This window comes from Cytophaga sp. FL35, from assembly GCF_014349235.1.
Taxonomy (GTDB): Bacteria; Bacteroidota; Bacteroidia; order Flavobacteriales; family Flavobacteriaceae; genus Euzebyella.
This window is the reverse complement of record NZ_JACSOH010000003.1, coordinates 1-115343: the sequence shown is the minus strand read 5'-3', so window position 1 is coordinate 115343 and position 115343 is coordinate 1. Positions and strand designations below refer to the sequence as shown.

The 115343-nt window shown below is 39.4% G+C and carries 97 protein-coding genes (1 of these 97 running past the window's edge); 45 read left to right on the top strand and 52 right to left on the bottom strand.

The annotated features are described in order from the left end of the window. Together BIZ36_RS02975 and hemB are read right to left on the bottom strand one after the other, a co-directional pair. Positions 1–1007: the 5' portion of a serine hydrolase domain-containing protein gene (locus BIZ36_RS02975; RefSeq protein WP_187456382.1), read on the bottom strand. Its footprint begins 304 nt before the window's first position; the window shows 1007 of its 1311 coding nt (coding positions 1–1007); the start codon lies at positions 1005–1007; its stop codon lies beyond the left edge, outside the window. Between the two features lie 29 nt (positions 1008–1036). Next, entirely contained in the window at positions 1037–2026 is a 990-nt protein-coding gene (gene hemB, locus BIZ36_RS02970) for a porphobilinogen synthase (protein WP_187456381.1), read from the bottom strand. 68 nt (positions 2027–2094) lie between these two features. Here hemB and BIZ36_RS02965 point away from each other — a divergent pair, with 68 nt between their 5' ends. Then, on the top strand, positions 2095–4737 hold the full coding sequence (locus tag BIZ36_RS02965; protein ID WP_187456380.1) for a DEAD/DEAH box helicase family protein: 2643 nt from the start codon (positions 2095–2097) through the stop codon (positions 4735–4737). Here the strand turns inward: BIZ36_RS02965 and BIZ36_RS02960 are convergent. From BIZ36_RS02960 to hemA, 8 genes are all read right to left on the bottom strand, one after another. Continuing rightward, on the bottom strand, positions 4724–5332 hold the full coding sequence (locus BIZ36_RS02960) for a hypothetical protein (protein ID WP_187456379.1): 609 nt from the start codon (positions 5330–5332) through the stop codon (positions 4724–4726). The two genes, BIZ36_RS02965 and BIZ36_RS02960, sit on opposite strands and share 14 nt — an antisense overlap. Next, positions 5323–6225 carry an oxygen-dependent coproporphyrinogen oxidase gene (hemF, locus tag BIZ36_RS02955; RefSeq protein ID WP_187456378.1) on the bottom strand — a complete coding sequence of 301 codons (903 nt, stop codon included), beginning with the start codon at positions 6223–6225 and terminating at the stop codon, positions 5323–5325. Before hemF ends, BIZ36_RS02960 begins: the two co-directional genes overlap by 10 nt. A 2-nt stretch (positions 6226–6227) precedes the next feature. Further along, a complete protein-coding gene (locus BIZ36_RS02950) occupies positions 6228–6857 on the bottom strand; it encodes a hypothetical protein (protein WP_187456377.1) in 630 nt (209 codons plus the stop codon). Beyond that, positions 6857–7393, bottom strand: a complete 537-nt coding sequence (locus BIZ36_RS02945) for a GNAT family N-acetyltransferase (protein WP_187456376.1) — start codon at positions 7391–7393, stop codon at positions 6857–6859. Before BIZ36_RS02945 ends, BIZ36_RS02950 begins: the two co-directional genes overlap by 1 nt. Before the next feature lie 3 nt (positions 7394–7396). Then, a complete protein-coding gene (locus BIZ36_RS02940) occupies positions 7397–8749 on the bottom strand; it encodes a TrkH family potassium uptake protein (protein WP_187456375.1) in 1353 nt (450 codons plus the stop codon). Between the two features lie 9 nt (positions 8750–8758). Then, a complete protein-coding gene (hemE, locus tag BIZ36_RS02935; protein ID WP_187456374.1) occupies positions 8759–9784 on the bottom strand; it encodes a uroporphyrinogen decarboxylase in 1026 nt (341 codons plus the stop codon). A 287-nt stretch (positions 9785–10071) separates the two neighbouring features. Continuing rightward, positions 10072–11643, bottom strand: coding sequence for a hydroxymethylbilane synthase (hemC, locus tag BIZ36_RS02930; protein WP_187456373.1), 1572 nt, complete (start codon positions 11641–11643; stop codon positions 10072–10074). Further along, on the bottom strand, positions 11640–12896 hold the full coding sequence (gene hemA / locus BIZ36_RS02925; RefSeq protein ID WP_187456372.1) for a glutamyl-tRNA reductase: 1257 nt from the start codon (positions 12894–12896) through the stop codon (positions 11640–11642). The genes hemC and hemA overlap by 4 nt, the downstream gene beginning before the upstream one ends. A gap of 205 nt (positions 12897–13101) precedes the next feature. On the opposite strand from hemA, the gene BIZ36_RS02920 reads away from it, so the two are divergent. Together BIZ36_RS02920 and BIZ36_RS02915 are read left to right on the top strand one after the other, a co-directional pair. Next, a complete protein-coding gene (locus BIZ36_RS02920; RefSeq protein ID WP_187456371.1) occupies positions 13102–13992 on the top strand; it encodes a helix-turn-helix transcriptional regulator in 891 nt (296 codons plus the stop codon). Positions 13993–14174: 182 nt separating this feature from the next. Beyond that, the gene (locus BIZ36_RS02915) at positions 14175–16991 is read left to right on the top strand and encodes a ThuA domain-containing protein (protein ID WP_187456370.1); all 2817 of its coding nucleotides are present in this window, start codon (positions 14175–14177) and stop codon (positions 16989–16991) included. A 171-nt stretch (positions 16992–17162) separates the two neighbouring features. Here the strand turns inward: BIZ36_RS02915 and BIZ36_RS02910 are convergent, their stop codons facing one another. From BIZ36_RS02910 to BIZ36_RS02900, 3 genes are all read right to left on the bottom strand, one after another. After that, entirely contained in the window at positions 17163–18014 is an 852-nt protein-coding gene (locus tag BIZ36_RS02910; protein WP_187456369.1) for an N-acetylmuramoyl-L-alanine amidase-like domain-containing protein, read from the bottom strand. A 215-nt stretch (positions 18015–18229) separates the two neighbouring features. Further along, entirely contained in the window at positions 18230–19537 is a 1308-nt protein-coding gene (locus BIZ36_RS02905) for a hypothetical protein (RefSeq protein WP_187456368.1), read from the bottom strand. A gap of 80 nt (positions 19538–19617) precedes the next feature. Continuing rightward, positions 19618–20712 (bottom strand): mechanosensitive ion channel family protein, encoded by a 1095-nt coding sequence (locus BIZ36_RS02900; protein WP_187456367.1) that lies wholly within the window; start codon positions 20710–20712, stop codon positions 19618–19620. Positions 20713–20926: 214 nt separating this feature from the next. Between BIZ36_RS02900 and hemH the strand changes: the two genes are divergently transcribed. Continuing rightward, a complete protein-coding gene (hemH, locus tag BIZ36_RS02895; protein WP_187456366.1) occupies positions 20927–21961 on the top strand; it encodes a ferrochelatase in 1035 nt (344 codons plus the stop codon). Between the two features lie 94 nt (positions 21962–22055). Next, the gene (locus tag BIZ36_RS02890; protein ID WP_187456365.1) at positions 22056–23447 is read left to right on the top strand and encodes an MATE family efflux transporter; all 1392 of its coding nucleotides are present in this window, start codon (positions 22056–22058) and stop codon (positions 23445–23447) included. Here the strand turns inward: BIZ36_RS02890 and BIZ36_RS02885 are convergent. Together BIZ36_RS02885 and BIZ36_RS02880 are read right to left on the bottom strand one after the other, a co-directional pair. Then, positions 23440–24729, bottom strand: a complete 1290-nt coding sequence (locus BIZ36_RS02885) for an alpha/beta hydrolase family protein (RefSeq protein WP_187456364.1) — start codon at positions 24727–24729, stop codon at positions 23440–23442. The two genes, BIZ36_RS02890 and BIZ36_RS02885, sit on opposite strands and share 8 nt — an antisense overlap. Before the next feature lie 73 nt (positions 24730–24802). Then, positions 24803–25627: an EcsC family protein gene (locus BIZ36_RS02880; protein ID WP_187456363.1), complete on the bottom strand. Its 825-nt coding sequence runs from the start codon at positions 25625–25627 to the stop codon at positions 24803–24805. 174 nt (positions 25628–25801) lie between these two features. On the opposite strand from BIZ36_RS02880, the gene BIZ36_RS02875 reads away from it, so the two are divergent. From BIZ36_RS02875 to BIZ36_RS02850, 6 genes are all read left to right on the top strand, one after another. After that, positions 25802–26350, top strand: a complete 549-nt coding sequence (locus BIZ36_RS02875; RefSeq protein ID WP_187456362.1) for a CopD family protein — start codon at positions 25802–25804, stop codon at positions 26348–26350. A 103-nt stretch (positions 26351–26453) separates the two neighbouring features. Next, entirely contained in the window at positions 26454–27890 is a 1437-nt protein-coding gene (locus BIZ36_RS02870) for an ATP-binding protein (protein WP_187456361.1), read from the top strand. Between the two features lie 9 nt (positions 27891–27899). Beyond that, on the top strand, positions 27900–28679 hold the full coding sequence (locus tag BIZ36_RS02865) for an enoyl-CoA hydratase/isomerase family protein (protein WP_187456360.1): 780 nt from the start codon (positions 27900–27902) through the stop codon (positions 28677–28679). A gap of 22 nt (positions 28680–28701) precedes the next feature. After that, complete coding sequence (locus BIZ36_RS02860; protein ID WP_187456359.1) at positions 28702–30252, top strand: hypothetical protein; 1551 nt, start codon at positions 28702–28704, stop codon at positions 30250–30252. A 57-nt stretch (positions 30253–30309) separates the two neighbouring features. After that, positions 30310–31383, top strand: coding sequence for a PA0069 family radical SAM protein (locus BIZ36_RS02855; protein ID WP_187456358.1), 1074 nt, complete (start codon positions 30310–30312; stop codon positions 31381–31383). A 74-nt stretch (positions 31384–31457) separates the two neighbouring features. Further along, positions 31458–32012 carry a porin family protein gene (locus tag BIZ36_RS02850; RefSeq protein WP_187456357.1) on the top strand — a complete coding sequence of 185 codons (555 nt, stop codon included), beginning with the start codon at positions 31458–31460 and terminating at the stop codon, positions 32010–32012. A gap of 89 nt (positions 32013–32101) precedes the next feature. Here BIZ36_RS02850 and BIZ36_RS02845 read toward each other — a convergent pair whose 3' ends face one another. The 4 genes from BIZ36_RS02845 to BIZ36_RS02830 all read right to left on the bottom strand — a co-directional run bounded on the left by BIZ36_RS02845 (position 32102) and on the right by BIZ36_RS02830 (position 35533). Further along, complete coding sequence (locus tag BIZ36_RS02845; RefSeq protein ID WP_187456356.1) at positions 32102–33526, bottom strand: Gfo/Idh/MocA family protein; 1425 nt, start codon at positions 33524–33526, stop codon at positions 32102–32104. A 63-nt stretch (positions 33527–33589) separates the two neighbouring features. Continuing rightward, a complete protein-coding gene (locus BIZ36_RS02840; protein ID WP_187456355.1) occupies positions 33590–34279 on the bottom strand; it encodes an HD domain-containing protein in 690 nt (229 codons plus the stop codon). After that, positions 34276–35022 carry a lysophospholipid acyltransferase family protein gene (locus tag BIZ36_RS02835; protein ID WP_187456354.1) on the bottom strand — a complete coding sequence of 249 codons (747 nt, stop codon included), beginning with the start codon at positions 35020–35022 and terminating at the stop codon, positions 34276–34278. The genes BIZ36_RS02840 and BIZ36_RS02835 overlap by 4 nt, the downstream gene beginning before the upstream one ends. A 100-nt stretch (positions 35023–35122) precedes the next feature. Continuing rightward, positions 35123–35533 carry a BrxA/BrxB family bacilliredoxin gene (locus tag BIZ36_RS02830; RefSeq protein WP_187456353.1) on the bottom strand — a complete coding sequence of 137 codons (411 nt, stop codon included), beginning with the start codon at positions 35531–35533 and terminating at the stop codon, positions 35123–35125. Positions 35534–35630: 97 nt separating this feature from the next. On the opposite strand from BIZ36_RS02830, the gene BIZ36_RS02825 reads away from it, so the two are divergent. The 5 genes from BIZ36_RS02825 to BIZ36_RS02805 all read left to right on the top strand — a co-directional run bounded on the left by BIZ36_RS02825 (position 35631) and on the right by BIZ36_RS02805 (position 39914). Further along, positions 35631–36287: a helix-turn-helix domain-containing protein gene (locus BIZ36_RS02825; RefSeq protein WP_187456352.1), complete on the top strand. Its 657-nt coding sequence runs from the start codon at positions 35631–35633 to the stop codon at positions 36285–36287. A gap of 81 nt (positions 36288–36368) precedes the next feature. Beyond that, on the top strand, positions 36369–37106 hold the full coding sequence (locus tag BIZ36_RS02820; RefSeq protein ID WP_187456351.1) for a TerB family tellurite resistance protein: 738 nt from the start codon (positions 36369–36371) through the stop codon (positions 37104–37106). Positions 37107–37164: 58 nt separating this feature from the next. Continuing rightward, entirely contained in the window at positions 37165–37749 is a 585-nt protein-coding gene (locus BIZ36_RS02815) for a HupE/UreJ family protein (RefSeq protein WP_187456350.1), read from the top strand. An 83-nt stretch (positions 37750–37832) separates the two neighbouring features. Further along, entirely contained in the window at positions 37833–38270 is a 438-nt protein-coding gene (locus BIZ36_RS02810; RefSeq protein WP_187456349.1) for a deoxycytidylate deaminase, read from the top strand. A gap of 18 nt (positions 38271–38288) precedes the next feature. Continuing rightward, entirely contained in the window at positions 38289–39914 is a 1626-nt protein-coding gene (locus tag BIZ36_RS02805) for a S41 family peptidase (RefSeq protein ID WP_187456348.1), read from the top strand. Here the strand turns inward: BIZ36_RS02805 and BIZ36_RS02800 are convergent. Together BIZ36_RS02800 and BIZ36_RS02795 are read right to left on the bottom strand one after the other, a co-directional pair. Next, positions 39911–40114: a hypothetical protein gene (locus tag BIZ36_RS02800; protein ID WP_187456347.1), complete on the bottom strand. Its 204-nt coding sequence runs from the start codon at positions 40112–40114 to the stop codon at positions 39911–39913. The genes BIZ36_RS02805 and BIZ36_RS02800 overlap by 4 nt on opposite strands. Positions 40115–40127: 13 nt before the next feature. Next, on the bottom strand, positions 40128–40706 hold the full coding sequence (locus BIZ36_RS02795) for a MarC family protein (protein ID WP_187456346.1): 579 nt from the start codon (positions 40704–40706) through the stop codon (positions 40128–40130). A gap of 116 nt (positions 40707–40822) precedes the next feature. Between BIZ36_RS02795 and BIZ36_RS02790 the strand changes: the two genes are divergently transcribed. Then, positions 40823–41404, top strand: a complete 582-nt coding sequence (locus tag BIZ36_RS02790) for a DUF3109 family protein (protein WP_187456345.1) — start codon at positions 40823–40825, stop codon at positions 41402–41404. Here the strand turns inward: BIZ36_RS02790 and BIZ36_RS02785 are convergent. Together BIZ36_RS02785 and BIZ36_RS02780 are read right to left on the bottom strand one after the other, a co-directional pair. Continuing rightward, positions 41384–43273 (bottom strand): tetratricopeptide repeat protein, encoded by a 1890-nt coding sequence (locus BIZ36_RS02785; RefSeq protein ID WP_222937186.1) that lies wholly within the window; start codon positions 43271–43273, stop codon positions 41384–41386. The genes BIZ36_RS02790 and BIZ36_RS02785 overlap by 21 nt on opposite strands. A 64-nt stretch (positions 43274–43337) precedes the next feature. Then, a complete protein-coding gene (locus BIZ36_RS02780; RefSeq protein ID WP_187456343.1) occupies positions 43338–44072 on the bottom strand; it encodes a LytR/AlgR family response regulator transcription factor in 735 nt (244 codons plus the stop codon). A gap of 356 nt (positions 44073–44428) precedes the next feature. Between BIZ36_RS02780 and BIZ36_RS02775 the strand changes: the two genes are divergently transcribed. The 5 genes from BIZ36_RS02775 to BIZ36_RS02755 all read left to right on the top strand — a co-directional run bounded on the left by BIZ36_RS02775 (position 44429) and on the right by BIZ36_RS02755 (position 49884). Then, the gene (locus BIZ36_RS02775) at positions 44429–44605 is read left to right on the top strand and encodes a hypothetical protein (RefSeq protein ID WP_187456342.1); all 177 of its coding nucleotides are present in this window, start codon (positions 44429–44431) and stop codon (positions 44603–44605) included. Positions 44606–44616: 11 nt separating this feature from the next. Then, on the top strand, positions 44617–45180 hold the full coding sequence (locus BIZ36_RS02770; RefSeq protein WP_187456341.1) for a hypothetical protein: 564 nt from the start codon (positions 44617–44619) through the stop codon (positions 45178–45180). A gap of 729 nt (positions 45181–45909) precedes the next feature. Beyond that, on the top strand, positions 45910–46104 hold the full coding sequence (locus BIZ36_RS02765) for a hypothetical protein (RefSeq protein WP_187456340.1): 195 nt from the start codon (positions 45910–45912) through the stop codon (positions 46102–46104). 236 nt (positions 46105–46340) lie between these two features. Beyond that, positions 46341–46982 (top strand): hypothetical protein, encoded by a 642-nt coding sequence (locus tag BIZ36_RS02760; protein WP_187456339.1) that lies wholly within the window; start codon positions 46341–46343, stop codon positions 46980–46982. Between the two features lie 106 nt (positions 46983–47088). After that, positions 47089–49884, top strand: coding sequence for a CHAT domain-containing protein (locus tag BIZ36_RS02755; protein ID WP_187456338.1), 2796 nt, complete (start codon positions 47089–47091; stop codon positions 49882–49884). Here BIZ36_RS02755 and BIZ36_RS02750 read toward each other — a convergent pair. Beyond that, positions 49876–50613 (bottom strand): tetratricopeptide repeat protein, encoded by a 738-nt coding sequence (locus BIZ36_RS02750; RefSeq protein ID WP_187456337.1) that lies wholly within the window; start codon positions 50611–50613, stop codon positions 49876–49878. The two genes, BIZ36_RS02755 and BIZ36_RS02750, sit on opposite strands and share 9 nt — an antisense overlap. A 1-nt stretch (position 50614) precedes the next feature. Next, on the bottom strand, positions 50615–51160 hold the full coding sequence (locus BIZ36_RS02745) for an RNA polymerase sigma factor (protein ID WP_187456336.1): 546 nt from the start codon (positions 51158–51160) through the stop codon (positions 50615–50617). Between the two features lie 117 nt (positions 51161–51277). Here BIZ36_RS02745 and BIZ36_RS02740 point away from each other — a divergent pair, with 117 nt between their 5' ends. From BIZ36_RS02740 to BIZ36_RS02710, 7 genes are all read left to right on the top strand, one after another. Continuing rightward, entirely contained in the window at positions 51278–51610 is a 333-nt protein-coding gene (locus tag BIZ36_RS02740; protein ID WP_187456335.1) for a hypothetical protein, read from the top strand. Between the two features lie 13 nt (positions 51611–51623). Further along, positions 51624–52241, top strand: a complete 618-nt coding sequence (locus BIZ36_RS02735) for a hypothetical protein (protein ID WP_187456334.1) — start codon at positions 51624–51626, stop codon at positions 52239–52241. A 17-nt stretch (positions 52242–52258) separates the two neighbouring features. Beyond that, complete coding sequence (locus BIZ36_RS02730) at positions 52259–52624, top strand: DUF4870 domain-containing protein (protein WP_187456333.1); 366 nt, start codon at positions 52259–52261, stop codon at positions 52622–52624. A gap of 290 nt (positions 52625–52914) precedes the next feature. Beyond that, complete coding sequence (locus tag BIZ36_RS02725) at positions 52915–53142, top strand: hypothetical protein (RefSeq protein ID WP_187456332.1); 228 nt, start codon at positions 52915–52917, stop codon at positions 53140–53142. Between the two features lie 80 nt (positions 53143–53222). Next, positions 53223–53705 (top strand): T9SS type A sorting domain-containing protein, encoded by a 483-nt coding sequence (locus BIZ36_RS02720; protein WP_187456331.1) that lies wholly within the window; start codon positions 53223–53225, stop codon positions 53703–53705. A 5-nt stretch (positions 53706–53710) separates the two neighbouring features. Next, a complete protein-coding gene (locus BIZ36_RS02715; RefSeq protein ID WP_187456330.1) occupies positions 53711–56536 on the top strand; it encodes a tail fiber domain-containing protein in 2826 nt (941 codons plus the stop codon). A gap of 392 nt (positions 56537–56928) precedes the next feature. Further along, positions 56929–58296, top strand: coding sequence for a TrpB-like pyridoxal phosphate-dependent enzyme (locus BIZ36_RS02710; RefSeq protein WP_187456329.1), 1368 nt, complete (start codon positions 56929–56931; stop codon positions 58294–58296). 126 nt (positions 58297–58422) lie between these two features. Here the strand turns inward: BIZ36_RS02710 and BIZ36_RS02705 are convergent, their stop codons facing one another. The 4 genes from BIZ36_RS02705 to BIZ36_RS02690 form a co-directional block, all read right to left on the bottom strand. Then, entirely contained in the window at positions 58423–59526 is a 1104-nt protein-coding gene (locus BIZ36_RS02705; RefSeq protein WP_187456328.1) for an MBL fold metallo-hydrolase, read from the bottom strand. A 170-nt stretch (positions 59527–59696) separates the two neighbouring features. Beyond that, the gene (locus BIZ36_RS02700; RefSeq protein ID WP_187456327.1) at positions 59697–60617 is read right to left on the bottom strand and encodes a hydroxypyruvate isomerase family protein; all 921 of its coding nucleotides are present in this window, start codon (positions 60615–60617) and stop codon (positions 59697–59699) included. Positions 60618–60717: 100 nt separating this feature from the next. Then, on the bottom strand, positions 60718–61365 hold the full coding sequence (locus BIZ36_RS02695) for a gluconate 2-dehydrogenase subunit 3 family protein (RefSeq protein WP_187456326.1): 648 nt from the start codon (positions 61363–61365) through the stop codon (positions 60718–60720). Then, positions 61365–63077 (bottom strand): GMC oxidoreductase, encoded by a 1713-nt coding sequence (locus BIZ36_RS02690; RefSeq protein ID WP_187456325.1) that lies wholly within the window; start codon positions 63075–63077, stop codon positions 61365–61367. The genes BIZ36_RS02695 and BIZ36_RS02690 overlap by 1 nt, the downstream gene beginning before the upstream one ends. A gap of 140 nt (positions 63078–63217) precedes the next feature. Here BIZ36_RS02690 and BIZ36_RS02685 point away from each other — a divergent pair, with 140 nt between their 5' ends. From BIZ36_RS02685 to BIZ36_RS02670, 4 genes are all read left to right on the top strand, one after another. Next, positions 63218–64213: a sugar phosphate isomerase/epimerase family protein gene (locus BIZ36_RS02685; protein WP_187456324.1), complete on the top strand. Its 996-nt coding sequence runs from the start codon at positions 63218–63220 to the stop codon at positions 64211–64213. Positions 64214–64249: 36 nt separating this feature from the next. Then, complete coding sequence (locus tag BIZ36_RS02680) at positions 64250–64693, top strand: DinB family protein (protein ID WP_187456323.1); 444 nt, start codon at positions 64250–64252, stop codon at positions 64691–64693. 3 nt (positions 64694–64696) lie between these two features. Continuing rightward, on the top strand, positions 64697–65923 hold the full coding sequence (locus BIZ36_RS02675; protein ID WP_187456322.1) for an MFS transporter: 1227 nt from the start codon (positions 64697–64699) through the stop codon (positions 65921–65923). A 63-nt stretch (positions 65924–65986) separates the two neighbouring features. Then, positions 65987–67126, top strand: coding sequence for a Gfo/Idh/MocA family protein (locus BIZ36_RS02670; protein ID WP_187456321.1), 1140 nt, complete (start codon positions 65987–65989; stop codon positions 67124–67126). A gap of 60 nt (positions 67127–67186) precedes the next feature. Here BIZ36_RS02670 and BIZ36_RS02665 read toward each other — a convergent pair whose 3' ends face one another. Further along, positions 67187–67651 carry an ASCH domain-containing protein gene (locus BIZ36_RS02665; RefSeq protein ID WP_187456320.1) on the bottom strand — a complete coding sequence of 155 codons (465 nt, stop codon included), beginning with the start codon at positions 67649–67651 and terminating at the stop codon, positions 67187–67189. 351 nt (positions 67652–68002) lie between these two features. Between BIZ36_RS02665 and BIZ36_RS02660 the strand changes: the two genes are divergently transcribed. The 5 genes from BIZ36_RS02660 (at position 68003) to nadD (ending at position 72077) form a co-directional block, all read left to right on the top strand. Next, on the top strand, positions 68003–69055 hold the full coding sequence (locus tag BIZ36_RS02660; RefSeq protein WP_187456319.1) for a sugar phosphate isomerase/epimerase family protein: 1053 nt from the start codon (positions 68003–68005) through the stop codon (positions 69053–69055). 70 nt (positions 69056–69125) lie between these two features. Then, positions 69126–69881, top strand: a complete 756-nt coding sequence (locus BIZ36_RS02655) for a 3-keto-disaccharide hydrolase (RefSeq protein WP_187456318.1) — start codon at positions 69126–69128, stop codon at positions 69879–69881. Between the two features lie 136 nt (positions 69882–70017). Beyond that, entirely contained in the window at positions 70018–70875 is an 858-nt protein-coding gene (locus BIZ36_RS02650; protein ID WP_187456317.1) for a YicC/YloC family endoribonuclease, read from the top strand. Positions 70876–70899: 24 nt separating this feature from the next. Beyond that, complete coding sequence (gmk, locus tag BIZ36_RS02645; RefSeq protein WP_187456316.1) at positions 70900–71487, top strand: guanylate kinase; 588 nt, start codon at positions 70900–70902, stop codon at positions 71485–71487. Between the two features lie 5 nt (positions 71488–71492). Beyond that, on the top strand, positions 71493–72077 hold the full coding sequence (gene nadD / locus BIZ36_RS02640; protein WP_187456315.1) for a nicotinate (nicotinamide) nucleotide adenylyltransferase: 585 nt from the start codon (positions 71493–71495) through the stop codon (positions 72075–72077). On the opposite strand, the gene BIZ36_RS02635 is transcribed toward nadD, so the two are convergent. Both BIZ36_RS02635 and BIZ36_RS02630 read right to left on the bottom strand, forming a co-directional pair. Further along, a complete protein-coding gene (locus BIZ36_RS02635; RefSeq protein ID WP_187456314.1) occupies positions 72078–73025 on the bottom strand; it encodes a CAP domain-containing protein in 948 nt (315 codons plus the stop codon). A 104-nt stretch (positions 73026–73129) separates the two neighbouring features. Then, entirely contained in the window at positions 73130–75379 is a 2250-nt protein-coding gene (locus BIZ36_RS02630) for an inorganic phosphate transporter (RefSeq protein ID WP_187456313.1), read from the bottom strand. 459 nt (positions 75380–75838) lie between these two features. Between BIZ36_RS02630 and BIZ36_RS02625 the strand changes: the two genes are divergently transcribed. Further along, positions 75839–76198 (top strand): toxin-antitoxin system YwqK family antitoxin, encoded by a 360-nt coding sequence (locus tag BIZ36_RS02625; protein WP_187456312.1) that lies wholly within the window; start codon positions 75839–75841, stop codon positions 76196–76198. Positions 76199–76268: 70 nt separating this feature from the next. Here BIZ36_RS02625 and BIZ36_RS02620 read toward each other — a convergent pair whose 3' ends face one another. After that, positions 76269–76643 (bottom strand): carboxypeptidase-like regulatory domain-containing protein, encoded by a 375-nt coding sequence (locus BIZ36_RS02620; protein ID WP_187456311.1) that lies wholly within the window; start codon positions 76641–76643, stop codon positions 76269–76271. 149 nt (positions 76644–76792) lie between these two features. On the opposite strand from BIZ36_RS02620, the gene dgt reads away from it, so the two are divergent. Beyond that, positions 76793–78136, top strand: coding sequence for a dGTP triphosphohydrolase (gene dgt / locus BIZ36_RS02615; protein ID WP_187456310.1), 1344 nt, complete (start codon positions 76793–76795; stop codon positions 78134–78136). Here the strand turns inward: dgt and BIZ36_RS02610 are convergent. Next, on the bottom strand, positions 78133–79311 hold the full coding sequence (locus BIZ36_RS02610) for a DUF3078 domain-containing protein (protein WP_187456309.1): 1179 nt from the start codon (positions 79309–79311) through the stop codon (positions 78133–78135). The genes dgt and BIZ36_RS02610 overlap by 4 nt on opposite strands. Beyond that, positions 79289–81073, bottom strand: a complete 1785-nt coding sequence (locus BIZ36_RS02605; protein ID WP_187456308.1) for a 1-deoxy-D-xylulose-5-phosphate synthase — start codon at positions 81071–81073, stop codon at positions 79289–79291. Before BIZ36_RS02605 ends, BIZ36_RS02610 begins: the two co-directional genes overlap by 23 nt. A gap of 73 nt (positions 81074–81146) precedes the next feature. Between BIZ36_RS02605 and BIZ36_RS02600 the strand changes: the two genes are divergently transcribed. Next, positions 81147–81596 carry a nucleoside deaminase gene (locus BIZ36_RS02600; protein WP_187456307.1) on the top strand — a complete coding sequence of 150 codons (450 nt, stop codon included), beginning with the start codon at positions 81147–81149 and terminating at the stop codon, positions 81594–81596. Between the two features lie 60 nt (positions 81597–81656). Here the strand turns inward: BIZ36_RS02600 and BIZ36_RS02595 are convergent, their stop codons facing one another. The 4 genes from BIZ36_RS02595 to aspS all read right to left on the bottom strand — a co-directional run bounded on the left by BIZ36_RS02595 (position 81657) and on the right by aspS (position 85807). Then, positions 81657–81851, bottom strand: a complete 195-nt coding sequence (locus BIZ36_RS02595; protein WP_187456306.1) for a cold-shock protein — start codon at positions 81849–81851, stop codon at positions 81657–81659. A 96-nt stretch (positions 81852–81947) separates the two neighbouring features. Then, positions 81948–82199 carry a hypothetical protein gene (locus BIZ36_RS02590; protein WP_187456305.1) on the bottom strand — a complete coding sequence of 84 codons (252 nt, stop codon included), beginning with the start codon at positions 82197–82199 and terminating at the stop codon, positions 81948–81950. Positions 82200–82216: 17 nt separating this feature from the next. Further along, positions 82217–84001, bottom strand: a complete 1785-nt coding sequence (locus tag BIZ36_RS02585) for a chloride channel protein (RefSeq protein WP_187456304.1) — start codon at positions 83999–84001, stop codon at positions 82217–82219. Positions 84002–84058: 57 nt separating this feature from the next. After that, entirely contained in the window at positions 84059–85807 is a 1749-nt protein-coding gene (gene aspS / locus BIZ36_RS02580; RefSeq protein WP_187456303.1) for an aspartate--tRNA ligase, read from the bottom strand. A 190-nt stretch (positions 85808–85997) separates the two neighbouring features. Here aspS and BIZ36_RS02575 point away from each other — a divergent pair, with 190 nt between their 5' ends. The 3 genes from BIZ36_RS02575 (at position 85998) to BIZ36_RS02565 (ending at position 91243) form a co-directional block, all read left to right on the top strand. Then, positions 85998–88967: a SusC/RagA family TonB-linked outer membrane protein gene (locus BIZ36_RS02575; RefSeq protein WP_222937184.1), complete on the top strand. Its 2970-nt coding sequence runs from the start codon at positions 85998–86000 to the stop codon at positions 88965–88967. 17 nt (positions 88968–88984) lie between these two features. Next, positions 88985–90289 carry a RagB/SusD family nutrient uptake outer membrane protein gene (locus tag BIZ36_RS02570; RefSeq protein ID WP_187456301.1) on the top strand — a complete coding sequence of 435 codons (1305 nt, stop codon included), beginning with the start codon at positions 88985–88987 and terminating at the stop codon, positions 90287–90289. 189 nt (positions 90290–90478) lie between these two features. After that, complete coding sequence (locus tag BIZ36_RS02565; RefSeq protein ID WP_187456300.1) at positions 90479–91243, top strand: DUF4184 family protein; 765 nt, start codon at positions 90479–90481, stop codon at positions 91241–91243. Between the two features lie 52 nt (positions 91244–91295). Here the strand turns inward: BIZ36_RS02565 and BIZ36_RS02560 are convergent, their stop codons facing one another. From BIZ36_RS02560 to BIZ36_RS02535, 6 genes are all read right to left on the bottom strand, one after another. Further along, the gene (locus tag BIZ36_RS02560; RefSeq protein ID WP_187456299.1) at positions 91296–94799 is read right to left on the bottom strand and encodes an efflux RND transporter permease subunit; all 3504 of its coding nucleotides are present in this window, start codon (positions 94797–94799) and stop codon (positions 91296–91298) included. Between the two features lie 6 nt (positions 94800–94805). Further along, positions 94806–95969 (bottom strand): efflux RND transporter periplasmic adaptor subunit, encoded by a 1164-nt coding sequence (locus BIZ36_RS02555; RefSeq protein ID WP_187456298.1) that lies wholly within the window; start codon positions 95967–95969, stop codon positions 94806–94808. A 25-nt stretch (positions 95970–95994) separates the two neighbouring features. After that, on the bottom strand, positions 95995–97362 hold the full coding sequence (locus BIZ36_RS02550; RefSeq protein WP_222937182.1) for a TolC family protein: 1368 nt from the start codon (positions 97360–97362) through the stop codon (positions 95995–95997). Next, positions 97352–97957, bottom strand: coding sequence for a TetR/AcrR family transcriptional regulator (locus BIZ36_RS02545; protein ID WP_187456297.1), 606 nt, complete (start codon positions 97955–97957; stop codon positions 97352–97354). Before BIZ36_RS02545 ends, BIZ36_RS02550 begins: the two co-directional genes overlap by 11 nt. 79 nt (positions 97958–98036) lie before the next feature. Then, positions 98037–98453: a hypothetical protein gene (locus BIZ36_RS02540; RefSeq protein WP_187456296.1), complete on the bottom strand. Its 417-nt coding sequence runs from the start codon at positions 98451–98453 to the stop codon at positions 98037–98039. 3 nt (positions 98454–98456) lie between these two features. Beyond that, on the bottom strand, positions 98457–99005 hold the full coding sequence (locus BIZ36_RS02535; RefSeq protein WP_187456295.1) for an RNA polymerase sigma factor: 549 nt from the start codon (positions 99003–99005) through the stop codon (positions 98457–98459). 130 nt (positions 99006–99135) lie between these two features. Here BIZ36_RS02535 and BIZ36_RS02530 point away from each other — a divergent pair, with 130 nt between their 5' ends. Beyond that, positions 99136–100125 (top strand): polyprenyl synthetase family protein, encoded by a 990-nt coding sequence (locus tag BIZ36_RS02530; protein ID WP_222937180.1) that lies wholly within the window; start codon positions 99136–99138, stop codon positions 100123–100125. On the opposite strand, the gene BIZ36_RS02525 is transcribed toward BIZ36_RS02530, so the two are convergent. From BIZ36_RS02525 to BIZ36_RS02495, 7 genes are all read right to left on the bottom strand, one after another. Then, the gene (locus tag BIZ36_RS02525; RefSeq protein ID WP_187456294.1) at positions 100122–101807 is read right to left on the bottom strand and encodes a CRTAC1 family protein; all 1686 of its coding nucleotides are present in this window, start codon (positions 101805–101807) and stop codon (positions 100122–100124) included. The genes BIZ36_RS02530 and BIZ36_RS02525 overlap by 4 nt on opposite strands. Then, complete coding sequence (locus tag BIZ36_RS02520; RefSeq protein ID WP_286174524.1) at positions 101792–103129, bottom strand: vanadium-dependent haloperoxidase; 1338 nt, start codon at positions 103127–103129, stop codon at positions 101792–101794. Before BIZ36_RS02520 ends, BIZ36_RS02525 begins: the two co-directional genes overlap by 16 nt. Continuing rightward, positions 103126–106479, bottom strand: coding sequence for a VCBS repeat-containing protein (locus BIZ36_RS02515; RefSeq protein WP_187456293.1), 3354 nt, complete (start codon positions 106477–106479; stop codon positions 103126–103128). Before BIZ36_RS02515 ends, BIZ36_RS02520 begins: the two co-directional genes overlap by 4 nt. Positions 106480–106545: 66 nt before the next feature. Next, positions 106546–108423, bottom strand: coding sequence for a RagB/SusD family nutrient uptake outer membrane protein (locus BIZ36_RS02510; protein ID WP_187456292.1), 1878 nt, complete (start codon positions 108421–108423; stop codon positions 106546–106548). 9 nt (positions 108424–108432) lie between these two features. Then, complete coding sequence (locus BIZ36_RS02505) at positions 108433–111678, bottom strand: SusC/RagA family TonB-linked outer membrane protein (RefSeq protein ID WP_187456291.1); 3246 nt, start codon at positions 111676–111678, stop codon at positions 108433–108435. 121 nt (positions 111679–111799) lie between these two features. Further along, positions 111800–112963 (bottom strand): lycopene cyclase family protein, encoded by a 1164-nt coding sequence (locus BIZ36_RS02500; protein ID WP_187456290.1) that lies wholly within the window; start codon positions 112961–112963, stop codon positions 111800–111802. A gap of 53 nt (positions 112964–113016) precedes the next feature. Then, positions 113017–115290 (bottom strand): TonB-dependent receptor, encoded by a 2274-nt coding sequence (locus BIZ36_RS02495; RefSeq protein ID WP_222937179.1) that lies wholly within the window; start codon positions 115288–115290, stop codon positions 113017–113019. Positions 115291–115343 lie beyond the last annotated feature (53 nt).

The following is a 115343-nucleotide window of genomic DNA, read 5'->3' as shown; positions in this document are numbered from 1 at the left end:
TCCTTCACGGTTGCTTCAGAGAAATATCTCTTACCATCATAAACCCCATATTGCATATACATCTGCATCAATTTTGCCAAGTCGGTAGCTTTGGCGAACAGGCCCGCATTACCGGAAATTCCGCCCAAAAGGGAGGCATTTTCGTCATGTACCCATCCTTTTGTCAAACTGTGGCGAAAAAGAGTATCCACTTCCGTGGGAACAATTGCATTGGAAAAGCCTTTTTTAGAGGGAGTAAAACCCATGGTAGGCGCGCCCAATGGCAAGTAAAAATTCTTCTCCAGAAAGTAATCATAAGAACTTCCGGTGAGTTGTTTTACCAACTCTGGATAAATCAAAAAGGTAAGTCCGGAATACTTGTACTTTTTTTCATCCGAAACTTCAGACTTGTCAATTAAACGGTACATCTTTTTGTAAAAGTTGTTTTTGATAAACAAATGGTCGTATACCTGATTGGAGAATTTTCTTGAGGGTGAATTCTTGATGTATTTTGATTTTGGTTTGCCTTTGCCGTCCAAAACCTCGTTTAGAAAGATGATGTAAGGAACCAAACCTGCTTGGTGGGCCAGTATCTCGCGCAGGGTCAAATTCTTTTTACCCTCTATTTTTTTCCAGCGGGTCCAGTAATCGCTAAAGGGTCGGTCCAAATCCATTTTGCCCTCATCTACCAATTTCATGACGGCCGGTAATGCCGCCGTAATCTTGGTAACCGAAGCTAGGTCATAAATATCATTGGTTTTAACGGGCTGGTTTTTGTCGTAAGTATGGTAACCATACGCTTCGTGAAAGATTATTTTTCCGTTTTTGGCAACCAAAACCTGTGCTCCAGGAAAGGCTTCTTCTCGAATACCATTGGAAATGATGGAATCTACACGTTGGTGAATCAGTTTGGAATCTAGCCCTACTTCTTCTGGCGAAGCATAGGTAAGTACTTCGGCATTTTGAGAATACATCTGGCCGGAAAAGCTTGAAAACAGTAAAATAACAAATAGTATTATTTTTCTCATGGTTGGTGGTTTGGTGGGTAAACTTGAATTTAACCCAAGAGCTTCACAGCATCTTTGGCAAAATAGGTGGCGATGATGTTGGCACCCGCCCGTTTAATAGCATATAACTGCTCAAGCATCACGGCATCGTGGTCTAACCATCCTTTCTCGGCAGCGGCCTTTAACATGGCATATTCCCCGGAGACTTGGTAAACGGCCACTGGAATGTCCACGTCGTTTCTAATTTCCCTGACAATATCCAAGTAGCAAAGTCCCGGTTTCACCATGACGATATCAGCTCCTTCATCAATATCCATTTCGGTTTCTTTTATAGCTTCATACCGGTTGGCATAATCCATTTGGTAGGTTTTCTTATCCTTTGGAATGTCCTTTACATCCACGGGAGCGGAATCAAGGGCATCCCTAAACGGACCATAGAATGCACTGGCATATTTAGCACTATAGCTCATGATGGCAGTATTGTAATAGCCTTCATCTTCCAGAGCCTCACGAATGGTCAAAATACGACCGTCCATCATGTCACTAGGGGCTACTACATCTGCTCCTGCTTCGGCATGGGAAACACTCATTTCCGCTAAAACCTCCGAGGTTTCATCGTTCAATACCTGTCCGTTTTCGATAATTCCGTCATGGCCGTAGCTAGAAAACGGGTCCAGGGCCACATCGGTCATTACCAACATGTCAGGACAGGCATATTTCACCGTTCTAATGGCCCTTTGCATTAAACCATCAGGATTCAACGCTTCAGTACCTTTATTGTCTTTTAAATCATCATCGACCTTTACAAAGAGAAGTACGGATTTTAAACCCATTTTCCAGAGTTCTTTTGCTTCCATAGCCAAATTGTCTAAACTTAATCGATAGTAATTGGGCATGGAAGGAATTTCTTCCTTGATATTTTTTCCCTCCACTACAAAAAGGGGTACTAGAAAGTCGTTGGGCGTCAATACGGTTTCGCGCACTAAATTTCTGATGGATTCGTTTGCTCTTAATCTACGGTTTCTGCGTAAGGGGTACATAGTTTGCCTAATTTTGAATATTCAAAGTTACTTATAATCGCCGTACTAACAGGAAAACTAAGGAAGTCTTGCTACATCTTCAAAAAAAGCTATCATTTAAATTTTCATGGCGCAGTTACCAAGAAAAGTTTCTTGAAAATTTTGAATCTCATAAGGAAGATGACCATTTGCATGTAGTGGCGCCACCGGGCTCTGGAAAAACAGTGTTAGGACTTGAGATGATTCGTAGAGTAGATAAAAAAACACTGATTCTTGCGCCTACTTTAACTGTAAGAAACCAATGGAAGAATAGGTTAGAAGAATTTTTTATCGAGGATAGTTCCTTTAAAGCTTTTTCCACTGAAATAGACGAACCTTCAGCACTTACATTTAGCACCTATCAATCACTGCACGCGCTTGATAAACGCTTAAATGATTCTGGTGAATCTTTATTTGCCTTCTTTGAAAAAAACAAAATAAAGACCCTTGTTTTAGATGAGGCGCATCACCTTAAAAACGAATGGTATAATTGTTTGATTTCCCTAAAGGCTATTCAAGGAATAACGGTCATTGCATTGACCGCTACTCCGCCTTATGATAGTTCTAGTGTAGAGTTGAACAAATATTTTGATTTATGCGGTCCCATTGACGAAGAAATTGCGGTCCCAGAATTAGTAAAAAATAAAAACCTGTGCCCGCATCAGGACTATGTATATCTTTCTCGACCTTCTGAAAAGCAAATTCAATTTATTTTGGAATATAGGCAGAAGTGTCTAACATTTTTTAACGCTCTGGTAGGGAACCAAAGCTTCCTAGATTTTCTCTTGGCACATCCCTTTTATACCAGTTCTCACAAATACTTGGAGGAAATTTATGAGCGACCTTCAGTATTTGCGGCCATTCTTATTTTTCTGAATGAAGCGGGCATAGTCATTGAAAAAGATAAATTAGAAGTGTTGGGTGTTCATGAAAAGAAAGTCAATTTTCCCAAATTGAATTACCAATGGTTAGAAACTTTGCTGCAGGACCTATTGGTCATTGATCGTGAACGGTTCGTACATGATGAAGAATTATTAATCAAGTTGGAGTCTTCCTTAAGGAAAATTGGCGTATTTCAGAAAAACAAAGTCGATTTTGTGGGTAACCAAGAGTTGTATAAATCGCTGACCTCTAGCCCCAGTAAATTAAATAGCATTAATGAAATTCTAAAACAGGAAAGTGCTGCGCTTGCCATTGGGTTGCGGGCAGTGGTTCTAACCGATTTTATTAGAAAGGAATTTTTAAGTTTTTCGAATGGGGACACGGATTTAATCAACCAATTAGGGGTTGTACCCGTTTTTCAATTTCTCAGGATAAAAGGAAATGTCAATAAAAATGATATGGCGGTTTTGACCGGTTCTTTAATTATTATTCATAAAAAACTTTTATCGGTTTTGGATGGCCGCTTAGAGCAGGGTTCAATTTTAAAAAACGAACTTGAAACTGACCCTGATTTTTTAAAAATAGCCATACAAGGAAATCACAAAAATCAGGTAGTTGCAATCATTACGGAACTCTTTGAACAGGGTCTGATTAAAATACTCATTGGTACCAAGGCTTTACTGGGAGAAGGTTGGGATGCCCCTTCCATCAATACCTTGGTTCTAGCATCATATGTGGGCTCGTTTGTGTCTTCCAATCAAATGCGGGGTAGGGCTGTCAGAATAAATCCGACAAACCAGGATAAAACGGGTAATATATGGCATTTAGGTTGTGTGGATCCTTCTAGGGAAGATGGAGGAGATGATATCCTCAATTTGAACAGAAGGTTCGATGCTTTTTGTGGTATTTCGTATTCTGAAAGGATCTACATCGAGAATGGCATTGAACGCTTGCATCTAACACAAAGTTCTGTTGGCTTTAAAGAGATTGATGCTCACAATGATAAAACGTTACTACTAGCCAAGGAAAGGAATAAATTGGCTGGTAAATGGACAAAGGCCATCACTTCAGGTAGGGTATTGGTTCAGGAAGTTAAAGTAGCGTACAAAGGCAATATGCCTTATCGTAAAATCAAAAGGCTGCTTACTGTTAATGTCACCAAGCTTCTGCTGATTGAGGTGGCTACTGGAATCGCTTTTTTCTTACCTGAGTTTTTTTTAAAGAACATAGGCACATTATTGAATAAAGGCGCTCTATATTTTATTTATTTGCTATTGGCAGGAATCTTCCTGGGTTTTGCACCAAAGACCTGGAAGGCTATAAAATTGTATCTACTTTTTGGAAACACTTTTAAGAAGACCTATAAAATGGGACAATGCTTGTTGGTGATGTTACAAGAATTTGAGTTGGTGAACTCAAAATTAACGAGAAAGGACGTTAAAGTAGAGCGCTTTGAGAACGGATCGTTTGCCTGTTATTTAAGTGGGGCCAACAACCATGAAAGCAGTTTGTTTGTCAATTATTTACAAGAAATCATTAATCCCGTTGAAAATCCTAGATATCTATTAAAAAGTACCAACTGGTTTAAAAGGAAATTGGGTATTAGAAATTATTATGTGGTACCGGGAGATTTTGGCAAACGAAAATCGGATGCTCTTCTATACCACCGTAATTGGATAAAGCATGTTGGGCGTTCAAAATTGGTTTATACTAGAACTTTAGCAGGTAGAAAAGAACTGCTAAAAGCAAGAATGGCGCATATAATGCAGCATGTTTCAGAAAAAGCCACCAAGGCGGTTACTTGGAAGTAGTTTCCCTACATTCAATGATCCTTCTCAAAGAAGCCCCATGCCCATAAGCTTCCCAAAGCGTGGTGTCTTTTTTTATTTTTAGGGGATTTTCATCTTCATCGATAAAGGTTTTAATGGAGTTGACCAAGGGGTGATTCCAGTCTCCAATGGGAATAATCGATTCCTGACCTGCTATAATCAATTCGTCATCAAACTCGTAGCAGAAAACCAATACTTTATCACCAATATTTAATCCAGATTTATAAAAGCAATCGGTGCTTAAATAGCCATGCTTTTGGTAAGCATTCTTTTTAGGATTATTGATGAGAAATACCTTTTCCAAATGAATGCTGCCTTTTTGAGAAATGTATAAGGGTCCTGCGGTCTCATTTGGCGCGTCCATTTGTACGATGGAGCCCATGGCTATAAGCGTGTGAGGTGTACCACAATAATCAATAAAGGGTCCGCTTTCTTCCCACCAATAGGTATAGCCCAGATGTAAAGTATCTTGGGAAAAGGTAATTTCTAAATCGCTTTTTTGCCTTTTCTCCTTGCAACTTCCTAATAATAGAACAAAAGCAAGCAAAATAATGGTATGTAGGCGATTTATACCCAATCTACGGGGTTTTTAAGTACTTCCAAAAGTTTCGCTTCTTCACTATTTTCTTTCGGATGGTGGTCATAGACCCATTGCACATGCGGAGGCAAGCTCATTAAAATACTTTCAATACGTCCATTGGTACGCAACCCGAATAAGGTACCCTTATCATGTACCAGATTGAATTCAACATAGCGTCCTCTTCTTATTTCTTGCCAATTTCTTTGCGCTTGTGAATAGGGCAGGTCTTTTCTTTTAGTAACAATCGGTATATAAGATTCCAAAAAGCTGTTACCTACACCGGTAACAAAATTGTACCAATCGTCCATGGTAAAATCCTCCTTTGCTTTGCAGTAGTCGAAAAAGAGTCCGCCCACCCCACGCGCCTCGTTTCTATGGGCATTCCAGAAATATTCATCACATTTCTTTTTATAGGTGGAATAAAATTCAGGATGATGGGCATCACAGACGTGTTTGCATACTTGATGAAAATGCTGGGCGTCTTCCTCAAAAAGATAGTAGGGGGTTAGGTCTTGCCCACCACCGAACCACTGGTCTACAATCTCACCCTTTTTGTCATACATCTCAAAATACCGCCAATTGGCATGAACAGTTGGCACCATTGGATTCTTTGGATGAAGTACCAAACTTAAACCGCAGGCAAAAAAATCCGCATCCTGTACTCCAAAATACTTTTGCATGCTTTCTGGAAGTTTTCCAAAGACTTTGGAGATGTTGACACCTCCCTTTTCAAAAACCGCACCATTTTCAATGACCCTGGTGCGACCTCCGCCACCTTCTTCCCGTACCCATTGATCTTCTAGAAATTGCGCCTGACCGTCAATTTCTGTGAGTTTGGAGGTAATTGTATCCTGTAATTGTTGGATGTATGCAAAAAATTGTTCCTTCATTATTATGTGGTCTTTGGCGAAAGATTAACCGCAAAAGTACGCTTTAAAAGTAAAGCCTCCATAAGGGCCAAACCACAATAGTATGTTAGACCAAATGCCATGACAGCGTGCGGTAAATCAATAAATGCACCAGAAGTATTCATACTTTCCCTGTAACCGCTCATGTTTACGAACTCTGCCGTTAGGCCTAATTTCGGGATAATGTCTGCTCCTAATACAAAAAATAGAAGCATAAAAAAGTACATTACTGCGGCCAAAACAGATTTTATGATCGATCTAGCCTTCATTTCTAACGGGACATCCGAAAACGCAAATCGCATCCGATTAAAGACTACCGTCATGTAGATATATAATATGGTATTGTCTTCGAGATATGAATTAAAGCCCCATGCGAAGGTCCCATAGAAAGGAACTAAAACAAAAAGGGATATTTTTTTTGGCATTATGGCCATAAACACACCGGAGTGAATCATGCCGAATTCAAAAGCCATAAGAATAGTTAAGGTACCCAATTGACCAATATCGTCAAAACTGGGCCGGTACCAAAGAGAGAAAAACTGAAAAGCAATGACCACGTTCATAAGAATACTAGCATATTCAAATTGGCGGTCGTACTTCTCTATAATTTGCATTAGTGGTGGGTATGTCGTTCGTATAATAACATATCCAACGGATTTTCATTAGGTGGCGTATGTGCTTCCGGAATTATTTTTATGAATTGAAAACCACAATTTTTGGCCACTTGAATACTTGCTAGGTTGGATACATGTACGAGAATTTGAAGGGTCTTCAATTTTTCGGTTTTAAAAGCACGTTGGGCGATTTGTGCTACTGCATTGGAGGTCCAACCCTTTCCTTCATATTTAGCGCCAATGCAATAGGCAATCTCCGCTTGCCGAATTGTTCTATCAATATTTTTTAAAATTACCAAGCCTGCTACTTGATCAGAAGTTCGTTCCCTTATGGCGAATGTTAATTCCGTTCCAAGATCAAACTCTACATTTTTTAGAAGGATAAATGCTTGTGAGGCGGCTTCGGTTAGATTTTGTGCCAAAGTCATAGGGAAAAATCGCTGGAACCGATCTTGGTTTGAAACCATTAAATTGGAAAGGCTTTTGGCGTCATCAGCATTAAGTTGCGTTAAAGTAAAAGCTTGGTTTCCTTCCATAGACTAGACCGCTATGTCATCCCTGATAGGGTGATTTTTAGGATTATTGTGATGTTTGGCCCAAATTGCCAATCCAAAAGTCAGGACACCTAATCGGCCAATAAACATTAATGCAATTATGACCAATTTGCCCCATGTTCCTAAATCGCCAGTAATGCCGGTACTTAAGCCCACAGTTCCCAACGCGGAGGATACTTCAAACAGTAAGTCCTCTAGATGAAAATCTTCCAAAAAGGACAGTAAAAAGGTACCCAAGGCAATAAGGCTCGTATAAAATATAAAGGAAGAAGTAGCCACAAATAACCTTTCGTAAGGAATAATCCGACCAAAAAAGGTGATACGTTGGGTATTTCTTAACCTGCTTTTCATAATGGCGATTACGGCTGTTAGTGTGGTAATTTTCATTCCTCCGGCAGTTCCGGAAGGTGAAGCTCCAATATACATTAGAAAAATGGTCACTAAAAGCATGGGCATAACAAAGGCTCCAAAATCAACCGTATTAAAGCCAACGGTGGTCATAGCGGACATGCTCTGGAAAAATGCCGCCCACATACGCTCAGCTCCCGTTAGGTTTTTAATTACGGGTTCAAAGAAGAAAAAGAACATAAAACCAAAAAGAAGTAGGACTGCCGACCCTACAAGTATGATTTTGGTAGTAAAACTCAAATGATGATCTTTCTTTTTTAACGAAAGGACAAAATCTGTAACTACAATAAAACCAAGGGAGCCAGCAATGGCCAATAGGGAGGTAGTGGTATTAACTAAAAAATCACCCGAAAAAGATTCAAAGCCATTACTAAAAAGGCTAAAACCGGCGGTACAAAATGCACTTACGCTATGAAACAGTGCATTCCAGAGAGTATCAAAAAAGTCGAGCTCCAGTTTTTTAAAAGCTATGAAATAGAGAATGGTTCCGATTATTTCCATTGCCAATGTGAAGAAAATAACCGATTTTAAAAAGTCCTTTATTTCGATGGTTTTAGGAAGTGTGAATTCGGTTTTTAAAATGTTCTTGTGCCACCGGGTCATCTTCCTTGTAGTTGAAAGAATCATAAAGGTTGTAAAGGTAAGATAGCCGATACCGCCCAATTGAATCAAGACCAAAATGATGAACTGCCCAAAAAAATTATAGGAGTCAAGGACAGAAACCGTTGCCAAACCGGTAGTTGAGACTGCTGAGGTAGCTATAAAAAAATTATCAATAAAAGCTACAGAACTCTTGTGAAAACAAGGAATGCACAGTAAAAGAGTACCCATGGAAACATAGGTAAGAAAACCATAAAAAAGGTTTTGCTGAGGTGTAAGTCCCAGTTTGAACCGGAGGTATTTTCCAGAAACAACCTTGAAAAGGCTCATTGGCAATGCTTAAGGTTGGTATTCCTTGACCGCTTCAACAAAAGCCCTCGCATTTTCTACGGGTATATTTGGCAAAATACCATGACCTAGATTAACAATGTATTTATCCTTCCCAAATTCGTTGATCATTTGGGTGACCATTTTTTTAATGTCCGATGGCGGGGAAAGTAAACGCGCCGGGTCAAAATTTCCTTGCAAGGTGATATTACCACCTGTTAGATAACGGGCATTTCTGGCAGAACATGTCCAGTCAACACCTAGAGCCGAAGCACCTGATTTTGCCATTTCTCCCAAGGCGAACCAACAACCCTTGCCAAAGACGATGACCGGGGCTTCATCCTTTAGGGCATCTATAATTTGTTGAATGTACTTCCAAGAGAATTCTTGGTAATCAACAGGAGATAGCATTCCTCCCCATGAATCAAAAACCTGAACGGCATTTACACCTGCTTTCACTTTTGCCTTTAAATAGGCAATGGTGGTTTCCGTTATTTTTTGGAGCATGGTATGGGCGGCAACCGGTTGGGTGAAACAAAATTCTTTTGCCTTGTCAAAATTTTTGCTGCCTTGCCCTTGCACGCAGTAACATAGGATGGTCCATGGCGAACCTGCAAAACCGATCAATGGAATTTCATTGTTCAATTTTTCCTTGGTGGCCTTGATGGCTTGCATCACATAATCCAAAGCTTCGTCTACATTGGGAACAATAACCTCTTCCACATCTTTGGCTGTACGAACAGGTTTGGGCAAATAGGGACCAAAGTTAGGTTTCATTTGTACCTCAATATTCATTGCCTGTGGAATCACCAAAATATCCGAAAACAAAATAGCGGCATCCATACCATACCTTCGTATAGGCTGCACCGTAATTTCCGAGGCCAATTCCGGTGTTTGACAACGGGTAAAGAAATCGTATTTCTTTTTTATTTCCATGAACTCGGGCAAATACCTACCCGCTTGTCTCATCATCCAAACCGGAGGTCTTTCCACCGTTTCACCTTTCAGTGCCCTAAGAAATAAATCGTTTTTTATCATTGCAATGTGTTCTTTATAGTGGTTGCTGGTTGTTCGTTGTTCGTTACTCGTTGGTTGTTGATAGTTGAAGTTTGATGGTGATTCGTCAAAAATCAAGTAGTTTGTCCTATGTCCTATGTCCTATGTCCTATGTCCTATGTCCTATGTTTTATGTCCTATGTTTTATGTCATTTATGGATAGTTACACGATGTTCGTTGCTCGTTAATTGGTTAAAAATTGATTGATAAGAAGTTTGTCTTCTGTCCTACGTCTTAAGTCATTTTCTATACTTTCCTAACTCCTAACTCTAATAATCCCCGTTCACCAATTCAATCACGCTTTCCACTACCGGTATCTTTGCTACTTTTACGCTTTTAAAATGTTTACGAGCTTCTTCGGCAGTGGTTTCGCCAATACAGTAAGCCGTTTTATCCGGTCTGTTTTTGAGCAAATAACTTTCTACTCCGCTTGGGCTAAAAAATAAAACTCCCTCAATTTCTTTATCAACTTCGGAGGGTGCGTGTTTTGTTGTATAGGTTTCCAACTTATTGACGGTGATGTTGTTTTCTTCAAGGATATTGGGTAAATCATCCATGCTGAGGTTGCTACAGAAATAGGTTACTTCCAACCCCTCCATGTATTCTACCAAATATTTCGCCAATTCTTTAGCGTCTTTGGCTTGATGTTTTACCGGTCCTATGCGCTTTTCGATAAGTCTTTTGGTCTTTCGGCCAACACAGTAAATATTCTTAAACCTTAATGCGTCCGGAGCTTGGGTGGCCAAACTCTCTACTCCGTTTTTGCTGGTGATGATAACATTCTCCAACTCTTGTGTGAGCAGGGTTTTAGGTAATCTATTCGGACTAATTTTTATAAAATCCTCGCTTTTTACCGTGACCCCTTGTTTAAAAAGCTGTAATTGGTTTTGCGATAGGTTTTTGGTGGAGAAAATATGGGTCTTAAGCGTTCCCCCATGGGTTTGATTAACCAAGAGTTTACCGCCACGTGCCAAAATACTGTTGGCACAATCCCTTCCCAGATTCTTGTGATGCCCTAGTGGAGCGGAATATTCAGCTTCCAGTTTTCTCTTGCCGTCATAGGAGAGCAAAACCCCCTTAAGAGTTACTTGATCGTTTTTATCTATAAAAGCGTGAGCACCTATGGGTGCTGTACAGCCACCTTCTAAAATTCGTAAGAACTCTCTTTCCAACTGTACGCAAAGGGCCGTTGCTTCGTGGTTGAGTTCTGCACAGGCTTCACGAACAAATTCATCCTCTTCTTTGGCCACTACCATAATTGCCCCCTGTGCCGGGGCGGGAACCATCCATGTGAGACCAATGGTATGTTCAGGTTGCAATCCAATTCGTTGAAGTCCCGCAGCAGCAAAAATGGCCCCGTTCCAGTCGTTGTTTTTAAGTTTCTCCAATCGGCTATTGACATTGCCCCTCAAATCTACCACCGTATGGGTAGGGTAGCGATTCAACCATTGGGCCTTTCTTCGCAAGCTTCCTGTTGCTATCACGGCATCCCTTTGGGCCAAAAACTCTTCGTTATTCTTAAAAGCCAGAATATCAAAATGGTTGCCACGCTCTAAAACTGCGGCTTGAACAATTCCTTTGGGAAGGGCAGTGGGAACGTCTTTCATGCTATGAACGGCAATGTCTATTTCGCCTTTAATCATGGCCATGTCCAATGTTTTGGTAAAAATACCGGTTATGCCCAGTTCGTATAGGGGTTTGTCTAGCACGAGGTCTCCCGTAGATTTTACGGGAACAAGGGTGGTTTCATGCCCAAGCGCCTCAAGCTGCTCCTTTACGGTATTTGCCTGCCATAACGCCAATTCGCTATCGCGGGTACCGATTCGGATAACTTTACTCATGGAGTTTCTATTTCTAGTTGAAAAACTTTTTGGATAAGTTCAAGGCTACTGTCCGCATCAACATCTTCATCTTTAAGATGATTGGCGAACTGCTTGGTTATTTTTTGAATGATTCTATTGGAGATGACATCAGCGTGCTCTTCGTTAAAATCATTCAGCTTTTTAGATTGGTAATCCATTTCTTCGTCCTTCATAGTCTTCAGCTTTAATTTTAAAGCTTTGATGACAGGGGCAAATTTTCTGGTTTCCAACCATTGGATAAAATCATGTTTTACCTCCTCAATAATTTCCTCCGCTTCTGGGATAAAACGCTTTCTCTTTTCCAGGTTTTCATCCGTAATTTGGGAGAGGTGGTCTAAATGTACCAAGCTTACATTTTCCAGTTCCGTAACATTGTCCGAAACATTTTTGGGAATGGAAAGGTCCAATATCAAGAGAGGCTTTTTGGTGTAAATGAGCTCTTTGCTAATAGTGGGTGATTGTGCACCCGTAGCAACGATTAAAACATCGGTATTTCTAATTTCTGTTTGAAGGTCTCCATAGTCCTTGACCAAAAGGTTGAATTTTCCGGCTATTTTCTCTGCCTTATCCTTAGTCCTGTTGATGAGGGTTATATGGTTGTTCTTAGTATGCTTAATGAGGTTTTCACAGGTGTTTCTGCCTATTTTACCGGTTCCAAAAAGTAAAATGTTTTTTTCTGAAACATCCGCTACGTTTTCCATGATGTAGCGAACCGAAGCAAAGGCCACGGAGGTTGCCCCCGAGGATATTTCCGTTTCGTTTTTGATACGCTTGCTGGCCTGAATGACCGAATTACACAAGCGTTCAATAAACGGATTCGCAATTCCGAATTTTTTAGACCTGCCAAAGCTTTGTTTGATTTGACTTATAATTTCAAAATCACCTAAAATCTGACTGTCCAAACCGGTGCCTACTCTAAACAAATGGCTAATGGCCTCATTGTTCTTGTATACATAGGCGACCTCCTGAAACTCCTCTACAGAGCCTGTGGTATTGTCGCAAAGCAACTTGATAAGTTGAAAAGGATGCTGGGCAAAACCGTGGATTTCAGTACGGTTACAAGTAGATGTGACCAAAAGACCATCAATACCTTGCGCTTTGGCCAGCATAAGAATGCGGTCAATGGCAACGGGGTCTAAGCTAAACTTTCCTCTTACCTCTGCATCTGCTTTAAGGTAGCTTAACCCAATGGTATAAAACGAGCTATGTTTGGAAATATGGTAACCTTTCATGAAATGCTTACAAAGCGGCTACAAAAATAAAAGGGAGTTGCTGTTAAAAATAACGCTAGAGGAACAATTAGTGTCGATTCAAGTTTTTTTGGGAGATGTTAGGTATAAATACATTGAAAACCAGTAATTTTGCCCTAAAATAAAGCCTTATTAACGATTTTATTTAGAACTTTTCTAAATAAAGTGAAAATTAAAAACGACAACTATGATAGGTGAAAATGTCGCTGAAGGTTCATTTCAGGAGGTACTTATAGAAGATGGTTTTTTTGTGTTGAAAATCCAAAATGATGGTCTGGAAAAACAAAAAGTAGTAAGGCATATTGATAGTACCTATATTCAATTTCACTTCTGTTTAAAAGGTAATGCCAAGTTTATATTTAACGAAGGCAGGTATGCCCTAGAGGTTTCCGAGGAAAATTCCCTTTTACTTTATAATACGCAACTGGATTTACCAATGAATCTGGAGCTTAATCCAAATTCATGGATGGTATCCGTGGTAATGACCATACGAAAATTTCACTCCCTTTTTTCAAAGGAGGCAGATTATATACCCTTTTTAAGTGCCGATAACAAGGACAAGAAATATTATTCGCAAGAGGGGGTCAATCCTGCGATAGCAGTGGTGTTGAGCCAAATCATGAATTATAATTTGCACCCATCTATCAAGGAACTATATATTAAGGGGAAGGTTTATGAGCTTATAGCACTTTACTTTAACAAAAGTGATGATGCGGATATTGAGCAATGTCCCTTTCTGGTGGATGAGGATAATGTACGGCGCATTAGAAAGGCAAAGGAAATTATTATTTCACGAATGGCAGAACCTCCAACCTTAAACGAACTATCTGATGAAATAGGACTATCCCTGAAAAAATTAAAAGAAGGTTTTAAGCAGATATATGGAGATTCTGTTTTTAGTTTTCTCTTTGATTACAAGATGGAATACGCGCGTAAAATGTTAGAAACCGGCCAGCATAATGTAAATGAGGTTGGTTTAAAAGTGGGGTACAGCACGGCTAGCCATTTTATTTCTGCATTTAAAAAGAAATACGGAACTACTCCCAAGAAATATTTAATGGCTTCTTCAAATAGCTAATAGGTTATTCACCGTTTCTTGTTGATAATCAATTTTTTAATGATGATATGGTAGTGTTTTGGGTGTAATTTTAAGTTTTTTTCAAAATATTCGATAAAAAGTTCGTTTTTATCGATGAAATTCAGAACTTCGTATTCCGAGAAACTATAGCTTGGTATTTACCCTAAATCCTTCCCTTGAAAATGAAAGAAAGACCACTTTATGGCCTGCTTTCCCTTATTGTTCTTTTATTGTCCATTGTCATTGTTGCTTGTCAAAAAGATGAGGAGGTAGTTCCTGAGGACACTGTTTTGCCAAATATTGTGCTTCCCCAACCTCCAAAGCGGTTGTCGGCAGATACGGTTACGGATTCGTCAGCTATAGTGACCTGGGAGAAATCTACCGATCATTCCCAAGTTGCCAACTATGTGGTCTATCAAGATAGTATTGAAGTTTTTCGAGATACACTTACACGGTATGTGGCCAAAAGTCTTGAACCTGAAACGTCCTATCAGTTTTTGGTACGGTCCACTGATAAGGAGGGCAATACATCAAAATTTAGTGAGGAGTTGTTGGTAAGGACCAAAGCACAGGACACGGTTGTGCGGGATTCTGTAAGTTTGGATAGCTTAAACCCCTATAGTGTTCTGCTTTTGACCCCAAAGTTAAAGGTAGATTCTATCAGTGCTACGAAAGCACTACTTAGTTGGTCTACGGACTCCAATCTTTCTTCTGTAAAAGAGTTTAGGTTGTATCAGGACTCCACCATGGTCACCGCACAAAAGGAGACTACTTATTCCGCTAATGATTTAATTCCCGAAAGCACCTATTCCTTTTACGTTGTGGCAGTTGACGGTCAGGATAAAGAAACCAAGCCAAGTAATAGGGTTGAGGCTAGTACGCCGCCCTTGAAAATTGTTAACGATACCATGCCGCCACCGCCCCCTACAGGATTGCGAAGCTCAAACATTGGCTCCAATTCAATTGACCTGACCTGGGATATTTTGGCAGATAGTTTACAAATTGCCGCTTTTGGCGTATATCAAGATTCCATTTTATTGGGTATTGTAAAAGACAATCTTTATCAGGTTAGAGACTTACAGGCACAGCGGACTTATGGATTTTCTGTTACTGCCTGGGATACTAAAGAAAGAGAATCTGCTTTTTCCGAAGTTCTACAGCTCACTACCCTTCAGGATGAAGTGAAGGACACTATAGTAGAAGCACCTTTACCTCCAAAAAATTTAGCAGCAAATGAAATAGGAGCGGAATCCCTTTCCTTACAATGGCAATTGCCATCGGATTCTTTGTCAGTGAAGGAATTTCGGGTATTTCAAGATGATGCCTTTATAGGTTTTACCACCAATACTTCTTACGGTGTCAGGTCCCTATCACCGGAAACCTCGTATGAATTTACCGTTTCCTTGGTTACTGAAAATGGAAAAGAGTCTCCTCCAAGTGCTCCTTTTGCTGTAACAACAGTGGAAAAAAAACCTTCACCCATTGAAGAAACCGCGCCATCTGCACCGGTAGATGTAACTGTTTCCAATGTGACTTCAAATGCAGTTGAATTAAGTTGGACTGTGGTAGAGCATAGTGTAGCCATTAGTAGTTTTAACGTGTACCAAGATGGGGAATTTAAGTCGAGCGTTACCAACAGTTCCTTGAAGTTGACCGACTTGTTACCTGAAACCGTTTACCAATTCTCGGTGAGTGCAATTGGTGAGAATCAATTGGAATCGGGTCTAAGTTTGGCCGTTGAGGCAACAACATTGGCGGAAGTTAGTTCGCCAAGGGATGAAGAACCTCCAACATCGCCCAAAAATGTATCTGCTGATGAGGTTACCGAAACAACAATTGGGCTAAGTTGGGAAGCCTCCACCGACAATGTGGCGGTTACAGCCTATGTAATCTATCAAAATGGGGTAGAAATAGCTGAGGTTTCTGGAACTTCTTTCCAAGCAACCGGTTTATCTAGTAGTGCCGAGTATTCTTTTAAAGTAAAAGCTAAGGATGCAGCTGAAAATATATCGACCGCCAGCGAAACCCTACAAGTTACAACCTTGGAAAATGTAGTTGTGGATAACACTCCCCCTAGTGTTCCTCAAAACTTGACCACCATAGAAACCACACAAACGACCATAAGCTTACGTTGGGGAGCTTCGACCGATGATACGGCAGTCACGGGTTACCACGTATATCAGAACAATCAGAATATAGCTTCAGTACAATCTACTGCCTTTGATATTTCGAGCCTTGTTCCGGCAACCACCTATCGGTATAAAGTAACCGCTTATGATGCGGAGGGCAACGAATCAGGTCAAAGTCTAGGAGTTTCTGCTATGACCCTGTCAGAAGAACTTCCGGAAACCGATAAAATTTTGGTTTTTACCAAAACCGCGGGTTTTAGGCACGGTTCGATAGAAAAAGGAGTCGCTACTTTTCAAGCGCTGGGTCAATCCAATGACTTTGAAGTGGTACAAACGGAAAACAGCGGGGATTTCAACACCACCAACCTTTCACAATACAAAGTCGTGGTGTTTTTAAATACTACAGGAGATATACTGAACAATACCCAGCAGGTCGCCTTTGAAAATTACATTCAATCCGGTGGAAGTTTTATGGGTGTTCATGCCGCTACAGATACAGAATATGATTGGCCTTGGTACGGACAATTAGTAGGTGCTTATTTTAACGGGCACCCAAAAATTCAGGAAGCTAATTTAGAGGTCGTGAACAGGAATCATTCTTCAACTGCTCATTTGATGGGTAATTGGACGCGCACTGAAGAATGGTATAATTTTAAGGATATTTATTCAGGAATCAAACCTTTGATAATGCTTGATGAAAGCTCTTATGAAGGTGGAACCAATGGAACATACCACCCTTTTTCGTGGTATCAAGAATATGATGGCGGCCGAGTTTTTTATACCGCTGGCGGGCACTCCAACTCAGCCTATGACGAGCCTGATTTTAGGCAACATCTCTTAGGTGGGTTGCTTTATTGTTTGGAAAGGTAATTTGCGTTATGATATTATCAAACCGACCCGTAGGTCGGTTTTTTCGTTTTAGCAAAAGACAATAGCTATTGAAATCACCGACGAATTACCTTTTGAACTCGGCGTGGAACGAGAACTATTAGTGTTTGGGCCAGGCTGAGCAGGTCATAGACTGCATGGTTTGTAAAACTGCTATCTAAGTGGACGGGCAACCATGATACCGGTGTTCTTTTTGATTCCTTTTAAGTATTCCGCTAATGGTTTTTTAGAAACTTCTACTTCCATGGAACCTGTAGAGGCATGTAGCAAATGAATGCGTCCATCCTTTTCTCTGGTGGCAAAACCGGTATGGGTAATATCCAGGCCATTAATGGAGGTAGTAAGCGCAATAATATCTCCACTTTTTATGAGATGCTCGTTTGCTTCAATTTGGTCTTGAGGCAGCATACAAATGCTCTGGTTGTTCAAATAATTTTCGGAAGCTTTTATTTTTTCGAAGTTGGTATCATCTGTCAAAAAAGGATATAAATCCCTATGGGTACTCATAAAGTCAATGTCCTTTTTAATTTCCGAACCTCCTATTTCAGAGGTTATATCCTTGATAAGTCCTTTTTTTTCGTTATTGACAATCCATTCCGAAAAGTAATGAAGTCGGGAAGCATAGCCGTTCAACGCTCCATCTTTATACCGAATGGTTTCAAGAGCTTCTGTAAAGTCATCAAAATCCGATTTGCCTTGTTTTAAGAGAGTTCCAAATGCCAATACGTTTTCTACGTAAGTGGTACAGTCCAACCCCTGTAAGTTAACGACTAAAGTTTCGGTATCACCTATTTCGAGGGTTTTGGCAACATAGGGGGTTTTTAGAAAAGTCTTCCCAATTGCGGTTAAGGTTTTTCCAAAATCATCTTCCTGAATCCCATCAATCTCCGTTAATTTATTTTCAACCGCCTTTTGATCTGCTGGGGAGCATGTGATTTGTTGGGCGTTGATTGTAAAAGAGCTATACAAGCACACAAGAGTGTAAGTGAAAAGTATCCGAATCATAAGACAAAGATAAAGCCTTTTGAGGATTCCAATTAATACATAATGTATGATGGTATAATCGAAGGTGTAAGATATGGCGCAGTTTCAAACCATGAAAAAAATCTTCATGAGTTATAACTATATGTGCTTATTTACTCTATAAATCTATAATCAAATCCGACTGATTGTCGAATATATCTTGTCCGGGAATTTTGATAAATAGTAAAAGTTGTGGATTATGGGGCCATTAGAGTTACAAACTCTCTAGACTTATACAATCCTCCTGGTACTTCAAAATCAAAACTTGATCGAGTATATTTTAACTCTTCTATACTTAGATTAGGGTATTTTTCCAGTATTTCCTGTGGTATTTTGCCTTGAATTACGGTAGTCTCTTGTGGATTTGTGATTGTCCAATTGCCAATAATGGTGGTTCCATCTGTTAAGGTAATACTTGGAAGTTTCCAAAAATGAACAGATTTTATAAATGTGCTTATATCTATCTCCCATTTAAAGTTATATATGGAATCATCCAGAATTGTTAGCTTTGGCTTCTCCATAATTTCGATAGATTCTAGGGCATCTCCATATTTAAAAATCCCATAAGAATAATCAATAAAATCGATTCTAAATTGAGTACGGAATTTTTCAAAATTATCAGAATATCCTGCCCTTAAGGGGTTGGTTGATACATTAGTGTTAACTTGTGAAATTATATCAATAAATAGGGCTCCCTCAGAGAATTCCCCAAAATCTTGATTTGCCTTAAATCCGGCAATATTCAATAAAAAATTTTCATGGGGAGGAAGAGGTAGGCTAATATCTTTATCTGGTTCAGAAAAATGTGTGTTGTAGTCTAATTCTATGTTTTCTCCGCTCGGGTTATCGATTTGGCAAAATTTCAAGATGTTGAAGTCGTCAATTACCGAAATAAAATAGCTGTCTAACCCTTCATATTTTGGAACATCTAGAAAGTTAGTTTCTCGCAAGCCATTACTATATACTTTTGAACTTGAAGAACCGCCTAAACGCCCAATTTCAGAAGAAATTTTAACTGGATTTAAGCCGTAATCTTCCGTTATTGGAAGATTTTTAATGGTAACTTCAAATTCACTTGTTTGAGGTGGTATTTCAGTAGGTTGCCATTTATTAATTCTATCTTCAAAATGGCCTTTTTGAAGATCGGTGAAGGTGCTTAGGTTAAATATTTCCATGTTATTAACCTTTTCAATAGTTAAATACGTTGCGGAAATTTTTGGAGTTAAAGAATCACTCGAAGTTTCTAAACTAAAACTATCTCCTTGAATAAATTTTTTGAAATTTAAAATTTCTCCTTTGGCATTGTGCGTAATTATCCAATTTTCGATTTCTTGATCTGGATTTAAAGGAGGACTCGAACTGTAGCTGAAATAGGTTTCTCGTGCAATTTCTTCTATTGGCTCATTCTCTTTCGGCGTTTCAGCAGATTCATCTACACTCGACTTTTGACAATTAATAAGCACCAACAAAGAAAATAATAACAGGGAGCAGTGTCTAATATTCATGAGCTACGTTTTAAGCCCGATGAAACTACACAATCTCGAAAACGTTGTAGGAAAAATTCGTCAAGAAGCATCAAAATCGGTTATTCGACTATTGATTCGGACTCGTTTTTTGGCTGGTTTAGTGCCAATGAGCTTTCAAAACTTACACGGCTTCGTGCCAAACTTTCGGGATAGTTTTCTTGTAAAAAGACAATCAGTTTTTCTCGTACGTGGACCCGTAAATCCCACGCGGTGGGAGAGTCCTTGGCACTCATAAGCGCACGTGTTTCCACATAGTTGGCTTTGGAATCGGTTACCTGAAGTACATTGACCTCCCCGTCCCATAAATCCGTATTGTTAAGAATGTTGGTGAGCTCTTCTCGTAGGGCGTCAAAAGGCACTTTATAATCGGTATAAAGAAAAACGGTGCCCAAAATATCGGCCGAAGATTTGGTCCAATTTTGAAAAGGCTTTTCAATAAAATAGGTGGTGGGTACTATGAGCCTACGCTTGTCCCAAATTTTGACCACTACGTAGGTGAGCATAATTTTTTCAATACGGCCCCATTCCCCTTCCACAATGACTACATCATCAATTTTTATAGGCTGGGCAATGGCAATTTGTATACCCGCCAAAATCGTTCCTATTAATTTTTGGGCAGAAAAACCAATGATGATACCTGCCACTCCCGCCGAAGCAAAAACACTGACACCTACTTCCCTGATGCTTTCAAAACTCATAAGGGCAAAACCTATCGCTAGAATGATGATAATGAAAATGACAATTCGTTCTAGAATATTGAATTGGGTGGTAACCTTTCGGGCCTTAAAGTTATCAGAGGCTTCCAAGTCATATTTGCCAATGATGTGGTGCTTCGCAATTTTAATGGCAGTGAGAATAAGCCACGTAAAGGCAAAGATAAAGAGTAGGGTACTCGCTTTTCTAAAGTAATAAGCATAGTCAGAGAGGTTTAGCAAGGTGCGCAGGGAGTCCAATCTAAGAAAAATGGAAAACAAGATAAGACCAATGGGGGCACTTACTTTTTTTACCGCCTCTATGGGCAACACATATTTTGGATTCTTACCAAGTCTGCGAATTAAGAAGAGCAGTATAAAGTATGCGGCGAAAAGGGCTGCCAAAGCTACTAAAAGATAGTAAAAGGAATTGCTTGATAAATCTATGTATTTGTTTAGCATAGCAGTGGTTTTTGTTTTCCATTATACTAAAAATGAGAGTGTCACGGTGTCCATATGCTTTTAAAATTGATGTAAACTATAGTATTATCAAAAAGTATTTACCCAAAGTGACAATATGCTTATATTCAAGCCTTATTTTTGCATCGGTAAATTTAAAGCCTGATATAAAGCGAGGAATTCGAGCTTTTATCTTGGGCCGATAATGAAAAATTGCATGAAAGGAGTTCTATTACTAAATCTGGGTTCACCTGATAGCCCCACCCCCAAGGACGTAAAACCATATCTTGACGAATTTTTGATGGATGAGCGCGTTATTGACGTGAATAAAGTGCTGCGGAATATCTTGGTACGGGGAATTATTCTTCAAACCCGGCCTAAAAAATCAGCAGAGGCATATTCAAAAATTTGGTGGGAAGAAGGTTCTCCCTTGATTGTTATTTCAGAGCGGTTTGCCGAAAAGCTTAAAAAACACACCTCCATGCCAGTGGCCTTGGGAATGCGCTACGGTAGCATGACTATCAAAAATGCCATGCAGGAGCTAAAGGATAAAGGAGTGGATGATGTTATGATAGTCCCCCTATATCCCCATTATGCAATGTCTTCCTTTGAGACAGTAGTGGTCAAGGCCATGGATGTTCAAAAAGAGTTCTTTCCGAATTTGAAATTGACCACGCTGCCTGCATTTTATAAGAACCCTGATTATATCAAAGTACTTTCCGAATCCATTTCGGAGGCGTTGGAAGGCTTTGATTATGACCATATTTTATTTTCCTATCACGGAATTCCTGAAAGGCACATAAAGAAGTCCGATCCTACCAAATACCATTGTAAAATTGACGGTAGTTGCTGCTTTACCAACTCAGTGGCCCACCATACTTGTTACAGGCATCAGGTGTACGATACCACGGAATTGGTAAAAGCCGAATTGGGATTAAAAGAAGAAAAAGTGAGTTCATCGTTTCAGTCCAGATTGGCTGGCGACCCATGGTTGAAGCCGTACACCGATTACGAATTTGAAAGGTTTCCGAAGGAAGGAAAGAAGAAATTAGCGGTCATTACGCCGGCATTTGTTTCCGATTGTTTGGAGACCTTGGAGGAAATTGCCATGGAAGGAAAAGAGCAATTTCTGGAAGCGGGCGGAACCGATTATATCCATATTCCTTGCCTTAACGATAGGGATTCGTGGGTAGAATTAATGGCCAAATGGGTCAATAATTGGGAACAAACGGGCGTCCTGCCTCATTCTTAAGTTATAATTTTGAAGTTTGAATGGCTATTTTAACTTATACCAAAAGGTATAAATTTAGTTAATTAAAACTTCTAGTATTCTCAATAACATTTAAATGGCAAAAGTATCGGCGGAACAACTGGGTTCGGAACCCATAGGTAGGCTACTGGTAAAACAGGCCGTGCCTGCTTCCATCGGTATTTTGGTAATGTCGTTAAATGTGCTGGTCGATTCCATTTTTGTGGGGAATTGGATCGGTGCCATTGCTATTGCGGCCATTAACGTAGTACTTCCGGTTTCTTTTTTTATTGGTGCCTTGGGTATGGCAATTGGTATTGGGGGATCAAGTATTATTTCCCGGGCATTGGGTTCCAATAATTACCAAAAGGCCACCCTCGTCTTCGGAAATCAGATCACCTTAACATTTTTTATAACGGTCAGTATGGCCCTATTGGGGCTTTATTATGTGGATGTGCTTATACCTGCCTTTGGTGGAAAAGGAGGCATCTTTGAACCTGCCAAAGCCTACTACATCATTGTACTTTACGGAATACCGTTTTTAGCTTTTAGTATGATGGGCAATACGGTCATTAGGGCCGAAGGGAAACCAAAATTCGCCATGGTTGCCATGATAATCCCGTCGGTTGCAAATCTGGTACTGGATTATATTTTTATTTATTGGTTCGATTGGGGAATGGAAGGTGCCGCCTGGGCCACTACAGGAGGATATATTTTTTGCTTTTTGTATATCAGCTACTTTTTCACTTCGGGACATTCGGAATTGAAATTATCTTGGAAGAGCTTAGCACTGCAAATCCCCATCGTTAGGGAAATTGGTTCATTGGGTGTCGTTACGTTGGCTAGGCAGGCCACCACCAGTGTGGTATATCTAATTATGAACAATATCCTTTTTGGGTTGGGAGGAGAGTCTTTGGTGGCCGTTTACGGAATTATTGGAAGAATGCAAATGTTTGCACTGTTTCCTGTGTTTGGGGTTACTCAAGGTTTTCTGCCAATTGCCGGCTTTAATTACGGAGCTAAAAAATACCAAAGGGTACGTGAGTCTATCAACACGGCTATCCGGTATGCCTCTCTTTTGGCTGCTTTGGTGTTTTTGGGCCTTATGGTTTTTCCTCAGGAAATTGCCTCCCTGTTTCTAAGCGACAGAGCTGACCAATCCGCAGAAAATTTAGCGGTAAACGCTTATGTTTTGGAACATATTCCCTTAGCCATGAGGCTGGTTTTTGGAGCTACGCCCATCATTGCGCTCCAATTGATCGGTGCGGCCTATTTTCAGGCCATCGGAAAAGCAATTCCGGCTTTCTTACTGACCTTGACCAGACAGGGTTTCTTCTTTATTCCCCTAATCTTGACACTTCCTTTTTTCTTGGACGAATTAGGGGTGTGGCTATCATTTTTTGCCGCGGACGTCTTGTCGACCATTGTCACCGGTTTGTACTTGCGTAAGGAGATTAAAAATACCCTTCAATTGTCAGAACCTAGTTAGAAGCCTTTTTTTCGTGCAATAATTGCATTCCCGTGGAAGATCTGGGTACAAATCCTGACCAGTCTTGGTCATTGGAATTCTCTGGAATATCTAAGTATTGAGAAAAATCTTCCCCTTTGAGATGGGTGCCCAAGAATGCGGTCACAAAATGTTGGTTGACATTATTGATCTTACGCTGGTCCCATGAGGGCTCTGCATAACGGTAATACTCATCTATGTGATGGCCTGGTTCTAAGGCTTCTGCAGGGGGAGGATTGGGAGCTACATTATGACGGGCATTTTTATAGGTTAGCAAATACCGGTCAGTATTAATACTTCCGTCATAAATGGCTTTGATTCCCTTTTCATAACCGGAGATATCATCTTGGTCACCAGCAACAAAAAAAGTAGGTACGGTAAGCCCTTTTAATCCTTCCAAATCCCAAACGCCACGCTCCATTCCCCAAGGGGCAAAAGCTACTACCGCTTTAATTCTGGAGTCTTTCATCGATTGGTATTCGGTATTGTTAGCGGTCAAATCGGCAATTGCTTTGCTTCCCCCGGTCATTTGGCCGAAAAATGCCGTAAGGCCGTCGGAATAACCCGCTCCGCCTACATTCAGAACACCGTAACCCCCCATGGAATATCCTATGATTCCTATATTTTCACTATCAATAATGGTTGAAAGCTTATTGTTTTTCAGATGGGTCATGGACTGGATTATAAAACGAATGTCCTTGGCCCTGTTCAACAGGGTGCTGTAAAAGGCATTGGCGTCTTTAAAAGTTGAATCGGTATGGTCTATGGCCACCACCACATAGCCCTTGGAAGCCAGATTTTCCGTCAAATACGTCATCAAGTATCTAGAGCCTACATAGCCATGGGAAACCACTACCAGCGGAAATTTACCAGAATTAACCAGGGCGGCATCCCTATAAGCTCGGCCCTTAAATTGAAAAGGGATTAATGGTCTTAGAGTATCACCACGAGTACCCATAACCTCTTCGTAAACTACTGCCTTACTCTCTTTTTCTGGGAGGGATGGATACCATACCTCCACCTTAAGATTTCTATCGTACAAGGGGTCTTTGCCGTCTTTGGAGTTTAAAATGTTTACTTGATCGTTGTTTGTAAACTCCATCGTTTTGACACCTACGGCATATTTTCCCCGCTTGGCAAGCTCCGGAGCATCAGGTAAGGGGTCTCCGTAGCGAAATTCTTGGGCATTACTTTCAAGACTAATGCATATGATAGCTATGGTTAAAAGACAAAACTTGTCTTTCAATAAGTAAAAAGATTTCATAAGTATTACGTTGAGTTGGTTCTTAAATGTACGGAATTATGTAGAATGATTATTTAGCGTTGATAGTTTGCCTTTAGTTCTTTTTGGTAACGACCAAACTTTCATAGTGTTCCTTTATTAAATCTTCGCCATACTTCCGCTCCAACCTGCGGATACTAAAATGAGCCTGGGCCATATTCTGAAAGTGCTGTATGAATGCCAAATTGATACCTGCTCCTCCAACGGCGCCTACCACGGGTATGGCCTGCGCCACAAATTTTTCGGAAACTTGAATACTAAACCGGGAAGCAATGATGGAAATTAGCTTTAGGATAGGACTGCTGGCACCCACTAGGAATCCTTCAATCAATGTTGAAGAGGATCCCTTTACGGCAGCATTTAGGGCGATTCGCGTGGCAAAATAGCCTGTATCCAAATTATCGTCGTGCTTGGTTTTTCCGCCCAAGGCAAAAACTTGAAGACAGGCAAGTTGGGTGTCCAATTCCTCTATATTTTCCCCTTCGCTCCGTGCGATATCCAAAATAGAACGCATCATTAATTTGGTGGTGAGACCTAAATCTACCGCAAATGCAGTGGCACCAAACGCACCGCCAATGGCCCCAGAGGAGGTAACCATCGCTTTATACAAGGTATTCAATGGTACTTTATTCTCCTTGTTGTTCTTCATTGAGAATAAATTAGATTTAACAACGTTGTATAATACTTTATAGGATATTTTTTGCAACCATTGCTGTTGCTTGGCAGGAAGTAAGTCCAGTCTTTTCTCAATTATATTGCCCAATTGGTTTAGCCCTTGCATTGCCCAACCAATTTGTTCCATACTTTGTTTGGCAAGAAAAAGGGTCATCCGGTCCTCTGCGGTTAGGTCCCCGGTTTTTGTTTTTTCTATATCGGTCATAGGAAGTTTTTATATATGAGTAAGATAGAAAGCGTTTTTGTTACCTAAAAGTTTCAATCGTCATATTTTTGACTCTTAAGATATACATCTCTTGTTTGGAAATTAATTGAGATCAACACGAGCTGTCCCATAATTCAAGCCTATTGGCTACCTTTGAGCCAGTTTTAGTCAGTTTTGGAATATTACAACTACATAAAGTCCCTGCATCTAATTTTCGTAATCACTTGGTTTGCGGGCTTGTTCTATATTCCAAGACTTTTTATCTATCATATTGAGGCATCCCAAAAATCCTCTCCAGAACGGGAAATTCTCAGCAAGCAGCTGAAGATGATGAGCAAACGTCTGTGGTATATTATTACTTGGCCCTCTGCCATTTTAGCGATTATTTTTGCCACTTGGTTGTTAATTCTCTCCCCCAGTTTTTTGCAGCAAGGATGGATGCACATTAAGCTTGTCTTTGTGGTGCTTTTAATTTGCTATCACTTACGAACGCATATAATTTTCAAGCAATTGCAACGCAACGAAATTAAATACACTTCCAATTATATGCGCATTTGGAATGAAGGGGCCACCCTGATTCTTTTTGCTATTGTTTTTCTTGTAATTCTTAGGAGCACCATTAATTGGATTTTTGGTGTAGTAGGTATCCTTCTCTTGGGGGTCATCCTTATGCTAGGCATAAAAATCTATAAAAGGATAAGGGATAAAAACCCGGAAGCTTAGGTCTCTGCCTACTTCTTTATTTGGTGCGATATTTGCTACCTTTGAGGGTAAACGCAGGGCCTTGCTTACACAATTATCTCTTCGATCACGCATTTTTGTCTCCATGATACTTCTGGTGGTAATTGCGTCCATACTTATTGCCGGGGTCACTGTATTTCAATATAATGAACAAAGTAAGGACTATCACATAGGCCGATTGGAAAGAAAAGAGGAGCAAGTAAGGCAAAGTGTAGAATACGTTCTTAGGGAAACCACCTATCCCGTTACTACCGAAAATTTGCACCTTATTTTCCAAATGGAAATCTACAGGATCGCCAATACTCAAAACCAGCGATTGAACATTTACGACCTGGAAGGACAGTTGTTAAAAAGTTCCCGTCCAAAATTCGTGATAGACTCCGTGAGCAATTGCCTGGATACCCAAATTCTTATAAATCTTGAGAATAGCCCAACTAAACGATATGTGGAGGAAAAAGCCTTGGCGGGCGATAACTACAAGGCCAGTTATACGTACATAAACGATAAAAGTCTAAAACCAATTGGTATTTTAAACTTGCCCTACTATGAGGATGACTCTTTTAACAATATGGAGTTGCGCGAGTTTCTTACCAGATTGGCAGGGGTCTACCTGCTTATGTTGCTTATAGCCATTGCCTTGTCCTATTTTATTTCTACCTACATTACCAGATCACTACAGACCGTATCCGACATGCTCGGAAGAACACATTTAACCCGTAGGAACAAAAAAATACTTATAGACAACCCTAGTCTTGAGATAAAGAAGCTCATAACCTCCTACAATGCCATGATCGATGAATTGGAGCAAAGTGCTGTAAAATTGGCTCGTAGTGAAAGAGAGCAAGCGTGGAGGGAAATGGCCAAGCAAGTGGCACATGAAATAAAGAATCCGCTTACGCCAATGAGACTTACGGTCCAGAGTTTTGAGCGAAAATTTGACCCTAAAGATCCGGATATAGAAAACAAGGTAGAGGAATTTTCAAAAACGCTTATTCAGCAGATAGATACTATGAGCAGTATAGCTTCGGCTTTTTCCAATTTTGCTGAAATGCCCGCACAACAAAATGAAACCCTAAATGTGGTTAAAATTGTTAAACTGGCACTGGATATATTTAATGAAGATTATATTCACTTCATATCTGATAGGGATGAGATTATTGCAAAAATGGATCGTACCCAATTGATAAGGGTGGTTACCAATTTGGTCAAAAATGCCATACAAGCGGTACCTGAAGTAGCGGCACCCAGAATTTTGGTGTCAGTGGCAGAGGAAGAGGACAAAGTAAAAATTTGCGTGGCAGATAATGGTATTGGTATTGAAGATGAGTTCAAGGAGAAAATTTTTGAACCAAAATTTACCACAAAGTCCAGTGGTATGGGCCTTGGATTGGGAATGGTAAAGAACATTGTGGAAACATATCAGGGAAATATCACGTTTACATCACAGCCAGGTAAGGGCACGGTATTTACCGTAAAACTACCTAAAGAAAAAATAAAAAAGGAACAGAATAACAGCGCTTAAATACACTATATGAATTTTAATAATCTTTTAGTCAATTTAGAAAATGGAATTGCCAAGATTACTATAAACAGGCCAAAAAAATTGAATGCCCTTAATAGAGATACCCTACAGGAACTTCATGAAGCTTTCAAAACTTTGGAAGCAGATGATGAGGTGAAGGTGATTATACTGACCGGAAGCGGTCCAAAGGCGTTTGTGGCCGGGGCCGATATTTCTGAATTTGCCAATTTTTCAGAATCTGAGGGCGAGGACTTGGCCGCTCAAGGTCAGGAATTGGTCTTCAACTTTATTGAAAATCTATCCAAACCGGTCATAGCGGCTGTCAACGGTTTTGCCCTAGGGGGTGGACTTGAGCTAGCTATGGCATGCCATTTTAGAATTGCCAGCCATAATGCAAGAATGGGTTTGCCTGAGGTTTCCTTAGGGGTAATTCCCGGTTATGGTGGTACACAAAGGCTACCTCAACTTATTGGAAAAGGCCGTGCTTTGGAAATGATCATGACGGCAGGAATGATAGATGTAGAAAAAGCGTTAAGCTATGGTCTTGTAAACGATGTGGTATCCCAGGAGGAATTATTGGGGCATTGTGAAAAGTTGGCAGGAAAAATTTCTAATAATTCGCCCGTAGCTATTAGCCATGCAATAAAAGCGGTAAATGCTGGTTTTAAGAATAGTAACGGATATACTGCCGAAATTAAAGGTTTTGGTGCCTGTTTTGGTACTGAGGATTTTACTGAGGGAACTACGGCATTTTTAGAAAAACGTAAAGCAGATTTCCCGGGTAGGTAGTATATCTTCAAACAACCTACTTATGCGAAGAATTATATGCTTGGCTGCCTTTTCACTATTGGTGGCCTCTTCTACGGTGTTTGCCCAAGACATTCCCGTGGACTATCAGTTAGGAGAAAATTATTCTGATAGGTATAAATACTCTACTGTTCTCTCCATAGAAAGTTCCGTCAAGGGCGAAACAGTTCTTGTGCGCACTTATTATGGAGGTTTCCCGTTGAGGCCAAAAGGACACTTTATTGAAATCTACGATGGTGATCTCAATTTGGTTTCAGACTTCAATTACAAGCATGCGGGTGAGCATATGGTAGACGGCTTCGTAAAAAATGGTCAACTTTACCTATTGGAACTTGCCTATGATTTTGATGCCGAAGCCTATAACTATGTTGTTCATCAAACCCCTTTAGATGATTTCCGTTTTACGGAACGTCCATTGCTTTCTATTCCTTCAAAGGAAGTTGCCAACCCTTTGGCAGTTAACAAATACAATAGAAAGTTTGGAAACGGATTTTCTACTGCAACCCATTTTAACGATTCCAGAAATGCCTTTGCCATTACTGTGCACTACCGTGAAGGAAGAGATGAAAAATATAAGGTACTCCTTTATGGTACAGACCTAAAGAAAAGGCTGGAGTATGACTTTACAGCGGCCATTGAGGAAAAGAACTACGCCTTTGAGAATGTGGAAGTGTCCAAAGATTTAAGCTCCGTTTACTTAATGGGGAAGGCTTTCTTTAAAAAGAGAAGAAATGATTTAAAGGAGCGGAGGTATCAATATGAACTGGTTCGTATAGGTGCCGGTGGTCACACCATTCAAGAATTTGCCGATCCAGGAAGATTTCCGGAGTCCTTAAAACCCATTTTGGTAGATGGAGATCTAAAAGTTGTAGGTTTTTATGCGGATAGGAAGGATAATAGGTACAATGGGCTGGTCCATTTTAATTTGAACGGTGAAACATTGGCGCTTCAGTCCAAAAAGTACAATCCGTTTTCAGAGCAATTTATGATCGATAAATTTGGACGGGAGGTAGATACTGAAATTAAAAACTTAATCTTTAAGAGTGTCCACATCACCCCGGAAAAGAATATCCTTTTTAGTGCGGAGGAATATTTTGTGACCAAGGGGGAAGACATTAGCTCTGGGGCAACACAAATTACAGATCGTTATCACTACAATGATATAGTGTTGGCAAAACTGGATGCCATGGGAAATATGAAATGGGCCCGAAACATTAACAAAACAGAGGTGACCCAAGGCGATGCTTCCTATGCTTCCTACACGGCCTACGGACATGGAGAAAACATGTATTTCTTTATTAATTCCGGGGAAAACCCACAAAAGATAAGCAAGGAACGGATTCTTTTTAAACAAGGTTTTAGTAGAAATCCTAACATGTTTGTGATTAAAGTGGATGGGGAGGGAGATTTGACTTATAAAAAATTAGTGGATGATAAAGAGGTTCGGCTACCCATTATGGTATCAAGACCACTTATTCAAATTGATAAGGACACCTTGCTATTCTATGCCAAAAGAGGTACTAAAAAACAAATGATACAGGTAACTGTTAATTAGTACAAAGTTATATTATTAAATGGATAAATTCCATAAATTTGGAATAAATCCATTTAATTGAAAAGCGAGCATTTGATCAAAGGACGTGGTGCGCAAAAGAAAGTGCCCAATAGGTTCTTGGAAAATATATATGAAACTAGGGATGACTTTTTGGAATTCTGTAGAATTGAAGGTGAGGAAGCACAAAAATCAAAAACCCAATTTATTCCTATTTTTCCCAAATCTATAATCAATAAAGTAACTAGTCCAGATGTGGGTATGGAATATTCCATGAACCCCTATCAAGGTTGCGAACATGGTTGTATTTATTGTTATGCGCGCAATACCCATGAATTTTGGGGTTATGGGGCAGGCTTGGATTTTGAACGAACTATTCTCGTAAAAAAAGACGCTCCCAAACTGCTGGAAGCTAAATTAAAGAGTAAATCATGGAAGGCCCAAACCATTGTACTTTCGGGTAATACGGACTGTTACCAGCCTGCCGAAAAGACATATGAAATCACCCGTAAATGTTTGGAGGTCTTTTTAAAGTACCGGCATCCGGTAGGTATCATCACCAAAAATGCTTTGGTACTAAGAGATCTTGACCTTCTAAAAGAATTGGCCCAACATCTTTTGGTTGGTGTAAACGTTTCAGTTACTACCCTTTCTGAAGATACCCGTAGAATATTGGAACCAAGGACCGCTACTATTAAAAAGCGGTTAGAGACCATCAACATTCTATCTAAGAACCAAATTCCTGTGAATGCTATGCTGGCACCTATAATTCCGGGAATTAATAGCCACGAAATTTTGGCGCTGGCAAAAGCGGTTGCCGAAAACGGTGCACTGTCTTTTGGTTTTACCGTAGTAAGATTGAACGGTGCCATTGGACAAATTTTTGAAGATTGGATACGAAAAACTTTGCCCGATAGGGCGGATAAAGTATTGCATCAAATTCAAGAATGCCATGGTGGCACCCTTAATGATAGCCGATTTGGAATACGAAGTAGGGGGGAGGGAAAAATTGCTGCTCAAATCCATGATTTGGTTAAATTGGCCAAACGGGCCTACTTTAAAGGGAAAGCCTTTCCCAAGTTGAACGCAAGTATGCACGAAACTTTTAAAGACGGGCAATTAAAATTGTTTTAAGAATTTTTTCATGTGAGTGTTAACCTCATTGCTGCATTTGGCACCAATAGGAAACAATCAAATTTAATTTACACATGAAAAATCTATTATTCGTTTGCTTTTTGATTCTCGGGTCTCTTCATTTAAGCGCTCAGGACTTCGGTTTTGGAGTCAAGGCTGGGATAAATATTTCTAACCTTGGAGGCGACTATTATGTGGGACTTGGAAGTTTGGGTTCTAGGGTAGCTTTTCATTTGGGAGGCGTTGCAGAAGTACCCATCACCGATAAAATTTCTGTACAACCGGAATTGTTGTATTCATCCCAAGGAAGTAATTGGGACTATGGCAGTAACGGCGAAAATCTAAAACTGGACTATGTAAACCTACCAATTTTGGGTAAGTATCATATTTTACAGGGATTGAGCGCAGAAGCAGGTCCTGTGGTAGGTTTCTTGGTTTCTACCAATGCCAATGATGACCAGTTTAAAAGTCTGGATATAGGTTTTGGTATTGGAGCTTCCTATCAACTGGCAAATAATATCTTCTTCAGTCTACGTTACAACAAAGGAATAGCAAATATCAACGGGGAGGATTTTTCCGGAAGTAGCAACAATAATGTGGTACAGATATCTGCGGGCTATTCATTTTAAAAGTTAGTTAGTGTTGGTGAAAACTAAAGGCGGTAGAAAACTTGATCTGTTTTCGGACCGCCTTGGTTAATTATAGAAGGAAGATTGTTTTATGAAAGCTCCCACCCCTTGCGGTAGCTGCCTTTGACCCATTCATTGGCCAAATCCCAATTGGTAACCTTCATGTTTTCACCGTCCCAAAGGATTTTCCTTCTTCCTGGATATTCAAAAGGATCCCAATCACCCAATTTCTTTCCGGGTTTCAGTTTTTTATATTGAAAAGCCTTTATGGCCAAATTACCCATTAGAACCGCTTCGGTAAGAGGTCCGGAACGATCAAAGGCTGATGATGTCTCAACGCCGTTCAAGCATCCTTCCACGAAGTTGGCCTGATGGCCGCCAACATCTCCATCTATTCTCTTTAAGTAAGGAGCCGGAGCATTGAATAGTTCCATGTTTTTACTAGGTAAAAGTCTGGCATTTCTTGAATAGGTGTCAGCCACCAAAATACCTTTAGTTCCGTAAAAAACAGAACCTCCACCGCTGTCACCTATGGTTTCTCCATCGGCAAGTTCGTCTGGTAAATCAGGCATGAGTCCGCCATCATACCAATTCAGGGCTATATCCCCGTGTTCCTCGGTATTGAATTTTAGTCGAACAATAGAAGAAGCGGGACAAGACTCGCTGTAATCAGCTTCTACAAAATCCCCTACCCAGTTTGTGGTACAACTTGCTTCCGCTTCAGTGGGGTATCCCAAATCAAGCACGCCAAAAGGGGTTTCCATGATGTGGCAGCCCATATCTCCTAAGGCGCCTGTTCCAAAATCCCAGAAACCACGCCATTTAAACGGGAGATACGCATCATTATAATCCCGCATTTCGGCAACGCCCAACCACAAGTCCCAATCCAGTCCTTTAGGTACTCGTTGCTTTTCCGTTGGTACCGGTACACCCTGTGGCCAAACGGGCCTGTTGGTCCAACAGTCTACTTTGTATACTTTGCCAATGATTCCGGATTGTATCCACTCCTTGGCTTCACGGCTACCATCACTTGAAGCTCCTTGGTTTCCCATTTGGGTGACAATACCGTTCTCTTTGGCCACTTGGGTCATTAAACGGGCCTCATTAATATTATGGGTCAACGGCTTTTCTACATAAGCATGCTTTTTGGCACGCATAAAAGGCAGCGCAATAGAGGCATGCATATGATCGGGGGTTGCGACCATTATGGCATCTATCTCGCCAATGTGTTTGTCATAAACCTCTCGGAAGTCCTTATATCGTTTCGCCTTAGGATATTTTTTATAAGAGTCTGCTGCACGGCGGTCATCTACATCACAAAGGGTAACAAATTTAACTTTGCCGGTTTCATTCAAACCGTTCATTACACCCGAGCCCCTGCCACCAACTCCAAAGGCTCCCATATATAGGGTATCACTTGGTGGCACATGGTTTTTTCCCATTACAAAACTGGGAACAATGGTAAAGGCAGTGGAGGCCGCTGCCGCATTCTTGATAAACTTTCGTCTTTGCATAGTTTTTAGTGAGTTTAGATTGAGCTTAGGAAGGTACGAAAATTATCAAAAAAGGCTCGCCATTTAGTCGGTAACGTCAGGATTTGCCAAGGGCGAGAGCGGATTCCACTCCTTGTAAAACTGTTCAAGAAATCCCATCATGTAGTCATGCCTTTCCTGCGCTAACTTTTTACCGGTATCCGTATTCATTTGATCCTTAAGAAGTAGCAATTTTTCATAGAAATGATTGATAGTAGGAGCGGTTGACTTTTTGTACTCCTCTTTTGTCATTTTTAGATTGGGGGCTATTTCAGGATTGTAGAGCTCCCTGTTCTTAAAACCTCCGTAATTGAAAGCGCGTGCTATACCAATGGCACCTATGGCATCTAACCTGTCGGCATCTTGTACTACGTTTAATTCGTTGGACTTAAATGGCCTACCACGTTTTTTCTTAAGGTTGTTCTTGAATGAAATATTCTCTATGATCTTTACAACGTGATTGACTATTTTTTTCTTGACTCCCAGTTCAGTTAAAAAAGAGGAGGCCAATTTTGGACCAATTTTTTCATCACCTTGATGAAATTTGGCATCGGCAATATCATGAAGAAGGGCGCCAAGACTTACCACTAAAACATCTACGTTTTCCTCCTTGGCAATTAAAAGGGTATTCTTAAAAACCCTTTGGATATGAAACCAATCGTGACCTCCTTCTGCTCCCCGGAGTGTTTCTTTAACAAAGGCAATGGTCTGGTCTACTATTTCGGCGTCGTTCATTGAGTTGTTTGGAAAGAGGTTAGGGCAGATTTTACCGCTTTTTCGGTTCCTGCCAAGACCGAATCAAAATTATCTTTGACTTCAATAGGTTGGTGTACGGTAAAAGTAATTCTGTTGCCCAATCCATTAGGAAATTTTCCATACCGCAGCATTCTCCAAGAATTGTCTATAGTTATAGGAACCACCAGAGCAGAGGGCGCGTTTTTCATTAATATCTTAAGCCCGGTGGCCTTAAAAGGCTTTGCGTGCCCGGTGCGGCTGCGGGTGCCTTCTGGAAAAATGACGGCACTGCGGTTATGTTTTTCTATATACTTGCCCAATTTTTCTATTTCAACAAGTGATTGCCTACTATCTTTACGATCAATAAGTACAGAGCCACCATGCCTTAAGTTATAGGAAACACTAGGTATCCCCTTTCCTAACTCTTTTTTACTCACAAATTTGGGGTGGTGCTTTCGCATGTACCATATGATAGGGGGAATATCGTGCATGCTTTGGTGATTGGGTACAATAATTAGCGGTCTGTTCGTAGGGATGTTGTGAGGATTGTTAAAAGTATAGGTGGTACCCAATATATGGGTACAACGCATTAGGGACAGATTTAAAAAGCTTACACTTGCCTTATGGGCCCTGTAACCAAAAATGGTAAAGCATACCCATTGTATTGGATGAAACACCAATAGGGTAAGACCAAAAAATAATTGGTATAGTAGGGTAAGCGGATAAGCAAAAATTTTCTGCATAGTGCAAAAATAGAACGAATTTCAAATTTATGAACAAGAAAACGGACCTCCCATTCTCTGGAAGGTCCGTTGTTGTAAAATTCGTATTAGAAATCTGTGCTTAACAGAACTCTTCGTAAGCTCCAACCAGGTTTTCTGCAATAAGCTCTGCAGGTCTGCCTTCAATATGGTGACGCTCGATCATGTGTACCAATTCGCCATCTTTAAAAAGGGCCATACTTGGAGATGATGGAGGAAAAGGAACCATAAGGTTTCTAGCAGCGTTCACGGCTTCAGTATCCACACCTGCAAAAACAGTTACGGCATGATCCGGTTTTTTTGCGTTTTGAAGGCTCAATTTGGCGGCAGGTCTGGCATTGGCAGCGGCACACCCGCAAACGGAGTTGACCACTACTAAGGTAGTACCTGGTTTGCTAATGGCCTTTTCGACCGCATCTGCTGTATATAGTTCTTCAAACCCGGCAGAAGCCAAGTCTTGTCTCATGGGTTTTACCAATTCTTCAGGATACATAAATATCAATTTTATTTAGATAACAAAGATACTAATTTGTCGCATTTAGTTGAAGTACTTAACATTACCTTATGTTAGGGTTCTTGAACTTTTGAGGTTGAAGAAAAAAAATCCGAAAATAGTATTATCTTATTTATTTTTAAGGAACTACATCAATATGAAGCCAATTAAGCGAGTTGAACTTATAATTCAATATTTTAAAACCAATATTAGTGCATTTGAAAAACGTTGCGATTTGAGTAACAATAGTATCGGGGCAGCCTTAAGAAGAAATACAAGTCTTAAAGACGATACTCTCAATAAAATACTTGACAGTTATCCACAAATAAATCCAATTTGGTTGTTGACTGGTAATGGCGATATGTTAGTCAATAAAAATACACCGGAAGGCTTTAACTCTTTAAAAAAATCTTCTATTTGTGATAGGGTTAGAATGATTTATGATTTTAAGGGATTTCAACAATATTCGCAATTTTCAAAAGTGACCGGTATTTTGGAACAAACGGTATCTAACTATTTAAAGGGGAAACAAAAACCTGATGCCGAAAAAATGGAAATTATCATTAGAGCATTTCCTGAGATTGATGAAAGATGGTTTTTGACGGGGCAGGGTGAAATGCTCAAATCAAAAGATAAAAAAATAAGTGACCTATCTATAACTTCAGATTCCGAAATAATTGAGCATATTGCCCAAAATTTAGAAAGATTCAAGTCCTTGGCTACATTCAGAAGGGTAGTGGGTCTAAAGGATTAGATTTCCACTTAACAAGCAATTTTAAACAATCACTTTGCTTCTGTGTCCTTTTAATATCTTTGCCAAAATTTTGTAGGAGTTATGATTAAATGGTTTGCTGCCATTGTAGGGTATTTTCTGTATCGCTTTCCTGGAGCTATATTAGGTTTTGTAGTAGGTAGTTTTATCGATAACTTAAGTGGGGGAGGTAGAAATGCGCAGACTATTTTTCAAGATATGACACGGCAGAATGTTTCTCCGGCAGATTTTGAACTCAATTTGCTTTCGCTTTGTTCCATAGTTATTAAGGCAGACGGGAAGGTGAGTCAACGTGAAATGGACTATGTGCGCCAGTACTTTGTAAGCACCTACGGAAAAGATAGGGCGAATGCCACTTTTCGTACATTCAATGAAATAAATAAGAAACATCAAATTTCTGCGGAGAGAATTTGTGCGTATCTCAATCAAAGAACACGTTACGAAGTTCGGCTGCAATTACTTCATTTTTTGTTCGGTATAGCTCAAGCCGATGGATCCGTTAGTACGCCAGAAATCAATAAAATCAAGGAAATTGCGGGTTACCTTAGGGTGGGGCTTCAGGATTTTGAGAGCATCAAGGCCATGTTCATCAAATCTGCCAACAACGCCTATAAAATTCTTGAAATTGAAAAGTCCGCCACAAATGATGAAGTTAAAAAGGCGTACCGGAATATGGCCAAAAAATACCATCCAGACCGCGTAAACACTGAGAACGAAGCGATTAAAAAGGGGGCCGAAGAAAAATTCAAGCAGGTACAAAAAGCTTATGAAGAAATTCAGGCAGAGAGGGGGCTAAGTTAAAAACAAGGTTTATTTTTACTTACCATTGTATCATCAACCTAACTCATAAAACGAACCCATGTCAGATATTTGGTTCTATTTAAAATTAGGCCTGGAGCATGTGCTTGATTTTAACGCCTACGATCATATTTTATTCTTAGCGGCATTGGCATTGCCCTTTACCTTTAAAAGTTGGAAGAACGTAGTACTGCTGGCCACGGTTTTTACTATTACCCATTGTTTGTCGTTGGCCTTGAGTACCTATGAAATTGTTTTGGTAGATGTGGGACTTATAGAATTTTTGATTCCCGTAACGATCGCAATGACGGCCATATTTAATATATTATATACCAAAATGCCCACAGGTAAGAAGAATATAGGTCTTCATATGGTGGCAACGGCATTTTTTGGATTGATACACGGTTTTGGTTTTAGCAATTACTTTAAGATGCTAATGGCAGAACAGGAAAACAAGATGGTTCCGCTATTGGGTTTTGCCGCTGGTATTGAGGTCTCTCAAGTAATTATTGTGTTGGTGGTGCTTTGTATCTCTTTATTGATTATCAATGTATTAAAGTTGAGTCAGCGTCTTTATATCATCATAGGGTCAACTTTAATTCTTCTCATTACAATACCCATGTTGATAGATACGTTTCCTTTGTAGCACACTTTTGCTTTCACTTAAAATTAACCCCAAATAATTGTGATGCTTTATGAAAGCAGGTATCTTAGTGATTTTCTAATTGAATGAAAGACAGCAAGCAAGAAAAATATGACCGGGCATATTTACGTATGGCCAAGGAATGGGGCAAACTTTCTTATTGCAAGCGTAAACAAGTTGGTGCAATTATTGTAAAAGATCGTATGATCATTAGCGACGGTTACAATGGTACGCCAACCGGATTTGAAAATCATTGTGAAGATGAAGAGGGTTATACCAAATGGTATGTATTGCATGCGGAAGCAAATGCTATTAGTAAAGTAGCCTCTTCAACGCAATCATGTGAGGGTGCTACGTTGTATATTACCTTATCACCTTGTAGGGAATGTAGTAAACTTATTCACCAGTCTGGCATTAAACGTGTGGTGTATCAAACCGCATACAAGGATGATTCCGGTCTAACCTTCTTGAGAAAAGCCGGTGTAGAACTGGTTCACATGCCCGAAATTGAAGCACTGGTCTAGGAAATTACCTATAGAGCAATGAAAGGAAAAAATAGTTATATATGGCCAACCATCATCGCAGCGGCGCTCGCCCTGGGTATTTTTATGGGTGGTAAATTGAATTTTGATGATTCTCCGGAAAAACTATTTTCTACCAATTCCAAAAAGGACAAACTTAACAGACTGATCGATTATATTGACTACGAATATGTAGACGAAATAAATACGGATAGTATTGTAGATGTTACCGTAAATCAAATTCTCGAAAAATTAGATCCTCATTCGGTTTATATTCCAAAAAATCAAATGGAGCATGTTGCCGAAAATATGAAGGGCGACTTTGTAGGAATCGGTATTAACTTCTATGCCTACAATGACACCATCGCGGTCATTAAAACCATTCCTGATGGTCCTAGTGAAATAAAAGGAATTAAGGCCGGTGATCGTATTCTTATGGCAGGAGCCGATACGTTGTTCGGAAAAAATCTTAGAAATGACGCCATCGTTGAAAAACTAAAAGGCGAGGAAGGTAGTTCGGTGCAGCTAAAAGTCTTTCGCAAGGAAGGGAACAAAACATTTGATGTAAAAGTTCGTAGAGGTATAGTACCTATTAAAAGTGTGGAAGCCTATTTTATGCTCACGGATGAAATGGGTTATATTAAAGTGAATCGTTTTGCGGAATCCACTTATAAAGAGTTTAAAAAAGCTTTGAGTGCTCTAAGAAAACAGGGCGCTACAAAACTAACATTAGATTTACGGGATAATCCAGGTGGTTATTTAGGGGTGGCGGAAAAAATGGCCGATGAGTTTTTGGAAGATGGGAAATTGATACTTTTTACAAAAAACAAGAAAGGGAAAATTGATAAGACCTATGCTACAAGCAGGGGCAACTTTGAGGACAAACCGGTTTATGTATTGATCAATGAAAGATCTGCCTCTGCAAGTGAAATTGTGGCAGGTGCTTTGCAAGATAATGATATAGGTACCATTGTTGGAAGAAGATCTTTTGGTAAGGGCTTGGTGCAAAGAGAGATGGCATTGGGAGATGGCTCTGCGGTAAGATTGACCGTATCCAGATACTATACACCCACGGGTAGAAGTATTCAAAAATCGTATGAAAACGGTTCCGAAGATTATTATAAACGATTTACAGAACGTTACCATAGTGGGGAATTGGTTTCCGTAGATAGTATTAAAGTGGCCGATTCACTTAAGTTTACCACTCCAAAAGGGAAGGTAGTCTATGGGGGCGGTGGTATTATACCTGATGTATTTGTTCCTATTGGTACCAATGAGGAAGAAGCAGTAGAAAGTATGGATAGTTACGGCTGGCTGTCCTACTTCATTTTTGAACATTTGGATGAAGACCGCAGCAGGTACGAACAGTATACGGAAACGGAATTTGTAGAAAATTTTAAGGCCGATGATATCCTTTTCCAGAAGTTTGTGGACTATTCCCTTTCCAGAAACTTAAAGATGGATTTCTATCAATACGAGTCTAGCATAAAAACGTATTTAAAAGCGGCCTTGGCAGAGCAGTTGTTCGGGGCCAATTTACATGCAAAGATTAAAAGTTCTGAAGATGCTATGCTTCAGGAAGTTCTGGAATTGGACAATCCTCCAGTACGTCAAAAGGAAGCTTCGGCCATAGAAAGCAACAATTAATGCTTTTCTACCTTTTGTTGAATTTTTTTACTGGTGCGGTAAATAAGAATCAATAAAATGGCACACAGTGGAGCAATAATTCCAATGACCGCTACGCTGCTATCTCCTTTGAGGGGTTGCTCAAAGTCGATCATAGTGGCGTTGTAAGCCATAAGGGCTATGGAGATAAGAATCAGTATAATGGTTACAGTTCTGCTCATATTGATTTTTGTTTTAAAACAACTGGTTCACATTGGCGGCAAATAGCTTAACCGCTATGGCCAATAAAATTACGCCAAAAACTTTTCTAATAATGTTTAGGCCATTTTTGCCCAATACCTTTTCTATTCTTTTTGAAGATTTTAATACGATGAAAACAAATATGGTGTTGACCAGAATGGCAACAATTATGTTTTCTACATAGTATTCCGCACGTAAGGAAAGTAAGGCGGTAAGGGTACCAGCACCGGCAATTAAGGGAAAGGCAATAGGTACAATGGATGCGCTTTCTGGTTCATCTTCCTTGTAGAGCGTAATACCTAAAATCATCTCCAACGCCAGGAAAAAGAGAATAAATGAACCTGCCACGGCAAATGAATAGACGTCAATGCCAATGAGGTTAAGTATTTCTTCCCCCACAAATAGAAAGGCTACCATAATGGCAGAAGAAACAATAGAGGCCTTTTCAGATTCAATATGCCCCACTTTTTTGCGAAGCCCAATGATAATAGGTACACTTCCCAAAATGTCAATTACAGCAAAAAGTACCATTGTTGCGGTCGCTATTTCCCGAAAATCAAAATGAAGTTCCATGCGCTAAAATTTCGGCAAAAGTACATTTATTAAAAGAGCCTGTGCAAGTTAACTAATGAAAATTACTGTTAAATGATGTTGTTTAAAGGGTATCTTTGTCTCCATAAACTTATATCATGTTTCAGCTGGGAAAAACCATCGTATCAGAAGAAATAATTGAGAACGATTTTGTGTGCAACCTAACGGCTTGTAAAGGCGCTTGCTGTGTTGATGGTAATGCCGGGGCTCCTTTGGACGATGAGGAAACCCGAATCCTTGATAATATCTTTGAAAAGGTGAAGCCCTTTTTGAGAAAAGAAGGTGTACAGGCCATTGAGGAACAGGGAACATTTATAAAAGGGGAAGACGGGGAGTGGGAAACTCCATTGGTTAACGATAGTGAATGTGCATACGTTACCTTCTCAGAGAATGGCACTGCATTATGTGGGATTGAAGAAGCTTATAATAAGGGCGCAGTTGATTGGAAAAAACCCGTTTCTTGCCATATGTATCCCGTAAGAGTGCGTGAATATACCCAGCTCACGGCCGTTAATTATCATAAATGGTCTATTTGTGACCCGGCTTGTTCTTTGGGACAAGAGCTAAAGGTTCCTATATACAAATTTGTAAAGGAGGCTTTGATCAGAAAATTTGGGGATGCGTGGTACCAAGAGTTAGAAACGATAGCGGATCAACACCTAAGCCATAGGGATGTGTAAAATAACCTTTGTACCACTTGGTTCATTGTTTTCATCATAAAGGTCTACAAATTCTACGTCAAAAGTATTCAATAAGTCTTTGGAGAAATTAGCAAGTCGCTCTTTGGTAATTTCTATTCCTACGGATTTACGTTTTAGCACTTTGTTCTGTTTTATACGCTCAGCAGCCTCCCGTCCTATACCATTATCGGTAATGGAAATATCTAGATAATCTTTCGCTTTTTTGTAGATGTGCAATTCTATTTTCTTTTCGCCTTTTTTGGAGGAGAGCCCGTGCCACAGGGCATTCTCAAGGAAGGGTTGCAAAATTAAGGAGGGGATTCTAATGGTATGGACATCAATATCTTCTTCTACACGCACTTTAAAATCAATTTCATTGGAAAAACGTATATTTTCAATGTTCATATATAGTTCAACCGTTTCCAATTCTTCGGCCAAAGGGATTTCCCGCATTGAGGAGGATTCTAATATTTTCCGGACGAGCTTAGAGAATTTGTTGAGGTAATGAACGGCATTTTTCTGCTCGTTATTAATTATGTAGAGCTTTATGGAGTTAAGGGAATTAAAAAGGAAATGCGGATTCATTTGGCTGCGCAGCATGCTTTGCTCTAAAGTGAGCAACTTTTTATCATTTTTAAGTTGATATTGACGGTAGAGAATGTAGAAAATACCGGAAAGTAGCGCAATCACTATTCCAGAAACCAGCAACCTCGTATTATTTTTTCGTAGTTGCTGGTTCATACTATTTAAGTTCTTCTCATTGTCCCTTTTAATTATGGAGCTATATACATAACGCACATTTTTATTATTCTTAATTTGGTGCTTTACATCCAAGGAGGTCTTATAGTACTTAAGAGCCTTCTCGTGATCGCCCTTTTTTGCCCACAAATCGGAAAGAAAATCATAGGCATCAGCTCTTATTCGTTGTAAATTGTACGTGCTGGAAAGCTCGAGACCCAATCGCAAGTTTTCTTCTGCGTTATCAAATTCTTTTAATTCTGTAAAGGCCCAACCTAGCGTTAAATGTACGGCGGCAATTAAGGCATGCTCTCCATGTTTCTTTGCATCCACAAGAGTGTTTTGGAGCAGACTTACCGCTTTTTGGGTTTCCTTCTGATGCACGTATATATGTGCTATTCCGTTATTGCAAATTATTTTTCCCCGCAGATAATCCAATTCATTGTTCAGGGTCATTGCCTTGTCGTAAGTCTGGAGCGCGTCTTCAAGCATGCCCTGTGCTTCTTGGCATTCACCAATATTTTGGTAATTGATGGCAAGACCTAACTTGTTGTTCAGGGATTCTTCTAATTCTAAAGCTTTTATGAATTGTTGGGTGGCCAAGTCGTACTGGCCTAAAATACGGTTTATCTGACCAATATTATGGTATGAATGACTTATACTTTGTTGAATGTTGATGGAAGGTTTTGGCTGTTTTTGGGCAAGGTCTAAAGCTTCATAGGTATAATCGAGAGCTGCGGTTATGGCGTCTATACGTCTATAGATTACACCCAGCATGTTAAGGGAGTAAATTTCCAAGTCTACATTTTCGGAAATTTGCGCAGATTCCAGGGCCTGCTTGTGCTTTTCAATGGATTTATTGAACTTTGAAATAAGACGGTACCTAACACCCAGTTTGTTAAGTCCTATTACTTGACCGGGCATATAATTTTTTAGTGCGGAAGCCTTTACAAAGTAGTGCATTTGTAAGGTGTCCATCTCAAAAGGCTTTATGGCTTCTTCAATTTCTTTGATGGAGGTAGGTCCCTTTGCAATTAAACTATCAAGGGTTCTCTTTACCCTTGCATCAATATTTTGACCCGAAACATGACCAAAGATCAATAATAAGACTAGGTGTATGACAAGACGCACTAAGCGCGGTTTAAGCGAAAGTGGGGAACTAAAAACATATGTTATTTGGGACTGCATTTAAAATTTAGAGCATATCCAAAAAGTCTGATTTTTTCTGCCTAGATACAGGTATTTTATGGTTGGATTCCAAAATTACGTAACCGTCAGTCTTTAAAAACTCTTTTATTTTGTTCAGGTTGATAATGTATGAATTATGTATTCTAAAAAAGGAACTGTTGGGTAAAAGCTCATTTACCTCCTTTAATTTTTTTGTCAGAACGATTTTTTGACCATCTGTAAGATAAATTGTGCTATAGTTTCCATCAGACTCTGCATATAGAATTTCATCACTATTTAAAAAGACCAGCTTGCCATCCGTGTTGAAAGTGATTTTCTTATGATTGGCGCTATCATTAAAGCTTAGCAATATTTTTTCCAGACGTTCAGCTGTATAGTTTTTAGAATTAAACTTTCTTATTTTAATAATGGTATCCTTTAGGTCATCTGAGTCTATGGGCTTTAAGAGATAATCAATAGCCTCATTCTTAAGTGCTTTAATGGCATATTGGTTGTAAGCCGTAGTAATGACCACCGGAAAATTTTTGTTGGTCAATTTTTGTATGAATTGAAAACCGTCCATGGTAGGCATTTCAATATCCAGAAAAAGACAGTCTGGAGTGTTCTTTTCTAAATAGGTCAATGCTTCAAACGGGTCCGTGAAAGAGGCATTCACATTAATTTCATCACTAAAATTTGTCAATTCCCAAGAAAGGCTTTGTAAGGCCTTAATTTCATCATCTACAATGACAGCGTCTAACATAACCATAAGCTTTAAGTGTAAATTAATCAAATTTAGTTTTATGTAACCAATACATTTTGAAAAGATGTGCCAATGGACATAATTACCGTATAAATGGTAATAAATTGATTAAAATCATTTTATGTAATCTTTGTAATAAACAAATGAAAGAAAAATCCTTCAAAATTTTGAAGGTTAGGCCATTTTGAATTTTGAGTCCAAGTTTTATTTGCAGATTATACACAAAAAGCGCCCAATTATACATCCGCTACAACGTTCACTCTTATTCTCCACTACATTAGATCTCACAAATATCTTACACAAGTTCTCCCATTCAATTAATGTTTGATAACGGAATACGAACAAAACAAAAAGTAATGAAAAAGTGTGTGATAATGTTTGGTCTTTTGATTATTGCGCTTGTGTTGGCAATTGTTACCAACGATAGGAAATCACCAACCAAGGTAGAGGAACTTATAAGTATGGATAACCAAGACGGGAAAGAGTCATTTGATAAATCCCGATCCGATTCTATGGAGTTGGCACAAAAGTAAAATTTGGAAATATGGAAACAGTAATGAAAACAGCAAAAATGAGCTTATGGTTATTGTTGCCTATGATTTTTATCACAGGAGCCAGTATGGATGGAAGTGAAGCAGCTCTTTTTCCAAGTGTAGAAAATGGAACTTTTAATTTCAAAACAGACCAAAATCAAATAGAACAATTAGAGGGAAAAGCTAGTTTCTTTTATCCGGAAGGTAATTCCCATCATGGTTTTCATTCAATAGAACTTGTTTTTGAGGATTTATTGACCCATAAAGGTTATAAAATGGGGCTTACCTTGAAAAAAGAGGATGGCAAAAATCAAGGGCCTATTGGTTATTACAAGATTGACTCCCAAAATTTAGGATTTATTCCTAATAATAATGGTGCATTTGGCTTTGCAGATATTTCCTTTTTAGGAGAGCAACCCTATTATACAAAATCGGGAACAATTAATATTACCCATGCAAATGAAAAAGTACTGCATGGTATCATTAATCTTAGTTTAGAAAATTTTCAAGAAGGCAATTTAAAGGTAACCGGTAATTTTATTGCTACCCTTAAGGAGGCTTCTACTATTGAATAAGTGGAATAATCAAATCTTTAAATAGATTGGGTTAATATTATGTGAATGTTGATTTTAGGGCCATTAATATCTTTTGTAAAGATGGTCGGTTTCAAGAAAATATTTATTTTTACGGCCCCCCGATCAGTAACATTTAAGAAATGTTTTAGCTGAATGCTAATTTTTATAGAATATTAAAATAAATATGGTGAACCTTCCCATGGGGGAAATCGTCAAAAATTTTATGAAACTGTCAATCCAAAAAAGGTACGGCTCAAAATAAAGTAGCAACCTATTGCGCTTTTTTGTTCTGATGTAACCTTGAGGGCACCATACCGGTGATCATGCTCGATATATAGGTTTCGGGGGAACTACCTAAATCAGCATCCTTTTGGTAAAATCGATTTTGATATATCAGGGGCCGTACGGTTTGGCAGTATCATATTTTCAGTTTTAAATGTGGGAAAGGCCGGAAGATCTACTTCCGGCTTTTTTATGAAATTTTAGTTACGTACGCTTCTTTGGCCTTGTCAATATTCATGACTGTTTTCTCTATAGCTACTTATTCATTGAAACTCTCCAAAGTTATCTTACACCATTTAAAACCCTAATTCTTCATTTTCAGTAAGAGCCTGTAAAAAAGATTATAGTTCATGTTTACCAAGATGGTTCTTTTTACACTAATAGGTGTGATCAGTTTTAAAACCGATGACTTTAAAAAAGAATATGAACTATTAAAAATTAGAAATCATGAAAGGAAAAGGACTAAGTGGATTTTTGGCTCTAGTAATTTTAGGTCTAAGCCTAAATTCTTGCAATGGCGAGGAAGAAATTTTTGCCAATTGTGTTTTATACCAGGATTGTCCCGAAGAGGAAGAAAATGCGTTAAATCCAGAATTTGTATTAATGGTTGCTGAAGAGCAACAGGACATTCTCGCTAGGTAGAACTATAGAATTATCGTTTGGATAAAGTTCTTCTTCCCCCGACTAGGGAAACTATTGTATCCTACAGAAAAACCAATCAATTAGCCTGTAGTACGGGTATAGGGTAGAAAGGTAAATCACTTTAAGTTTATCCAATTATACAGTAGAAAACACATTTGATACATTTCTATTTGCTCGCTAACATAGAAAAGAAGATTTTACAAAAATTAAATAACTAAACCTTTTAAAGCTTAAAAATGAAGACAATGAATTTAATTGCCATATTTAGTTTTTTGACTGTGACTTGGGCTTGTTCCCATACTGATTTCCCCGAGGAAGATAGTCAAACGGAGGCCACCAGTTTTTCGTATAGATTAGAACAAGAAAGTGCATCCTTGAATGGACTTGAACTGGTGAAACACGCAGTAATTGCAGAGCAGTTAAAAACTAGACAAACCATAAGTAAACTAAAAGAGGCTATACGTGCCGGAAAGAGACATTTACTTCCTCAACTAGAGGCGGCTCAGCAAAAAGAAGCGGATATTGAAACCTACAAAGAAAGTTTGACCATGATTGTAAAACCCAAGGCGCCTTATCCTCCTAGGCCTCCTCGAGGTTGTTTTGATGATCCACAGGCAAATTGTGGCGTTCCAAAAATTAATTTAAAAGAATATCCAAGTATTGAATTAGCAAGAGGTCTTGAGAATATTCAGGTTGAAATTTATAATGCAAAAAATCAATTAGTAGGTCGAGGAGGTAGCCTAACAAAATCTAAAGATGGTTCTATTCTTATGTATATTAAATCAGAACTTAACGGAGAAGGAACGCTTAAAATAAAACCTCAAAGTAAGATAGTGGATGAGGGCCTATTTTTAGATATTCCGGTTTTCGCGAAATAATTAGATTTATTTAAATAAATTAAAGTCCTGATGGGTAATTCCCTCAGGACTTTTTTACATGTTAAAAGTTAGGTTGTACATACTATTTCTTTTATGTGGTTGCAAGATGTGGTCGCAGACCGTTGATATGCAAGGGGCTTTTGATAAAGGTCTTCAATATCATTATACTGACAAGGATAGCGCATATTTTTACTACGAGAAAGCCTTGGTTTATGCAAGGGAAGAAAAGGATATTGAGGCCCAAGTACTGGTCTTTAGCTATCTTTTGAACGCCAATAGTAATTTTTATGATTTAGTTTCCTATGGTAAAAATATAAGTAAGGCAGAGCACCTTATAAATACTACTCCGCAGTTGGATACGGTTTACATGGGGCCCTATTTCAAACAGAATTTATTGTTTGAAAAGGGTGCGTATCACTATAAACTTAAGGACTATTCCACCGCGGAACGTTACTTCTATGAATATTATAGTTTATTAAAGAACTTTCCGGTAGAAAGCCTGACCACTGTTGAAATTGATATGATGTCCGCTATTTTCAGCTATTTGGGACTTACCCATCATCATATGGCTAAATACGAGGAGGCCGAGTTTTATTTTAAGAAGGATTTGCAATGGATAACCACCTATCAAGATAGTATTCCTGAGTGGGAATCCGTTTCTTTCAATACCAAAAAGTTATTATCACAGACCTATGAAGCAAAAGGTAGGTTGGCAGCTGCCAATTCTTTATTGGTTGAAGCGGTTGACTTCTATGCAGGAAAAGTGAACAATCCCCGCCACAAGAATAACTATTTGTCTTCCCTTATACTTTTAGCGGAAAATTTGTTGGAACAAAAGGATTATAAGGAGGCTATTTCTATATTAAATAAAGGTTTGGCCGATTTTAAGGCCGAAAATACTTTCCAAAAAGAAATGTTCGCTGTTCTTGGAGATGCCTATTTAGGTATGAAAGATTTTGATTATGCGGAAAGCTATTATGATAAGTCTTTAAAGGCTTATAAGGCATACCGGGAAAATAAAACCCATAAAGATATTGCTACTGGCTACGGTAAATTGGCGCGGTTATCTTTGGAAAAAGGGCAATTTTCGAGAGCGTTGGAAATGGTTGGTTTTGCTTTTGCCAATTCTGGGCTGGAGGTTACATCTACTTCATACGATATAAATCCCGACCCAAATAAGGTGTTTTCCAAATCGCAATTATTGGATTTATTAGAAATAAAACTTAGGGCTTTAGAAGGTCTTTTTAAAAAATCCAATAAGCCGGATTTTTTGCAATCCCTTTTACAGACAAATAAAGACTTGCTCCAAACCTTTCAGCTGCTAAAAATGGAATTTGAGAGTAAAGCGGATAAACAATTTTTAACGGAGAAGGCATATCCTATATTCGAAAGAATGTTAGCTACCACTTTTCTAGCCTATCAAGAAAATGGATCGGATGAGATTTTGCAATTGGCCTTAGATATAACCGAAGCCAACAAAGATTTTATCCTTTTAGAGGCATTACGAAATGCGCGCGCGACCAAGTTTGGGGGGATGCCTAAAGAGATTCTTGAAAAGGAATCTCAGTTAAGAGCGGATATCTCTCAGCTGGAGAAAAATCAATTTGAAACGGGTACTTCTCAAAAGTTCTCCAACCAACTTTTTAATGCGAAAGAACGGTACTATTCGTTTTTAGATTCCTTAAAGACTGCCTACCCCAAATACCATTCACTTAAATACGGTGCCGAACCAATTCTATTGACCGAACTAAAAAAAGAGATTCGAAAAGAAGACCAAGCGATTATTTCCTATACAGTAGTGAAAGACGTTTTGTATGTACTGGTTTTCTCTTCTGCGGAAACACAATTTTTAAAGATTCCGTTTTCAAGTAGTGAAAGGGAAAAAGTTAGTCGGCTCTATAAATTGATTTCACAACCTGGTCTGGGCCAAGAACAAAAGGAAATTAAGCAATTGGCGAGCTTGCTATACGAACAGTTGCTTTCCGATGTGTTGAATCCATTGAAAATGAATAATTTGACCATCATTCGTGATGATATACTTCATTACCTACCTTTTGATTTATTGATCAGTGACGGCCAATATCTTTTGGAAACCAAAAATATTGTCTACGCCAATTCTATCACTTCTTGGGCAGAAATAAAAAATCATCCGTCTGTAGAGGAAAATAAACTTTTGGCCATTGCCCCGACTTTTAATTCCCTTGGTAAGGAGGAAGAAAGGCAGTTTGGACAATTGCTTTATAACGATGATGAAATTAGGGCTATTAAAGCTCATTTTCCTTTAGATTCCCTTATGGCTGAAAATGCAACTCTTAAGAATTTTAGGGAAAGAGTGGCCAACTATAGAATGTTGCACTTGGCTACCCATGCTTCTGCAAATGACGCTTATCCGGATTATTCGTATTTGGCATTTAGCGAGAATAATAAAAGTGAAAACAATGTTTTGTACATCAGGGATTTGTACGAAACAAACCTAAAGGCCGAATTGGTGACATTGAGTGCATGTCAAACTGGAATAGGAAGCTTGCAAACGGGGCAAGGAATGTTGAGTCTCTCAAAAGGATTCCAGTATGCCGGAGCTAAAGCTTTGGTACATACCCAATGGAAAATTAATGATAAGAGCAGTGTACAGCTCATGGATTCCTTTTACAAATTTCTTAGTGAGGGAGCAACAAAAAGTGAAGCGTTGCGTAAAGCCAAACTTACCTATTTACAAAATACGGACGATAGTCTACTTAAGCATCCTTACTATTGGGCGGCATATGCCGTTTCGGGGAATAACTCCCCTGTTTCCACTGATAACAGTTTTTGGTATCTAGCCATGTTGTTGGTTTTGGTAAGCATTTTTTCGATTTGGTTATGGATGAAGAAGAAAAGAAGGGGAGGTTTAAAATCAGTTTAACTCTTTTAATAGGTTAGAAGCTTCCTTAGATTTAAACCCATCTTGTCGCGTTAGTTGCATTAATAAAGATTTGCTCTTGTCGAGCTGTTTCGTTTTGAGGTAACTTAATGAAAGATACCACTGGGCCCTTTCTTTAAGCTCTCCATTGACAGCTATATAATTTTCCAATAAAGGTATGGCCTCTTCGTGTTTTTCAAGTTGCATAAGTACAATAGCCTCATAAAATTGAAGATAACTATCGGTACTTTTGGTATTAAGTTCTTTGAATAGGACAAGTGCCTTCTCAAATTCTTCATTTTCATAGGCCGTAAAGGCCCTGGTTTTCAAATCTTCAATTTCTACACCTCGTTCAATAGGGTGCACAACATTTTCGTACGGGGCAAAATGAATTTTATAAAGTTCTTCCGGACTTTGGTTTGGCTTGTTGAATAGTAACAACCAAGAACAAATGCCAACCAAAAGCGCAATGGAAGCGGCCATCATCCAAGGCCTTAGCTGTACAACCAAAGATTTCTTTTTCTCATTTGCCTGTTTGATTGGTTGAAGTTCATTGAACATGTTCCGTATTTCATTTCGTTCGTTGGATTTAAGGGCTTTTCTTAACTCTTTTTCGTAGTCCAATTGCTGAGCAAAATCCAAATCTGTACTGTAAAGACGCTCAAGTTCCTGTAATTGTGCGGAAGTGAGGGAATTTTCAAAATAGCCGTTGATCAATTCTTCCTTGTCCATTTTATTGCTGTATTAAGTCTTTTAAAGATTTGAGACATCTAGATTTTTGACTTTTTACTACGTTTTTATTTTCATATCCCTGCACCGCCATAATTTCCTCAATTTTTAAACCTTGTAGATAAAACAGTTCCAAAATTTGGCGGCATTTTTCGCCAAGTTTTTTAAAATTGGCAACCAACATTAATTGTTTCTCGGTTGGTTCTTGATCCTCCATTATTTCAGTAAAGACGGCTTCCTCTCGCTGGTCAAAAATAAAATCCTCATCCGTAACGAATTCTTTAGTATCCCTGAACGTTTTAAAGAGCATAAATTTTCCAATACTAAAGAGGTAGGTCTTTACAGAACTTTTTAGGGTATCCAACTTTCCGTTTTGAGCATTTTCATAAAGTGCCAATATAGCATCTTGAAAAATATCTTCCAGATAGCTTTGCTGGGTATCATACCTATGGGCAAACCTAAAAAACTCTTCCCTGTAGTCTTTATATACCACTTTTAGGGCATTCCTGTTTCGGTTTTTCATATCGGCAATTAGCTGCTCGTCAGTCATTGGTACCATATTAATTAGATAGGTAAACATCTTAAAAGTAAAAAAAATGCTTCCATGATGTTTACCTTTTGTCAAATATGGTATTAAAGAGTGTATAACCTTTTAAACCATAGGATTATGAAATCGAAAATTGTAATATATGTCTCACTTTTAGCCATTTCTATGGGTTCCTGCGATAAATCGAACCCTTTAAACCCCGAAGGAGCCTGTTTTGGAGGTAATTGGTCAGCACAATATGCCGATGAGCTCGAAGCTTGGTCCACTGCAACTCAAGAGTATTCAAATAACCCTACCACTGCTAACTGCAATAAGTACAAAGCTGCCGCCAAAGACTACCTGGACGCACTAAATGATGTTTATGATTGTGTGCCCACTGCTAATCGAAAGGAACTGGATGAGGCGGTAAAAGAGGCGAAGGCCGATGTAGACGCTGAAGAATGTAACACCTAATAAACTATTGAAAATGAAATTTATAAAAGGACTGTTGTACTTCATTTTGGCAGTGGTCAGTATTTCGTGTATCGGAGAGGCCAAAGAACAACTAAAGCAGGCAAAAAGTACTGTGGCAAATACTTCCGCCATTATTAAGGAAGCTAAAAAGGTGGAAGGTAGAATTGAAAAGTTGAAGGAGACCGTTCCGCTAACAAATGAACAATTAAAGTCTTGGTTGCCTAATAAATTGGGTGAAATGAACCGGACCGGATTTAAAATCGGTCACGCGGGAATGTACCAGGTGAATTCCGTGGAAGGAACTTTTAAGGAAGAGAATGGCGATGCATTTGTGAAGGTACAGGTGATTGATGGGGCGGGGCCTACGGGTAGTATGATGGCTGCAGGTTACGGCATGTTGGGTAATCTGGAAATGGAAGAGGAAAATGAGGAAAAACACAAAAAGACCGTGGAAGTAGACGGTGCAAGGGCACAACAAACCTACTATAAAAAGGCCAATCGTACCCAATTAATGTTTGCACATGCAGAGCGATTTCTTGTCACTTTTACGGGGAACGAAATGAACCCCGCTGAAGCCTGGGAAGCAGTGGAAGGCCTAGGATTGAATGATTTGGTAAAAATGACGGAATAATAATCTAAATTTTTTTTATGGAAACTACAAACACAGCGGCAGGTGCCGAAAATACTTCGGATTTGGTGTACGAGGAAGCAAAAAGAATAGCCATTATAAGCTACATAACCATTATTGGTTTGGTTATAGCTTTTGTAATGAACAATGAAAAGCAACTTGACTTTGCAAAATACCACATTCGCCAATCCTTGGGGCTTTGCGTAACCGGTTTTGGGCTGGGGATCATTGGCCTCATTCCCATTTTAGGTTGGATCATTAACTTGTTGGGAATTTTTGTGCTACTCTATATGTGGATCATGGCCCTTATGAATGCTCTTAACGGAAGGACTAGACCGGCGCCTTTTTTGGGAAGTAAATTTAAGGAATGGTTTAAGGGGCTGTAACTAACAGATTACAGCGCAAAAATTACAGAAGTCTTCCGTTTTGGAGGACTTTTTTCTTTTACGGTCAATTTTTCAAACAATAAGAACGTAGAACCCATTCTTACAGTACCTGTTACCATACATACAAAATCGCTTCTATTTTTTTATTCATTAAGTAACTTCAACTATCTGTAGATTAGTTTTTTACAAATTAATTACGCCAAAACTTCCCCCTTTTATTTCAAGAAACACGTTTCTGGACAAAATACCCTGTCCATAAAAATTATATAGCAACACTTAAAATTATGATTATGAAAACATCCTTGATTCTTTTGCTCGCACTGCTTTTCAATACTACCTTAATTTTTGCAGAGCCCCTTCTTTTCTTTGTGCAAGCTGTTCATCCCGCAATTCTTTTTGCCGTGGAAGGTATTCTTGTTGTTGGTTATTCCCTTAACCGCTTTTTAGGGGATTTTTCCAAAGCTGTGGAAATTAGTTTTGATTCCATTGAGGTCTTTGTTTATAAGAAGAGAAGATAAAATTATGGTAGGTCGCAAATAATTGTTTTTGCGTGTTAACCTTTTGTTCCTGTAAACATCAATCCAAAAGCGAGAACCTTATGAAAGTAATTTTCACCATACCCGTACTACTGTTAGCTCTAAGTGCATCTGGCCAAACTATTGATAGAAGCGTGATAGGAAGCGCCGGAACTTTAATGGTCTCTTCGGGCCACAATCTCAATTTTACGATTGGTGAAAGTGTGGTGGGTTTTATAAAGGACGACTATTCCGTTCATCAAGGCTTTTGGGGTAAAAAGGGAATTCTGGTCATACCCTTGGGGGTAGGTAATGAGGATAATGTTGAGATTGTAGTCTACCCAAACCCTGTTATGGACGAGCTTACCATTTTTTCTGGGGATAGTGAGGTTCTGGCCATGCAAGTGTTTTCAGTCAATTCTCAGCGTGTTTTTATGAAGTCTGTTGAGGATGATCGAGTAGAACATGTCATAGATATGCGCTCCATGGCAAAAGGGGTCTATATACTGCAACTTTTGTTAAAGGGTACGGTAGGATTAAAGGAATATAAAATTATAAAGAACTAATAATCATGGTAAAGAATTACTATTTAACGGTCTTAATGTTGATTGTCCTATTGCTACTATCAACAAAAATGTGGGCACAAGCAGATTTTATCAATTATCAAGGGGTTGCTCGTGATGCGGAAAATAATCTTTTGGAGCAGGAAGAGCTAACGGTGGGCATAGGTCTGCGTTTTGGTGCTGCCAATGCCACGCTGGTTTACGAAGAAACACATATGGTAGAAACGGACGCCAATGGTGTTTTTAGCCTTAAAATTGGAAATGGAACGGTAGCCAACGGAAATTTTTCCAATTTACCTTGGGGAGGCACCTCGTACTTAACCATTTTTCTAAATGGGGTTGAGATAGGCACTACCGAATTATCTGCGGTTCCCTATGCTTTGGCGTCCGGGGATAAACAATGGGGAAAGACGGGAGATGTAATTGAAAACCTCAATGAAGGTGATGTAGTGGTGCGTCAAAATTTTAAAGTGGAAGGCGCATTAAATTTAAGTACCGGAAATCAAGTGAACGAGATTTCGGATAACGGTACACTTTCAGAAAATAGCAATGGAATTTTGCCTACGCAGCGTGCAGTAAAGACCTATGTAGATAATAAGTTTTTTGCTGGCGGTGGGGTAGAGCAAACTGCTGTGGAGGTGCCTTATGATAACTCGGCATCAGGGCTTACAGCCGTTAATGCCCAAGAGGCCATTGATGAATTGGCTGCTGGGGCGGGCGGGGCAGATGCGGATGCGGACCCAACTAATGAACTTCAGAATTTGACCTTGACGGGTACCAGCTTGGAGATTTCGGATGGTACGGGTGTGGACCTTTCGGGGATTATCCCCCCCGGTGGTACCGATGACCAGACAGCGGCAGAAGTTCCTTTCAATAATGCAGGTACGGGTCTTGTAGCTACCGATACCCAAGCAGCCTTGGAAGAACTCGCTGCAGGAGGTTTGGTGGATACTGATGATCAAGATTTATCGTTAACAGGAACTGTTTTAAACATTACCGATGGCACGGGTGTGGACCTTTCAGGAATTATCCCGCCTGGGGGAACGGATAATCAAGATTTAATTTTGACAGGTGATGTACTCACTATTGAAGATGGCGCCGGATCGGTAGATTTAGGAAATTATGTGGATGTAACTGGAGAAAGCGGACTGCTCATGGGAGATGGTACCAATATTTCCGGGTTGGAAGGTACGGCAGACGGTCAAGTGGCCAAGTGGGATGCGGGTTCGGGTCAATGGATTGCTGGCACGGATGAAGTTGGTGGTGGCGGAGGGAGTTCTCTTTGGAAAGAAAATGGGAGTGATATTTATTTTGATAGCGGAAGTGTTGGTGTCGGAAATAGTGTTCCAGGAGTAGAAAGTGGTGCAAGTACTTATTTGACCGTTGCTACAGGTACTAGCCCTGGAGATAACGCCTTGGCTTCCGTCGAAATACAGGGAGGGCAAGGTTCTACCAACCAACCTATAGGAAGGCTTGATTTTATTTCGAATTCTTCCCCAGGAAATTCTGCTATAACAAGAATTGAGACCAAAACGGCCGGCGGTGCTCAATTTAAAGGTGATTTAAGCTTTTTTACCAAAGATGGCGCTGCATATGGCAGTAGCACCTTGCAGGAAAGATTGACTATAAAATATAATGGAAACATTGGTGTGGGGGTTACAAACCCAACAGAAAAACTAGATGTAGAAGGTACCATCAAGTCGAGGGATTTAGCGGGAACGGGACAAAGAAACGTGGTAGCTGATGCCGATGGTAATTTAATGATAGGAAGCTCTGGTGGACGGAGTTCTCTTTGGGAAGAAAATGATAGTGATATTTATTTTGATACGGGGAATGTTGGAATTGGAATTAGTAACCCGGAAACGAAAATGCATATTGGAGGGAATCTTTTTCTTCAGTCCAATTTGGGGAACCTGATACTTGGTTATCCAGGGAATGGAAATCAATGGAGACTTGGTACACTTAATGGGGGTGGCACACTACAGTTTAGGTACAAAGAAGATGGCTCCAATACTTTATCTACACATTTTAGAATGCGTAAAGGAGGGGAATTTCAGTTTGGTGACATTTCTAATGTTTCTTCATGGGTACATATTCGAAATAACTCAACCCTGCTCAAACCCTTATTTAAGTTAGAGGAAACAGGAAATGATTTTGCTAGGTTGGAACTTACCAATGATGCTGTAAGTGATTCTTTTTGGCATGTTGCAGGTTTGCCCTCTACCACTGCTAGTGACGCTAAGCTTAATTTTTATTTTCGCAATGCTAGTGGAGCAGGAAATAGAATGACAATTACAGGAGATGGCAGGATAGGTATCAATACCGAAAGTCCTTCTGCAAGATTAACTATCAACCAAGGGGGGCAATCTGTTGGTAGTGGCCTGAGCTTTAGTGATAATACCGAAAATCAAGATTGGCATATAACCCATGGTTTTTCATTAAGGTTTCATTACGGAGGAGCTTTACGAGGATTTATTAATGCAAATAACGGAGCATACGTTCAAAGTTCTGATAAACGTTTAAAATCTGAAATCCGACCCCTAACGAATGTAGTGGAGAAAGTCAAAGAGCTAAAACCCAGTACCTATTATTACAAATCCGACATTGAAAGGAAAAGGACTATTGGTCTTATAGCACAGGACGTTCAAAGCATTTTTCCAGATTTGGTATCTTCAGATAGCGAAGATGAATTACTGGGTCTGAACTATAGCGCCTTCGCAATTGTGGCAATAAAGGCCATTCAAGAACAGCAATTATTAATTGAAAAACAATCCGAAAAAATCGCCTCTTTAGAGGCTCGGCTATTGCGGTTAGAAAAAAACATTTCCAAATAGTGTGAGTTGAGTGTAGTTGTCTAAAACCAAAAAGTATTTCCTAAATGCTTTTTGGTTTTTACTTTCACTAAATGGTTTTTTGAAGCATTTGGTCTTAGGAAAAAATACGTTTCTGATATTATTTTTCAATGTAGGGCCTAGCTATGACAGAGAAGAGATAAGCTAGTATATAAATGATTAAAATGGTAATGTATTTGTCCATGGCCCCAATAATATTCTACGTACGTTGCTAAAATACTGCTTGGATTACATTAAATCGTTAAAAATGAACACTTTGACATAATTTTAGCACTTTTTAAAAGTTATCGGCATCAAAATTTTTGAAATAGTAAAAGTCAGATTAAGGTTGGGGCCTATTTTATATCTTTAATGGGTACACCAAAACTCATTCAATGAAAACTAGAAAATTTACCCTAAGCGAGCAAGAAATTCCTGAAAACTGGTACAATATTGTGGCAGATATGCCCAATAAACCTTTACCTCCCTTAAACCCTGGTACCCTAGAGCCTATTGGTCCCGATGCATTGGCCCCACTTTTTCCATTGGCGCTGATCGAACAAGAGGTCAGTATGGACAAATGGATACCCATCCCTGATGAGGTAAGAAACATATACTCCCTATGGAGACCCACCCCATTATACAGGGCATACGGCTTGGAAAAGGCCTTGGATACCCCGGCGAAAATCTATTACAAATATGAAGGTGTAAGCCCGTCCGGATCGCACAAACCCAATACGGCCGTACCACAGGCATATTACAATAAAATGGAAGGTGTTAAACGCATTACCACAGAAACCGGAGCAGGCCAATGGGGCAGTGCCCTTAGTTTTGCATGCCAGCATTTTGGTATCGATTGCGATGTGTATATGGTAAAATTATCCTACCATCACAAACCTTACAGGAAATCTATGATGAATGCTTGGGGCGCCAATGTGTTTGCCTCGCCCACCAACCTTACGGAAGCGGGTAGAAAAATATTGGCGGAAAATCCGGATAGTCCAGGTTCTCTTGGTATAGCCATCAGCGAAGCCGTTGAAATGGCCGCACAAAGGGAAGATACCAAATATGCCTTGGGAAGTGTTTTGAACCATGTAAAACTGCACCAGACCATCATAGGTCAAGAGGCTATTAAACAAATGGAAAAAGCAGGTGATATGCCGGATATTGTAGTGGCGCCCTTTGGTGGCGGGTCTAATTTTGCTGGTCTGGCCTTTCCGTTTCTAAGGTTGAATATGGAAGAAGGAAAGAATATTCGTTGTATAGCCAGTGAACCTACTTCCTGCCCCAAATTGACCCGGGGTGTCTTTAGGTATGATTTTGGTGATACGGGAGGCATGACGCCTTTACTTCCAATGTATACCTTGGGTCATGATTTTGTTCCTGCGCCCATTCATGCAGGGGGATTGCGTTATCATGGTGCAGGCGTCATCGTAAGTCAGTTGTTAAAAGATAAATTAATTGAAGCTGTTGCACATGATAACTTGGAGGTTTTTGATGCCGGTGTGCTTTTTGCGCGGTCGGAGGGAATTATTCCCGCACCGGAAGCTACCCATGGTATTGCTACCGTGGTCGCAGAGGCTAAAAAATGCAAGGAGGAGGGAGTCTCCAAAACCATTCTTTTTAATCTTTGCGGACATGGAAATTTTGATATGAAAGCTTATGATGATTATTTTGAAGGGAACATCGTAAGGCATGAACTCACGCAAGAAGAAATCAACAAATCAATTGCTAAACTAAATACCCCTGAAATTCCTCTCTAGGATTATAGGTATGCGATTCAGATTATGGCCTTAGTTTAAGGATTAAGGTCATAAGCTGTTTGCAATTTATAAGCGTGGGATCAATCTATTATTATGATAGTTCCAATTAAAATGTGCCCTACCTTTTTAATTCTCCCACCAAATTTCTGGGGCGGGTAGCTCTTGATGGATGCTGGTGGGCACCCCAATTTGCGGAGTGATTATTGGGACATTTAGTTCTTTGGCTTTTTTAACGGCCCTTTCCACAGGGTCGGTCCAAGAATGTTGGGCCAATTTAAAGGCTCCCCAGTGAATGGGCATAATAGCTTTGGCGTTGATGTCCACGCCCACTTGTGCCGTTTCTTCGGGGAACATGTGAATTTCTGACCAAAGTTCATTGTATTGTCCGCATTCGATCATCGCAAAATCAAATGCCCCAAACTTTTCCCCAATGGTTTTAAAGTGGGGCCCGTATCCACTATCGCCACTAAAGAAGATTTTTTCTTCGGTCGTTTGTATGACCCATGAGCTCCAAAGTGTTTTATCCCTGTCCGTAAGACCTCTACCTGAAAAATGTTGGGCAGGGGCGCTGGTAAAGGTGAAATCTCCCATAGTGGCTTCTTGCCACCAATCCAATTCCGTAATACGCATCACCTCCACATCCCATTCCCTCAAGTGATTGCCCAGACCAAGCGGCATATAGAAATGGTCAACCTTGTGCTTTAGTTTTTTAATGCTTTCATAATCTAAATGGTCATAATGGTCATGGGAAAGAATTACGGCATCTATACGGGGTAATTTATCTATTACTATAGGGAGACCGTTACTGAATCTTTTGCTGCCCAGCATAGGGTGGGGTGCGGGAACATCACCGAACATAGGGTCCAATAAAATGTTTTTCCCGTTCATTTGTAGCAGAAACGTAGAATGGCCAAACCAAATGAAACGGGTTTCTCCAGAATAATTGGCAATGGCCGTGGAATCTACCGTATGTACTGTTAAGGGGCGATCAGGTTTGGCATTGGGTATCTTTTTGAACATGCCGCCAATGGCCTTGGCCATATCACCGGCACTCATTTCATTTTTTACACCGCCCAGATTAAAAAATTTACCATCTTTAAAATGTGCTGATTTGGCGTAGGATGCCAATTGTTCCTTAGTTGCCCTACCACCAAATTGTGGACTAAAATTTAAAAACAGGACTACTAGTAGTACTACTAAGCCAATAAGGATGCCTATGGTTGCTAACATTCTTTTTAAGAATTTGAAGGTTCGTTTCATACCCTGGCAAAAGTAAGGCAAGCATCCATTAATTAGGTACCCTTTTTGGTAATAACCGTATACATTTTGGTGGTAGTGTGCACTAATAAAAAAGCGTCCAAGGAAATTGGACGCTTTTTAGTATCATGAATAACGTTGTTTTACATAAAACTATCTACCTCCTTGTATGCGTCAATAACGGCTTGTTCACCAGCTTTGCCAGATTTAGAGTTTCCGTGTTCCATACCCAACACGCCATCAAATCCTTTTTCGTGAATCCATTTAAAGACGTTTTTATAATTGATTTCACCCGTAGTAGGTTCCTTTCTTCCGGGGTTGTCCCCCACTTGTATATAAGCTATCTCATCCCAAGTTAGATCCATATTATGAATCAAGTGACCTTCGGTCTTCTGTAGGTGGTATATATCGTATAAAATTTTACAGGCAGGGCTATCCACGCCCTTACAGATCATATAGGTCTGATCGGACTTTTGCAAATAGAGGTCAGGAGAATCACTAAGTGGTTCTAATACCATAACCAAACCGTGCGGTTCCAAAATCTCCGCTCCTCGTTTAAGGGCTTCAATTACGTTTCCGTCCTGCACTCCAATAGGTAGATTTCTTTGATATCCGCCAGGTACAACGGTCATCCATTTGGCATTTACCCTTTTGGCCACTTCAACGGCCCGCCTACATCCATCTAAAAAAATATCTAGATGTTCCTGTTTCCCCGCTGCCAAAGTGTTGGCCATGTTGCCACCTTTATCTACAACAAAAACACCCATGGTCATACCTCTTTTGGCCAAGGTTTCGCCCATTTTGGTTTGCATGGAAATTTCCCTTTTCATCATACCGTTATCTTCAAATGCGGTAAAGCCTTGATCCGCCATGAAATTAATTTGGTCTATGATGTCTTCTCCTGCCAGTTCTTTGAACATACCCAGATGTGGGGCGTATTTAAGATTGAAGCTATGGGGTTTTGTGGCCGGTTGCATAGAGCTGTTGGCAAAGGCCAAAGAGCCTCCCATAGAAAGGGCACTTCCTGTTATTGCGGTTTTTTGGATAAAATTTCTTCTTTTCATTGGTGTTTGTTCGGTTCTGTTTTTAAGTTGAGATCAAAAAAAGGGTCAAGGCTAGTTTTTATAGGACCTTAACCCTTTTAAAAATTTAATTTGTAGTGTATTACAAGGACCAAGCCTTGCCGCCAGTGAGTTCCTGTAAATCTCCGCAGGCTATAAATTCCCCTGGAACAGGTAAGTAGGCCAATACGTTCTCGCCTACATATTCTGAGGTCTTATATCCCATAATGGTTAGTCCCCTTAAATTATTGGCAAAAGCGAATCTTGAAATTCCATCGTCCAACAAAGGTTCCTTGCCTTCGGCAACTGCCTCATGGTATTGTTTAATGGCTTCAAAATTCTTGGCTTCATCCTCTTTGCTAACGCTTAATGCTTCGGCAAGTACGGGTTCAAGTTCTTCTGCAGATAGCTCGCCACCTTTTTCTTTTCCTGAGTCAATGAGCGCTTTTTCTATAAATCTGCCAATAGACATATTTACAAAATTTTGCTGCTTCTCATCCATCACTTCCAGTGCAAACCGATCTATAAATAGGTGTACCTGTGTTTCTGATGCCGATGGAGTGTCCGTCTTTGGCAAAATAATATCTACCAATTTGGTTAGTACGGCCCCTTCATCCTTGGAAAAGAAGTCTGGTGTCCATTCAAATGACGGTTCTTGCTTACAGCTTTGAACTATACTTATAAGTGTTGGGGTGGCAACGGTATACCCAAGGGCCAACCCCATGTTTCTAAGTGCTTTTCTTCTATCCATTATATGTTTCCTTTTTTAAGTTCGCTTACCGCGTGGTTGGCAGCCCTTGCGGTGAAAGCCATATAGGTTAAAGATGGGTTGACACAACTGGCAGAGGTCATAAAAGAACCATCTGTTACATAAACGTTTGGTACATCATGTAATTGATTGTTTCCGTTTAGTACGGATGTTCTTCTATCACGCCCCATACGGGCAGTTCCCATTTCGTGAATTCCAAGACCTAGTCCTGTAGGACCATCGTGTCCTTTTACATCTTTAAAGCCTGCTTTTTCCAACATCTCCACTGCAGAAGCCTGCATATCCTTACGCATGTTGAATTCGTTTTCTTGTAGATCGGCATCAAAGGTTACGGTAGGCAGACCCCATTGGTCTAATTTTTCATAATCCAAAGTGAATCTGTTATCCTGGTAAGGAAGAACTTCTCCAAAACCACCGATTCCCATTCTCCAACCACCTGGTTTAAGGATACTTTCCTTTAAATCTTTACCATAAGCTAGTTCCGCAACGGTTTCTTCCCAGTCTCCCCTGCTGGCACCACCTTGGTACCCAAAGCCACGCTTATAGTCCTTTCTGTCCGAAGCACCACCAAGGTTTCTAAACCTAGGAATATAAACACCGTTGGGTCTTCTACCTTTATAGTACTTGTCCTCAAAACCTTCAAAACTACCGCTGGCCCCTACTCCTAAGTGGTGGTCCATGATATTACGACCTAACTGATCGGAATCATTACCCATTCCATTAGGGAAACGATCGGACTTGGATTGCATTAATATGGAGGTTGATGCAATAGCAGATGCACAAAGGAATATTACCTTGGCCTTAAATTCATAATGTTCCTTGGTGACCCTATCTATTACCTTTACGCCCGTAGCTTTTTTCGTATCGGGGTCATACATCACTTCGTGAACGATAGAATCTGGTCTTAAAGTCATATTTCCGGTAGCTTCCGCCGCAGGAAGGGTAGAGGATAAACTACTGAAATACCCACCAAAAGGACAACCTCTAATACATCTGTTCCTAAACTGGCACTTGGTTCTTCCGTCAAATGTTTTGTCTCCGGTAATGTGGGCTACACGACCAACGGTTACTGCGCGACCATCAAAAGATTCGGTTACCTTGCTCTTAAAATGTTCTTCTACACAGTTAAGGTCCATTGCCGGTAGAAAATCACTGTCCGGTAATTGAGGAAGATTAAGGGATTCCCCACTTACTCCAATATAATTTTCTACTTTGGAATACCAAGGGGCAATATCCTTGTACCTTACCGGCCAATCTACGGCAATGCCTTCTCTCTGGTTGGCAGAAAAATCAATGTCGCTCCAACGGTAACTTTGACGCCCCCATTGCAACGATCTACCACCCACATGATACCCACGCATCCAATCAAAACGTCTTATCTCGTTGTAAGGGTGCTCCAAATCGTTCACAAACCACATATGGCTCGCTTGGCTTGTAGTATAGCCAGTTCTATGTTGCTTTTGCTGTTTTGCAATGATTTCCTGTGTAGCCTTTCCGGCATTAGGAAAATCCCAGGGGTCTTTGTTCGCGGTTTCGTAGTCTTCAATATGCTTTACCATTCTTCCTCGTTCCAAAACCAGGGTCTTGAGTCCGTTTTCACAAAGTTCCTTTGCGGCCCAACCACCACTGATTCCGGTACCTACCACAATGGCATCGTACGAATCGCTTTCTTCGTTGTAATAAAATTTACTCATCTACAGAATTGTTTAGTCCCTAAATTTATTAAATATTAAATTAATTTTCTACATTTATTCGCCGTATACCTTAATGGAATCGCATATTCGTGCGTAAATTAACTCCAAATACTTCTAAAACAACAAACTAATCCAAATTAATGAAAAGACGTAAGTTTATTGCCAATAGTTCTAAAGCAGGTGCTGCATTATCGATTATGGGTATTTATGCCTGTAAGGAAACCAAGAAAAAAGAAGAAGGTGCTGCTGATACCGCTGAGATGCCTGAAACCGCGGCCGAACCTTTTTTCAAGCTTTCTTTAGCCCAATGGTCCATACACAAAATGATTCGTGAAGATGGCGTAGACCCTTATACGTTTGCGGAAAAGGCAAAGAATTGGGGCTTTACCGGTCTAGAATATGTGTCTCAATTATACAACCCTGAATTGGAAAAAGCAGGCTATTCCGAAGAGGCTATGGCAGCTTTTGTCGAGAAGTGCAATGCAGAGGCAGAAAAACATGGAATGGAAAATGTGTTGATCATGATCGATGGTCAAGGAAATCTGGCGGTAACTGATGAAGCAGAAAGAAACGAGACAATAGAAAAACACAAAAAATGGGTAGATGCTGCGGCTGCCATGGGTTGCCATGCGATAAGGGTAAACCTTAACGGTAGCAATGATCCTGAAGAGTGGATAGCCAATTCTGTAGACGGACTCACCAAATTGAGTACGTATGCGAAAACAAAGAATATAAATGTTTTGGTGGAGAACCACGGCGGACTTTCATCTAACGGGGCACTTCATGCCCAGGTAATGGAGAAAGTTGAATTGGATAATTGTGGGACGCTCCCAGATTTTGGCAATTTCTGTATCAAGCGTAAAGAAGGTACATGGGATTGCGCCGAAATGTATGATATATACAAGGGTGTGGAAGAGCTTATGCCACATGCAAAGGCGGTTAGTGCCAAATCCCATGATTTTGATGCAGAAGGCAACGAAACCGAAATAGATTATGTGAAAATGCTCAAAATTGTAAAAGATCATGGCTACACCGGTTATATAGGAGTTGAGTATGAGGGTAGCGAGTTGGATGAGGAAGCCGGTATTTTGGCCACAAAGGAATTGTTGATTGAAGCTTCCAAGAAATTAGGCTAGTTTCTATTTGTGAAAAAATCGCATTGACGTACATAAGTGAAAACTTTTTTTAACCAACTTTTTGATTACAATTTCTTTTGTAACAAAAAACTCATTGCTTATTGTAATGAACTTGACTCCGTGCCCGTAAAGAGCAAGGAGCTGTTTAGCCATGTACTTAACGCACACCACATTTGGAATGCTAGATTGAGGGAAGAAAAAAGTGCATTTAATGTATTTGATATTCATGAACCCAATACTTGGGAAGAAATTCATTATGAAAATCAACGCGCCACTTTTGATATCACTTCCCATACGGATAACTTTGAGAAGCGCATAAGCTATGAAAGTTCTGAGGGCAGGTTATTTGCCAATACCATACAGGATGTATTATTTCACATCATTAATCATTCTGCCCATCACCGGGGTCAAATATTGATGGATTTAAGGCAAAATGGTATAGAACCTTTGGCCTTGGATTATATTTTCTATAAGCGTTAACCCATGAGTACAAACATACGGATCCAACTTTCCTTGATGATGTTTCTTGAATTCTTCATCTGGGGAAGTTGGTTCGTAACCCTGGGAATCTATTTACCTAATACTTTAGACTCAAATGGGTCTCAAATAGCATTGGCCTATTCTACCCAATCTTGGGGAGCTATTCTTTCACCGTTTATTATTGGATTAATTGCAGACCGGTTTTTTAATGCCGAAAGAATTCTGGGGTCGGTCCATCTGGTGGGCGCAATATTAATGTTCATGCTATACCGGGCCAATAGCTTTGAGGAATTTTTCCCTTATTTGCTGGTTTACATGATTTTGTACATGTCTACCTTGGCATTGGTCAATTCTGTTTCTTTTGGGCAAATGAAGGATCCCGCAAAAGAGTTCTCCTTTGTACGGGTTTTTGGTACCGCTGGATGGATTACGGCAGGCCTATTGATCAGTTTATTGAATTGGGATTCCCAAGGAGGAATTTCAGAAGGGCTGTTACGCAATACATTTTTAATGGCTGCTGTCTCCTCGGCTATTCTAGGATTGTTCAGTTTTACCTTGCCAAAAACGCCACCTAAGGCCAGTAGTTCTAAAAAGGTTTCTCTTAAGGAATTGCTAGGTTTGGATGCCTTGGCGTTGTTAAAGGACAGAAATTTTCTGGTATTTTTTCTGGCCTCTGTTTTTATATGTGTGCCATTGGCATTCTATTACCAACATGCCGGTCAATTTTTAGGCGAAATTGGTGTTTCCAATCCAGCAGGTAAAATGACGGTTGGTCAAGTATCCGAAATATTGTTCCTTCTTTTATTACCCTACTTTTTTAAGCGATTTGGTTTTAAAATGACCATTTTGGTGGCTATGTTGGCTTGGGGATTACGATATTTATTTTTTGCATTTGCCAGTAATGGCGATATGCCGTTTGTGCTTCTTTTGGGAATTGCCCTTCATGGAATCTGCTATGATTTTTTCTTTGTTTCGGGTCAGATTTATACCGATAGCAAAGCAGGGACAGCGTTTAAAAGTTCAGCACAAGGTTTGATCACATTGGCCACTTATGGGGTGGGCATGCTTATAGGCTTTTGGATTGCTGGTATCATCACGGACAACTATTTGGTAACAGAAAATGTGCATGATTGGCGGTCTATCTGGTACTATCCGGCCTCTTTTGCCTTCATTGTCATGATTCTATACCTTATTCTGTTCAAAAATGAAAAAATAGCCTTTAAATCGTAGCTATTTTATTAAATTGTTACCCTTAATTCAAATACAACTTTTCAATCATTAAATAGGATTACAATGCCAAAGAAAATCAGATTAGGAATTTTGGGAGGTGGTGGTGACTCGTTAATTGGAGTTTTACACCGTGTGGCTTCCCATATCAATGATAACTATCAAATCGTAGGGGCTGTTTTTAACCCGGATTTTGAGCAGAATATGGCTTTTGCCAAAGAAATAGATGTGCCTACCAATAGGATATACAAGGATTTTGATACCATGGTAGAAGAAGAGCTAAAGCTGCCTGTGGATGAGCGAATTCAAGTTTGCTCCGTACTTACGCCCAATTTCCTTCACTTCCCTATGGCCAAAAAGTTGTTGGATAACGGTTTTCACGTTATTTGTGAAAAGCCAATGACCACCACACTGGAAGAGGCGAAAATTTTGCAGGAGGCGCATCAAAAATCAGGATCTATATTCGCTCTTACACATACCTATACCGGTTACCCAATGGTACGTCAAATGAAGGAAATGATCAAGCAGGGAGCCTTAGGAAAAATCCACAAAGTGGACGCTAGGTATTACCAAGGATGGATCAATCCAATCATCCACGATAAGGAAAAGAGATCAAGCGTTTGGAGGCTAGACCCTAAAAAGGCCGGTATTAGCTCTTGTATGGGTGATATTGGTGTTCATGCCTTTAATATGGTTGAATACACTACCGGGCTAGAGGTAAAGTCTCTTCTTTGCGACTTTAATTACCTATATGAAGATAACCAGATGGATGTGGATGGTACAGTCCTTATCCGTATGGGGGACCACGTTAAAGGGGTTATAAGGGGTAGTCAAGTTGCAACTGGAGAAGAAAATGGTTTGGCCATTGCCATTTATGGTGAAAAAGCTTCCTTTAGATGGGAGCAGGAGAAACCTAATTTCTTGTATATGATGAGCGATACGGAGCCTACCAAAGTATACAAACCGGGTCATTCCTATAATAGTGAGTTTTCTCTAGACGGTACAAAATTACCTGCCGGACATCCAGAAGGGATTTTTGATTCTATGGCTAACATTTACCTGGGTGTGGCTAGGGCCATTCGTGGAGAAGAGCAACAAGATGGATCTTACCCAACCATGAAGGACGGAGTGCGAGGCATGAACTTTATTGAAGCCACGGTAGAATCCCATAAAAATGGAAATACCTGGGTAGAACTTGAAGAGTAGACCCTTTAAAGTGAATTTTATAAGTAAATCCCTGAGACCGAACGAGGTTTCAGGGATTTTTTATCGCTCGAATACTTTCTCAAATTCTTGGCAGACCACGATCATACTATTGTTGGGTTTGCGGCCATAGGGTTGTAGGGTTTTAGTATAGTAATCCCAATGGGATTTTTTCCAATAAGCAAGACTTTTATCCCCTTCACCCTCTACTTTTGCATAATACTCATCAATACTAAAAAAGGGTTTTAGCCTAACGGAAGTGGTCCTTACCAAGCATTGGGCCTCACCTTCCCAATTTGTCACTATCATAAAGTCCCCTATTTTCGGTAAGGGCTCTTTACTTAGTTGTAATTCCAGTAAGCATGGAGAGGTAGCTTTTTTAATTCCTTTTTTTACCAACAAGGCGCACTCATTGGCATCCTGTTCATTATTACAAAAATGAACTACTTTTGGAGCCTCTGTAAAGGCATATTCCAAGTGCTGGTCTAAATAGTCGCCCCAAAGATGTCTTGCCGAAGTATTTTCCATAGAACAGTAGTTTTTAGTGAGAAAACCGCTTAAAGTTCATATCCAACTAAAAATATAAGTTTAAATAATTTGACGAAAATTAACTATTGGATATATGACCTTGTTTTTCCGTTAATTATCAGATAAGCGAAATCATATCTTTGAGCAGCTGGCATAAAATCAACAAAACCTTTTGCTTCAAAAGTGTAATGCACGTCAATTATCTTGTGTTAATCCTAAGGGATTCCCTATATTTATGACTTCCCATTTTTTATGTATAAATGGTGAAAGATTAAGAAATAAATATAAGTCATATTTGCCAATTTAGGAGGTAAATTAAGAGATGTATAGTAAGAACAAACAACACTAATAATGAAAACAATTAAAGGACCGGCCGTCTTTTTGGCCCAATTCGTAGACAATAAGGCACCCTTCAATTCTTTGGATGGAATGTGTAAATGGGCAGCAGACCTCGGTTATAAAGGTATTCAAATACCTACTTGGGAAAAGTTTTTAATCGATTTGGACAAGGCGGCAGAGAGCCAAGATTATTGCGATGAGTTAAAAGGAAAGGTGAATTCATACGGACTTGAAATCACTGAGCTGTCCACCCATTTACAGGGACAATTGGTGGCGGTACACCCTGCCTACGATCTTATGTTCGATAATTTTGCGCCGGATGCCGTTAAGAACAATCCAAAGGCAAGAACAGAATGGGCCGTTGACGTGGTAAAAAAAGCGGCAACTGCCAGTAGAAGATTGGGGATTACGGCTCACGCTACATTTTCTGGCGCACTTCTTTGGCATACGTGGCATCCTTGGCCACAGCGTCCTGCAGGATTGGTAGAAATGGGTTTTGAAGAATTGGCAAAAAGGTGGATGCCTATTCTTAACCATTTTGATGAAGAGGGCGTAGACGTATGTTATGAAATTCACCCAGGAGAAGATCTGCATGATGGCGATACTTTTGAACGCTTCTTAGAAGCTACCGGTAACCATAAGAGAGTAAATATCCTCTATGATCCAAGTCACTTTGTGCTTCAGCAATTGGACTATATCACTTACATAGACCATTACCATGAGTTCATAAAATCATTTCATGTTAAGGATTCTGAATTTAACCCGACCGGAAAGAAAGGAGCTTTTGGAGGATATAATGATTGGGGGCAAAGAGCCGGGCGTTACCGTTCTTTAGGTGACGGACAAATAGATTTTAAGACCATTTTCTCCAAACTTACCCAATACGGTTGTGACGTATGGGCGGTGATGGAATGGGAATGTTGTATCAAAAGTCCGGAACAAGGAGCTAGGGAAGGTGCCAAGTTCATTCAGGACCACATTATTGAGGCCACGGAAAAAACATTTGATGATTTTGCCGGGGCTGAAATAGATAAAGAGATGCTAAAGAAAATATTGGGAACATAAATCTTAAGGGGGCTATTTGCCCCCTTTACTTATATATCAAATTCAAACAACTAATTAACACCAAAAATCAATGAAAAAATTAACCCTAGTGGCGTGCATTGCCTTATCAACAATGGCATGCAAGGAAAAGGCTGAGAAGAAAGCAGAAATGACCGCCGAAAGTACCGAGATTGAAATAAAGGAAGAAAAATTGAACACAGAGTGGATTACTTTGTTCGATGGCACTTCTTTTGATGGATGGAAGGTATATGGAAAGGATAGCGTTTCCGAAAACTGGAAATTGGAAGATGGCGCCATGGTTTACTATCCGCCCAGTGAAAAAAAGAAAGGTGAGTTACACGATTTGGTGACTGAGAAAGAATACACAGATTTTGTTCTTTCTTTGGATTGGAAAATTTCCGAAGGTGGAAATAGCGGCGTTTTTTGGGGAGTTAACGAAAGTGTAGGTCAGTCCGTACCCTACGCAACCGGTCCTGAAGTACAGGTGCTGGACAACGAAAGGCACCCCGATGCCAAGGCTGGTAAATCGCATCAGGCCGGAGCACTTTATGATATGGTTGAACCATCTAAAGATGTAGCCAAGCCAGCCGGTGAATGGAATACCATGGTCATTACTGTCAACCATAAAGAAGAAAAAGGTAGTGTTGAGCTCAATGGTACTAAAGTTGTAGAATTTCCCGTGGGTAATGAGGCTTGGGACCAAATGGTATCTAAAAGTAAGTTTAACGGCTGGGAACATTTTGGAAAGTACCACACCGGTAAAATTGGGCTGCAGGACCATAACGACAAAGTGTTTTATAAAAACATAAAAATAAAGCAACTTTAAGTTAATGATTTGATGCCGCTATTACAAAATAGCGGCATTATTGTATTCATTAGTTAAGAGTTGAAAGGAACTGTATGAACGAAGTTTATAGTACTAAGCTTAATTCAGTTACCTTTGCCAAAATACAGTAGTTTCTATGATTCAATCCATGACCGGTTTCGGTAAGCACGTAATTCAGCTGCCTTCCAAAAAAATTACGGTAGAGCTTAAATCACTCAATAGCAAAAATCTGGACCTGAACGCTAGAATGCCTTCTAGCTATAGGGAAAAGGAATTGGAATTACGTAAAGTTATCGCCAGCTCCTTGGTTAGGGGTAAGGTAGATTTTGGGCTCTATGTGGAATTTACAGGGGAAGAAACTTCGGCAGAAGTAAACAGACCCGCCGTAGAGAATTACATGAGTCAATTAAGGGAAATTGCTGCCGGGGATGAGCTACGATTATTGGATATGGCCCTAAGGATGCCAGATGCCTTAAAAACGGACAGGGAGGATATTGATGAAGAGGAGTATGAACATATAAAGGAAGCAGTGACCCAGGCACTAAAGGAAATCAATCTTTTTCGTTCAGAGGAGGGCCAAGTTCTGGAAAATGACTTTGTTCAACGGATAGAAACTTTACAGCAACTTCTAAAAAGCGTGGAGCAAATGGATCCTGAAAGACAGTCTGATGTTCGGGAGCGCCTTAAAAAAGCTGTATCTGACCTACAAACAGATGTGGATGCCAATAGGTTTGAACAGGAGCTTATCTATTATTTGGAAAAATATGATATTACGGAAGAAAAGGTAAGATTGGCGAACCACCTGAAATATTTTTCAAGCACCTTGAGCTCTGCGGATTCCAATGGAAAGAAGCTGGGCTTTATTTCTCAGGAAATTGGCAGGGAAATAAATACCATAGGTTCCAAGGCCAACTATGCGCCAATGCAACAGCTGGTGGTTCAAATGAAGGACGAGTTGGAAAAAATCAAGGAGCAAATGCTCAACGTGCTTTAAGTTTAAGAAAGAATACTAGTATAAATGAAAGGCGGCAAACTTATTATTTTCTCGGCACCTTCAGGAAGTGGAAAAACCACCATTGTAAGACATTTATTGGATAAACCGGAACTCAACTTGGCATTTTCGGTTTCCGCAACGTCCAGACCTCGCAGACCAAAGGAGAAACAAGGGGAGCACTATTATTTTATGTCTATTTCCGAGTTTAAAAATCATATTAGGAACGATGATTTTTTAGAATGGGAGGAAGTTTATAGAGATAACTTCTATGGTACCTTAAAATCTGAAATAGAACGTCTTTGGGCCGAAGGAAAAAATGTCATCTTTGATATTGACGTGGCAGGAGGCCTTCGTATTAAAAGGAAATTTCCTGATGTTACCTTGGCAGTTTTTGTGAAACCCCCAAGTATAGACGAGTTAAAAATACGTCTAAAAAAGAGGAGTACGGAAAGTGAGGATAAAATAAACATGCGAATCGCAAAGGCGTCTGTAGAGTTGGCCACAGCCCCACAGTTTGATAAGGTCATCAAGAATTACGATTTGGATACGGCGTTAAAGGAAGCCTACGATTTGGTGGCGGGTTACGTAATCGAAAACTCAGAAGAGGAGTAATATAAATGAAGAAGGTAGGCTTGTACTTTGGTACGTTCAACCCCATTCATATTGGGCATCTGGTCATTGCCAACCACATGGCCGAATACTCCCATTTGGATGAAGTTTGGTTTGTTGTTACACCTTTAAGTCCATTTAAAAAGAAAAAATCCCTGTTGGCCAATAACCATAGGTATGAGATGGTTTATCAAGCGACCAAGGACTACCCAAAATTAAAACCAAGTAAGATTGAGTTCAATTTGCCTCAACCAAATTATACGGTAAATACCTTGGCCCATCTAGATGAAAAGTATGCTGACCAATATTCGTTCTGTTTGATTATGGGCGAGGACAACCTTAAGGGGTTTCATAAATGGAAAAACTACGAGGTTATTCTAGAAAATTATGATTTATTTGTCTACCCCAGAATATCCGAAGGAAAAGTAGAGCATCAATTTAAAGACCATCCTAAAGTGCATAGGGTAGATGCACCAATTATGGAAATTTCATCCACATTTATTCGAAATTCGCATAAGGAAGGCAAAAATATTAGACCCCTGTTGCCTCAGGAGGTTTGGTTATATATGGATGAAATGAACTTTTACCGGTAATTAGTTTCTTGCGTCAAAAATGATTACTTCATAGGTGTAATCAATACTTATTTCATTGACCACCACATTTTCTAGAGTCACTTCCACAATGGTATCGGAATCCATGGTAGATGTATTTATATTGGGTACCCAAACGATGGTTCTATCTCCGAATGAGTTGGATAGTTCTTCGGTTTCCAGAGAAATGGTACCACCACTTTTGTATTTCATTTTTACGTTTGTCTGGGTAAAATCTGCATTATGGATAGAGAATGACCATCTTGGGAACGTTACCTGTTTAGGAATGTAGCCTTGAGGTGGCCAAGCAATAAATTCCGGTGCATCTTGTGGTCGAGGGCCCGCATTACCTATCACCCATAGTGCATTGTAACGATTGGTGTTACCAATACCCATTTCTTGTAGTCTGGGCCAAAGAAGCCATCTTCTATGTCCTACAGGTCCGTTACTGGCGCCATGGTCCCTAATATAGGAATCAATTGCCGAGGCTCCATCTATAGAAGTTAAGAGGGAATTTGCCGCAGCATCACTGCCATCCTCCGTATAACATTTCCACGAGTTAGGAGGAAAATGTTCCAAAGCCCCGTTAGCATGCATCATTAGGGCCGCTTCTTGGGCTTTTTGAGACTTATTTGTGTTCTCTTCAATAACATTATTTAATCCTGCTGCTTTTCTATAATAATCCAACCGCAATAATATTTTGTCTTTTGTGTCTTGAGGAACCGTACCCGGTGTACAAGAGGGTTCATTGCCCGTCCAAGATACATCCGAAGAACTATTCGCAGAGGCTAAATAATAGTCTTGGTAGAGTTGAAGTGCAGAATTTCGGGCACTTTCATCAATATTAATGGAAAGCTGTTCTTCACTCTCTATGGAAGTATCGCTTTTTTCACAACTTGATAGCAATAAGGCACCACCAAAAACAATGGATAGATAAATGGAAAAACGCATGTAGTAAAGATTTGGGTCTTACTACCTAACGTTGCTTTTAGCTTTTGCTGATATTTTTTCGATAAAGTGAGCTGTCTTTTCTTTCTGAACACAGTCCAAAAGAACTAGACTTTTACGTTTGCATGCTCATCATAAGTCTCCAACAGGTTCATGGTGGCCACTAATAAATCTTTTGTCTCAAGCAAAAGACTAAAGTAAAGTGCAGTGTTTTTGGGGCTTGATTCGTCTGCCCTTGTGCGTTCCACCTGCTTTTGGATTTTTAGGTCCAATTTTTGAAAAAGTTCCTGTTTATTTACGATGAGTTCTGTAAGTTTTAAGAAATCCTTTTTCTCGAAAATGTCTTTTATTTCGCCAAAAAGGTCATCAATATACCCATCGGTTTCTTTTAAGTCCTTTATCTGGTTAAAACGTAATTTTTTATGATTGTTATGAACGTGTTTATATCCAGCCTTGGCGATGTATTCCAGAGACTGGGTCATGTCCTGTAGGTAACTTAGGATAGTAATGTAAAAATTACTGGTCCCTACACTGGATTCGTCCAGATTTTTGATAAAATAGAAAATATTGTCCCTTAGACCCTCTACTTCCTTATCCAGCTTGGCAATTCCCTTTTTACTCTTTTTTAAGGTATCAATATCATGCTTGGCCAAACCATCAATACTCTGCGTATAAATTTTATTGGCTCTATTAATTGCCAAAGCTATGTTGGATGAGCTTTCTTCAATAACCCCAATAATAGAGTTGCTCTCTGCTTTTTCCAGTTTTTCCTCAAGCTTGGTCTCTTTCATTTTTTTAGAGTGGGTGAGGTAGTTTTTTCCTATCAGCAAGAATGCCAAGATGAGCAAAATTCCAATAGCCCAAACTCCGCCTAAATGAATAACATACGCTATAATTGCCGCGGCCGTAAACGCACTTATGGCAGTAAAGAACCACCCGCCAATTACATTAAGTACCCCGGCTACACGATAAACAGCACTTTCAGGACCCCAAGCCCTGTCCGCTAAGGAAGAGCCCATTGCCACCATAAAGGTCACATAGGTTGTGGATAGTGGTAATTTCATGGAGGTTGCCAATGAAATCAAAACACTGGCCACCATAAGATTAACGGCGGCTCTAACATAATCAAATGCCGGAAGGTCTTGGATTCTACTTTTGGGAATGTAGACATACGGTTTTTCAAACTGCTTGTCCATTTTTTTTACCCATCCTGCGGGAATAACCCCCATGACGTTTTCTGAGGCCTTGATAGTATATTTTACGATTTGTCTGGAGAGGAAATTAGGTTGAAAACGTTCGTCACCCTCATCCTGTCTTGAAAGGTCTACACTGGTCTTGACTACATTTCTAGCCTTTGAAGAAAACCAAAGGGTAATGACCATGACAATCCCTGAAAATAGCAACAAATAAGTAGGCGTCTGTACGGCTGAAGCCAACCCTTCCATAGTGTATTCGGTTGCAGGAATTCCAGATTCGCTCCATGCAGTATAAGAAGCAAGGGCAGCTAAAGGAACACCAATAAAATTCACCAAGTCATTACCTGCAAATGCCATGGCAAGTGCAAATGTTCCCAAAACTATGACCACTACATAAACATTCCATTTGAAAATGGTGGTAACCAAAAGGGAGAAGAGGGTCCAAAAAACAAAGTTCATTAGAAGAAATATCTCTGGATTTTCTCCAATGAAAGCCAAGGTTTCCGGAGTGAAAATGGCTGCACTTTTAAGGCCCTTAACTATAATAAAATAGATAATTGAGGTTACTGCAAATCCACCAAATATGGCACTTACCCACTTAGGTTTTTGATCGAACTTAAATGAGATAAGAAGTCGGGAAACAAATTGAACCAACGCTCCAATGGTAAAAGCTATGACCACCGAAAGTAGAATGCCCAGGATGATTTCAGTTGCTTTATCGGTATTGATATAGGAGCCTAAATCCCCAAGTGAATCATCATTGCTAAAAATTTTTACGATTGAAATGGCTACAGCAGCCCCTAAAAGCTCAAATACGATGGAAACCGTTGTTGAGGTGGGCATTCCCAAAGTATTGAAAAAATCCAAGAGTAAAATGTCAGTAATCATAACGGCCATAAAGACAATCATGATTTCCGAAAAAACAAATTGTTCCGGATTAAAAATACCCTTACGGGCCACTTCCATCATACCACTCGAGGACATTGCCCCAAAAGCAATACCTACACTGGCAACAATCATTATGGTTTTAAAGGAAATAGCCTTTGAGCCTATGGCAGAATTAAGAAAATTCACCGCGTCATTACTAACTCCAACAACTAAATCTGTTATGGCAAGCACTGCTAATGCCACAATCATGAATAGATATAAACTTTCGCCCATTAATCTTTAAAATATGCACAAAAATGCCACTATAAATTAGCAATTAGGTTAACATAAAGTTATGAAGTGTTTATATGCTGCCCTAATTGAGAATCCTTTATAAAATAAGTAACATCTTATTCTAAGTCTAAATATAAATGAATTTTGATAAAAAGAGGAGAGCCTTGATATGGCTGTCCTATTGGGTTTTCCTGTAAATGAAGAGCTTGGCAGCTGTATAGCAATTCTGTTCCCCAGTAAAAGGAAGGAATATTTTTAGTGGATTAGCGCAATAAAGGAACAAAATTTTCGTTTCCTATGTAAATTTAATGTTAAGCAATAATGATTTTAATGTAAAATTATTGTAACTTTGAATCAACTTCTGCTCTAAAACCGAATGTTTAAAGATTGGGATTTAATGAGTGTTGAAAGTTTTGGATGATCCATCAAAATTTTATTAAAGAAACAAAATAAGGAGATATGAAACATACAATCGTTTTAATTGCAATGGCTTTAACCTTAAGTGTTGGCTACGCACAAAAAGAGAAAGAGGTAAAACTAAATACGGAAACCAATCTTATTGAAGCTACTTATTTTCATGATAACGGAGAAATAAGTCAACAAGGAACTTTTGATTTGAATGGTAAGCTGCATGGGGATTGGTTAAAGTACAATGACGAAGGGGATTTAATTTCAGAGGGAAGATATAATCGAGGAATTAGAACCGGAAAATGGAGATTTATCAGTAACGGAGTTGTAAAGGAAGTAGAGTTTGATAACAATGCAATTGCCAGTGTTACCGATAAAGGCAACAAATCTTCTCTGGTTTCTAAAGATTAGAGGAAAATAAATTACATAGCATAAAAAAAGCAACGCTTCTGCGTTGCTTTTTTTATGCTTGCCATTTTAACTATTTACCTGCAAAGGCAGTTTTCTTGGTACTCGTTAGTGTTTGCACCTCTTCTAAACTCATTTGTTTAGCATGCAGACCTTCTTGAATATAAATGGTTTCACTATCCACCACCTCAATAGGTAAGGATATGGTAGAATAACCCAAGGAGCTTATTTCTATGGTATAGTTGCCTGGGGTAATATGCTCCAATTCAAAATTTCCGTTGAAATTGGTCTCAGTGGACCAATTGGTTCCTTCAATTTCAACCAAGGCAAACATTAGGGGTTCGCCGCCCATTTCCATATCCGTAATATTTCCTTTAACGCTCCCTTCGGATTGAGCGTAGGCCCCTGTACCTATAAGGAGACAAAAAAGAAGAAGTAATTTGTTCATTTTTTTCTTTTTGCAAAGAAAAAAATCCAATGTAAAGTTTAGGTTACCAGTATTTTAAAACAAAGCACAATTAACGTTAACTTTTGCTGTGCCGTATGCTGTGAACGGTACACGCCAAATGACGTATCTTGCAGGCATAATCAGTAGATATGGAATGGGAAAAACTTTTGTCGTTAAAAAGACAGGGCGATACCTTGAAAAGGTTGCGAAAGGAACAAGACGAGACGCGATTGGGTTTTGAGGTGGACTATGACCGGATTATATTCTCCAGTGCCTTCAGAAGTCTTCAAGATAAAACACAGGTCATACCGCTTTCCAATACTGATTTTGTGCACACACGGCTTACGCATAGCTTAGAGGTTTCCGTTGTGGGGCGCAGTTTAGGAAGAATCGCTGGAAAGAAAATTTTGGAAAAGCATCCGCATCTGGCCCAAGTACATGGGTACCGATTTAATGATTTTGGTGCCATTGTTGCCGCGGCAGCTCTTTCACATGATATTGGGAACCCTCCTTTTGGGCATAGTGGGGAGAAGGCCATAGGGGAATTTTTTAAGACTGGAAAGGGGTTAATATACCAATCATTATTATCTAAAAAAGAGTATCAGGATTTAATTGATTTTGAAGGCAATGCCAATGGGTATAGGCTGCTAACCCAATCCAAAAAAGGGGTTGAGGGTGGTTTAAGACTTAGTTATGGCACATTGGGGGCGTTTATGAAGTATCCTAAGGAATCGTTGCCCAAAAAGCCGAGCCAACATATTTCCGATAAGAAGTTTGGTTTTTTTCAATCTGATAAGGAGACCTTTTGTCAAGTGGCGGAGGAGTTAGGTTTATTGCAAACCAGAAAAGGAGAATCCGTTTCCTATTCTCGCCATCCACTCACATATTTGGTTGAAGCCGCAGATGACATTTGCTATACTATAATCGATTTTGAGGATGGCATTAATCTGGGACTAATTTCAGAGGACTACGCTTTGGAATACCTAATAAAATTGGTAAAGGATAACATTAATACCAAAAAGTATAATTCTTTGGCATTCAAGGAAGATAGGCTAAGCTACTTACGGGCACTTGCTATAAGTACTTTAATTTCCGATGCGGTAGACGTTTTTATAGAAAATGAGGAAGCTATCTTGAATGGCGAATTTTCCGTCTCACTTTTGGATAAAAGTAGGTATGAAGCGCAAATATCGGATATTATTTCCTTGAGCGTTGAAAAAATATATCGTTCACAGGAAGTCATTGAAAAAGAAATAGCCGGTTATAAAATTATTTCGGATATCCTTGAAGTTTACACCCAGGCTTTATTACGGCAAAGAGAGGGAATAGCCGGAAATTATGACGAACTCATGATTACCACACTTCCGGAATGCTATCAAAATACCGAAACCTCCGTTTACGAAGTATTGTTAAACACTTGCTGCTATGTGGCAAGTTTATCTGATCGGTCTGCCGTTCACATTCATAATAAAATTATGGGCAAGCAGCTCTAAAAGGCATAACTTACCCCAACGCCTAGCAGTTGTTTAAATTGAATTTTTGGCCTTCCGGGATTGGTAACTATACCCTCTTCATTGGTCTGTTCATCAAAGAGAATATCGTCGTCATAAATTATATGTGTACCAATGGAGGTCAAAATATACTTATTCACCCTTAAATCTATGGTCATTTCCCAGTCTACATCAATATTCCCAAAATTCCGGAGATAGTCCGTGTATAGTGATAATCGGTTTTTAAGATTGGTGTTTTTCATGAGCACGGTCTGCCATTGATTGGTGACCAAAAAACCAAATTCTATTTGGGTCCTTTTGCCCTCTTCTATAATATTTCCTTCGGCATCCGTAACCGCTTTTTGAACACCAAACGCTCCTTTATTTGCCAATTCCTCATCCAACACAAACGTAACCTTCTGTGTAAAAGGGGATATGTAGAGGTTGAATCGTTGATCTTTGGTGATGTATGAAGTACCTGCACCAAGAAAGGAATATCCCGGAGCCATAAATCGTGAGATGGGATTGTCCCTGTTAGGATATTTATAACCGTTGGAGAATTGGGTGTTAAAATTCGCCTTGACGGAATAATACCAGTTGCTGATGGTGTCTCGCTGAAAACCAAAAGTGGAACTCACCCTAAAGGAATCATCGGTCTTTCTTATTTTTTGGTTCTCCTGAATATTGAGGCCATAACTCATTTCCATATAGTTGTCCCACTGAATATACCGAAACTTATAATTTCTTTCAAACTTGGCTTTTCCCAAGGCCGAAATGGAGTTGTTACCACCGGCATTCCAGTTTACAAAGGCTACCTCGCTAAAATTAATACCAAGTTGGTTTACATTGGTCCAAAAGGAGGGAACTTTAAAATTATTAGGTTTATCTCCCAAGGCCTTTGTGCGTTTAAATGAAATAACGGGATTCATTAAATCGACACTCCTTGGTATATTTTTAATTTTTTCCTGTGTTTTTCTGATTACTACGGTGTCTACAATGGTTGTATCTATGACAATACTGTCCAGCTCTATTTCCGGGATTATAATAGCAATGGAATCCGTCTTTTGAGAAGGTTGGGCATTGGGTATGGAATCGTTTTCTTGTGCTGAAAGATGAAAGATTCCCAGACAAAATAGAAAAATGCTGAACAAATAGCTAAGATGGTGGTTGTGGCGCATGGAGGAGATTATTTAGTTGGATTGTTATAGTGTTGGTGTCAATCTTTGAAAGCTGATGGAGTTCTTCAATGGTGCCGTGGCCCATAAACCTGTCTTCAACTCCCATAATGTGAATTTTGTGCGAAAAGCCTACTTCATTGGCATACTCTAAAATTGCCGATCCAAAACCTCCAAGTTTGCAACCGTCCTCAAGGGTAATAATGGTATCAAAGGAGGAAAAAATGTAATCGAGCGTTTTTATGTCCAAAGGTTTTACAAAACGCATGTTGTAATGCGCTACCTTTTCAGGAGCGATACATTGTTCTATAGCAACGGCAGCTGCATTTCCTATATGACCTATAGAAAGGACTGAAAGTTTCGTTCCTTTTTTTATTCTCTTGGCTGTACCGATTGTTATTTTTTGGAACGGGGTTTTCCAATTTAGGGTAACACCCCTTCCTCTAGGATAGCGTATGGCAATAGGACGGTCAAGACCTAATTGTGCAGTGTACATTATATTTCGCAGCTCCATCTCGTTCATGGGCGCAAAAATAATAAGGTTGGGCACACAGCGCAAATAGGCGATATCAAAAATGCCATGATGCGTTGGTCCGTCTTCCCCTACCAATCCGGCCCTATCCAAACAAAAAATAACCGGTAGTTTTTGAATTGCCACGTCATGGATTATCTGATCATAGGCACGTTGTAAAAACGTGGAATAGACGTTACAAAAAACTTGTAAACCCTCAGCAGCCATACCTGCTGCCAAAGTTACGGCGTGTTGTTCTGCAATTCCTACATCTATGGCCCTGTCAGGAATTTGCTCCATCATTATTTTAAGGGAACTTCCCGTGGGCATTGCCGGAGTTATGCCAATAATGTTTTGGTTGGTTTGGGCCAATTCAACAATGGAATGACCAAAAACATCTTGGTATTTTGGAGGAATATTGGTGTTCTCTCCTTTTTGGCGTTCCCCTGTTATTCTATCAAATTTACCTGGGGCATGGTACGTTACTTGGTCTTCTTCCGCTTTTTGTAACCCCTTCCCCTTGGTGGTAATCACGTGGAGTAATTTTGGCCCTTTAATACCTTTAAGACGCTGCAATTCTTCAACCAGCGCTTTTAAATTGTGACCGTCTATGGGACCGGAGTAATCAAAATTTAGACATTCAAAAATGTTCTCTTCTTTGGCCGTTCCCTTTTTTACATTGGTGAGGTATTTTTTAAGAGCCCCAACGCTAGGGTCTATACCAATAGCATTGTCGTTTAGGATTATCAGTACATTGGCGTCGGTCACACCGGCATGATTTAACCCTTCAAATGCCATTCCACTGGCAATGGAGGCATCACCAATAATTGCAATATGGTGTTGGTTCGTTGTACCCTTAAGACTGGAGGCCAAAGCCATTCCTAAAATTGCTGAAATAGATGTAGAGCTATGACCCGTACCAAATACATCATATTCACTCTCCTCCATTTTAGGAAAGCCACTTATGCCACCAAGTTGTCTATTGGTGTGAAATGTATCTTTTCTACCGGTCAGTATTTTATGTCCATAGGCTTGGTGCCCAACGTCCCAAATAATCTTATCATAAGGAGTGTTGAAAACATAGTGTAGGGCTATGGTCAATTCTACCACACCTAGGCTGGCGCCTAAATGACCTTCTTTTGTGGAAATTATATCAATTATAAACTCACGAAGCTCTTTGGCAAGAAGAGGTAAATCTCCTATTGAAAGTTCGCGAAGATCTTTAGGGTATTGAATTTTACTTAATTGGCCCATTTACGGGCGTAAATGTACATTAAAACAGTTTTTAGTTTCCTTAAACAAATGTCAAAAATTGTACATTTAGACCATGCTTCAACCTTTTGATGATACTTATTTTATGAAAAAGGCCCTTCAAGAGGCCGAAATTGCCTACGAAATGGGCGAGGTACCTGTAGGGGCTGTAATTGTGGTGCAAAATAGGATCATCGCAAGAGCGCATAATCTTACGGAAAAATTACACGATGTTACGGCACATGCCGAAATGCAGGCCATAACCGCAGCTGCCAATTTTTTAGGCGGTAAATATTTACATGATTGTACGTTGTATGTAACTCTAGAACCTTGCCAAATGTGTGGTGGGGCACTATTTTGGAGTCAAATAAGTAAGGTGGTATATGGGGCTTCAGATCCTCAAAGGGGATTTAAGGCCATGGGAACACAATTGCACCCAAAAACAAAGATTGTCAGTGGTGTTTTAAAAGATGATTGTAGTGAAATCATTAAAAGATTTTTTATTGCTAAACGCAACTTTAATTAATCGATATAAAAAACCCCTGCATTTGCAAGGGTTCATTTTGTAAGCACGTTAAGTTGATGATTATCCTACTACTTGTATTTGAGCGGCTACCATTCCTTTTCTGCCTTCTTCTTCTACATATTCTACTTTGTCCCCTTCGTTAAGCGCTGTACCTTTTAACGCTGTAGCGTGAACAAAAATGTCTTTGCCCGTGTCATCGTTGGTAATGAAGCCGTATCCTTTGGATTCATTAAAAAATTTTACTGTACCAGTCATGCCAATAATAATTAGTTGATAAATTGTTTGTTAGTCTAAAAGTATGAATTTTTTGGACAGACTGTATTTAAATTCAAAGAGAAATATAAATGAATTTTATTGATTTTCAGGGTTTTCACTTGTTTCTTCCCGCATTTTTCTAATATTTTCTTCGGATAGCATATAATCTTTCATTTTTTTACCTCTACTGTATTTGATTAAAAAAAGCGGCATTGCCACTAGAAAAATACCTACGGTTCCAAATCCAATACATTTACTGCCTAAGAGAACTTCCTCTTCTTGGATGTGAAAGCCGTAAAGAATTGATGCGAAAGAAGCAAGGAGTACAAAAAGGATTATATTTTTCATATATACTGTATTGGGAGTTATCGTGTAAAATTAATCAGCTCTCTTCTGTAGGCCGTCAAAAGCTTTGATTTGGATACAAAGCCTGCATATTTACCATTTTTGATGACCGGTAAATTCCATGCGCCGCTATTTTGAAATTTTTGCATTACACTCTTCATGCTATCTTTTTCGTAGAAAATGTGTTCCGGAGCGTTATGCATAAAGGTTTCAACTTTGGTGCTGTTGTAAAGTCCCGTATCGAACATGAATTCACGTATATCGTCCAATAGAACAATGCCTACAAGGGCGTGCTCTTTGTTAACGACAGGAAAAATATTTCTGGCTGATTTGGCTACCGATTCATGAAGCATTTCTCCCAAAGTCATTTCTGGATAGACTATTTTAAAGTTGGTTTCCAATACGTCTTCCAATTGCATTAAGGTCAATACAGATTGATCCTTATTGTGTGTAAGAAGAGCTCCACTTTTTGCAAGTTCCCTTGTGTAAATGGTGTAATCAATGGCATTTCTTGTGATAAGATAAGAAATGGATGCTGTAATCATGAGCGGAACAAATAATTCATAGCCACCGGTAATTTCGGCAATGAGAAAAATAGCGGTCAATGGGGCATGTAAAACCCCTGCTATTAAACCAGCCATGCCAATTAAGGTAAAATTACTTTCCGATACCGCAAAACCCAATCCGCTATTATTAATGACTTTGGCCATTACGTTGCCCAACGCACTTCCCATAACCATTGTTGGGATAAAAATTCCTCCTGCACCACCTGCCGCCAAGGTGGTGGTCATGGCTACAGCCTTAAAAATGGTAATGCCGAATAAGAGAGCTATCACTACCCAAATATTGGAAATATAGGAGTCAAAAGGGGTTTTGCCCAGGGCCTCGGTATGGTTGCCATCTAATAGGTTATTGATAAAACCAAATCCTTCCCCGTACAACGGGGGGATGAAGTACAGCATAGTTCCAATGGCAAGTCCGCCCACCAATAGTTTGTATTTGGGACTTTTTAGAGGTTCAAAAAGTTTTAAAATACCAAAATACATTCGGGTGAAATAAATGGATGCGAAAGCTGTTCCCACACCTAAAATGATATAGAAGAGCGTGTCCTTTACTTCAAAATTTTGAGTAATGGTAAATTTAAAAAGCACTTCATTGCCTAAAAAAAAGTACGAGGTTAGAACTCCAGAAATAGAAGCCAAAAGTAGGGGTAAAGCGGAAAGCATGGTAAAATCCAAGCTAAAGACTTCAATGGCAAAAACAATCGCTGCAATGGGGGATTGAAAAATAGACGCGATGGCTCCTGCAGATGCACAAGCAATCAAAAGTGATCTAGTCTTTGAATTAATATGGAAGAACTTTCCCAAATTGGAGCTAATAGCTGCCCCCGATGCAACCGCGGGCCCCAATAGACCGGTAGAACCTCCAAATCCAATGGTTAGAGGGGCGGCGATTAATTGTGTATATATGTGTTTAGGTTCAATTACCCCCTTTTTTTTGGAAAGGGAAAAAAGGATGGAACTTACCGCATGCCCCAGCTTTTCTTTATGGATAAATTTCACATATAGAAATACCAAGGTTAAGCCTATAATTGGTAATATGAAGTATATTCCATTATTGGAAATCAGAACTCCCTTTTCCAAGGAAGCTTCAATAAAATATACAATGTTCTTTAGGGTCACGGAAGCCAAGCCGGCCAAAAGGCCTACCAAAACACTCATGATGTGTGTGAATGTCTTATTGGAGATGTGCTTATATCTCCATTTTAGAAACTTGGTAGCTAATTGTTTTATTCGGCTGGGCATTCCATTATTGTTACCTTAATTAAAGGTATGAAAATTCCCTGCTGAGAATCTTTTTACCTAAACATTAAGTTTTAAATGAAGCTCATTCAACTGTTCCTGGTCAATAGGTGCGGGAGCATCTATCATCACATCACGACCACTATTGTTCTTTGGGAATGCAATAAAATCCCTAATTGTCTCTTGCCCGCCCAAAATAGAAACCAATCTGTCCAGACCAAATGCGATCCCTCCATGGGGTGGAGCACCATATTGGAAAGCATCCATTAGAAAGCCAAATTGGGCTTTCGCTTCCTCTGGGGTAAACCCTAAATGCTTGAACATGGTTTCTTGAACGTTCTTGTCGTGTATACGAATGGATCCGCCCCCAATCTCATTTCCGTTAAGAACTAAATCATAAGCATTGGCACGTACCGCTCCTGGGTCGCTTTCCAACATCTCAAGCTGGCCTGGTTTGGGAGAGGTAAAAGGGTGGTGCATGGCGTGATAGTTTCCTGTTTCCTCATCCAATTCCAACAAAGGAAAGTCTACTACCCAAAGAGGTGCAAATTCATCTGGCTTTCTTAACCCTAATCGCTCTGCCATTTCCATTCTAAGGGCGCTTAATTGTGAGCGGGTTTTATTTTTATCGCCAGATAGCACGCATATAAGGTCTCCAGGTTGGGCTCCCGTTGCTTCGGCCCATTTTTTAAGGTCCTCCTGATCGTAGAATTTATCTACGGTAGACTTGTAACTTCCATCTTCGTTACACTTAACATATACCATTCCTTTGGCACCAACTTGCGGTCTTTTTACCCAATTGACCAAGGCGTCCAATTCTTTTCTCGTATAACTTGCGGCTCCGGGAACGGCAATCCCAACAACCAGTTCCGATGAATTAAAAACTCCAAAATCCTTGTGTTGGGCTATATCATTGAGTTCCGCAAATTCCATCCCAAAACGAATGTCCGGTTTGTCATTGCCATAAATACGCATGGCATCGTCATAGGTGATTCTTGGAAATGCGGAGATATCCACCCCGTTGATTTCTTTTAGTAGGTGCCGGGTAAGGCCTTCAAAGGCGTTAAGTATGTCTTCCTGTTCTACAAAGGCCATTTCACAATCGATTTGAGTAAACTCAGGTTGCCTGTCTGCCCTTAAATCTTCATCCCTAAAACATTTTACTATTTGAAAATATTTGTCCATGCCCGCCACCATTAATAACTGTTTAAAGGTTTGCGGTGATTGCGGTAGTGCGTAGAACTGACCTTCGTTCATACGGCTAGGAACTACAAAGTCTCTTGCGCCTTCCGGTGTAGATTTTATAAGGTAAGGGGTTTCAACTTCTATAAAACCCTTTTCCGCTAGATATTTCCGAACCTCCATAGTCACTTGACTACGGAAAATAAGATTGTTCTTGACCGGATTGCGTCTAATATCCAAGTAGCGATATTTCATGCGTAAATCTTCACCACCGTCCGTTTCATTTTCAATGGTGAATGGAGGAGTTTTAGAAGTATTAAGTACGGTAAGTTCCTCTACCAAAACTTCAATAGTCCCAGTAGGGATATTTGGGTTTTTTGAAGCACGTTCAATTACTTCCCCTTGAACTTGAACTACAAATTCACGACCTAAGTGTCTAGCCTTCTCCAAAAGATGGGAAGCAGTACGATCCTCATCAAAAACCAATTGGGTAATACCGTAGCGGTCCCTCAAATCTACCCAGACTACAAATCCTTTATCACGTGTTTTTTGTACCCATCCAGAAAGGGTAACTTTTGAATTAATATGAGATTCGCGAAGTTCTCCGCAGGTATGGCTTCTGTACATTAGGTCTATAAATTAAAAGAACAAATGTAAGAAGATATGATGGTTTCATCTAACTATTTGAATTCATTCATATTTATCAGTTTATCTAATTATTTGCTGTAAAAACAATTATTATTTAACAAAAATTTCAATTTTGTGTCAATTCTTGTGTAACTTGTCTTACAAATAGCTAATTCAACATCTTATGAAAATGAAAAAAACAATGTTCAGAGGTGCACTAATTTTGGTGTTTCTCTTAATTCCCGTTGTGGCCATTTCGCAAGGAATGGTACAGGGTACCATCACGGACAATAATGGTCTTCCCGTTCCGGGAGCCAATATTGTCGTTAAAGGGACTACGAATGGTACTACATCGGATTTTGATGGAATATATGAGATTTCCATTGACGGTTTTCCCTCCACCTTGGTATTTTCCTCTTTAGGTTATTCAACCAGGGAGATACAAGTAAGTAGCGCTTCCACCTTAGACGTAATTTTAGAAGAATCTGTTATGGGCTTGGACGAAGTGGTGGTCTCTGGTCTTGCCTCTTCGGTGAAAAGGAGAAACTTGGCCAATGCGGTTGCCACTGTGTCTGCTGCTGAACTTGCAGGGGTGACTCCTCCAAAGACTTTGGATGGTGCCCTGGCAGGGAAATTTACTGGAGCTGTGGTTAATGCCAATTCGGGCGCGCCCGGCGGCGGTATGTCCATAAAATTTAGGGGGGTCACCTCCATTAATGGAAACTCACAACCTCTTTATATTGTAGATGGGGTGTATGTGGATAACAGTAGTATTTCATCAGGAGGTTTGAATGCGGTTTCACAAGCCTCAGGAGGGGGGAATCCATCCTCTCAAGATAATGCTACTAACCGTATTGCGGATATTAACCCGGATGATATTGCTAATATTGAAATTCTCAAAGGAGCTTCGGCCGCTGCAATATATGGTTCTCGCGGTGCAGCAGGAGTTGTTATCATCACTACTAAGAAGGGACAGGCCGGTAAGACCAAGGTAAACTTAACACAAGGTTTTGGTTTCAATCAAGTAATTAGGTTGCAAGGACAAAGAAATTGGTCTGAGGCTTTGGCGGAAAGTGAATTTGGCGAAGGGGCGCTATATGCCGCTGCACTTTCTTCTGGAAGATTACGAGATTATGAAGAAGAGATATTTGGAGAAGAAGGATTGATTAGTAATACTAACTTAAGTGCTTCGGGAGGTAATGATAAAACTACTTTTTTTGCCGGTATAACCAATAATGATGAAGATGGAATTGTTAAGAACACCGGATATAAGAAGACTTCATTCAGATTAAATGTTGAGCACAATTTTAATACTAATATTAAACTGTCACTTAATTCCAATTATATAAGTTCCGTAGCTGATAGAGGGTTCTTTAACAATGATAATAGTGGAACTACCATTGGTGTGGCTTTAACAAGCACACGACCTTGGGATTATCTTTTGCCCGATGCCAACGGCAATTACCCTGATCACCCTAACAACTCTTCAAACCCTTTACAAACTAGAGATTTGATGACTAACAGTGAAAGGGTCAATCGTTTTATCTTAGGAGGGTCTTTGGACGTAAACCTATATTCAAAGCAGAATTCCAATTTAAAATTGGTAACTCGAGCGGGGGTGGATTCCTATAATATGGAGGCCAAGGTCATTTTTCCTAAAGAACTTCAGTTTCAAAGACCTGATCAAGGTGGTGTGAACGGAGTGTCGGCAATTACAAATACTAATAATAAGAATGCCAACTATTCTGCTTTCTTGGTTCATAATTACTTTACGGACAATGATTTGTCTTTCAATACCCAAGTAGGTGCCACAAATGAACATTTTAGTAGAAACACCGTAAGTGTGGTAGCATCTGACCTTATCGCTTCCGAGACCAATGTGGATCAAGGTGCAAATCAAAATGTAAATCAAAATAGGTTGGAACAAGAGGACATGGGCTTTTTTGTACAGGAGACCGTTAACTACCAAGATAAACTAATTGGTACTCTTGGTCTTAGAGGTGATAAATCAACTAACAATGGTGATATCAATAAGTTTTTCTATTATCCAAAGGCATCAATTGCTGCCAACTTAAACAATTTCGGTTTTTGGGGGGATGGCAGTTTCATGAATCGTTTAAAGCTTAGAGCCGCTTACGGTGAAGCTGGAACTTTTGCAGCCTTTGGATCTTTGTACACGGTGTATCAAAGTACTTTGGTAGATGGCAATGTAGGTATTGTAGTACCCTTAACCCAAGGAAACCCGGAGATATCTCCAGAAAGACAGAAAGAACTGGAAATCGGGTTTGATATGGGGATTTTGGATGAACGGTTAGGGCTAGAATTAACTTGGTACCAAAAAAGGGTTGATGACCTACTATTACTTGCTAACACTGAACCTTCTACCGGTTTTTCTACTAAGTGGGAGAATGCAGGTGAATTGGAAAATACCGGTGTAGAGATAGCCTTGAACGCATCCATAGTAAATAAAGAAAACTTTAGCTGGGATGCAACTTTGAACTGGTGGAAAAACACTTCTGAAATGGTTCGTATGGATATACCAGCATACAATACCGGAGGATTTGGAACAGGTTTAGGTACATTTAGAATAGAGGAGGGTAAAAGTGTTACCCAAATTGTGGGAACCAATGTTGATGGTGACTTGGTTCAATTAGGTGATGCCGAGCCTGATTTTCAAACTTCTCTTTTTAACAATATTAATTATAAGAATTTTTCACTTTCTTTTTTATGGCATTGGAAAAAAGGTGGCGACAATGTAAATCTGACCAAATTACTTTCGGATTTTGGAGGTACAAGTGCCGATTATGACGAAATCAGTTTAGACCCGGGAGGTACCATTCCCAATGGTGTTTACCGCGTGAATAATGGAATTTTTGCAGGTAATGCCACTCCATTCGTAGAAGATGCCTCGTACCTAAGATTAAGGGAAATAGGGTTGTATTACAAGGTGCCTTCAAAGCACTTGACAGACTGGTTTGGCGATGTAATATCAGATGTGAAGGTTGGTTTTTCGGGTAATAATATCATTAATATTTTTGATTACAATAGCTATGACCCCGAAGTTTCTAATTTTGGAGGTAATGGCTTGTCAACGGGGGTTGAGGTTACACCTTTTCCGTCTTCAAAAAGATATATGATGCATATTTCAGTGCAGTTCTAACATAAAAATTTTGGAAAATGAAAATTATAAAAGCAATAAGAATTTTAATGGTTGTGATATCATTTGTTCTTGTTTCCTGTGAATTGGATGGAGGCGAGAGTTTAAATGGTGCGAGCACCTCTTCAATCTCCGATGATATTTCTCGGGGAGAACTTACTCAGGCGGTTTCCGGGGTACTATCTGATATGCGGGTAGGCCTATCAACCCATAATGATGTCAAAAGCATCTTTGGTAGGGAATACTATTACTTTACGTCATCAGATCCAAGGTATGAAGGTGATGTGGTTGTAGGTAACCTTGACAACAATACTTTTTACGTAACAACACCTTGGGGTGCCAGATATGCAACGGTAAAAAATATCAACTTGATATTGGAAGGATTGGACAATACCACAGCTGATTTTTCTGCAGCCGAAATTGCAGGGGCTAGAGGTGTGTTAAATACCTTAAAAGCGTATGAACTCTTAATGTTGAGTGATAATCAGCATGATAATGGAATTCGTGTTGATGTTTCCGATTCCGAGAATCTCGGAGCCTTTTTGGATAGGAGCGCTGCATTGTCATCCATTGCCGGACTTCTAGATTCGGCTGCAGGTGAATTGGGTAGTGCAGGAGACTCATTTGCTTTTGGCCTTTCCTCTGGATATTCTGGTTTTGATACTCCTCAGACTTTTTTGCAATTCAACAGAGCTTTGATGGCAAGAGTTTCCGCTTATCAAGGAGATTATACTACTACCTTAGCTGCACTCAATGCATCTTTTTTTGATTTGGCAGGAGATTTAGATGGTGGAATATACCACACCTTTTCTTTAAGTGGGCAAGATATAGCCAATCCCTTATTTATTGCTTTAAATCAAACTGCGAATGTTAGGGTAGCACATTCAAGTTTTGTAACTGATGTGCAAGATGGCGATACTCGCTTGGAAAAGGTGGTAGAGCGAGATGAACCTCGAGAGGCTACCGGACTTGTGGGCACCCATGACGTGGCACTTTACGGAAGTAACGTTGATAACATACCAGTTTTAAGAAATGAAGAACTGATATTATTATATGCGGAGGCGAATATGCAAACCAATCCTGGAGAAGCTGTTGCCGCCTTGGATGTTTTACGAACAGCTGCAGGTTTGCCTGCTTACACAGGTACGACCACTCCAGCGGCACTTGAAGACGAGATTTTGTATAATAGACGTTATTCTCTTTTTGGGGAAGGCCATCGATGGATTGATATGAGACGATTTGGTAGACTTTCAGATTTACCAAATGATCGTTCAACGGATAATGTTCCTTCTGCCATTCCCGTTCCGGCCAACGAGAATAAGTAAGAAGTAATTTTTTTTAGTATAACGCCCGATGTTTTCATCGGGCTTTTTCTCTTAGTATCAAATCGTTATAAATAAATAATAACTAATTGCCTAGCTACAAATTTTTAATTCTAACATAACATTTGGGCTACATATAACGTTGTCTATTAAAGTACATTCCACCCAGGAAAATTTAATAGGAAGCTTGTTATGCCTTTTACCGGTTCACATCCCGCTTTGATTATTCCATTGCTGAAGAACAGATATTTTTCGGCATCCGGACTTATCATGGGCAGTATGATTCCAGATTTTGAATTTATTTTGTTGATGAAAGCCCATGTCATTTACGGTCATAGTCTACGGCCTATGCTGTGGCTTAATTTACCACTTTCTATTCTACTGCTATTTCTATATCATAATTTGGTAAGAAAGAGCCTGATTTTAAACTTGCCCATTTATTTCGAAAAGCGCTTACGCCCGTTTCTATTGTTTGATTGGAATAACTATTTCAAGAAAAACTACTTAAAAGTGATTGGGTCCATTATCCTTGGAAACCTTGGACACCTCTTTTGGGATGCCTTTACACATCATCACGGAGTATTTGTGGAATGGATGCCATTTTTGGAAATGCCCTTTAAAAATATGCCTCTTTACCATATTCTTCAGTACGCTTTTAGCCTGATCGGTGCGATAGCTTTATGGATTTTCTTTCACAAACTTCCGTTTAAACATTATTATCTATCCAATAGAAAGAAAGAAGTTTATTGGTTTTGGGTGGGTTCAGTAACAATAGGGGTAATGTTTTTACGATTTAGAAATATGCAAGAATTTAATTTTGATGATTGGATAGTATCCGTTCTCTGTGCTTTTATGGCCGGACTTGTAGCTGCCTCAATTTTTGACCGACTCTATTATCCCAATGAACCTAAGATTAAACGTAGTATGAAGGCCATCAATATTGAAGCCGATAAGTAAAAAATAAAAGCCCCCTTTAGTAGGGGGCTTCGTAAATCAGTATCGGTTAAGTTTACGCGAGTATTTCTTCAGTCATTTCTTCTTTCGTAGGCTCTTTTGAGGTCTTGCTTCTGAGCCAAATCTTAATTCGGTACACAATATTGAACAATACCGGTACAATAATCAAGGTAAGGAAAGTGGCCACTAGCAATCCGAAGATTACGGTCCAAGCCAAAGGTCCCCAAAATATTACGTTATCACCCCCAATATAAATTTTAGGGTTGAACTCAGAGAAGAGGGAAAAGAAATCAATGTTTAGACCTATCGCCAACGGAATTAAACCTAAAACTGTAGTAATTGCCGTAAGAATTACAGGTCGCAACCTTGCTTTACCACCTTGAACTATAGCAGCAGTAGCTTCTTCCATGGATAACAGGTCGCTATCGTCCATTCCTAACTTCACTTTTTTCCTGTCTACTAATATCTGGGTGTAATCCAATAATACCACTCCATTGTTCACTACAATACCCGCCAAGGAGATGATACCCATCATGGTCATCATGATTACAAAAGACCAACCTGTAAGCATCAGACCGCCAAATACCCCAATGAAACTTAGGAAAATGGCAATCATAATAATCAATGGCTTAGAGATTCCTCCAAATTGGAAAATAAGAATTAGCATAATCAATCCGAGGCCGGAGAAAAAGGCACCTATAAGGAACATCTGCTGTTTGTTCTGCTCTTCCAGCTGTCCGGTATAATCAATTTTAATACTGTCTGGAACACCCTTAAAATCCTCCATTTCCTTTTGGATTTCGGCCACAATGGCACCGGCATCGGTGAAGCCTGGCTTTAACCCTGAATACACGGTCACTACGCGTTCCCCATCTCGATGCTTAATGGCACTAAAGGCAGAGGTGTTCTTTTCGGTAGCTACCGCGGAAATTGGAATTTCCTTTACTTGACCTGTAGCGATATCCCTAAAAATGATATTCTGATTAAAAAGTGCGCTTTTGTTGTACCTTAAGTCTTCATTAAAGCGAACGTTAATGTCATAATCCTCACCATCCTCTTTATAGACACCCGCTTTTTCACCAAAAATGGACCTTCTCAACTGATTTCCCACTTGTCCGACAGCAACACCTAGCTCCCCAGCTTTCTCCCGGTCTACCATTACCTGCATAGAAGGCTTGCCCTTATTCACATCAATTTTTAACTCTTCAATTCCCGCAATATTCTTGGTATTGATAAAGTTTCTAATGTCTTCTGCCGTATTGATGAGTTCATCGTAATCCTTACCTTCTAATTCGATGTTGATGGGATATCCGGCTGGTGGACCATTGGCATCTTTTTCAACGGAGATCGCAACCCCCGGGTAAATACCTTCCAAGGCAGATTGCACCCTGGCACGTATATCTTCCGTATTGATTCCATTTCTGAACTTAAACTCACTAAAGTTGACCGTTACCTTACCCTTATGGGGCATCTCAGCTGAAGAGCCACCATCTGTTAGCGGGTTTCCGGCACCTTCACCCACCACGGATACTGCAGAGGCTACCATAAAGTTTTCACCATTTTTTTTGTATTCTGGTGAATCCATTACTTCATAAACCCGGTCTTCAATATCTTTTGTGATTTCATTGGTTTTTTCAATGGCCGTACCTTGAGGATACTCTATGTACACATAGATTTCGTTAGGTTTGTTGTCAGGGAAGAATTCCACTTTGGTTCTTCCGCTTCCCAACGAAGCTCCGAAAAGCATGAATACCCCAATGAGCATTAAAAAGGTAAGTCCAAAATACCAATAAACATTTCGGCCTCTCAAGGCATGCTTTAAGCGCTTTTCATACCAGTTTTCAAAACGGGACATAGTATTTTTCTGGAACGTCACAGCGGCTCCCTTTATGGCATATTTGTACACCCAGAACATTAGGGCCGTGATAATAAGAACGGTTCCCAGACCTCTTACGGCACCTCCAACTAGAAGTATGAGTAAGCCAAATCCTCCTAAAATTAAGGTTACCCTAATTAATTGCTTTTTGGTAAGTTCTTTTTCTTCCGTACTCATAAATTGAGATACCAACATGGAGTTCATGAAAATTGCCACGAAAAGTGAAGAACCCAACACTACCGATAACGTAATGGGAAAGTAAATCATAAACTGGCCAAAAATACCCGGCCATAAACCTAAAGGAACGAAAGCAGCAACCGTGGTAGCGGTAGATATAATAATAGGGAAGGCAATTTCACCAATCCCTTTTTTTGCGGCTTCGGTTCTGGACATTCCCTCGTCCATCAAACGGTAAACATTCTCTACAACCACAATACCGTTATCCACCAACATACCAAGCCCCATGATCATCCCAAAAAGAATCATTGTGTTAAGGGTGTAACCTAGCATATTCAGGATTACAAAAGACATGAACATGGACATAGGAATGGCGAAACCAACAAAAAGTGCGTTTCTGAATCCTAAAAAGAACATCAGTACCGTTACCACTAAGATGATACCGAAGATGATATTGTTGACCAAATCATCTACTTGATTCAATGTTCTTGTGGATGAATCGTTTGCGATGGAAATATGTAAATCTGGCGGATAATAATCTGCCAATTCCTGCTTTACGATGGCCTTTATTTGGTCTGCAGCAGAAATAGCGTTTCTACCGGCTCTTTTCTTAACATCCAACATCACCACATTTTCGCCAAACTCACGGGCAAAGGTGGTTTTGTCTTCTTCGTCAAAAGTTACGGTGGCAATATCCTTTAAATAAACAGCTCCGTTTTCGGACTTAACCACAAAATTTTGGAGTTCTTTAGGTTGTTCAATTTCGCCCAAAATTCTAATGGTACGTCTTTGTCCACTAGCTTTTAAGTTACCTGCGGACATGGTCATGTTACCGTTGCCAATGGCATCCAACACATTTTGAAAGTTGACCTTCGCAGCCATCATTTTATAGATGTCCACGGCAACTTCTACCTCTTTTTCCTGAGCACCTCTAATATCCGCTTGTTTGATTTCCGGAAGGTCTTCTATTTCATCCTGAAGATGCTCGGCGAATTCCTTCAACCTCTGAACCGGATAATCTCCCGTAAAGTTGATATTCATGATAGGAACTTCCTCGGAAAAGTTAAGGTCGAATACATTAGGTTCTACCTTGGCGCCATTAAAAGTAGGCCAGTCTTCACTGGCTTTTTCGGTATCCACTTCATCCTTGACCTTCTGTTTTGCCTGTTCAACCGTAATTTCCTCATCAAACTCAACTGTAATAATGGCATAATCTTCTTGAGAAGTGGAAACAATCTCCACCACATTACTCACGTTTTTGAGACGGTCTTCCAGGGGATCAGTAATCAACCTTTCAATATCCTCTGCCGTATTTCCGGGGTAAGGGGTGCTAATGTAAATTTTGGTTTCCACGATTTCTGGGAAATCTTCCCTTGGCATGGCCATATAGGCCGAAAAACCGAGCCACAGGAAGATACCGATCATCACATAGATAACCGAAGGATTATCGACGGCCCATGACGATAATTTAAATTCCTTATCGGCGTTCTTTTTTATCTTGCTCATCGATGTTTAGTTTTTGATTTTTACTTTCTGGCCGTCTTTTACACTTCTGGCACCTTCCTGAATGATTTGGTCACCATCTTTAAGTCCGCTTGTAACTTCAACCTTCCCGTTCTGGGTTTTGCCAGTAGTTATAATCGTTCTGTTCACGACCGCTTCACCTTCTGCATTGGGTTCATCGGCAACAAAAACATACTGCTCTCCCTCCGCGTTTTCCGAAATTATGCTTGAAGGAATCAAAATAGCGTTGTCGCTGGTGTAATCATTAAGGTTCACCTTTGCCGTAAGGTTAGGTTTTATAGTTCCTTCTTTATTAGGGACCGGGATTTCTACACTGAACGAGCGATTAGCTGGATTGATAAAATTACCTGTCTGACGGATTTTTGTGGTAATGCTATCTCCCAAAACAGGAAAATACACCAGTGCGTCCTTGCCTTCTGAGATAGCCCCCAAGTAAGTCTCCGGAACGTCTACTTCAATATACATGTCGCTAAGGTTCACAATTCTGAAGACCTCGGAACCCGGCCCAGGGGACACAACGGTACCTTGATCTTTAATGACATCATCTATAATTCCGCTAAAAGGAGCTCTTATGGTCGATTTTCCTAATTGGCTTTCAGCCTGTCTGATGGCATCTTGAGTAGCTTCATACTCCGTTTTAGCTGATAGGTATTCAATCTCAGAACCTATTTTTTGATCCCAAAGACGCTTTCTTCTTTCGTAAGTGGTCTGGGCTAACTGTGCTTGAGTTTTAAGTTGGGCCAATTGACTGCCCATACCCCCGTCATCAATTACGGCCAAGGTTTGACCTTTACTTACCTTTTGTCCCTCTTTAACGTAAACACGTTGCAAGGTTCCGGACATTTCGGGATAAATAAGTACATTCTGTTTGGTACTAACATCTCCTTGTAGTTCCAAATAGTGGTCGAACTTTTTACTTTCGGCCAAGATGGTATTTACCAACGGAAGTTTTTCTACCCCGGCTTTGGTTGCAATAGCAGAATCAAGCATTCTTAATTGGGCCTCCATCTGCTTTTGCTGTGCGGAAAGTTCGCTTTTCTTTGCTCGCAAAGACTCCAAATCTCCTTGCCCGATAAGACTTTCTACGGACTGTTCTTTGCTGCCGCAGGCGGCAACCAATAAAACGGTTACTAAGTATATGACTTTTTTCATCTTAAATGAGGTTGTTGTTTCTAAGTTAATTTTGCGGGTCGTTCAATATAAGTTCCAATGCCGTTTTTTTATTGATGACTTCCACCATGGATTGAAGGAAGCCTTGCTGGGCATCATATAATTGGGTCTGGGCTTGACGTAGTTCAAAACTACTGGCCAATCCTTCCGTATATTTAATTTGGTTTTTGTTCTCTATACGTTCTGCCAAGCCTAAATTTTGCTTTGCCGTATTGTATTCCTCTATGGAAAGGATGTACTCACTTTTGGCAGATTCCAGTTGAAGGCGAATTTGTTCTTCAGCTTCTGATAATTGGGTCTTAGCCTTTTCCAAGGCAATTTTTGCCCTTGCGGTGCTAGCGCTCCTTTTTCCTGAACTAAAAATGGGAATACTTAAATCAAGTCCCAAAACGGAGGAATCAAACCAATCTTGGTCGCTATCAAAAAACGTGAATTTATCAGCAAAAGAAGAACTACCATAGTTTACAAATGAATTTAACGTTGGTAGGGCCCTACTTTTGGCAAGTTTTAATTCAAAGAACCTTTGGTCTGTAAGATTCAATGCGATTTTATAATCTACATTGTTCTCGATGTTAAACTCGGTTTCCATAAGGGAAAAATCTATTTGTTGTTCCGTTAGGTTATCCAAAGTGTCTTCTAATTTTGTAGGAGCATCAATGGCAATACCCATTACTACATTCAACATCTGCAAGGTTATGTTCTCTAACCTAATGGCATTTTTTAGTTGATTCTCTACGGAGGATAAGGTGATTTGCAATTGCTCTACACTTTCCTCATCACTTAATCCGTTTTCAAATAGTTTTTGTGTTTCAAAAAGATTGTCTTCTAAATTGGACTTGTTCTTTTCAAAAATGGAAACACTTTCTCTCGACAAAAGAACGTTGCCGTAGGCCTCAACTACTGCTTTACGCACATCTTGGTCGGTTTTTTCGTTGTTATTGGCACTGTATTCCAAAAACGCCTTGGTCGCCTGAACGCCTACAATGTAGGACCCATCAAAAATTTTCTGGGTTAAAGTGGCGGTAGCGGTCATTTGCTGGGGTTGTCCAAATACTACAGGAACAAATGTTCCAGGTTCGCCTCCAGCGAGCTCTGCCGGTAAAAGTGATACAGGCTGTTTTAATTGGTTTTGATAGCTAACGGATCCATTGACTTGAGGTAAGCCTTCTGCAATGGTTTCCCATTTTTGTTTTTGAGCATCTCTCAAATCCCTATCAGAGTTAATGGCGCTGTAATTATTTTCCAAAGCAAAGGCAATAGCCTCGTCCAGGGTAAAACTATAGGTCTGCTCCACTTGTGGTTCTTGAGCCATTGAGATTAAAGGCAAGGATAAAATGAGGAGGTTTAGAAATAGCTTTTGCATTCTATTCTTCATTAGAGTTGATTATTGTATTTAGTATCTTTCGGCCCTTAGGTGTTACAATTCCTCGAAGGTGATATTCTAAAAAATCATCCATTAATTGGGATTGGGAAAACTTATCTGGCGGAAAAAGGGCATGGTCTTTAATGGTAAGCCCGCCAGCATAATAAATTCTTGATATAAACTCTACATTAAGATTTTCACGGTAAATACCCTGTTCAAGGCCTCTTTCAATGTTGTCTACCACACAACTTTTCATTTTGTCATATTGCTTTTCACGCATGGTCGCGAAAATCTTAGGATAGTACTTTTGAAGTTGATATTGAGGAGATGATTTTTCATCCTTTAGAAACTGCATGACAAACTTTTTAATCTCATACAACTCTTCAATGGGGTTTTTGTTCATGGAACAAATGCCGTCTATACCACCTGAGATAATAACAAAAAGTCTGTTGGTACATTCCGTTACAAGTTTGGTCTTGTTCTCAAAATGTGCGTAGATAGTTTTTTTGCTAATACCCATTTCTTGAGCTAGGTCATCCATGGTTACGCTTTTAAAACCATAGGTGAGAAACATATCCGTCGCTTTTTCTAAAATCTTTTCCATCATAATCGGCGGCAAAGATAAATCAGGAAACTTTAAAAACACAAAAAGTTTCTTAAGTTTTACGTTTTTTTAACTTGAAGGGTTATTCTGGGCTATTCTTATCTGTCGCTTTTCTTTCTACATACGCATTATAGGCATCTTCCCCTTCTTCTTGCCAAAAACTTTCATAATGTTTCCATTTAGAAAAGTCGCTCTTAAAGTTGAAGCCTTTTCCCGGTGTACATTTTTTCCTGTTTTTTTTCCCTTTTTTTTCTGATTTATGCTCACCAAATCCTCCAAAAAGAATTTTGGCCATGACGAGAATCCCCACGGCTTGCCAATAATTGACAGTAGTGAGTCCAAAAATATCCGGCATTAGCCAATTCCATAGGTACATAAACCCATACCCAAAGAGTAGAAATAATAAAATGATAAGAATGATGATAAAAATCACCTTCACGATTTTCTTTACCACCCTTTCAAAATTTGATTTAACTTGATGTTCTACATAATCTTTCATATCCTAAATTTTAGTGTACTTTTCTTTTTTGCTTTCCAATGCTTTTAGCAATAAGGACAATGCTCTATGTCTTCGGGACATAAGAGTACCCTGGGGTATACCGGTCTCTATAGAAATTTCTTTGTAACTGTATCCCTCTATGTCTATTGCAATTATTATTTCTCTATAAGGTTGTTTTAAATTCTCTATTTCTTCCTTTAGACTATTGGTCAAATCATCAGTATACATTTGTTCTGTATCTGCATACAATTCTTCACCTAGTTGTAGAAGATTTTTTTCCGATTCCCCCTCCATGGTCCTTTCTTTCTTGCCACTTCTCATGATGTCCACAATTCTATTTCTTACGGAACGGTAGACAAAGGCAGCTATGTTTTCTATGGGTAATGTACTATTGGCCCTGGAGAAAACATTAACGGCAACGTCTTGAATAATATCATCTGCATCTCGATCAGTAGTGTCATCTATACGCGATTTTGCATACGCTCTTAGAGAGCGATATTCATCACTAAAAAATGTAGATAGTTTGGTATAGTTGTCTGTTTCTGCACTCATGAAATGGATGGGTCTTAATCCATACTTCACCCTTAAAGACGAAGCTTTTAAAATCTATTGCATTTTTTCCTTTTTATTTTTTATCAGTAGTAAAGGAGGTCCATTTGTTTCTAAAATGGATGTATTTTTGATGAAAATCGACCTTATGCATTCCATCGACTATTATAGAGAAGAATTTCTTGCTTATTTAAATAGTAAAATTGAAACCAAGGAACCTAAAAATCTTTACGCTCCTATAACCTATATTTTGGGATTGGGGGGAAAACGGCTACGCCCAGTTCTTACTCTAATGTCTACGGAAATTTTTAATGGAAGTTATAAGGATGCCTTTAATGCTGCATTGGCCGTGGAGGTTTTTCATAACTTTTCCTTGGTTCATGATGATATTATGGATGCGGCTCCCTTAAGACGGGGAAAGGCTACCGTACATGAAAAGTGGGATATAAATACGGGTATTCTTTCCGGTGATGCCATGTTAATCAAGGCTTATCAATTATTTGAAAATTACCCTCCCCATGTTTTTAGGAGTTTGGCCGAGTTGTTTAGTGAAACTGCGCTTAAGGTGTGTGAGGGTCAGCAATATGATATCGATTTTGAATCCAGGGAAGACGTTACCATACCGGAATATTTGAAAATGATTGAATACAAGACGGCTGTTTTAATTGCAGCGGCTTTAAAAATGGGTGCTGTAGTCGCCAATGCTCCAGATGGGGAAAAAGATGCCATCTATTCTTTTGGTCTTAATTTGGGTCTCGCTTTTCAGTTACAGGATGATTATCTGGACGCTTTTGGAAACCCTGAAACATTTGGTAAACAGGTAGGGGGGGATATCATTGAAAATAAGAAGACCTTTTTATACCTAAAAGCTTTGGAAAGGGGTAGCGAAAAGGAGCGTAAGGAATTGATCGACCTCTATTCCATAGAACCAAAAAATCCAGCGGAAAAAATTAATACGATAAAGGAAATTTTTGTCAGAAGCGGTTCTTCTGAAAATACAAAGAAGGAGATTTTAAGATATTCCGAGAAGGCATTTCAAGTACTTGATTTCCTATCTATATCTGAGCAAAAGAAAGAACTATTAAGGTCTTTTGGCGAGAGCTTAATGATGAGGGAGGTTTAATCAGCTTTAGAAAGTTTTAGAAAATAAAGAGTTAAGGCTATTAAAGGAATTACAAATAGCCAATAAAAGGGGCTGTAGTTTGTACTTTTTTCTTCTGTTACAATAATCAATTGATTGCTGTCTATTTGAGTTATGACTTGTTTTTTACCTCCTAACCAGTGGATTCTTATTGTGTCAACTTTCATTGTTGATTTACCCAAACCAAAATGTGCAACAACAGAATTCTGGGATAAATGACTTGAACCCCCACCATCAATTTCACGAATCATTTTAAAATCACCTATTGACAACTCTACCCTCGAACCAATTCCATTTTTTTCGGCTTCGATACCATCTAGTTTAACCTTTAGCCAATTACCATTGTCACCATCATTTCTAAACAATCTAGTAAAAGAAGGAATAGGGTACTCAAGTATGGGGTTCTGATTAACTACCAATAAATCTAAATCCCCGTCATTTTCAATATCAAAAACCACAGACCCTCTTCCTATTCCATAATCGTCTGCACCCTTTTCAATGGATTTGTCTAAAAATTTTTTACCTTCATTTTCGAAGTAAAAATTACCCATAGGAGTACAGTTGGGATTAAGATCTCCATTAGTTACATATAAATCCAAGTCGCCGTCATTATCAAAATCAGCAAAATTGGCGCCCCAACTTATAGTAAACTTATGAGTCCCCAGTTCTTTTGCTTTATCAATAAATGGTAATTGAAAACCTTGATTGGTCATTAAAAGATTAAATTTTATGTTGGTAACATAATAGTCCAAGTTTCCATCATTATTATAATCACCTACAGCTGCTCCCATAGCATTAATCTTTAAATCCATTTCCTTTAGCTTACTTACATCCCTAAATTTTTTTTTCGGGTATAAGTTTTCGTAAAGGATATTGGGTGCAGCTTTGTAACCAAAATCATGGTTGACTAAAATATCCAAATCGGAATCGTTATCATAATCTGTAAGTACTGCGCCAAAACCGAATCCCTTATGTCCTAAATCATAATTTTCATAAGCATCGACAAACTTTTTCCCCCCTTTGTTTAATAAGAGGTAGCTTTTGGCTCTTTCATTTGAACTTACAATTGTGGCATCTTTTAATATTCCTAGTTTACCCTTGAATTCTTGAAAATAATTTCCAACATAGAGATCAGGATATCCATCTGCGTTGATGTCACCAAAACTAGGAGCAGTGCTAAAAGAGTTCAATTCATCTATTCCAAATTCTTTAGTGGCATTCCTAAATGTTTTGTCACCATTGTTCAAAAATAGGAGGTTGTGTGCTCTAGGTATAGGCGTATTGTTGTCATTGGAATTGATGGTTGTAATGAATAGGTCTCTATAACCATCTCTGTTAACGTCTGCACTAGCACATCCTTGAGTAACATAATTACTTGAAGAGTTCAGACCAGAGATTTCATATATGTTAGTAAAGGTTCCATCACCATTATTTAGATATAAATGATCTTTATTTGTGCCTCCGGTTATGAATAAGTCCTCATATCCGTCATTGTCGATATCAAAAGCAACAGCACCTCCACCAAATGTGCCATCGTAAACTTTGAATACATGATTTATTCCTGCAGAATTTGTTATATCGGTAAATTGATTTTGAGAATGGAGATTTTGCACATAGTTAATGGAAAGTGCAATTAAAAATAAGTGTATTAATTTTTTGTCCATTTCAACGTTAAAACATTGTTTGCTATTTTTTTACCTTCTTGTAGACCAACCTCATTATCTTGACGGGTATGAATACCTCCATAAAATCTGGAATCGGCTGTTTCTATAGCGGCTTCCCAAAATGAGTTGAATTCTCTAGATACAAAATCAGTATCACGAACATCATCTCTTGGACGCCCTTCATGTGCTCTATCAATAAAATTAAAATTCTTTCCAAAATTTTCCTCGAGAATGGTAGCAGCAGCTGAAGCTTGAATTGCGTGACCTGATGGAAACGCCGGAAAAGGAGGGTCTGGCCAAAAGGATTCCCATTCCTCGTCTATAAATTTTGGAATAAAAGTATTGGCTCTTTCGGAAAAGAAGTGATATTTCCATTGCCAACAGTTCGTAAAGGCATCAGCTACGGCAATTCCAGTTTGTGCATAGACCAAAACAACTTTTATTAAATCTGGTTGTTCTTTTTCCAAAGCCAGAGTGGCAATATAGAATGAATGGCCCGGAGGGGTGAATGTAACGTCTGGATCATCTCCCCACCAGATGGCAGCTTCTTTTTCTTTTTTGGTAAGAACTTTATCCTTTTCGTAAACCTCTAGAAACTGACGGTAGTACTCAGATTCCGGTAATGTGTCATATGCAATAAAATTTGGAAATGGGAGAGAATCATTTTTTTCTACAAACCGTCTGTTTTTACCCCAATGCGGATGTAGGGGATAGTGGCTAAATGATTGTGCAAACAAAGGTGGTTTCCACGAACCGGGTTTATTGGGAAAAATTATTTCCTTATCGAAATTTTTAAGATAACCTCTATGACCTCCATCGGTCTTGGACCATTCAAAAATTTTTTGGGCAATGGTTTGACCGTATTCCGTAGATTCTTCTATAGATTTCATGTTTAGGTTCTTTGAATAGAAATTGAAGAGAACAGTCTCTAAAGAATCGATTTTCGCCTTGTTTGCATCAGACGTTTGTAAATATATATTCTTTAAAAGTTCAGCTTGACCTGCGTTTAATACGAGATTCCAATTTACAGAATCACTTGGAGGCAGAGGTAAGTAGTCCAAACCATTCAGTTGTCCAGCCATTGAGTTATAACTTTGACTACTATGGACTACGGATTCATACATAGTTAGACCAATATATGCAAAAGCCCTTGAAGCAAATGTTGGTGAGTTTGAAGGGGTGTTCTTAGTTATGTAAAGGGCCATTTTTGCCCATTCAATACCAATATTAGTAGTAGGTTGCTGTACTTTGTTTTCACGTCTACATGATATGAAGAAGACCATAGAGATAGTTGTTATGGCTAGTATATTCTTAAACATCATTTTATTTTAATTTTACTCATCGAGTATGTCTCAATAGGACTGCCGTAAATACCTAGAAATAATCTATTATTAATAATAAGTGAACTGTTTACTTGACCTTTTATGTTAAATCCAGATTTATTTTGGTCAATTGTAGTGAATCTGCCTTCATCATTACCTAATAAGAGTAGGCCGTAATTTGCGTCTGATCTTCCAAGTCTTAATTTATAGAAATAGTTGTTGCCAAACAAAGCCATGTCCAAATTGCCATCTTGGTCAAAATCGTTCACTTGAAGGGTATTGATTGGTGCAAACTGAACCTCAGGAGGTAAGTTGGCCTCATGAAGTTTTCCATCATTATTGCTTAGAAATAAGGAAGTTTTGGTTGTGTTTATGAATAATTTCTTGGCCTCGCTTAGTTCATTTTGAGTTAGAACATTTTCCAAAATGGCAGTTGAATAGCTCTTATAATCGTTAAAAATAGATTTTTTGTTAGGAAGTTGCCCCAAAAGTTCGTCTCGCGTAATGAATGGATATAAGGTGTCGTTTATATAAAAATTGAGAAGAGGATCCACTGATCCATTATTATCAAAATCCCCAAAAACTAATGAAGCTGGTTGCTTCACCGACGCTGAAAGTTGAGTGTTAGTTCCTAAATTTCCGGCAATAATATCCGGCAGGCCATCTTTGTTGAAGTCACCTATTTCTATAGTGTTCCAAAGACCAGAGTATTCATGGTCAAAGAACTTTAAGGTGCTGTTTTTCCATTTACTTCCTTCTTGCTCATAAATTGTTATTGGCATCCATTCACCAACAACAATTATTTCATCGACGTTATCGCCATTAATATCTAGAGGTACTATTTTTTTAGTTATCCCGATATTCTCAAAAGTATGGTCAAAAACATTTTTGCCTATGGAAAAGATTCCTTTTCCATCATTGATTAAACAATAGCTAATGGATGAAATTGGAAATTTTCCTGGTCTTACTGCTCCGCCAATGACCATGTCTAAATATCCATCCTTATTTAAATCAATAGTACTAATGGCTCCTGTGGCTAGCTGCATCTCTGGAATTGAATTATGACTTATTGTAAAGTCCCCTTTACCGTTTCCGAAATATAACCGATCCTGAAGGTTTTTATCCTTTTCGGCGTAATCATGATAACCTCCGCTAGCCACATATAAATCCAAATTACCATCGCCATTTGCATCAAAAATGTTTACGGCTTCGTCATGAGTAATTTTGTCAATTTCAAAATCTAAAACTTTCTTGGTTTTAAAAAGGCCATTTTTTGATTGCAAAAATATTTGAGCGGCTTGACCTTTTGGTCCGCCAACGAAAATATCCTGCATACCGTCTTTGTTGAAATCTCCGCTTGCCATACATGGACCTGAATGCGAAATCTGAGATATTAATAAGGATTGCCTTTTAAAATCATTTACTAGGCTCGCTAAGTGATGGTATGATAGGATCTCATTTTCAGAAGAGAAGTACTTTCTATTGGTTAGTATGTTTTTTTGTAAAATGGTATTTGTTACGTTGGAAGCATTTAATAGTAATTCTTGATTCGCCCGTATATCGAATAATGTCTGTTGGCCGCTGTTTCCCCATATTATCTTTAAGGAATCCACAGAAGTACTTTTACCTAATCCAAAATGCAGCGTTGGTGAAACGCTTGATAAATAGCCTTTGTTCGGTATTTGAAAGAGTGTTTGTTTTTGGCCAGAGTGGAATATGGTAACTTTTGAACCAATACCATGTGTGTTCTTTTTTTCTCCCTTAAGCTTTATTTTAAGATAGTTATTTTCTTTAGATAGATTTTCAAATATGAATGCAGGCTTATTTATGTTATTGACTACTAGGTCCAAGTCCCCGTCATTATCTAAATCAACGTAGGAAGCGCCGTTGCTGTTGGCACTGATATCGACTCCATTTTGTTCCGTAGTATTTTCAAAATCTAAATGGCCAGTGTTCGTGAAAAGATAATTTTTAAGATTAGATGATGGCATTTTACCTATCAGTTCCAACACGTTCTCTCTTTTTAAACGTCCCTTGTTTTGAACATAGTCCTCCATATAATTAATAAAGTCAAGGTTGGTATAGTCACGAAAATAGCCATTAGTAACATATAAGTCTTTATGGCCATCATTATTGTAATCAAAAAAAAGTGGTGCCCAGCTCCAGTCCGTATTTGAAATTCCTAATTGCTGTCCAATCTCACTAAAGGTTCCGTTTCCGTTATTTAATTGCAGCATATTTCGCATATATTGATAGTGAAAGCCACTTCTTAAATTCAAATCAAATTTCTCGTAATTATCAGGAGCTAAAAGAAGTTTTTGTCTTTTGTTGTCTTGTGGTAACATATCCAACGTGAAGATGTCTTGTAGGCCATCGTTATTGATGTCAGCAATGTCATTACCCATGGAAAAATGACTTGTATGTCCTAGGCTTGACTGTAATCTATTTGTAAAAGTCCCGTCTTGGTTATTTATATAAAGATAATCTGGAATGGTATAGTCGTTTGATACGTATATGTCTAGGAATCCATCATCGTTCAAATCACTAATACCTAAACCTAAACCGTAACTTAAGGCAGAGCCATTAATTCCCGATTTAACAGTGAAATCATAAAACTTGCCATCAACTTGTTTAAAAAGTCGTAATCCCTTCAAAGAATCATCCTGCTTTAAAAGTTCTTCAGTTTTCTTTTCATTTAAGATTGGAATAGATTTTGGGTTGTGGTTAAGTAAAAACATATCTAGGTCCCCATCTTGATCATAATCTAAAAAGTATCCTTGGTTGCTGAATGCAGGACTGTCAAGACCATAATCAGCGCCCATTTCTTTAAATAGGGGAAAGTTGTTCTTATCATTACCTTGATTGATAAATAATTGATTTTTTCTTTTTTCAGGAGGGAGAGCCCCGGAATAACATATGTATATATCAAGTTTACCGTCTCCATTTACATCTGCAGCTGATACGCCAGTTTTCCAAGGACTCTTTCGACCTTCTACTCCCGATTTTTTGGTAGCATCAGAAAACTGGAAGTCACCATTATTGATATAAAACTTGTTTTCACCCATATTAGAGGTGAAATATAGGTCTTGTAAACCATCACCATTAAAATCCCCTGTAGCAACACCCCCACCGTTATATAGATACTCATATACTAAAACATTCGCATTTAAACCTTCTTCTAAGTTATTTTGGAAATGGACGTTAGAAAAATTGGGGTCTACCAATTGAAAAAGTGGACCTTTACTATTATTTTTTACTGTAGCTAAATTGGAATCATTTTTTTTACAGCTAAAGGCAAGCAGGATTATAATGGTGAATGTTTTTAAGTATTTAAAATTGGGGTGACGCATATTGTATTGGTATAAACAATCTACCCGCCTTAAGGGCGGGTAGAGTAATCCTAAAAGTTCGTTTACTTAGTAACCTGGATTTTGGATGAGTTGTTCATTTCTATTGATTTCATCTCTTAAAATCGGCATAAAATACATTTTGTCGTTCCAGGTTCTTGTTTCGTTATCGGTATTTGGAACTACCGTATAGGAATAATCATAGACATCCTTATCGAACTTATAAGGCACGTGGGGAGAAGCTCCTGGTTTTAGTTCAGCTTCAACATTGATGACCCTAATTCCCTGTCCAATGGTTTCAGGGGCGATCATCCATCTTCTAGCATCATGGTAGCGATGCTCCTCATAGGCTAATTCAATTCTTCTTTCATTTCTATAAGCATCGACCAAATCTGTTCCAGTGGCCGTTATTTCTGGCATACCTACTCTAAATCTAATTTTGTTCATCCAATTTCGAGCAGCATCTTCATCACCGGTTTCAATTGCGGCCTCTACATAATTTAAAACCACTTCTGTGTATCTCAAAAAGGGCCAAGGGATAACTTGAGCACTTGATTGATTGTCCGCTATAGCAGGGTCAGGGTCAATAAATTTCCTTACATAATATCCGGTACGCGAACCATTCCAGTTTTCAATAGGAGAATCTCTAGTGTCAATACCTGGAATTTTTTCTCCTGAACCATTTGCATAACTACCGGTTTGTATTTGGTCATATGGATCCATTCCTGCTACATCACTAGGGCGAGGTTTCCAATCGGCACCATCGTAAAGGATGGTTGCTTTCAATCTTGGATCCCTATTGGAATAGGGGTCTGCTGCATGTTCCGGGTTGTCCCAATCAAAACTTGAGCCATCCATCATTTGGTAATCGTCAACAAGGTTTTGAATAGGGGTGTTGCCTGCCCAGTTGTGATAACCATTAGGTCCATTGTTAATTCCTTGGTGTATTCCCCCTAATGGCCAATTACTCTCTTGGGTGAAAAGAGGAGAATGGGTACGTTCAAAAAGTAACTCGGACCGGGCCGCAGCATCTCCCACCGCACTCCCACCTCCTAAGGCAATTGATATGTAGTTTTGAGTTCCTTCTTCTGCTGTTACCGGCTCGGTTAAATCAAGTTTGTAGCCAGAAGTTGTGTTTAAAACAGCTTCTGCCGCTTCCTTTGCGGCCATCCATCTAGCATCTCTATCTCCAGATGGATATGCTACTAAATCTATATTGGAATAGGAGCCATGTGCTGTGGAATTTGCTTGTGCTGTAGGGCCATCCCTCAAATCACTGGCTGCATAAAGTAAAACTCTAGATTTCAATGCCATTGCACTTAATTTAGAAGCACGGCCTGCGGTTTCTTGCTTTCCATCAAGCATGGTAATAGCATTTTCCAAATCAGCTAAAACAAAATCAACCAGTTCGGAATAGGTTGCTCGTGGGGCTGTGTAATCCTCGTTTAGGGCATATGGTCTCTCTATAATGGGAGCACCCCCATAATACCTCATCAATTGATGGTAGTAATAGGCTCTAAGAAAATGTGATTCCCCTGTTAATCGTTCCTTTAGCTCATCATTTTCAAAAGTTGAATTTGGCAGCTCTAGTAATGCGATATTTGCTTTTCTTACTGCTGAAAACAATTCATTCCATTGAGGAATTATTACTGTATTTCCTGTAGAAGCTGGTGAAAGTGTACCCTCATTAATTACATTTATATTTCTTCCAGAGTGGGTGAACATAGCCTCGTCCGTTAATGAAGCAAGACCTTCTTCTTCAAACCCACCATAGTTTAGGGAGGCATATACATTAAAAACGAATGCTTCGGATAAAGCTGGGTCTGACCATGTTGCATCAGCCGAAATTTTATCGAGCGGCTGGGTGTCTAAAAAATCTTCTTTGCAGGATATGGGTAGCATAGCGACCACCAGTAATCCTAAAATAAATATTCTTTCTTTTTTCATAACTTTTAATTAAAATGTTAAAGTAAATCCTGTGTTAAGCACAGACTGTTGGGGATAGAATTGTCCGCTGGTAACAGTAGATTCTGGATCATAAATATCTTGCTTGGCCCATGTGGCAATATTTAGACCGCTTACATAAACCCTAAATTTAGATAGCCCAAAAGGTTGAATCCAATCTGTTGGGAAGTTATAGGCAAGTTGCACGTTTTTAAGTCTTAGATAATCCTTATCAAATAAGTTGTATGTATTGTTTCCATAGGCACCACCGGAATAATAGGTATCCCCTCTACTTGCTAATCTTGGATGTTGACTACTAGGATTATCAATACTCCATCTATTGTCAAAACTATATTTTAAGAAGTTACCTATATCTCCAGATTCTGTTTGAATTGGAAGGGAAGCACCAGTCGCTCCTTGAAATAAAACAGATAAGTCCCAGTTTTTATAAGAAGCGTTAAGGGTAAGTCCAAAATTGAATTTTGGAAAAAGACTTTCGTCTTTTCTCACTTGATCCAAATCATTAATGATTCCATCACCGTTAATGTCCTTGAACTTCATATCTCCTGGTTCCAATGTTCCTTTCACGGCGCTATAATCTAAGGTTTCACTATCAATGTCCGCTTGGTCTATAAAAACGCCGTCAGACTCGTATACCAAAAATGAACCTATTGGTTTTCCTTCCATCTTCTGATATTCTGGAATACCTGGTATTTCATCCATGAAGACCACAGTGTTTTTGGCGTAACCTCCGTTTACTCCTATATCATACTTAATACCATCTTCTTTACCTCCGTAATAATTCAAGGCAAATTCAAATCCTTCATTATTTACCTTGCCTGCATTTACAGGAGGTAGTAATTCCGAAATTCCCGAAGAGCCTGGCGTGGAACCGGTTTGTTGAATTAGAATTTGATCTCTTTTGTTAAGGAAATACTCGAGGGTAAAGCTTAAACTTCCATTGATTACAATTCCATCTAAACCTACATTAAAGTTGTTTGCTCTCTCCCAGGTAAAGCTATCATTGGCTAATACTGTTTCTTCTAAGGTGTTAACTACGTTACCGTCTATAGGATATTGTCCAAATCCATAGGTTGATAAAAATGCATATTCCCTTAATTCACCTTGGTCAATAACGCCGTTGCCGTTTGAATCAAAAGCAACTTGGTCATTTCCCATCTGACCGTAAGACGAGCGTAATTTAAGATAATCTATACCCTTGACATTAAACCAATCTTCATTATTGATGTTCCATCCCACTAGTACGCCGGGAAAGAAACCGAAACGATCTCCTTCTGGAAATATGTAGGAACCGTCATATCTCCAAATGAACTCGGCTAGATATTTTTCCTTAAAGTTATATTGCGCTCGACCATAGTAACCTAGGCGTGTTCTATTAAAACCACTACCATCAGTGTTTTGTTGGTCTGTACCTCCAGCAAATAATTGGTCTACGGCTGGAGAAATGTAATTTCTTCTAAATGCTGAGAAAAACTCTCCTTGAAACGTTTCTTTAGTTACACCGGCTAAAAGATTAATTGTGTGATCCTCACCAAAGGTGCGATCATAATTTAAAAGCCCAGTTAGATTTACATTCAATCTGTTTGAACTAAATTGGGTCAATCTTGGATCGGTAAAATTAGACCTTATAGCACCTTCTAAAACAGGATTTCCAGTTGCTATGTAATTTTCTCGGTCCAAATAATACAAGGTCCATGGAGTTTCCCATCTTTTACGCCTTTCTTGACTTTGATCTACTCCTGTTAGCAATGTCATTTTAAGACCTTCAACCCAAGGGTTTTCGATATCTACGGAAGCAGTAAACTGTAGATAATCTGTAGGGCGCTTATCATATCCAGTCGCATTTGTGGTAACAACAACCGGTTGTTGGCCATTTTCTATATCAGGACCAGGTAGTCCATTTGGCCAGACAGCAGGTTCATTGGGCCTACCCCTCATTAACATTCTGAAAATGGCTCCAGCACCTTCCGTAGGAAAGGTCCTGTCTTCTTTACGATATGCAAAGCCTAATTTAGAATTTATGTAATCATTTACTTTAACATCCGTATTAATTCTAAAATTATATTGCTGATAGCGATTTGCGGAATTTTTATAAATGGCATCTTGATCGGTATATCCTATTGACGAATAATATTTAATTGCCTCACTACCTCCGCTAATTGATAAATTATGACGACTTTGCTCTGCAAAATCCTTAAACGTAGCTCCGAACCAGTCACTATCTGGATATAACCACGGGTCTGTCCCGTCCCTATGTCCGGCAACGGTAGTTGGACTAAATGCAGCATTGATGGTCTCGTCAGTTTCTGGAATCGTATAACTGCCCTGGTTTTGGATATCGTTCCAAGCCGCTCCCCATTGGTTAACAGGAATATTACTGTTAAATATAGAAAGCTCATTCATTATCGTCAAATATTCGTAGGCATTTGACATCTCAGGAACTTTTGTTGGTCTAGTGAGTCCAAAATCAGCCTTGTAGGTGACGGTCGGTTTTCCATTTCTACCTTGCTTTGTGGTAACAATTAGTGCACCGTTCGCAGCTCTTGCTCCATATATTGCTGCCGAAGCATCTTTTAAGACGGAAATATTTTCAATGTCATCAGGGTTAAGTCGGCCCACCCCACCATCTCTATCTGGTATACCATCAATAACTATTAGAGGCTGATTATTTCCCAAGGTGTTTTGACCTCGAATGTTAATACTGGATTCATCATTTCCAGGTTCTCCACTAGTTTGGATAATGACAACACCAGGAAGTCTTCCTGCCAAAGAGTTGGAAACACTTACTGCTGGGGAGCTCTCCAAAACAGCACCTTGAACAGCGGTAACCGCACCGGTTACAGTAGCTTTTTTCTGGGTTCCGTACCCTACTACAACTACCTCTTCAAGATTAGCAACATCTTCTTCCATTGCAATTGATAGGCTCGTCTGACCATTGACAGGTACAACCAACGGCTTAAAACCGATATAGGAAAGGCGCAAGCTTGTATTGGGGCTACTCAGAGTAATGGTAAAATTTCCATCAAAATCTGCTACAACACCTTTAGATGGGTCGTTGGCATCTAAAACGGAAACACCTGGAAGTGGCATGCCGTCTGAAGCGGATGTTACATTTCCATTGACAGTCAGTTCTTGTGCCTGTAGCAATGATGAAGTTAAAAATAAACAGATAAAGGAAAGGGCATATGTGTAATAATGCACGGTCCTCTTCCTTTTAAGAAAAAGTTGGTAGTTCATATAGTTGTTTCTTGAGTTAAATTGCTGTTAAAAATAGGTGATTTACAATTAACAAGGTAAAAAAATCCTAAAAATAACATTTACGAGTTGCTTTTTTTAAAAATTCAAATTCCTTACGGATTTATTTTTTATGTAGTATTCTAATCAATAAATTTTTGATAAAAAGCCATTTAGGACAGCTCCAAACAAAGTATAGCTCTTCTCTAAGGGAAGTGTTTTCGCCTAAAAAGTTAAAAAGCAATTGAGGACTTCTTTTTCTGAAAATAGAGGTGAAAATGGAATGGCCTTGCGAATTGTTTTTGGCTAAAACGTCAAGTAAAATCAAGTCGTAGTACCAGAAGCGGTTCTTGAATTCGAGGATATTTAAGGGCTTATTTGTTTTTAAGTGATGGATTAAAAAGGGTATCTTTCTAGCAGTGCTCATAAATGCATAGCCGGTGCTAGGTTTGGCCCAACCGCCCGCCGTGCCAATATGATAAATATGCCGACTGTTATTTTTTGAAAAAGGATAGCAGGTCATGGGGATGCTTCCAAATTCCGTTTCTACAATTTCAAAATTTTTGATTTGCAGATTTTCTGAGATGTATGTTGTTAGAGCAGCTTTGTATTCGGCTTTTGGTAGCAAATCTTTACTGAAAAGAGTATATTCCACCAAAGCCTCATTGTCCGAAAAAGGGAGCACGTACATAAATCGGGTATTTCCTTTTTGGGGAACGGAAAAATCCATAAAAGTAGCCTTATTTTTATCAAATACCGATTGGTCCGTTTTAATTTTCCAACCTAGAAAATGTTGTTGTAGTACAGGGTATTTTGTTTGGTGGTTCGCCATATCATAGGAGAACATACTATTGAAAACCTTTTTGCTACTGTAAGTTTGATTTTGTGTCGTTATAAGGGCAAATTCATTTTTATCTTCAATAGAAAGTACTTCTTCTATCTTGAAATGTATATTGCTTTTAGTGGATATATAGTTCAGCGCATCTTCATAAAAATCAAGCCCTTTGACCATTTTATAGGTGAAGGGGGCAATGTCGTAATCTTTTGAAAAGCCTTTTGCTGCAAACTGGATATGTTTCCAGTCTTTGCTGACCAGATGGTCAAAAGAACCTTTACCTTTTTCCCAAAAACACCAGGTACGGTCATTCGTGGTTTTAGAGTCCTTATCTAACAATAGGATGCTTGACCTATCAAAAAAGGAATCAAGGCTCATGGCCTTGGCCAACATAAGTCCCGCTGCCCCAGCTCCAATAATAATATAATCGTAGTGAATGGTTTGGTTTGACATTTAAGCTCCTAGAAAGTAGTCTAAAAGTACATATATATTTAAAATGTTTTTGTTCAATCCAGTCTATATCGTAATCCAAAAAAAGCCCTGATGCCTTGGTTGGGTCCATAAACATAAGAGGGGTCGAAGGTTAGGGCGTTCGGGTTGTTTGCAGTGGCAACTACATCGCCGTTGTTATCAAAGGTAACATCTCTGTCAAAAGGATCATTGGCTCGTGCAATTAAAAAGGGGTTGCCTCTATTGGGTGTCCAATCCAATAGGTTTTTTACACCTCCATAGAGTTCAAAGTTTTCAATTCCTTTGTAGGTGAATTGTATGTTTTGTATGCTCCAAGTGGGGCTGTATTCCGGTCTTGGGTCTTGTTCGCCTAGTAGTGGAAGTCGCATGGGTCCGTAAAGATTTCCCGTATAATCAATGGATAGATGAATGGGCCTAATATCGTAGGATAAGCCCCAGGTGCCCGTAAATCTTTCGGTCAGGATTTGCCTTTGTTTGATGTCGTCCTCCGTTTGGCTAACATCTTGCAAGGTAGCGCCGGCCACTATTTTAAAACTGCTCGGGAAAACAACATCTAAATTGACGCTCAAACCTTGAGAAACCGATTTGCCATCTAAATTGTCATAAATAATTTTATTAGGGTCGGAGTCGTAATCTGGTAAAATGGCGTTACTAAATGATGTGTAGAATACAGAGGCATCCAACCCTATAAATGTACCGTTATCACTATAGATCTTTTTGAGATAGTTCAGATTGAAATTGATGGATTGTTCAGGATTCAGTTCTTCGGTAACCACCACTTCACGTGCTCCTGTTAAAGCGGCATGCTCTTCAGTAAACAGATTGACCACTCTAAAACCGGTGCCAGTATTAAATCTTAGAATATCATTTTCATTCAATTTCCAGCGATAGGCCATTCTGGGAGTGAATATGTTACCGTGCCTTTTATCATAATCATAGCGCATGCCCAGCAAAAGGGAATGCTTTGGTGCCAATTGCATTTCATCTTGTACAAAAATACTGGGGATTACAACTTCATCTTTTTCTACAGTCGCGGCCGTATTATCATCGTAGTAATTATATCTAGCGGCCGCCCCAAATAATAAATCGTGGGATTTTACTTTTTTGTCCCATGTCAACTGAGCAAAACCTATGCGTTGGTCGGCAATGTAAGGGGTGTCTCCATAAACGGAATTTTGCTTATGGTCGTTATAGGAAAAGGAAAGCAATATTTTCTCGGCAAGTGGTAATTGATACTTTCCTAAAATTTCCCATCGGCTTGTGTAAATACTTTCGCCATAAATTTCGTCTCCACCCCTAAATTCTGGTGTCCACTGCAATTCGCCACCCCATCGGTCTTCATAGAAATATCTTCCCGCAAGTGAAAAGATGCGGGATTTATCTCTTTTAAAATTCCATTTTTGAAATACCGAAATTCTATCTTGAAGCGTTAGATCAGTAAAGTTGTCATTGTTGTTATCGATTAGCTCATCGTATTTAAAATAGTTCACGCCCAATAGGACATCTGTTTTTTTACCAGTCGGAATTTTAGCTCCCACGTCTAAATTGAACTCTCCCCAACTGGTGGTAAAAGCATCAGCAGAAAAGTCGGGCGCGTCCAAGCTATTTTTAGTAATAATATTGATAAGTCCGCCAACAGCTTCGCTCCCGTAGAGGCTAGAAGCAGGTCCTTTTACTACCTCGATCTGTTCAATGAGGGAGTTGGGAATTCCTGATAGGCCATAAACCGTTCCTAGACCACTAACAATGGGCATTCCGTCTATAAGAACCAAAGTATAGGGCCCTTCCAATCCGTTAATATGTATATCACCTGTGTTGCACACGTTACAGTTGATTTGCGGGCGAACCCCGTTGACATTTTGCAGGGCCTCAAAAATACTTGCAGTAGGGTTCTTTTTCAAGAAGGTGGGACTGTAGACTTCCACCGGTACCGGACTTTCCGATCGGCTGACCGCTTTTAAGGTGCCGGTAACCACGGTTTCTTCCAGTTGTTCCGATGATTCTTGCAGAAGTATATTCAGATTCTTCGTTTTTTCCGATTGTATTTTAATGCTGCTGGAATAAGGCTGGTAGCCCAACACTTTTACCAATAGGGTGTAGTTTCCTTCGGGAATGTCTGGGATGAGAAAATTTCCATTTTCATCGGAAGCCGTTCCAAAATCCGTTCCTCGTAAAAAAACATTTGCATAAGCCACCGGAAAATTTTCATCAGTTATGGTGCCCCGCAGTTCTCCATTTTGAGCATGAAGACCCAAACTGACTAACAGGGCAAAATAGCATATGGTTAGATGTAATTTTTGTGTGAGCAAAATTAATATTTAAATAGGTTTAAAATTAAATTTAGACAAAACTAAAAATTTGT

Bases quoted from the DNA above. Each gene is read 5' to 3' on its own strand.
- hemB (WP_187456381.1), bottom strand. From the start codon at position 2,026: ATGTACCCCTTACGCAGAAACCGTAGATTAAGAGCAAACGAATCCATC.
- hemF (WP_187456378.1), bottom strand. From the start codon at position 6,225: ATGAAGGAACAATTTTTTGCATACATCCAACAATTACAGGATACAATT.
- BIZ36_RS02950 (WP_187456377.1), bottom strand. From the start codon at position 6,857: ATGCAAATTATAGAGAAGTACGACCGCCAATTTGAATATGCTAGTATT.
- BIZ36_RS02945 (WP_187456376.1), bottom strand. From the start codon at position 7,393: ATGGAAGGAAACCAAGCTTTTACTTTAACGCAACTTAATGCTGATGAC.
- BIZ36_RS02940 (WP_187456375.1), bottom strand. From the start codon at position 8,749: ATGAGCCTTTTCAAGGTTGTTTCTGGAAAATACCTCCGGTTCAAACTG.
- hemE (WP_187456374.1), bottom strand. From the start codon at position 9,784: ATGATAAAAAACGATTTATTTCTTAGGGCACTGAAAGGTGAAACGGTG.
- hemC (WP_187456373.1), bottom strand. From the start codon at position 11,643: ATGAGTAAAGTTATCCGAATCGGTACCCGCGATAGCGAATTGGCGTTA.
- hemA (WP_187456372.1), bottom strand. From the start codon at position 12,896: ATGAAAGGTTACCATATTTCCAAACATAGCTCGTTTTATACCATTGGG.
- BIZ36_RS02920 (WP_187456371.1), top strand. From the start codon at position 13,102: ATGATAGGTGAAAATGTCGCTGAAGGTTCATTTCAGGAGGTACTTATA.
- BIZ36_RS02915 (WP_187456370.1), top strand. From the start codon at position 14,175: ATGAAAGAAAGACCACTTTATGGCCTGCTTTCCCTTATTGTTCTTTTA.
- BIZ36_RS02910 (WP_187456369.1), bottom strand. From the start codon at position 18,014: ATGATTCGGATACTTTTCACTTACACTCTTGTGTGCTTGTATAGCTCT.
- BIZ36_RS02905 (WP_187456368.1), bottom strand. From the start codon at position 19,537: ATGAATATTAGACACTGCTCCCTGTTATTATTTTCTTTGTTGGTGCTT.
- BIZ36_RS02900 (WP_187456367.1), bottom strand. From the start codon at position 20,712: ATGCTAAACAAATACATAGATTTATCAAGCAATTCCTTTTACTATCTT.
- hemH (WP_187456366.1), top strand. From the start codon at position 20,927: ATGAAAGGAGTTCTATTACTAAATCTGGGTTCACCTGATAGCCCCACC.
- BIZ36_RS02890 (WP_187456365.1), top strand. From the start codon at position 22,056: ATGGCAAAAGTATCGGCGGAACAACTGGGTTCGGAACCCATAGGTAGG.
- BIZ36_RS02885 (WP_187456364.1), bottom strand. From the start codon at position 24,729: ATGAAATCTTTTTACTTATTGAAAGACAAGTTTTGTCTTTTAACCATA.
- BIZ36_RS02880 (WP_187456363.1), bottom strand. From the start codon at position 25,627: ATGACCGATATAGAAAAAACAAAAACCGGGGACCTAACCGCAGAGGAC.
- BIZ36_RS02870 (WP_187456361.1), top strand. From the start codon at position 26,454: ATGATACTTCTGGTGGTAATTGCGTCCATACTTATTGCCGGGGTCACT.
- BIZ36_RS02865 (WP_187456360.1), top strand. From the start codon at position 27,900: ATGAATTTTAATAATCTTTTAGTCAATTTAGAAAATGGAATTGCCAAG.
- BIZ36_RS02860 (WP_187456359.1), top strand. From the start codon at position 28,702: ATGCGAAGAATTATATGCTTGGCTGCCTTTTCACTATTGGTGGCCTCT.
- BIZ36_RS02850 (WP_187456357.1), top strand. From the start codon at position 31,458: ATGAAAAATCTATTATTCGTTTGCTTTTTGATTCTCGGGTCTCTTCAT.
- BIZ36_RS02845 (WP_187456356.1), bottom strand. From the start codon at position 33,526: ATGCAAAGACGAAAGTTTATCAAGAATGCGGCAGCGGCCTCCACTGCC.
- BIZ36_RS02840 (WP_187456355.1), bottom strand. From the start codon at position 34,279: ATGAACGACGCCGAAATAGTAGACCAGACCATTGCCTTTGTTAAAGAA.
- BIZ36_RS02835 (WP_187456354.1), bottom strand. From the start codon at position 35,022: ATGCAGAAAATTTTTGCTTATCCGCTTACCCTACTATACCAATTATTT.
- BIZ36_RS02830 (WP_187456353.1), bottom strand. From the start codon at position 35,533: ATGTATCCTGAAGAATTGGTAAAACCCATGAGACAAGACTTGGCTTCT.
- BIZ36_RS02820 (WP_187456351.1), top strand. From the start codon at position 36,369: ATGATTAAATGGTTTGCTGCCATTGTAGGGTATTTTCTGTATCGCTTT.
- BIZ36_RS02815 (WP_187456350.1), top strand. From the start codon at position 37,165: ATGTCAGATATTTGGTTCTATTTAAAATTAGGCCTGGAGCATGTGCTT.
- BIZ36_RS02810 (WP_187456349.1), top strand. From the start codon at position 37,833: ATGAAAGACAGCAAGCAAGAAAAATATGACCGGGCATATTTACGTATG.
- BIZ36_RS02805 (WP_187456348.1), top strand. From the start codon at position 38,289: ATGAAAGGAAAAAATAGTTATATATGGCCAACCATCATCGCAGCGGCG.
- BIZ36_RS02800 (WP_187456347.1), bottom strand. From the start codon at position 40,114: ATGAGCAGAACTGTAACCATTATACTGATTCTTATCTCCATAGCCCTT.
- BIZ36_RS02795 (WP_187456346.1), bottom strand. From the start codon at position 40,706: ATGGAACTTCATTTTGATTTTCGGGAAATAGCGACCGCAACAATGGTA.
- BIZ36_RS02790 (WP_187456345.1), top strand. From the start codon at position 40,823: ATGTTTCAGCTGGGAAAAACCATCGTATCAGAAGAAATAATTGAGAAC.
- BIZ36_RS02780 (WP_187456343.1), bottom strand. From the start codon at position 44,072: ATGTTAGACGCTGTCATTGTAGATGATGAAATTAAGGCCTTACAAAGC.
- BIZ36_RS02775 (WP_187456342.1), top strand. From the start codon at position 44,429: ATGAAAAAGTGTGTGATAATGTTTGGTCTTTTGATTATTGCGCTTGTG.
- BIZ36_RS02770 (WP_187456341.1), top strand. From the start codon at position 44,617: ATGGAAACAGTAATGAAAACAGCAAAAATGAGCTTATGGTTATTGTTG.
- BIZ36_RS02765 (WP_187456340.1), top strand. From the start codon at position 45,910: ATGAAAGGAAAAGGACTAAGTGGATTTTTGGCTCTAGTAATTTTAGGT.
- BIZ36_RS02760 (WP_187456339.1), top strand. From the start codon at position 46,341: ATGAAGACAATGAATTTAATTGCCATATTTAGTTTTTTGACTGTGACT.
- BIZ36_RS02755 (WP_187456338.1), top strand. From the start codon at position 47,089: ATGTGGTCGCAGACCGTTGATATGCAAGGGGCTTTTGATAAAGGTCTT.
- BIZ36_RS02750 (WP_187456337.1), bottom strand. From the start codon at position 50,613: ATGGACAAGGAAGAATTGATCAACGGCTATTTTGAAAATTCCCTCACT.
- BIZ36_RS02745 (WP_187456336.1), bottom strand. From the start codon at position 51,160: ATGACTGACGAGCAGCTAATTGCCGATATGAAAAACCGAAACAGGAAT.
- BIZ36_RS02740 (WP_187456335.1), top strand. From the start codon at position 51,278: ATGAAATCGAAAATTGTAATATATGTCTCACTTTTAGCCATTTCTATG.
- BIZ36_RS02735 (WP_187456334.1), top strand. From the start codon at position 51,624: ATGAAATTTATAAAAGGACTGTTGTACTTCATTTTGGCAGTGGTCAGT.
- BIZ36_RS02730 (WP_187456333.1), top strand. From the start codon at position 52,259: ATGGAAACTACAAACACAGCGGCAGGTGCCGAAAATACTTCGGATTTG.
- BIZ36_RS02725 (WP_187456332.1), top strand. From the start codon at position 52,915: ATGAAAACATCCTTGATTCTTTTGCTCGCACTGCTTTTCAATACTACC.
- BIZ36_RS02720 (WP_187456331.1), top strand. From the start codon at position 53,223: ATGAAAGTAATTTTCACCATACCCGTACTACTGTTAGCTCTAAGTGCA.
- BIZ36_RS02715 (WP_187456330.1), top strand. From the start codon at position 53,711: ATGGTAAAGAATTACTATTTAACGGTCTTAATGTTGATTGTCCTATTG.
- BIZ36_RS02710 (WP_187456329.1), top strand. From the start codon at position 56,929: ATGAAAACTAGAAAATTTACCCTAAGCGAGCAAGAAATTCCTGAAAAC.
- BIZ36_RS02705 (WP_187456328.1), bottom strand. From the start codon at position 59,526: ATGTTAGCAACCATAGGCATCCTTATTGGCTTAGTAGTACTACTAGTA.
- BIZ36_RS02700 (WP_187456327.1), bottom strand. From the start codon at position 60,617: ATGAAAAGAAGAAATTTTATCCAAAAAACCGCAATAACAGGAAGTGCC.
- BIZ36_RS02695 (WP_187456326.1), bottom strand. From the start codon at position 61,365: ATGGATAGAAGAAAAGCACTTAGAAACATGGGGTTGGCCCTTGGGTAT.
- BIZ36_RS02690 (WP_187456325.1), bottom strand. From the start codon at position 63,077: ATGAGTAAATTTTATTACAACGAAGAAAGCGATTCGTACGATGCCATT.
- BIZ36_RS02685 (WP_187456324.1), top strand. From the start codon at position 63,218: ATGAAAAGACGTAAGTTTATTGCCAATAGTTCTAAAGCAGGTGCTGCA.
- BIZ36_RS02675 (WP_187456322.1), top strand. From the start codon at position 64,697: ATGAGTACAAACATACGGATCCAACTTTCCTTGATGATGTTTCTTGAA.
- BIZ36_RS02670 (WP_187456321.1), top strand. From the start codon at position 65,987: ATGCCAAAGAAAATCAGATTAGGAATTTTGGGAGGTGGTGGTGACTCG.
- BIZ36_RS02665 (WP_187456320.1), bottom strand. From the start codon at position 67,651: ATGGAAAATACTTCGGCAAGACATCTTTGGGGCGACTATTTAGACCAG.
- BIZ36_RS02660 (WP_187456319.1), top strand. From the start codon at position 68,003: ATGAAAACAATTAAAGGACCGGCCGTCTTTTTGGCCCAATTCGTAGAC.
- BIZ36_RS02655 (WP_187456318.1), top strand. From the start codon at position 69,126: ATGAAAAAATTAACCCTAGTGGCGTGCATTGCCTTATCAACAATGGCA.
- BIZ36_RS02650 (WP_187456317.1), top strand. From the start codon at position 70,018: ATGATTCAATCCATGACCGGTTTCGGTAAGCACGTAATTCAGCTGCCT.
- gmk (WP_187456316.1), top strand. From the start codon at position 70,900: ATGAAAGGCGGCAAACTTATTATTTTCTCGGCACCTTCAGGAAGTGGA.
- nadD (WP_187456315.1), top strand. From the start codon at position 71,493: ATGAAGAAGGTAGGCTTGTACTTTGGTACGTTCAACCCCATTCATATT.
- BIZ36_RS02635 (WP_187456314.1), bottom strand. From the start codon at position 73,025: ATGCGTTTTTCCATTTATCTATCCATTGTTTTTGGTGGTGCCTTATTG.
- BIZ36_RS02630 (WP_187456313.1), bottom strand. From the start codon at position 75,379: ATGGGCGAAAGTTTATATCTATTCATGATTGTGGCATTAGCAGTGCTT.
- BIZ36_RS02625 (WP_187456312.1), top strand. From the start codon at position 75,839: ATGAAACATACAATCGTTTTAATTGCAATGGCTTTAACCTTAAGTGTT.
- BIZ36_RS02620 (WP_187456311.1), bottom strand. From the start codon at position 76,643: ATGAACAAATTACTTCTTCTTTTTTGTCTCCTTATAGGTACAGGGGCC.
- dgt (WP_187456310.1), top strand. From the start codon at position 76,793: ATGGAATGGGAAAAACTTTTGTCGTTAAAAAGACAGGGCGATACCTTG.
- BIZ36_RS02610 (WP_187456309.1), bottom strand. From the start codon at position 79,311: ATGCGCCACAACCACCATCTTAGCTATTTGTTCAGCATTTTTCTATTT.
- BIZ36_RS02605 (WP_187456308.1), bottom strand. From the start codon at position 81,073: ATGGGCCAATTAAGTAAAATTCAATACCCTAAAGATCTTCGCGAACTT.
- BIZ36_RS02600 (WP_187456307.1), top strand. From the start codon at position 81,147: ATGCTTCAACCTTTTGATGATACTTATTTTATGAAAAAGGCCCTTCAA.
- BIZ36_RS02595 (WP_187456306.1), bottom strand. From the start codon at position 81,851: ATGACTGGTACAGTAAAATTTTTTAATGAATCCAAAGGATACGGCTTC.
- BIZ36_RS02590 (WP_187456305.1), bottom strand. From the start codon at position 82,199: ATGAAAAATATAATCCTTTTTGTACTCCTTGCTTCTTTCGCATCAATT.
- BIZ36_RS02585 (WP_187456304.1), bottom strand. From the start codon at position 84,001: ATGCCCAGCCGAATAAAACAATTAGCTACCAAGTTTCTAAAATGGAGA.
- aspS (WP_187456303.1), bottom strand. From the start codon at position 85,807: ATGTACAGAAGCCATACCTGCGGAGAACTTCGCGAATCTCATATTAAT.
- BIZ36_RS02575 (WP_222937184.1), top strand. From the start codon at position 85,998: ATGAAAAAAACAATGTTCAGAGGTGCACTAATTTTGGTGTTTCTCTTA.
- BIZ36_RS02570 (WP_187456301.1), top strand. From the start codon at position 88,985: ATGAAAATTATAAAAGCAATAAGAATTTTAATGGTTGTGATATCATTT.
- BIZ36_RS02565 (WP_187456300.1), top strand. From the start codon at position 90,479: ATGCCTTTTACCGGTTCACATCCCGCTTTGATTATTCCATTGCTGAAG.
- BIZ36_RS02560 (WP_187456299.1), bottom strand. From the start codon at position 94,799: ATGAGCAAGATAAAAAAGAACGCCGATAAGGAATTTAAATTATCGTCA.
- BIZ36_RS02555 (WP_187456298.1), bottom strand. From the start codon at position 95,969: ATGAAAAAAGTCATATACTTAGTAACCGTTTTATTGGTTGCCGCCTGC.
- BIZ36_RS02550 (WP_222937182.1), bottom strand. From the start codon at position 97,362: ATGAAGAATAGAATGCAAAAGCTATTTCTAAACCTCCTCATTTTATCC.
- BIZ36_RS02545 (WP_187456297.1), bottom strand. From the start codon at position 97,957: ATGATGGAAAAGATTTTAGAAAAAGCGACGGATATGTTTCTCACCTAT.
- BIZ36_RS02540 (WP_187456296.1), bottom strand. From the start codon at position 98,453: ATGAAAGATTATGTAGAACATCAAGTTAAATCAAATTTTGAAAGGGTG.
- BIZ36_RS02535 (WP_187456295.1), bottom strand. From the start codon at position 99,005: ATGAGTGCAGAAACAGACAACTATACCAAACTATCTACATTTTTTAGT.
- BIZ36_RS02530 (WP_222937180.1), top strand. From the start codon at position 99,136: ATGAAAATCGACCTTATGCATTCCATCGACTATTATAGAGAAGAATTT.
- BIZ36_RS02525 (WP_187456294.1), bottom strand. From the start codon at position 101,807: ATGGACAAAAAATTAATACACTTATTTTTAATTGCACTTTCCATTAAC.
- BIZ36_RS02520 (WP_286174524.1), bottom strand. From the start codon at position 103,129: ATGATGTTTAAGAATATACTAGCCATAACAACTATCTCTATGGTCTTC.
- BIZ36_RS02515 (WP_187456293.1), bottom strand. From the start codon at position 106,479: ATGCGTCACCCCAATTTTAAATACTTAAAAACATTCACCATTATAATC.
- BIZ36_RS02510 (WP_187456292.1), bottom strand. From the start codon at position 108,423: ATGAAAAAAGAAAGAATATTTATTTTAGGATTACTGGTGGTCGCTATG.
- BIZ36_RS02505 (WP_187456291.1), bottom strand. From the start codon at position 111,678: ATGAACTACCAACTTTTTCTTAAAAGGAAGAGGACCGTGCATTATTAC.
- BIZ36_RS02500 (WP_187456290.1), bottom strand. From the start codon at position 112,963: ATGTCAAACCAAACCATTCACTACGATTATATTATTATTGGAGCTGGG.